We start from the raw sequence: 115,343 nt of genomic DNA on the forward strand, positions 1-115,343 counted from the left end.
CTGCTCCGGGTCCCCGGCAGCTGGGAACTCCCGGTCGTGGCAAAGGTGTTGGCGGGCCGGGGCTACGACGCGATCGTCGCCCTCGGCGTCGTCATCCGAGGCGGCACCCCGCACTTCGAGTACGTGTGCCAGGGCGTGGTCCAGGGACTCACCCAGGTCTCCGTCGAAACCGGAGTCCCCGTCGGCATGGGCGTCCTGACCTGCGACACCGAGGAGCAGGCCCTGGACCGGGCCGGCCTTGCGGGCTCGAACGAGGACAAGGGGCACGAGGCGGTGACGGCGGCCGTGGCGACGGCGGCCACCCTCCGCTCAGTATCCGAACCCTGGCGATGAGGTGTGCCGCCAACTCTGTAGTGTTGGGACATCATGTCCAATAAGACGTTCGAGGAGCTCTTCACCGAGCTCCAGCAGAAGGCCGCCACGGGCGACCCCGCCACTTCCCGCACCGCAGAGCTGGTCGGCAAGGGCGTCCATGCCATCGGCAAGAAGGTCGTCGAAGAGGCCGCCGAGGTCTGGATGGCCGCCGAGTACGAGGGCAAGGAGGCGGCTGCCGAGGAGATCTCGCAGCTGCTCTACCACGTCCAGGTGATGATGGTCGCCCGCGGAATCTCGCTGGACGACGTCTACGCCCACCTGTAAGAACACCTTCAGAACCGTTTGCGACACCTCACCCCATTTCACGCGAAGGAAGCCGACCTCATGCTGCGCATCGCCGTCCCCAACAAGGGTTCCCTGTCAGGACCTGCGGCGGACATGCTGCATGAGGCCGGCTACCAGCAGCGGCGGGAGTCCAAGGAACTGCGGATCGTCGACCCGGTCAACGAGGTCGAGTTCTTCTACCTCCGCCCCCGCGACATCGCGATCTACGTCTCGTCGGGCCGCCTCGACATCGGCATCACCGGCCGCGACCTGCTCATCGACTCCGCCGCCTCCGCCGAGGAGATCCTCCCGCTCGGCTTCGCCCGCTCCACGTTCCGCTTCGCCTCCAAGCCCGGCGCGGCGAGCAGTGTGGCGGACCTCAAGGGCAAGACGGTCGCCACCTCGTACGAGGGCATCGTCGCGGGGCACCTCGCCGACAACGGCATCGACGCCTCCGTCGTCCACCTCGACGGCGCCGTGGAGACGGCCATCGAACTCGGCGTGGCCGAGGTCATCGCGGACGTGGTCGAGACCGGCACCAGCCTGCGCAACGCGGGACTCGAGGTCTTCGGCGACCCCATCATGAAGTCCGAGGCCGTCGTCATCCGCCGCAAGGGCGCCGATGTCGAGGAGCCCAAGGTCCAGCAGTTCCTGCGCCGCCTCCAGGGCGTCCTGGTCGCCAGGACCTACGTGATGATGGACTACGACTGCCGGGTCGAGCAGCTGGAGAAGGCCGTCGCGCTCACCCCCGGCCTGGAGTCCCCGACCGTCTCCCCGCTGCACAACGAGGGCTGGGTCGCCGTCCGCGCGATGGTCCCCGCCAAGGAGGCGCAGCGGATCATGGACGACCTGTACGACATCGGTGCCCGGGCCATCCTGACGACGGCTATCCACGCCTGCCGTCTCTGAGAAACACTCCGAGCAACACGTCCAGGAACACGCCGAGGACCACAGCGACCATGTCCGAACTCCCCGCCCTGCCGGTCACGTTCCGGCCGGGCCGCACCCGTGCCGTCCTGCTCACCGCGGGCGCCGCGATCTTCGTCGTCATCACGGCCGTCGCACTGCTCCTGGAACAGCTCGGCCCGGGGGAGAAGCTCAGCTTCGTCTTCACCGGAGCCCTGCTCTTCGCCGTGCTGGCCGTGCTCGCGCGCGTGAAGGTCGTCGCCGACGAGACTGGTGTCACCGTCGTCAACATCGCCAGCAGGCGCCGTCTGGAGTGGGCCGAGATCCTCCAGGTGAACCTGCGGCCCGGCGACCCCTGGGTCTTCCTCAACCTCAGCGACGGCACGAGCCTCCCCGTGCTCGGCATCCAGCCCGGCATCGCCAAGGAGCGGGCCATCGCCGACGCGCGCACTCTGCGGGCGCTCGCCGAAGCCCACTCGACAAGGGATCTGCCGTAGATGGCCATGTCTTGATTAATCTGTTGTCGGTGGCGTTTTTCGTTCCCGCCTCCGCCACCGAGGTTCCCCCCTGTTCCCAGAGGCACCCTGCGACCCGAGGAGTGACTCCCTCCAGCGATGGACGGATCGTCCTGTAGTACCTGCGCCGCCCCCTCCCGACATATCGAGGCGGCGGCATGACCATCCCCCTGCTGCTCCTGGGAGCGGCGATCCTGCTGATTCTGGCCAACGGCTTCTTCGTTGCCGCCGAGTTCGGGCTCGTCACCGTGGAGCGCCCCGAGGCCGAGAAGGCCGCCGCCGAGGGCGACCGACGGGCCGCCACGGTCGTCGAGTCGCTCAAGGAGCTGTCCTTCCAGCTCTCCGGCACCCAGCTCGGCATCACCATCACCTCCCTGGTCGTCGGCATGCTCGCCGAACCGGCCCTGGCCCAGCTCCTGCACGGCCCGTTCAGCGCGATCGGTATCCCCGAGGGCGCCGTCTCCGGTGTCGCCGTGGTCGTCGGCATGCTGCTCGCCTCCGCCGTGCAGATGGTGATCGGCGAACTCGTGCCCAAGAACTGGGCGGTGTCGCGGCCCCTTCAGGTCGCGCGCTTCGTCGCCGCACCGCAGCACGCCTTCGCCCGGCTGTTCCGCCCGGTGATCTCCGCGCTGAACACCGTCGCCAACCGGCTCGTCCGAGCCCTGGGCGTCGAGCCCACCGAGGAACTGGCCTCGGCCCGCACCCCCGGCGAACTCGTCTCCCTGGCCCGGCACTCCGCGCAGGCCGGCGCCCTGGAACAGGACACGGCCGATCTCTTCGTACGGACCCTGTCGCTGGGCGAGTTGACCGCACAGCACGTCATGACCCCGCGCGTGAAGGTCAGCGCGCTCCAGTCGTCCGCGACCGCCGAGGACGTGGTCAACCTGACCCGCGCCACGGGTCTCTCGCGCTTCCCGGTCTACCGAGAGAAGATCGACGAGATCGTCGGCATGGTCCACCTCAAGGACGCCCTGGCCGTGCCCGCGCACGCCAGGCTCCGCACCCCCGTCACCAGCATCGCCAAGTCCCCGCTGCTGGTCCCCGAGACCCTGCCCGTCCAGCCCCTCCTGGCCCGGCTGCGCAGCGAGCAGCCGATCGCCGTCGTCGTCGACGAGTACGGCGGTACGGCCGGAGTGGTCACCCTGGAGGACATCGTCGAGGAACTCGTCGGCGAGGTCCGCGACGAACACGACGGCCAGGACGTACCCGAACTCGCCGCGGCTCCGTCCGAGGACGGCAAGCCCGCCTGGGACGCCGACGGCAGCTGCCGCGTCGACATCCTCCAGCGCATAGGCCTGGACGTCCCCGAAGGACCGTACGAGACGGTCGCCGGACTGGTCGCCGACCTCCTCGGCCGCATCCCCGCCCCCGGCGACAAGGCCGAACTCCCCGGCTGGCGGCTCTCGGTGCGCCAGGTCGGCCACTACCGCGCCGAACGGGTCCGCCTGGTCCGCACGGCTCCCGCCGTGAACGCCGTGGAGGCGGCCCGATGACCGTCCTCCAACTCCTCTTCGCCGTACTCCTGGTACTCGCCAACGGCTTCTTCGTCGGCGCCGAGTTCGCCCTCGTCTCCGTCCGCCGCAGCCAGATCGAACCCCTCGGCACGGCCCGCGCCCGCCAGGTCCTCTACGGCCTGGAGCGCCTGCCGCAGATGATGGCGGCGGCCCAATTCGGCATCACCGTCTGCTCGTTGACGCTCGGCGCGGTTGCCGAGCCGACGGTCGCGCACGTCCTGGAGCCGGTCTTCGAGTGGATGCACCTGCCCGAGGGCATGATCCACCCCCTCGGCTACATCCTCGCCCTGGCGGCCGTGGTCTTCTTCCACCTCGTCATCGGCGAGATGGTCCCGAAGAACCTCGCGATGGCCGCGCCGGAGAAGGCCGCGATGTGGCTCAGCCCCGGCCTGGTCGCCTTCGCCCGGGTCTGCAAGCCGATCACCATCGCCCTCGGCGCCGTCGCCCAGGCCATCCTGCGGCTCTTCCACGTCGAGCCCAAGGACGAGGTCGAGGCCGTCTTCACCAGCGAACAGCTCAACCGCCTGGTGGAGGACTCGGGCCAGGCCGGCCTCCTCGACCCCGAGGAACAGGAACGCCTGGAGGACGCACTGGAGTTGGGCTCCCGCCCGGTCACCGACGTCCTCCTGCGCCGCGAGAACCTGGTCACGGTCAGCCCCTCGGTCACCCCGGGCGAGATCGTCGCCCTCACCGCCCGCACCGGCTACTCCCGCTTCCCGATCGCGGCGGAGACCGGCGCCTTCATGGGCTACCTCCACGTCAAGGACGTCCTGGACCTGGAGGAGTCCGAGAGGGCGGTCCCGCAACAGATCTGGCGCCCCATGACGACGCTACGGTCCGAACTCCCTCTCGACGACGCCCTGACGGTGATGCGCCGCGCGGCCACGCACTTGGCCCAGGTGGCCGACGCATCCGGCAAGGTCCTGGGCCTGGTGGCGATGGAGGACGTACTGGAACTGCTGGTGGGCGAGGTGACGGACCCGGCTCACCGGGAGGTGCCGGCACAGCCACGAACGGCGGAAGTGAAAGAGACGGTACCGAGCTGACGCAGGTCCCCCTGCGCCCCGTTTTTAGGGGCGCGGGGAACTGCGCGACCAGCCACAACGCACCCGCACTCGTACTGCTCAGCCCTCCGCAGGCCCCCGCCCCGACAACACCTCTCCATACGCCTGCATCAGATCCGGCAACCGCAGAGTCGACAAGTCATCCCGAGACAACATCCCGGGATACACCGACAGCCGCAGATCCCGATACGCACAGCTCTTCTCGTACAGGGTCCGCAGGAACCGCCCGTTCCCGAGCTCGTCGATCCACCCCTGATCCACCACGTGCCCGGCGATGGACCGCAGCTCGTCCAACGCCTCCTCGTCCCAGACGTCCCCGTTCTCCGCCGCCAACACCTCACCGATGGAGGTGAGTTCGAGAGGCCGGTACGAAGGAAAGTCGACGCGGGTGGTGAACCGGGAGGACAGCCCGGGGTTCGCGGCGAGCAGCCGGTCCATGCCCTCGGGATAGCCGGCCAGTATCACCACGAGGTGGTCGCGGTTGTCCTCGGCCCGCTTCAGCAGTACCTGCAAGGCCTCGTCGCCGTACGCGTCGCCCTTGCCGTAACCGGAGTTGGAGAGCGAGTAGGCCTCGTCGACGAAGAGCACGCCGCCGATCGCGGAGTCGATCAACTCGTTGGCCTTCACGGCCGTTTGCCCGAGGTACTCGCCGACCAGATCGGCCCGCTGCGCCTCGACGAGATGGTCGCCGCCGAGCAGCCCGAGGGCGTAGAAGACGCGGCCGAGTATGCGGGCCACGGTGGTCTTGCCGGTGCCCGAGGGCCCGGAGAAGACGAAGTGCCGTTTCGGCGGCTGGACCGGCAGCCCCTGCCCGGCCCGCAGCCGGGCCATGTTCAACTGGGCCGACAGCGCCTTGACCTGTCGCTTCACCGGCTCCAACCCCACCATGCGCTCAAGCTCGTTGAGCGCCTCCTCGAGTAAGACGGGGTCGGTGGGCCCGGTGGGCGGCGGCGTCACCGGCACCGAGGTCTTCTCGCGCACGGAGTCGGCGGCCGAGGACAGCGGCCCGGTCGGCGGAAGACCCGGCTCCGACAGCTTCAGGTCGCGTCCCTCCGCGCCGAACAGCGGATCGAGTCCGTCGGGGCTCTCCAGCGCGTCCTGCCCGCCGGAGAGCGTGATCGCGGCGAGGTCGGTGACGTCCTCGGAGCCGTCGTACCCGTCGGAGTCGGTGATCGCGGCGAGCCGTGCCGAGGTGTCCATGAACGCGGGGTCGACGCGGTGCACCGCCCGGTACAGGGGGAGCGCGGCGGCACTGCGGCCGGTGCCCTCGTGGGCCCGCGCCAGCCAGTACCGCAACTCCTTGCGCTGCGGCTGTTCGCTGCGGCAGCGCATCAGCGCGGAGGACAGCAGCGGCTCCGCCTGGCCGTACATCTCGAGCCGGACCCGGGCCATCCCGCCGAACAACCCGGCCTCGATGCCCAGGAGTTGGTCGTTCAGCAGTGGATCGGTGTGCCGGACCAGCTGCTCCCAGTCCTTGACCAGATAGGCGCGGCAGGCGTGCAGGAAGCGGACCTGGTGGTCGGTGTCGACGGGCGGCAGTCCGGCCAACGCGCGGTCCAGTTCGGGCACATGGCGGCCGTCCAGCCAGTGCGAGGCATGCGCGAGCAGCAGATCGCGCGGGCTCTCCAGCACGGGCTGGACCCACCAGCCGAGCCAGTACCAGGAGTTGAGCGTACGGCGGTGTCTGGTGCGCTGTTCCCCGAAGCGTTCCCGGTGCCGGTACATCCGCAGCAGCGCGGTCGTCGTGTCGACGCGCAGCGCGTGCAGTCCGAGCCAGCCGTCGGCCATCCCGGGATCCATCCGTACCGCGGTGCGGAACTCCTCCTCCGCCTGCGGATAAGCGCCCATCGTGTAGGCGTCCACGCCTCGCAGCCACGCGAGGTCGGCCGGGGCCTCGGGGCCCTGCGTGCCGAAGTCCATCACGTCCCCCCACAAACCGTGCCCCCGTTGATTCGCCGCCGGGCCGGCGCCCGTCGGCAGTCTGGGTCGAACCGCTGTGCCGCGGACGGGAGTTGCCGTGGTGCGCGAAGCAGCCGTCCGTTGGTCGCACCCTGGGCATCGTACCTGCGGGGCAGTCGCCCTTCGAAGGGTGCCGCACAGGCCGTTTGGCGAGGTGGGAGCAGATGGGGCGCACTCGGGACGGTGACCCAGGGTGAGCAAATCACGGCTCGTAGCGGCCGGAAAAGCGGCTGAGAGCAGAACGAAGCCCCCGATCACGGGGGAACAACCGGGGGCTTCGCGACTCTGGGCGGCTCCGAACGGCCGCACATCCAGAACGTAAGACCTGTACGGCCCCTGGGTCAAGCCGAGTTGAGGCACTCAGACAAGTTCGAGCATGACGGTCTTCACAAGTTCAGCACACTGCGGGCGGTTCGTCACCGTGGGTGATTTCGTGGTCCGGTCCAATCGTCCCGGAGGGCCCCGGCAGCACCTCGTACCCCTTCGGCAACTGCCGTACCAGGAAGTTTGCGTGCGGTCGCGAAGGGTCCTCGGCGAAGTGTTCGCGCTCCGCCTCGACCCACCCGTCCCAGAAGTCCCGTTGCTCACTCCCGTCCCGCAGCCGTCCCCGTGCCCAGGACTCGTCCCGGGGCAGCTCCATCCACAGCAGCCGCGCGAGGAACGGCCGTACCGCCCGGCGTCCGGCGCCGACACCCTCGATCAGGACCACGGGTGCGGGCGGCAGAGCGCGGGGTGTGCCGAAGCGCCGGGTGTGCCAGTCGTAGGGGGTGTAGTGGGCGGTCCGGCCGTGGCCGAGCGGGGTGATCACCTGGCTCAGCAGCCGGTCGGTCCAGCCGAACAGCTCGTCGTGGGTGGCGAGGTCGTCCAGGTGCAGCACGGGCGCCCCGCCCAGGGCCGCGGCCAGCCGCCCGGCGAACGTGGACTTCCCGGACCCCGCGTGCCCGTCGACACCGACGAGCCGGACCGGGCCACAGGACGGGGGAAGGAGGCGGAGTCGGCGGGCGAGGTCGTGCATGACTGGTCCCGGGAGGTCGTGGGTGATGCCGCAGGTCGCCGGGACAGTCTAGGGAGCGGTCGCTCCCACCCCAGGTCATGCCAGTGGTCGATACCAATATTGGTGAGTGTGGCGAGGTTCGAAGTGCTGGCAGCGGGGAGCCGTGTGTGCCCATAGTGGGCGCACATCCGTCCATTCGATTTGTCCCGACTCGGAACACCCGGGGGTCTTCCGCCCATGAGCAGAGCCGAACAACCGTCCCGCCGAGCCGTCCTGGCCGCCGCGGTCGCCGCCGCCGTGGTGAGCGGGGCCGGCCCCGCCGCCGCCGACGCAGACGCAACCGACTCGGACCAGGCCCCGACCCTGGTCGACTACCACGCGTGGACCACCTACGACGACTGGTGCGGCGGTAGCGCCAAGGGCACCCGGGCCGTCCCGGGCACCCGCCCCGGCCTCGTCATCGGCACCGCCCTCGGCAGCGTCGACTACACGGACCCGCACACCGGCAGGACCGCGAGCTGGGAGTACGCGACCTGGACGTCCCCCGTCCACGGACTCTCCGTCCCCGCGACGGAGGCCATCGCCTCCTGGAACGCGCACACCCCCGCCGGCACCTGGATCCAGGTCGAACTGCGCGGCACGTACTCCGACGGCACGGACACCCCCTGGTACGTGATGGGCCGCTGGGCAGCCGGGGACCAGGACATCAGGCGGACCTCCGTCGACGACCAGAAGGACGGCAGGTCGGCCGTCTGGACGGACACCTTCGCGATCGACGACGCGACCACGGGCCTGCGCCTCGTGTCGTACCGACTGCGCCTGACCCTCTACCGCAAGCCGGGCACCGAGCTCACCCCCACCGTGTGGCGGCTCGGCGCGATGGGCTCGGACGTCCCGGACCGCTTCACCGTCCCGGCCTCGACGCCCGGCCTCGCCGGGGAGCTGATCGTCCCGCGCTACTCGCAGGAGATCCACACCGGCCAGTACCCCGAGTACGACAACGGCGGCGAGGCCTGGTGCAGCCCCACCTCCTCGCAGATGATCATCGAGTACTGGGGCGGCCGGCTCACCCCGGAGCAACTGGCCTGGGTCGACCCGAGCTACGCGGACCCGCAGGTCGACAACGCGGCCCGCTTCACCTACGACTACCAGTACAACGGCTGCGGCAACTGGCCGTTCAACGCGGCCTACGCGGCGACGTACCGGGACCTGCAAGGCGTGGTCACCCGGCTCGGCTCGCTCACCGACCTGGAGACGCTGATCGCGGCGGGCATCCCGGCCATAACGTCCCAGTCCTTCCTCAGCAGCGAGCTGACCGGCGCGGGGTACGGCACGGCCGGCCATCTGATGACCGTGATCGGCTTCACCGCCGCCGGGGACGTGATCGCCAACGACCCCAACTCGCCCAGCGATCCGGCCGTCCGCCGCGTCTACAAGCGCCGCGAGTTCGAGAACATCTGGCTGCGCACCAAGCGGTACAACGCCTCCGGCAACCTCTCCTCCGGTACCGGCGGCGTCTGTTACCTCTACTTCCCGGCGCGGCCGACCGCCCGCCAGCGCACCGCACTCGCGGCGGTGGGCGTGCGCTGATCACGGGGCTGTGACCAAGGTCTCCGGCCCGGAAGGCGATATGGATGGCAAGGTGGACAGAACGGGGGAGTCCACCGCACATCCGACCTCTGTGAGCCACCATGACCGCACAATCGGCCGGCGCCGTCCGCGCCCGCACCCGCACCGGCGGCCCCAAGGGCGACGGCCCGAAGATCGTCGAACACGTCATGGGCTGGACCCTCGTCGTGGTGATCGCGATGCTCGTGACTCAAATCGGACTGCTGTGACCTGACGCATACTTGACCTGCCATACTGCGGTTGACCAAGCCCAGTTGGAGAGCCAGAGTCGAAATTGGAAATCAGTCAGCAGCGTGACGTCGCGCGTCCACGGGCGCGCGGTACCGAGCGTTCCCTGGCGCGCCGCGCCGAACTCATCGCCATTGGCCGGAAGTTGTTCGCCGACACGTCCTACGACGCGCTGTCCATGGACGACATCGCGCGGCAGGCCCATGTCGCCAAGGGGCTGATCTACTACTACTTCCAGTCCAAGCGCGGCTACTACCTGGCGATCATCAACGACTCCGTCGCCGACCTGGTCACCTTCGCGGCGAGCGGCTACGAACTGCCCCAACTGGACCGCGTACAGCGCACGATGGACAGCTATCTCCGCTGGGCCGAGCACAACCAGGCCGCCTACCGGACCATCGTCAGCGGTGGCGTCGGCTTCGACACCGAGGTGCACGCCATCCGCGACGGCGTCCGCGCCGCCATCGTCGAGACCATCGCCGCCGGGGCGTACGGCCGCAGCGACATCTCCCGCCTCGCACGCATGGGCCTGTTCGGCTGGGTGTGCAGCGTCGAGGGCGCGACCCTGGAGTGGATCAGCGGGCCCGACCTGTCCCGCGAGACGATGCGCGAGCTCCTCGTGAAGACCCTCGGCGGCACCCTGCGCGCCATCGAGGAACTGGACCCGACGTATCCGGCGCCGGCCCCGGCCCGCCGGGACGGCTGAGCGGGCGCTCCCGGCCCGTTCCGGACGACCGGGTTATTCTCGAAGTAAGCGGTCGTTAACTGGTGACGGCAGACCTCCGATCGGGCATACTCACAGCGCAGAGCCGCTGGTCAGCCGCTTCCGAGACCCGGAAGTGGGAGCAGCGGCCGTACCCGTGCGATATCCGGCGCAGGCGCCTCGACCCCAGGCGTACGCCCGCCGATGTCCCGACAGGGAGGAGAGCGTCGCCATGCCCGACCGCGCCCCGCAGCCGGTGGACCGGCAACTGCCCACGGACGAGGCCCGGGATCTGATCTCGCTGGTCCGCGACATCGCGCAGCGCGAGATCGCCCCGAGGGCGGCCGAGGAAGAGGACGCCGGACGCTTCCCGCGCGAGGTCTTCACCCTGCTCTCCGAGTCCGGACTGCTCGGCCTGCCCTACGACTCCGAGTACGGCGGCGGCGACCAGCCGTACGAGGTCTACCTCCAGGTGCTCGAAGAGCTCGCGGCGGCCCGACTCACCGTCGGCCTAGGCGTCAGCGTCCACTCCCTGTCCTGCCACGCGCTGGCCAACTACGGCACCAAGCAGCAGCAGGTCGAGTACCTGCCCGCGATGCTCGGTGGCGGACTGCTGGGCGCCTACTGCCTGTCCGAGCCGTCCTCCGGTTCCGACGCGGCGTCCCTGCGCACGAAGGCGGTCAGGGACGGTGGGGGCCCCTCCCGCTCGAGCGGAGCCGAGAGTGGGGGAGACTGGGTGATCGACGGCACCAAGGCCTGGATCACCCACGGCGGCATCGCCGACTTCTACACGGTCATGGCCCGCACCGGCGAGGACGGCGCGCGCGGGATCAGCGCCTTCCTGGTGCCCGGTGACGCGCCGGGTCTGAGCGGCGCGGTGCCGGAGAAGAAGATGGGCATGAAGGGCTCGCCCACCGCCCAGGTCCACTTCGACGGCGTCCGGGTCTCCGACGAGCGGCGCCTCGGCGAGGAGGGCCAGGGCTTCGCGATCGCCCTGTCCGCGCTGGACTCCGGGCGGCTCGGTATCGCGGCCTGCGCGATCGGCCTGGCGCAGGCGGCACTCGACGAGGCGGTGGCGTACGCGACCGGACGGCAGCAGTTCGGGCGGCCGATCTCCGACTTCCAGGGGCTGCGCTTCATGCTCGCCGACATGGCCACCCAGATCGAGGCGGGCCGGGCGCTGTACCTCGCGGCGGCCCGGCTGCGCGACGCGGGCCGGCCGTTCGCCAAACAGGCCGCCATGGCCAAGCTGCACTGCACCGACACCGCGATGAAGGCCACCGTCGACGCCGTCCAGGTGCTCGGCGGATACGGCTACACCGCGGACTTCCCGGTCGAGCGCTACATGCGCGAGGCCAAGGTCCTGCAGATCGTCGAGGGCACCAACCAGATCCAGCGCATGGTCATCGCCCGCCACCTAGCGGGTCCCGAAGTCCACCGAACCGGCTGAGTCCGACCGGCGGCGCCGCCAGCCGCACCCACTCCGGGTCGTGCCGCCCCGGCAGGGTGCGGCCCCGGTCGGCCCAAGTCCGCATGAGATCACGGTAGATGGGCGGATCCTGCGGCTGCGGCGGCGCCAGCGGAACCGATTCTGCGGGCGCCGGGACGTAGATACGGCGCCGACGCCCGGTCGGCGCATATGTAGGGGTCATACCAGGGCAACGTAAGAGCCCGCGGGCAGGTCACCGGCGCGGGAAATCGAGCGTGAGTTCACCGGCGTACGGCTCCCGCCCCTGGCTACCGCACGCTACCTGACGTACCGTCACCTCCACTGTCCCCAGGGGAGGTTAGCCGTGGCAGACGACCGTCCCGTGCCCCTCGACGAGTACCCCGTGCACCAGGTCCCCCTGTCGATGAAGCACGTCGCGACCGGCGACCGGAACGCCTACGACCGCTGCATCTTCCACGTCCTCGACCACGAGGGCCGCGCCCTGCTCATCCTCGGCCTCGGCGTCTACCCCAACGTCGGCGTGATCGACGCCTACGCCACCCTCCGTACCGGCGACACCCTGCACGCCGTCCGCGCCTCGGACGCCCTCGGCGACGACCGCATGCACCTCGCGGTCGGCCCGCTGCGCATCGAGGTCGAGGAGCCACTGCGCCGACTGCGCCTGCGCTGCGACGACAACTCCCTCTCGTACGACCTGTCGTGGAACGCCGAGTTCCCCGCGCTCTGGGAACCCCACCACGTGCAGTACCGCGGCGACCGGCTCACCCTCGAAGGGCGCCGTTTCGTCCAGGCGGGCGGCGTGGAGGGCGTGATCCGCGCCGGCGGCGAGGAGTTCAGGGTCACCGCCGACGGCTGGACCGGTACCCGTGACCGCAGTTGGGGCGTGCGCCCCATCCCCGGCGAGGAGGGCGGCCGGCTCGCCGCGGACCATCCGACCGAGGGCTTCCACTGGATCTGGTGCCCGGTCCGCTTCGAGGACCGCTTCCTCATGGTGATCGTCCAGGAGGACGCCGACGGCCACCGCACCCTGAACGAGGCCACCGTCGTCCGCCCAGGCCACCGCGACCGCCAACTCGGCTGGCCCCAGGCCGAGATCACCTACCGCCCCGGCACCCGCCACCCCGAGCGCGCCCTCGTCCACCTCGGGGACACCCGCAAACCGCAGGAACTCGAGGTCGAGATCCTGACCTCCTCGCCCCTGGCCGTCGGCGCCGGCTACCCACCCGCCGACGACTGGCAGCACGGCACCTGGCGAGGCCGCGCCTGGACCGACGCGCGCACCTACGACTTGACCCGACCGGCCCCGCTCGCCGCCTACGGAGTCACCGACCACGCGGCCCGCTTCCGCCTCGACGGTCAGGTGGGCCACGGCATCTTCGAGCACGGCTCCTTCGGCCGCCACGACCCGAGCGGCTTCACCGGCTTCGACTCGGTTGCGCCGTAGGGGAGTTGACACATGGCCACAGCACCGCGCCCGCGCACGACCACCCGCGACCCCGAGGAACTCGCCCACCGCCTCACCGCCTGGCTCGACACTCGCCTGCCCGGCGCCAAGGCCGTCGACATCCGGGTCCCCGCGTCGAACGGCATGTCCAGCGAGACCCTGCTCTTCGACATCGAACACCCCGAACCACCCCTGCGCGCCTGCGCGTTGAGACTCGCGGCCGACCCGGCGGCGTACACCGTCTTCCCGGTCTACGACCTGCCGCGCCAGTTCCGCACCATGCGCCTGGTCGCCGACCGCACGGACCTCCCGGTGCCGGAAGTCCGCTGGCTGGAGGAGGATCCGGGCCCGCTCGGCGCCCCGTTCTTCGTGATGGAACGGGTGGAGGGTCGCGTACCGCCGGACGTCATGCCCTATACGTACGAGGGCAATTGGCTGCACGCGGCGACCGACGCGGAGCGGGAGCATCTGGAGGCCGCCTCGGTCGCGCTCATCGCTCATCTGCACGACCAAGTCCCGCCCACCGAGGCCGAGTTCCTCGCACTCCCCGGCGACGGCGACGCCCTGAGCCGGCACGTCGCGTTCCAACGCGCCTACTACGAATGGGTGGTTGACGGACTCGCCCGCTCACCCCTCATCGAGAGCGCCTTCGACCGGCTCACGGAACTCTGGCCGGCCGACCCCGGCGAGACGGTCCTCAACTGGGGCGACGCGCGCATCGGGAACGTCGTCTACGACGGCTTCGACCCCGTCGCCGTCCTCGACTGGGAGATGGCGGCACCGGCCCCGCGCGAGGTGGACCTCGGCTGGACCGTCTATCTGCACCGCTTCTTCCAGGACCTCACGGCCGCCTTCGGCCAGGCGGGCCTGCCGGAGTTCTTCCGCCGGGACCGGGTGGAGGCCCGGTACGCCGAACTCACCGGCCACACCCCGCGCGACATGGACTTCTACACCCTGTACGCGGCGCTGCGGCACGCGATCGTGATGCTGCGCATCGCCTACCGACAGGTGCACTTCGGGGAGAGCGCCGTCCCGGCGGACCCGGACACACTGATCCTGCACCACGGCAGCCTGCGGGCCATGGTGCAGGGCAGCTACTGGGGTTGAGCGAGAGCGCTCAGGCGGCGCGGCGCATGTCGGGCACCCGCATCGGACGCGAGCTGGGGCCACCGACGTGCGAGAAGGGCTGCGTGCGCCAGTCGAGGCCCTGAGGGAGCGTCAACAGCAGCGCGGTGTCCTGCTCCTGGAGCTCCATGGTCTCGTCGGCGGAGCGGGCGTCGGCCGCCTCGCGGCCCGTACCGGCGCAGACCGTCAGCCCGAACGGGTTCCACGGCGAGGCGCACAGCGCGTGCTCCGGCAGGACCTCCTCGTCCGCGAGGAGCGCGATGGGCTGCACGCAGTCCGGGCAGATCACCCGGTACATCTCGAAGGTGTCGTACTCGTCGAGTTCGTCGGCCTCGAAACCGTCCGGTTCGACGCCCTCCGGCTCGGACTCGACGACGAGCTGCGGCCGCTTGGGCGCGGTGCGTCCAGGGCGCTTAAGACTCTGCATGGGTTTCTCCCCCTACTGGGCTGGGCCGTGAAGGCGCTGCGGCCTCGACCACAGCAAGCACTTCCCGTCCGGTCTCCGCGGTAATCACGAGAACATCACGGAGACCGTTCGGGACCTGTGGCGTTCGTCACATGCCGCCCGCAGATGCCCGGGGCGGCGGTTTTGTCCCCAGCTGACTCACAGACTGCGCTCCGCCACATCACGAACCGGGTATGACCTGCGCCGCTGAGGTATCGGAGGAGATCAGCGGCCATGTAAGTTCTTGCGCCATGGAGGAGCTGGACCGACAAATCGTGCAGCTGCTCGTCAAGGACGGGCGGATGAGCTACACAGACCTGGGCAAGGCCACGGGCCTGTCCACGTCGGCCGTGCACCAGCGGGTGCGCCGGCTGGAACAGCGTGGCGTCATCCGCGGGTATGCCGCGGTCGTCGACCCGGAGGCGGTGGGCCTGCCCATGACCGCCTTCATCTCGGTGAAACCGTTCGACCCCAGCGCCCCCGACGACATCGCGGACCGCCTCTCCGGAGTCCCCGAGATCGAGGCCTGCCACAGCGTCGCGGGCGACGAGAACTACATCCTCAAGGTGCGGGTCTCCACGCCGCACGAACTGGAGGAACTGCTCGCCCGGCTGCGTGGCCTGGCCGGCGTCTCGACCCGCACCACGGTGGTCCTCTCGACGCCGTACGAGGCCCGCCCGCCGCGCATCTGACCGACCTGCGTGCGGGGTCGCGCCGGTGAGGCGCGAGACTGTTCCCCATGAGTGAGCGCACCCCCGAACCGGCCACCGTCCTGCTCCGCCGCGGCGAAGTCCACAGCCCCGCCGACCCGTTCGCGACCGCGATGGTCGTCGAACGCGGCCAGGTCGCCTGGGTCGGCTCCGAGGGCGCCGCCGACGCCTTCGCGGAAGGGGTCGACGAGGTGGTCGACCTGGACGGCGCGCTGGTCACCCCGGCGTTCACCGACGCACATGTGCACACCACCGCCACCGGCCTCGCGCTCACCGGCCTCGACCTCTCCGACGCGCCCTCCCTGGAGACGGCCCTGTCCCTCGTCCGGGACTTCGCCGCCGCCCGCCCCGCCGACCGCGTCCTGCTCGGCCACGGCTGGGACGCGGCCCGCTGGCCCGGGGGCCGCCCGCCGACCCGCGCCGAACTCGACGCGGCGACCGGCGGACGCCCGCTCTACCTCTCCCGCATCGACGTCCACTCCGCGGTCGTCACGACCGCCCTGCTCGACCTGGTCCCCGGCTTCGACGCGCCGGACGGCCCCCTCACCGCCGACGCCCACCACGCCGTCCGCGCCACCGCACTCGCCGCCATCACCCCGGAACAGCGCGTCGAGGCCCAGCGCACCGCCCTCGCCCACGCGGCCTCCCTGGGCGTCGGCTCGGTCCACGAGTGCGCAGGGCCCGACATCTCCTCGGAGGACGACTTCAGGGGCCTGCTGCGGCTCGCCGCCGAGGAGCCCGGGCCGCGCGTCGTCGGCTACTGGGCCGAGCAGGACGTGGCGAAGGCGCGGGAGCTGGGCGCCGTAGGAGCGGCCGGGGACCTCTTCGTCGACGGTTCCATCGGCTCGCACACCGCCTGTCTGCACGAGCCGTATTCCGACGCCGGGCACACCGGGATCGCCTACCTCGACGCGGACGCCGTCGCCGCCCATGTCGTGGCCTGCACCGAGGCGGGCCTCCAGGCAGGCTTCCACGCCATCGGGGACGCCGCCGTGACCGCCGTCGTCCAGGGTGTCCGCGCGGCCGCCGAGAAGGTCGGCCTGGCCCGCGTCCGCGCCGCCCGGCACCGCGTCGAACACGCCGAGCTGCTCACCCCGGAGACCATCGCCGCCTTCGCCGAACTGGGCCTGACCGCCTCCGTGCAGCCCGCCTTCGACGCGCTGTGGGGCGGCGAGGAGGGCATGTACGCCCAGCGCCTGGGCGTTGAGCGGGCCCGCGCCCTGAACCCCTTCGCGGCCCTGCTCCGGGCCGGCGTGCCGCTCGCTTTCGGTTCCGACAGCCCGGTCACCCCGGTCGACCCCTGGGGCACGGTCCGCGCCGCCGCGTTCCATCAAACGGCTGAACACCGCGTCTCCGCACGGGCCGCGTTCACCGCACATACGCGGGGCGGCTGGCGGGCCGTAGGACGGGACGACGCGGGTGTTCTGGTCCCCGGCGCGCCCGCCGACTACGCCGTTTGGCGGACCGACGCCCTGGTGGTGCAGGCGCCCGACGACCGGGTCGCGCGCTGGTCGACTGACCCGCGCTCCGGCACACCCGGACTGCCCGACCTGACGCCGGGGGGCGACCTACCGGTCTGTCTGCGCACCGTCGTGGGCGGACGGACGGTGTTCGTACGGCCGGGCGAGTGATCTCCCGGGGTGGCGCGCCCCCGATCCGCGCCCGCCGCCGCGTCGCGCGACCTGCGTATCCTCTGCCCTGACCAGCCATTTGAGGGAGAAAGCGCAGATCAGACGGCTGTTGACAGGCGGGCGCAGGGGGCCGGTAGGTTCGTCCGAGTCCACCACCGGACGCCCGACCGGGGAACCTCCGAACAATCGCCGAAGCGCCGCTGGGTCAGGGACGGTGTGCCGCACCGGGGCACCGCCACTGGGAGCCAGGCTCAGCGCCCGCGCCACGGCGAGGGAACGTTCCGGCCGGTCGGCTGGTGTGACCCGGGTGGGGCCCGGACGTCCAGTAGACAACGGCTTTGGTCGACCCGCAGCCGGCGGGTCCCAGGTCGGCCCGAAGGGCGCCGGGCCCCCATCCGCAGCACACCAGTGCCCAAAAAGCACAGTCTTACCCCGTTCTTGTCGAATCGACACCACCGTACGAACGACGTGGCACGTCATCCCAGGCGGCGGCCACTATGGTGGACGCCTGCGTACGGACATGAAGGGGCAGCAGTGAACGACGGCGACGGAGCCCTCGCGGCACAGGCCCAGGGGCGGAAGTTCGGCCCGCTCGGCACGGCCTTGGTGATCATTCCGACCTACAACGAGGCGGAGAACATCAAGTCCATCGTCGGGCGGGTGCGGAAGTCGGTCCCCGAGGCTCACGTGCTCGTGGCCGACGACAACAGCCCCGACGGCACGGGCAAGCTGGCCGACGAGCTGGCGGCCGAGGACGAACAGGTCCAGGTCCTGCACCGCAAGGGCAAGGAGGGCCTAGGCGCCGCATACCTCGCGGGCTTCCGCTGGGGCATCGACAACGGCTACGGCGTCCTCGTCGAGATGGACGCCGACGGCTCCCACCGGCCCGAGGAGCTGCCCCGGCTGCTCACCGCGCTCAAGGGCGCGGACCTGGTGCTCGGCTCCCGCTGGGTGCCCGGCGGCCGGGTGGTGAACTGGCCGAAGTCCCGCGAGTTCATCTCCCGCGGCGGCAGCCTCTACTCGCGCGTGGCGCTCGACCTGCCGCTGCGCGACATCACCGGCGGCTACCGGGCCTTCCGCCGCGAGACCCTCGAAGGCCTCGGCCTGGAGGACGTGGCCTCCCAGGGCTACTGCTTCCAGGTCGACCTGGCCCGCCGCGCCGTCAAGGCCGGCTACCACGTCGTCGAGGTGCCCATCACCTTCGTGGAGCGCGAACACGGCGACTCCAAGATGAGCCGCGACATCCTCGTCGAGGCACTGTGGCGGGTCACCACCTGGGGCGTGGGGGAGCGGGTCGGCAAGCTCCGCGGCCGGGGCAGGCCCGGGGGGAAGCCCTCACAGCCGTAGCCCCGCAACCCCACAGGCCTCGTTGATCGTCCCCTTATCCCGCACTGAGCCGGGCCCAGGCACACTGGACGTATGACGACTGGCGCATCCACCCCTTCCTCCGCCGCCCGGCCCCCGCGTTCCCGGCTGCGTACGTTCCTGCCGCTGGGCATCGCGGCCTGGCTGGTGCTGGAGATCTGGCTGCTGACCGTGGTGGCGGGCGCGTCGAGCGGTCTTACGGTCTTCCTGCTGCTGCTCGCAGGGTTCGTGCTCGGCGCGGTGGTGATCAAGCGCGCGGGTCGGCGGGCCTTCCAGAACCTGAGCCAGGCCGTGCAGCAGGGCACCGCCCCGGCCAGCGGCGGTGGCAGCGGCCTGATGATGCTCGGTGGGCTGCTGCTGATGATCCCTGGGCTGATCTCGGACGCGGTGGGGCTGCTCCTGCTGATCCCGCCGGTCCAGCAGGCGCTGGGGCGCTACGCGGAGCGCACGGTCGAGCGGAAGCTGCGCAAGGCCGCCCCCGGCACCCTCGGTGACGCCTTCCAGCAGGCCCGGATCCACCGCCCGGACGGCAAGGTCGTCCAGGGCGAGGTCATCCGGGACGAGCCCGGCGGTGACGCCCCGCAGGCCCCGCGCCCGCCGCTCACCCACTGATATCCGGGCAGGCACCGACAGTCACCTGGGCAGGCAAAAGCGCGGGCGCCGTACATGTTCGTACGGCGCCCGCGCTTACTTGCTTGTGCCACTTGCGTGTGCGGTAGAACCGCTCCACACCCTCGGGACTAGGCCGACTTGCGGCTGTCCCTCGGGTGAACCGCGATATTCATCGCGCCGGAACGGAGAACGGCAAGACGCTCCTCGAGGACCTCTTCGAGTTCCTCGCGGGTGCGCCGTTCCATCAGCATGTCCCAGTGGGTACGCGCGGGCTTGGCCTTCTTTTCCTCAGGGCCGTCGCCGTCGACCAGGAGTGCCTGGGCCCCGCAGACCTTGCACTCCCACTCCGGCGGAATCTCCGCCTCGACCGAGAAGGGCATCTCAAAGCGATGTCCCTTCTCGCATGCGTACTCCACGGCCTGGCGTGGTGCCAGGTCGATACCGCGGTCCGTCTCGTAGCTGGTCACCACGAGGCGCGTGCCGCGAAGAGCTCGCTCACTCATGAATCGTGCCTCCCGGGCTTGTCGCCCACAGGACAGGTGTCGCTGTCGTCGTCATCCGGTCAACGTCCGGTCGGCGGTAAAGATTCCCGTACGGGGTCATGCGTCGCCGTCGTAGCCGCCCCTTGTTGTACCCACCAGCGCCCGGTTTGTCACATCTACTAGCAGATGTCACCTAGCGATTCGTCATCTTTGACGCGCAGTAACGGTACGCCAGGCAGGCCAAACGCGTACACTACCGCCCTTTCGCCTCCAGCGCTAAATCCTCTCGGGAAGAGGATTCCCCGCGTCGCCGATCGCCCGTGCCACCGGAACCCGTGCGAGCAGCACGAATCCCACGATGAAGAAGGCCACCAGGGAGATGATCGCGTCCCGGTAACTTCCGGTCAGCTGGTACGTCACCCCGAACAGAAGTGGGCCCAGCCAGCTCATGCCCCGATCGCTCATCTCGTACGCCGAGAAGTACTCGGCTTCCTTGCCGGGCGGCACCAGATGCGAGAACAGGGACCGGGACAGCGCCTGGCTGCCGCCCAGGACCAGGCCGATCCCGGCGGCCAGCACGAAGAACCAGACGGGCGCGCCGGCGGGCAGGAAGTACCCGGCGGCCAGCGTCACCGTCCACGCCACCAGCGAGCCGAGAATCGTCCGCTTGGCCCCGTAGGTCCGGGCGAGTCGCCCCATCCCGAGCGCGCCCGCCACCGCCAGCACCTGGACCATCAGCACGGCCGTGATGAGCGTCGACTGACTCAGGCCGAGCTCCTCGGAGCCGTACACGGATGCCTGGGAGATCACCGTCTGGATGCCGTCGTTGTAGATCAGGTAGGCGAACAGGAAGGACAGGGTGAGCGGTTTGCCGCGCATGTCCCCAACCGTCGCCGCCAACTGCCGCCAGCCCTGCGCCATCGGCGCCTCGGACGTCGTACGGCCCCGGTCGCGCAGCCGTTTCAGCGGTACGAGGGTGAAGGCGCCCCACCAGATGCCGGCCGAGGCGAGACAGATGCGGACGGCCATCGACTCGGACAGGCCGAAGGAGTCGTGGGCGGTGAACAGGATCAGGTTCGCGACCAGGATCAGGGAGCCGGCCGCGTAGCCGAAGGCCCAGCCGCGCGAGGAGACCGCGTCGCGTTCCTCGGGCGGGGCGATCTGCGGAAGGTAGGAGTTGTAGACGACCATCGACACGGCCACCGACGAGTTCGCGACGATCAGCAGGAAGCCGCCCAGGAGATAGCGGTCGCCGTCCAGGAAGAACAGGCCCGTGGTGGCGGTCGCGCCCACATAGGCGGCGAGCGCCAGGAGGGGTTTCTTGCGCCCCGTGCGGTCGGCCGCCGCGCCCGCCAGCGGCATGACGAGGATCGACACGATCACGGACGCGGAGACGGTGTAGGCGAAGAAGGAGCCCGCCCGGACCGGTACCCCCAGGGGATGCACGAACCCGTCCGGATCGGCCGCCGACTTGGCGACCGAGGTCAGATAGGGGCCCAGGAACACGGTGAGCACGCTCGTCGAGTAGACGGAGCAGGCCCAGTCGTAGAAGTACCAGCCGCGCTGTTCGCGCCGCCGCTCGGCTGCCTCCGGTGACCGCAGGGTGTCGGTACCCACCCGTGCCCTCGCTTCCCCGTGCACGCGTCGGCTCCGGGGCTCAGGCCCAGACGCCCCGCTCCACCATGACCTCGCGCAGTGTGTCGATGTGATCGGTCATGATGCCATCCACGCCCAGGTCAAGGAGCCGGTGCATACGATCGGCCTCGTTGATGGTCCACACGTGGACCTGCACCCCGCGCGCGTGGGCCGCGTTCACGAAGCGCCGGTCGACCACGGGGATGCCCGACTGCTCCTCGGGCACCTGCGCGGCGACAGCCGAACGGCGCACCGGGAGCGGCGCGCCCCACGACCGCAGCCGCAGATTCAGCACCCCGCGCGTGCCGAACGACGTGGCCAGGCGCGGCCCGGCCAGGTGCTGGGCGCGGACCACGCGCTTCTCGGAGAAGGAGCCGACGCAGACGCGGTTCCAGGAGTCGGTGCGCTCCAGCAGCTCCAGGAGAGGGTGCAGTGCCGGCTCCGCCTTGATGTCGACGTTCCAGCGCACCTCGGGGAAGGTCTCCAGCAGCTCCTCGAAGAGGGGCACCGGTTCTTTGCCCGCCACGCGCGCCTGACTCACGTCGGACCAGAAGAGGTCCGCGATCCGGCCCGCGCCGTCGGTCACCCGGTCCAGGGTCTCGTCGTGGAAGGCGACGAGCTTCCCGTCCGCGGTGGCATGGACGTCGGTCTCGATGTACCGATAGCCCAGCTCGACCGCGCGCCGGAACTGGAACACCGTGTTCTCCAGGCCGTCCGCCGCGCCGCCCCGGTGGGCGAAGGGGATCGGACCGGGATGGTCGAGGTACGGATGACGTATGAGCGTGGTCACCCGGGCAGTATCGCCCGTTCCGGTGACCCGGTGGCTACGACCGTGCTGCCACTGGATGCCGAGGGGGCGGCGAAGACGCGAAGGAAGAACTGGGCGAGTGGGCCGATCGCCAGGGCGTAGAGCAGCGTGCCGACGCCGACCGTGCCGCCGAGCGCGAAGCCGGTGGCCACGACGGCGACCTCGATCCCCGTGCGGATCAGGCGGATCGACCGGCCGGTGAGCTTGTGCAGCCCGGTCATCAGCCCGTCGCGCGGGCCCGGCCCGAAGCTCGCGGAGATGTACAGCCCGGTGGCGACCCCGTTGAGCAGGACGCCGGCCAGCAGCAGCGGAATCCGTACGGCCAGGCCGTGCGCGTCCGGGAGCAGGGCGAGGGTGCCGTCCATGGCCAGACCGACCACGAACACGTTGGACACCGTCCCGAGGCCGGGGCGCTGGCGCAGCGGGATCCACAGGAGCAGGACCGCCGCGCCCACGATGATCGAGACGACGCCGATCGTCAGGCCGGTCAGTTCGGCGAGGCCCTGGTGCAGCACGTTCCAGGGCTCAAGGCCCAGGCCGGAGACCACGAGGAGCGCCGAGCTGGCGCCGTACAGCGCGAGTCCGACGTAGAGCTGGACCAACCGTCGGCCGAGACGGTTCCGCGTGGATGTCCCGAGACGGTTCCGCGTGGACAAGAGGTGCCCCCTGGTGGTGGTAGTGGCCTGACGCATGACACTCTGTGGCTTGAGAACAGACGTCATCCATGGCCAATTCCGGGAAGGTGGACTGGTTTCCATGGCGCAGTGGACCTCGGCGATGGGCGCCGCGCAGCTGGCCCGGCTGCTCAACTCCCAGCAGGACCGCCCGGCCGGGCCCGGCACCCGCCGGCCGCCCGCCTACCGGGCCCTCGCGGACGGCATCCGCCTCCTCGTGCTGGAGGGGCGCGTCCCGGTGGCCGCGCGGCTGCCCGCCGAGCGGGAGCTGGCGCTCGCGCTGTCCGTCAGCCGCACCACGGTCGCCGCCGCCTACGAGGCGCTGCGCGCCGAAGGATTCCTGGAGTCCCGGCGCGGGGCCGGCAGCTGGACCGCCGTACCGGCCGGAAACCCGCTCCCCGCGCGCGGGCTGGAGCCGTTGCCCCCGGAGGCCCTCGGTTCGGTGATCGACCTGGGTTGCGCCTCGCTGCCCGCGCCCGAGCCGTGGCTCACCCGGGCCGTGCAGGGCGCCCTGGAGGAGCTGCCGCCGTACGCCCACACGCACGGCGACTACCCGGCCGGGCTGCCCGCGCTGCGCGCGATGATCGCCGAGCGGTACACCCTGCGCGGGATCCCGACCATGCCCGAGCAGATCATGGTGACGACGGGTGCGATGGGTGCCATCGACGCCATCTGTCATCTCTTCGCGGGGCGCGGCGAGCGGGTCGCCGTCGAGTCGCCGTCCTACGCCAACATCCTCCAGCTGATGCGGGAGGCGGGCGCCCGGCTGGTTCCCGTGGCGATGGCCGAGGGGCTGACCGGCTGGGACCTGGACCGCTGGCGGCAGGTGCTGCGGGACGCGGCGCCCCGGCTCGCGTACGTCGTCGCCGACTTCCACAACCCGACCGGCGCCCTCGCCGACGACGACCAGCGGCGGCAGCTCGTGGACGCGGCCCGCTCGGCCGGCACCGTGCTCGTCGCCGACGAGACCATGACTGAGCTGTGGCTGGACGACGACGTCGAAATGCCGCGCCCTGTCTGCGGGTTCGACCCGGCCGGTTCGACCGTCATCACCGTCGGTTCGGCCAGCAAGGCCTTCTGGGCCGGCATGCGCATCGGCTGGGTGCGCGCGGCCCCCGATGTCATCCGCAGCCTGGTCGCGGCCCGCGCCTACGCCGACCTCGGCACCCCGGTGCTGGAACAGCTCGCCGTCAACTGGCTGTTCAGCACCGGCGGTTGGGAGCAGGCCGTCGACATCCGGCGTGCCCAGGCCCGCGAGAACCGGGACGCGCTGGTCGCGGCGGTACGGCGGGAGCTGCCCGGCTGGGAGTTCGAGGTGCCGAAGGGCGGGCTCACGCTGTGGGTGCGCACGGGTGGGCTGTCGGGTTCCCGGCTCGCGGAGATGGGGGAGCGCGTGGGGCTACGGGTGCCGTCCGGGCCGCGCTTCGGCGTGGACGGGGCCTTCGAGGGTTATGTGCGGCTGCCGTTCACCGTGGGCGGCGCGGTGGCCGAGGAGGCGGCGGCCCGGCTGGCCGCAGCGGCCCGTCTGGTGGAGAACGGGGCCGCCGGAGGCGGCGCCGAGTCGCCGCGGACGTTCGTGGCGTAGCCGCGTGGCTCGGTGCGGGCGACTCCCGGCCGCCCGCACCGAACGGCGGTTTTACGAAGACTCCGCCACAGCGGCTTCCACCGCCGCTTCCGCGGGCAGCGCCTCGGTCGGCATCGTCTCCGCCGCGTCCGCCGGTGTCGTACGCGGCGGGAGCAGGGCCAGCACCGCCTGGCGGTCCGCGTCGCTCGTCGCGTCGTCGTACGGGTCCGGGGTCGCCGGGACCTGGAGGCGGTGCACCGGGCCGCTGCCGAGGCGGGCGTAGCCGCGGCCTGGCGGCACCTGGGCGATCGGCGTCGTGTGCGGGGGAGCGCCGAGGACCGCCTCCAGCTGGGCGGCCGTGGCGGGGCCGAGGACGACCCGCGCGCGGGTGTGCTGCCGTACGGCGTCGCTCAGGGTGTCCGCGCTGTCGAACTGGTCGGCCACCACCACCGTCACATGGGCCGCGCGGCCGTGCCGCAGGGGTACCTGGAGCAGGGACTGCGGGTCCTGGCGGCCGTCGGCCGCGGCGAGGTGGGCGAAGGCGCTCGGGCGGTCCAGGATGATCCACAGGGGGCGCCTGGTGTCGTCCGGCGCCGGGTGGCCCGACTGGCGTGCGTGGTTGGCCGCGATCAGCCGGCGTTCGGTCTCCTGAGAGGCCCATTCCAGGCTGGCCAGGGTGCCGGTCAGCCCGCACTCCACGGCGAGGACGCCGTCCCGGCCGGTGAGGCACGCGTACTCGCCGGTGCCGCCGCCCTCCACGATCAGGACGTCGCCGTACTGGAGGGCCTGGAGGGCGATGGAGCGCAGCAGGGTGGAGGTGCCGCTGCCGGGCTGGCCCATGACCAGCAGGTTCGGCTCGGTGGAGCGCATGCCGGTGCGCCAGACGACCGGGGGGACGTCACGCTGCTCGGTGCCGTGGGTCAGCGGGAGCGTGCGGTGGACGTGCGTCGGGTCGGTGAAGCCGAGGACGGTCTCGCCGGGCGCGGTGACGAAGCGCTGGGCGGCGATGTCGGTGGGGAGCGGGGCGAGGACGCCGACGGTGAGCTGGTTGCCCTCCTCGTCCCATCCGAACTGGTACTCCCGGCCCCGGCCGGACTTCGCGGTGAGCAGTTGCTCGATCCGCGCGCGGGAGTCGGCCTCGCCGTCGGTGAAGTAGGCCGGGTAGCGGACGACCAGGTGGGTGATGCGGCCCGCGCCGTCGAACTCGTGGGCGGGGAAGGCCTTCTCCCAGTCTCCGCCGTGGGCGAACAGGGGCGAGGGGTCCTCGGCGGCCGAGAAGTAGGGCACCAGAGCCTCGTAGAGGGACTGCAGGCGCTGGGTCTGGGACTCGTCGGGCCCTTCGGGCGCCGGCGGGGTGCGGTCGCGGCCGTGCCATGCTGCCGCCGCCATCAGGACGATGACGGCGAGCAGCGGGCCGTACGGCACCAGTGCCACCACCAGGACCACCGAGGCCACCAGAAACAGCAGTGGTCCGCGCTTGTCCTTGGGGGTGTCGGCCCATCTGCGCCGCCCGGCGGATGCCAGCCGGCGCAGACCGCGAGTGATCGTGATCAGCGGATGGAGGACGTCGGTGGCGCTGTCGGCCGCCGTCCGGGCCAGCTCCCGGCTGCGGGCGATCTGTGCGCTGCCGTTGCTCAGGATGCGGGGGAGGGGGCGCCGGGCCACTGCTGTCTCCTGGTGGTGCGTACGGGTGGGTGCGTCAGAACTTGATGCCGCCGAGGAGGCTCGCCAGGCTCTCGCCGCCGGCCTTGATGCTCGGCGCGATGGCCGTGCTGGCCATGTAGAAGCCGAAGAGTGCGGCCACCAGGGCGTGCGAGGCCTTGAGGCCGTCCTTCTTGAAGAAGAGGAAGACGATGATGCCGAGAAGGACGACGCCTGACATGGACAGGATCATTTGAGCTCTCCTGGTTCGTGGGGACAGTCACCATGAGTTCTTCCAGGATCACAGGATGTATCCATACGATAAAAGGTGCAAGTGGGTGAATTTCGGCGGATTTCCCTCTGATGGCGGAGCGCATTCGGGCCGTCTGAGCAGGGGTTTCACCTGTGTCGGGCCCTGTGGTGATCTTTGCCTCGGAGGGCGCCGGTCATGTGTCGGCGGAGCCAGTACGCTGGCGATTCACCCGTACTAGTGAGAGGCGGTCAGGCCGATGAGTGAAGCCCCCGACCCCGAGGTCGTGGAGCTCGCGACCAAGATCTTCGATCTGGCCCGGCAGGGCGGGACCGAGGCGCTGGTGGCGTATGTGGACGCGGGCGTTCCGGCCAACCTCACCAATGACCGCGGTGACTCCCTGGTGATGCTCGCCGCCTACCACGGGCACGCCGATGCCGTACGGGCCCTGCTGGCGCGCGGAGCCGAGGCCGACCGGATCAACGACCGGGGGCAGACCCCGCTCGCCGGAGCCGTCTTCAAGGGCGAGCAGGAGGTGATCGAGGTCCTGCTGGCGGCCGGTGCCGATCCGGCCGCGGGCACGCCCTCGGCGCTCGACACGGCCCGGATGTTCGGCAAGGCCGAGCTGCTGGAGCTGTTCGGCGCGCACTGAAGTGTGGTCCGTCATTCACTGGGACGGGCCGTGTGACCAGGTACGACAAGGAAAACGGGGGAAAACGGGGGAAGGCAGCACGTGGCCGCCCGAAATTTCGGTCGCGGCAGCGAGAACTGCCGGGTCATCATGACGTCGTGATTCACGGACGCGATGGCCGGGCAGGTGTTGCCGCACCGCGCGGGCCGTGAGGGCCCGCCTGGGCCACCGACGAGAGGCAGAGGAAAATGGTCTACAGCAAGCAGGAAACGGCGGGCGCCCCGACGTGTTGTCACGCGGCCAGGTAGTGCACGTCCCCCGGTTGCGTCGACGCTTGATGTGAGGCTGTTTCCCATGTTCGATCCGGTCATAGCGCCCAGCGGTACGCTGCTCGGCCTGCTTCAGCGGGGCCGCGGCGACGGCACACTGCACGCGCTCACCGCACCCCGTGCCGAGGCACTGGCTGCGCTGAACCACTGTGTACTGCGCGACCCCCGCCACGACTGGCAGGTGGAGAACCGCTCCCTGTACTACGCCCGTCTGTACCTCGATCTGGGCGGCGACCTGGACGCCGTCGAGGCCCACCTCTTCGACACCGAGGACGTCCTCGACACCGAGGAGTCCCGCACGGGTCTCGCCCTCGCCGTCCTCGGGCACCTCGCCTCCTACGGCAGGCTGGACGCGCTCGCGCTGCTGCGCCGGTACGCGGCCTCCGGGACCAACTGGGCCTGGGCGCTCGACGAACTGGCGCTCAGGGACGACGACGCGGGCCTGCGCGCCCTCGCCGCCCCCGTGCTGGCCCGTTTCCCGGCCGATCCCGAGGGCGAGGCCGAACTGGCCACCGCCGTGCGCGACGCCTTCGAGCCCCGGCCCTGGCGGCTGTGGGCCGAGGACTCACGGGAATCGATCGCCACGCGCGTGCGTGCCGCTCAAGAAGCCGGCTGCTTCGACCGCTGGCAACGGCAGATGCGACCGACCGGGCCCCGTCCGGGGTGGAGCGTGCAGGCGGTGTTCGAATGGGCCCAACAGGGCATCGAACGCGGCGCCGCGCTGCACGTCCCCGCCGCCCGCTGCCTCGGCGCGGTGGCCGGCCCCGAGGACCGGCCCGAGATCGTCGAGGCGGCCAAGGACGGCAGCGAGGGAGCCCGCTGCACCGCCCTGCGGTATCTCGCCGACAGCAACGACTCCGAAGCCCTCCAGCTGATCGAACGCGCGGTCGCCACCGGCTCCGCGCCCGTGGTCGAGGCCGCCGTCGACGCCTTCGAACGGATGCGCTCCGTCGCCGCCGTCGACCGGGCCCGCGGCTGGGCCCGACGGCCCGACCCGCTCGGCGCCGCCGCCGGCCGGATGCTCGCCTGCCGGGGCGGAGCCCAGGACAGCGACCTCGTCCTCGGCGCCCTCAGGGAGGCCGTCATGGGCGAAGGACCCGACGCCCCCACTCTGTGGACCCTGGTCGACGGCGCCGGACGCCTCGGCATCGCCTGCGCGGCGCCCGTTCTGCGCCATGTGTACCGGGAGACCGCCTCGTCCCATCTGCGCGGCCGGGCCGCCCGGGCCCTGGCCGCCACCGACCCCTCCTTCCCCACCGGCTTCGCCGTCGAGTGCCTCTGGGACTGCGAGGAGACCACCCGGGAGATCGCCGCCCGGCACGCCGAGACCGGTGACGCCCGGGTCGTGGAACAGCTCCGCAGGCTCGCCGCGGACCCGGCCGAGGAGGCGGAGGTCCAGACAGCCGTCCGGAGCCGGATCGGGCCCGACGCCCCCGCAGTGTGAACACGGGGTGACTCGCGGGTCAGACGGGCATGGACGCCGTCTGACCTGCTCGGGTGTGCAGCGCAACGCTCATGGGACGTTCACCGTTCGCATAGATCCACGTTGACGCGGGCACGTCCAGCGCGGCGACAACACGGGTATGCGTGTCGTCATCGTGACCGAATCCTTTCCCCCTGATGTGAACGGCGTGGCCCACTGCGCGCTCCAGACCGCCCGGCACCTCGTGGATCGCGGTCATCATCCGCTCGTCGTCGCGCCGGCCACCGCGGCCGGTTCCGGGCCCGACGCCCAGTCGCCGTGCCCAGTCATCCGCATCCCCTCCCTACCGCTCCCGGGCTACCCCCAGGTCCGCGTCGCCCTCCCCAGCCGACGCGTCGCCGCGGCCATCACCGAACACCGCGCCGACATCGTGCACCTGGCCAGCCCCTTCATCCTCGGCGTCCGCGGCATGGCCGCCGCGGCCCGGCTCGGCATCCCCGCCGTGGCCGTCTACCAGACCGACCTGGCCGGATACGCCCGTACGTACGTCGGCGCCGGCGAGTCCACCGCCTGGCGCCGCATCCGCTCCGTCCACGCCGCCGCCGACCGCACCCTCGCGCCCTCCAGCGCGGCCCTCGGCGACCTGGAGGCACACGGCGTGCCCCGGGTGAGGCTCTGGCCGCGCGGGGTCGACACAGAGCGTTTCCGCCCCGAGTACCGGGACGAGGCGCTGCGCCGCGAACTCGCCCCGAACGGCGAACTGATCGTCGGCTACGTCGGCCGGCTCGCCCCCGAGAAGCAGATCGAACTCCTCGCCGGAGTCTGCGGCATCGAGGGCGTCCGTGTCGTGGTCGTGGGCGACGGACCCAGCCAGCCGCACCTCACCGAGGCCCTGCCGGGCGCGGTCTTCCTCGGACGCCGTACCGGCGACGAGCTCGCCCGTATCTTCGCCTCGTTGGACATATTCGTGCACACCGGACCTTTTGAGACCTTCTGTCAGACCGTCCAGGAAGCCATGGCCAGCGGCGTCCCCGTCGTCGCGCCCGCCGCCGGCGGACCGCTCGACCTGGTCGCCCACGGGCGCACCGGGTTCCTCTTCCCGCCGCGCGACGAGAGCGCCGTGACGGACGCCGTACGGACCCTGGCCGCCGATCCCGCGCTCCGGGCCGAGTACGGCACCGCCGCGCGGGCCATGGTCGAGGGCCGCACCTGGGCGGCCGTCGGCGACCAGCTGATCGCGCACTACGGCGACGTCCTCGCCGCGCGCAAGGTGGTGGTGGCGGCGTGAACACCGCTGCGCTGCGGATCGTGCGGCTTGCCAACTTCGTGGCCCCCTCCTCCGGGGGGCTGCGCACCGCCCTGCGCGAGCTGGGCAAGGGCTTCAAGGAGGCCGGGCACCACCCGGTCCTCATCGTGCCCGGCGAGCGCCACACCGACTGCGAGACCGAGCAGGGCCGGATCATCACCATGCCCGGTCCGCTGCTGCCCGGTACCGGTGGTTACCGCGTCCTCGCCGACAAACGGCGCGTGGCCAACCTCCTGGAACAGCTCGCCCCCGACCGCCTGGAGGTCTCCGACCGCACGACCCTGCGGTGGACCGGCAAGTGGGCCAGGCGGGCCCGCATCCCCGCCGTGATGGTGTCCCACGAGACCGCCGACGGCGTCCTGCGCACCTGGGGCCTCTCGGAGAACATGTCCCGCCGCACCGCCGACGCCCTCAACGTCCGTACGGCGCACACCTACGCGCGCGTGGTGTGCACCACCGAGTTCGCCGAGCGGGAGTTCGTCCGCATCGGCGCCCGCAATGTCGTACGGGCACCGTTGGGCGTCGACCTGATGGGGCGGACCCCGGCACTGCGGGACCCGGTCGTGCGCGCGGAGTACGCGCGCGTGGACCAGGTTCTGCTGGTGACCTGCACCCGGCTCTCCGTCGAGAAGAAGCCCGGTACCGCGCTCGACGCCTTGGAGGCGCTGGTACGGCGCGGGCGGCGGGCGGTCCTCGTGGTCGCCGGGGACGGGCCGCTGCGCGCTCGGCTCGAACAGCGGGCGCGGGAGCGCGGGTTGCCGGTCACCTTCCTCGGGCACGTGTCCGACCGGCGGCTGCTCGGCGCGCTCCAGGCCTCCGCCGACGTGTGCCTGGCACCCGGGCCCGCCGAGACCTTCGGGCTCGCCGCGCTGGAGGCGATGGCCTGCGGCACGCCCGTGGTGGCCAGTGCCTCGTCCGCGCTGCCCGAGGTCATCGGCTCCGCAGGGGCCACGGCCGCGGACAACGGGCGCGCCTTCGCGGACGCCGTGGACATGCTGCTGGAGCGCTCCGAGCCGGAGCGGCGGGAGATCGCACGCGCGCGTGCGGAGTGTTTCGGCTGGGACACGGCGGTCGACGCGTTCCTCGCCGCGCACGACGCGGACGTTCCGGTACGGCGCTTCGTGCCCGGAGGCGTGGCATGAGAACGGTCCGTTTCGTCGCCCTCGGTGACTCGCTCACCGAGGGCGTGGGCGATCCCGTCGGCGAGGAATGGCGCGGCTGGGCCGCGCTGCTCGCCGACGGGCTGGCCGGGCAGCCCGAAGACACCGTGGAGTTCACGAACCTCGCGGTCAGCGGGGCTCAGTCACGGGACGTGCTGGAGCGGCAGACCCCGGCCGGGCTCGCCCTGAAGCCGGACGTCGTGTCCGTCGTCATAGGCGTCAACGACACCCTGCGCTGCACCTTCGACATCCAGGCCCTGGCCGCCCGGCTCGACAAGGTCTACGCGGCCTTCACGGCACAGGGCGCGGTCCTTCTGACGGCCTGTCTGCCCGACCCGGGCGCGATGCTCGGCCTCCCTGGCGCGCTGGCCCGCCCGCTGGCCAGGCGGCAGCGAGCGGTGAACACGGTGGTGCACGCGCTCTCCGAGCGGTACGGCGCCGTGCATCTGCACGCCGCGGAGGGCGAGTGGATCATGGACCGCGCCATCTGGAGCGCGGACCGGCTGCACCCCGGAGAGCGCGGCCACCGCCAACTGGCCCTGCGGTTCCACGCGTTGCTCGCCGAGGAGGGTGTGGCCACGGGGGCCGCGCCCTCACCCGAGCCCGAGTTCCCGGCACCCACCAAGTCGGCCAGCCTGTGGTGGCTGGCGACCGCGGGCACCGGCTGGGTGGCCCGCCGCTGCACCGACCTGCTGCCGCAGCTCCTCAGGCTGGCCGCCGACGAGATGCGCCACCGCGCGCGCGGCACCAGCGCCCGGCTCGACCTGAGCGCGTCCCACGCGGTGTCGGCGGCACTGGCCGCCCTCTCGGTGGGGGAGAAGCAGCCGGACGCCGCGTAGGGCGGTCAACGGGCCTCAGCGGCGCCGTACGGCCACGAAACGGACCGGGGTTCCGGGTGCCGCCTGGGCGGCGGCCGGGAGGTCCGGCGGGCGGACCACCGCGATCACCGGGTAGCCGCCGGTGGTCGGATGGTCGGCGAGGAAGACCACGGGGCGGCCGTCCGGGGGGACCTGGACGGCGCCCAGGACCATGCCCTCGCTGGGGAGTTCACCGGTCAGGGCCCGCTCCAGGGCGGGGCCCTCGGTGCGCAGGCCGATGCGGTTGCTCGCCGACGACACCTGGTAGACGCGTGACGTGAACGCTCGCACGGCCTCCGGGGTGAACCAGTCGTCGCGGGGGCCGAGCGTCACCCGGAGGACGAGTTCGACCGGGGGGCGCGGTTGCGGGGCGACGTCCACGCGCGCGTGGAGGTGCGTCGGGGACCCCAGCGGCAGTATGGCGCCGTTCGTGAGCGGTGCTGGTCCGAGCCCGGACAGCAGGTCCGTCGAACGGCTGCCGAGCACCGGCTCGACGGCGACGCCGCCGGCGAAGGCGACGTAGGAGCGTACTCCGGAGAAGGCTGTTCCGATGTCCAGGAGGGCTCCGGCGGGCACGTGCACGGGTGCTCCCCAGGCGACGGGGCGTCCGTCCACGGTGACCGGGCAGGGCGCGCCGCCGACCGCCACGAGGATCGTTGAACGAGGCCGTACGGCACACCCGTTGAGGGTCGTCTCCAGGACGGCCGCCTCGGGCGGATTGCCGACCAGCCGGTTGACGAGCGCCGCCGCGGGCCCGTCGAGCGCCCCGGAGTGAGGCACCCCCAGGTGCGCGTGGCCGGGCCGCCCCAGGTCCTGCACGGTGGTCAGGGCCCCGGCCCGGACGACGGCGAGCGCGCGGTCCGTCATACGTCCGCCTCCGGGGCGAATCGCACGCGTGTGCCCGGCGACAGCAGCGCGGCGGGCACACGCGTGTGGTCCCACAGGACCGCGTCCGTCGTGCCGATCAGCTGCCAGCCGCCGGGCGAGGCACGGGGATACACGCCCGTGTACGGGCCCGCCAGGCCCACGGCACCGGCGTGGACGGCCGTGCGCGGGGTGGCCCGGCGCGGGACGTCGTAGCGGGCCGGGAGGCCGGTGAGGTAGCCGAAGCCGGGGGCGAAGCCGCAGAAGGCGACGCGGAACTCGGTGGCCGCGTGGATACGGCCCACCTCCTCCTCCGGAACGCCCCACAGGGCGGCGACGTCGGCGAGGTCCGGACCGTCGTAGCGCACCGGGAGCTCGACCACCTCACCCGCGCGCGGGGGCGCGGGAGGTACGTCGGAGGCGGCCAGCTCGGAGGCCAGCCGGGCCGGGTCGGCGAGGCCGTCCAGGAGGACCGTGCGGGCGGCGGGGACGATCTCGCGGACGGTGAGCAGGCCCTCCGCGCGGCGGCGCAGCAGCTCCGCGTGGACGGCCTCCGCCTCCTCCCCGGAGGCGACCTCCACGAGCAGCGCGTCGTCCCCGACACGCAGGGCCCTCATACGAAGGCCTCCACCTGGACACCCGACTCCAGGAGCCGTTCGCGGACCCGGCGGGCCAGTTCGACCGCGCCGGGCGTGTCCCCGTGCAGGCACAGGGAGCGGGCCCGCACCTCGATGCGCGCCCCGGAGAGCGCCTCGACCGTCCCGGAGCGGGCCAGGCCCAGCGAGCGCTCCACGACGGCCTCGGGATCGGTGACCACCGCGCCGTCCCGCCCGCGCGGCACGAGCGTGCCCTCGTCGGTGTAGGCCCGGTCCGCGAACGCCTCCGTGACGGCCGGCAGCCCCGCCTTGGCGGCCAGGTCGAGGACGACCGAGCCCGGCAGCCCCAGCACGGGCAGTGAGCCGCCGGCCAGGAGCACGCCCTCGATCACCGCGCCGGCCTGCTCCGGGTCGTGCACGACCCGGTTGTAGAGCGCGCCGTGCGGCTTCACGTACGACACGCGCGTGCCCGCTGCCCGGGCGAACACCTCCAAGGCACCGATCTGGTACGCCACTTCGGCCGCCAGCTCGGCGGACGGCACGTCCATCGCGCGCCGCCCGAAGCCCGCCAGGTCCCGGTAGGACACCTGCGCGCCGACCCGCACCCCGCGCCCGGCCGCCAGCTCGCACACCCGCCGCATGGTGACCGCGTCCCCGGCGTGGAAGCCGCAGGCCACGTTGGCGCTGGTGACGACGGACAGCAGCTGTTCGTCGTCGGTGAGGCGCCAGCGGCCGAAGCCCTCGCCGAGGTCGGCGTTCAGATCGATCATCATCTCTCCTGGTCAGGCGACGCGGTACTGCTCGTCGCGGGCGTCGGTGACGAACATCTGGCCCGGCGCGTGCGTGATGGCGAACGGCGGGCGGGACGCCATCACCGCGGCCTGCGGGGTCACTCCGCAGGCCCAGAACACCGGGATGTCGTCCGGCGCGGCGTCCACCGGATCGCCGAAGTCCGGGCGGCCGAGGTCCTCGATGCCGAGCCCTGAGGGATCGCCGCAGTGTACGGGGCTGCCGTGCACCGCCGGGAGCAGCGCGGTCTCCCGGATCGCCGTCGCCAGATGCTCCGGGGGCACCGGGCGCATCGACACGACCATCGGGCCGTGCAGCCGCCCCGCCGGACGGCACGGGCGGCTCGTCACGTACATCGGGACGTTGCGCCCCTGCTCGATGTGCCGGATCGGGACGCCCGCCTCGCTGAGCGACCACTCGAAGGTGAAACTGCAGCCGATCAGGAACGACACCAGGTCCTCGCGCCAGTACGCCCGCACGTCCGTCGGCTCGTCCGTCAACTCGCCGTCCCGCCACACCCGGTAGCGCGGCAGATCGGTGCGCAGGTCCGCGCCGTCGGCCAGAACGGTCTCCCAGGAGCCGGCGTCCGTGACGTCGAGCACCGGACAGGGCTTCGGATTGCGCTGGCAGAACAGCAGCATGTCGTACGCCCAGTCGGCGGGCACCGAGATCAGGTTGACCTGGGTGTGGCCCGCCGCGACCCCGGCCGTCGGACCCGAGACCCCCGCCCGGAAGCGTTCCCGGGCGGTGCGCGGGCTCCACGCGTGCGCGTGCTCGTCGACGAGGGTCAGGGGACGGTCCTCGGTACGGTTCACGCCAGTTCCTTTCCGCGGGTCTCCGGCAGTCCCAGGAGCGCCAGCGCCGCGATGCCGTAACCGATGGCCCCGAAGACGAGCGCTCCGCCCACACCCCAACTGTCGGCCAGGAAGCCCACCAGCGTCGGGAAGACGGCGCCGACCGCGCGGCCGGTGTTGTACGTGAAGCCCTGTCCGGTGCCGCGCAGCGCCGTCGGGTACAGCTCGCTCAGGTACGAGCCGAAGCCGCTGAAGATCGCCGACATGCAGAACCCGAGCGGGAAACCGAGCACCAGGAGAAGGGTGTTCGCGCCGTTCGGGATGTGTGTGTACACCAGGATGCAGATCGCCGAGAGCAGGGCGAAGAGCCAGATGTTGCGCCTGCGGCCCAGCACGTCGGTGAGATAGCCGCCGGTGAGGTACCCCAGGAAGGCGCCGGAGATCAGGAAGGTCAGATAGGCGCCGGTGCCGACGACCGACAGGCCGCGCTCGGTCTTGAGGTACGTGGGCACCCAGGTGGCGAGGGTGTAGTAGCCGCCCTGGACACCGGTGGAGAGCAGGCCCGCGAAGACCGTCGTGCGGAGCAGGCCCGGAGCCTCGGCCGTGCCCGGCTTGAAGATCGCCGCGAACGAACCCTTCTGGGCGTTCTGTTCGCGTACGGCCGTCGCCTCGGGGGCGTCGTGCACCCGGCGCCGCATCCAGAGCACCAGCAGCGCGGGCAGCGCGCCGGTCCAGAACATCACCCGCCAGGCCAGGTCGTCGCCGAGGAACGAGAAGACCAGCGTGTAGACGACCGCGGCCAGCGCCCAGCCCACCGCCCAGGAGCTCTGGACCGCGCCGAGCGTACGGCCGCGGTGCCTGGCGCTCGCGTACTCGGCGACCAGGATCGCGCCGACCGCCCACTCGCCGCCGAAACCGAGGCCCTGGAGGGCGCGGAACACCAGCAGGGTCTCGTAGTTGGGCGCGAAGCCGCAGGCCACCGTGAAGACGGCGTAGGTGATCACCGTGATCATCAGGGCCTTGACGCGGCCGACCCGGTCGGCGAAGACGCCCGCCAGGGCGCCCCCGACCGCGGAGACGACCAGGGTGACCGTGGTGAACAGGCCGGTCTGGCCGCTGTCCAGGCCGAAGTACGCGGCCAGCGCGACCATGCTCAGCGGCAGCGTGAAGTAGTCGTAGGAGTCCAGCGCATAGCCGCCGAACGCGCCGGCGAAGGCCCGGCGGCCGTTCGGGCCCAGCGCACGGAACCAGGCCAACGCACCGTCGTCGGCGGTCAGCTCGTCCGTGTCGGGCTGCGTTCCGGTGTTCAGGGCCTGGGGTGGAGGAGTCGTGCTCATGTGCACCTCACAGAGGGAGGACGGAGGGTGCTGGGACTGAGCCGGGCCGTGCGGAAGCCGGGGGCGCCGGGGTGAGCGGGTGGCGCCGTGAAAGTAAAGTAGAGGATCGTTGAACGATCCTTCAAGGGGCATGTTGTTTCGTTCTTGTATCTGCGGTTGAATTCCGGGCATGGCAGATCAGCTGGCGGGACTCGCCGACGACCGAGCCCTCCTGGGCCGTACGAGCACCGCGGAACGCGTCTCGGACATCCTCAGGAGCCGTATCGCCGAGGGCTATTTCCCGCCGGGAACCCGGCTCTCGGAGGACAGCATCGGAGGGGCGCTCGGTGTGTCGCGCAACACACTCCGCGAGGCGTTCCGGCTGCTCACCCATGAGCGGCTGCTCGTCCACGAGTTGAACCGGGGCGTCTTCGTCCGGGTCCTGAGCGTCGAGGACGTCGAGGACATCTACCGCACCCGCCGACTCGTCGAGTGCGCCGTCGTCCGCGGGCTGGGGGAGCCGCCGTACGCCGTCGAAGAACTCGCCGCGGCTGTGACCGAGGGGCAGTTGGCGTCCGTCGAGGATGACTGGAAAGGAGTGGGTACGGCCAATATCCACTTCCACCGGGAACTGGTCGCCCTCGCCGGCAGCGCCCGCACCGACGAACTGATGCGCAGCGTCTTCGCCGAACTCCGGCTCGCCTTCCACCTCGTGGACGACCCCAGGGCGCTCCACGAGCCGTACCTCCAGCGCAACCGCCTTATCCTCCAAGCGCTCCAGGCGGGCGACGCCGCCGAGGCCGAGAGACTGCTCGCGGTCTACCTCGACGACTCGCTCGAACGGGTCGTCGACGCGTACCGGCAGCGGGTCGCCGAGGACGGTACGGTCCTCGGCTGACGGCGGTTCCGCGCCCGGCCCATCCCCGCACGCTGCTGTGGCGGTAGTCGCTTCTGCGTCGTTTGGGTCGTTGTCAGACCGAGGACCTAGTCTGTGCAGCGTGACTTCGCCTGCATCGACGGACAGCGTTCCGCCCCAGTTCAGCGCGGGGCCGCGCCCTGCCCCGGGCCCGGCCGCCGACGAGGGACTCGCGCGGCGACTGCGCGCGCTCGCCTGCACCGCGCCGCTGCACGACCTCGACGTGCGCAAGGCCAACCTCGCGGGCGAGTACTCGGTGTACGGCATGGCGGAGGTGGCCCTCGCAGCCATCGACCTGGTCACTCTCAACATGGACTTCGACACGGGCGCCGACCACGACCAGATAGTGGCCAGGCTCATCCCACGCATCGCCGCCCAGGCCCCGCGGCGCCCGGTCACCGAGCACGAGCGCGTGGCCCGCTGGGTCCTGGAGAACCTGATCAACGTCGGTAGCTTCGACCGCGGCTTCCGCACGGTCTACGGCACGTTCGCCCAGGACGGCACCTATGTGCGCCGCGACTACGACTTCAAGCTGATCGAAGAGGTCCCCGGCTACGGCGGCAGCGTCTACCTCCGTACGACGGACGAGGCCGTCAACGTCCTCGTGGGCGCCCTCGACACCGACGTCACCAGCGCGCAGATCGCCGCCGAGGTCAAGCTGGAGGTGCTGATCAGCCGCGGCCGACTCGCCGACGCCCAACTGGCCGCCGAGCAGGCCCGCTACCGGACCGTGCAGTACTCGGAGACCCTCCGCCGCGCCCTCGACGCCACCCGGCGCAACGTCCGCGCGGTGGACTGGCTCAACGCGGTGCCCGACATGATCGCCGAGGCCCTCGACCACGTCGCCGACCGCTACCGCCACGAGAACGCGATCCTCACCAACATCCGCAAGGCCCGCGACGAGTCCGAGGACCCCGAACAGAAGCGCCGCGCCGCCGAGTTGGTCGACATCGTCAAGGACTGCATCCGACGGCACACACAACTCCAGTCGCGCCTCCTGGAGGCCGGACCACTGTTCCGCGCGGAGCAGGACCGGCAGGCCTTCGCCACACCCATGACGACGTCGGGGATAGACCTCTACGGGCATCTCGTCTCGCCCGTGCTGCCGCTGCCCCTGGAGCAGGCCATCCGGGTCACCGACGCGTTCTTCGCGCGCGGGACCGGGCTGCGTACGCCGGTGTCCGTCCGGGTGGGCGACCTCGTCGACATACTGCTGACGCCGCCTCAGGAGCGGGAGCACCTCGGTGCGGAGATGCCGGAGCCGGATCTCATCGCGACGCCGGACGACAGCCGGTTCAGCGAGGAGCAGTTGGCGGCGGCGATGGAGTTGCTCGATCTGCCTGCGGACGCGCCTCGGAGGTTGTCGGGGCTGCTCGCCGATGCGCGTCGGCAGGATCCCGAACTGCCTTATCTGGTCGCTCTGTTGGCTGTGCACGCGGCCAGTCCGCCGGTCGGTACCGCGTATCGGCAGGGGGAGCCGAAGCTGTTGTTCGCCGTCGACGACGGGACCGAGCTGGACGATCCCGAGTTCGGCGGGGCCGATCTGATCGTGGGGATGGCCCTGTTGGACGCGGCGGGGATGGCGGCGGGCAGGACGGAGGCGGCGTAAGGATGAACCACGGTTACGTGAACGACCGCTGTACGAAGAACCTCAGCAAGGAGCCCCAACCGTGAACGAGCACGTCGAATGGAGTGAGCCAGAAGCCGCCGCCCCGCCGGTGACGGCAGTCATCACACCCGCCGACGCCGCCGACGCGGCGCGGCTCGTCGCGTTCGGGTTGCAGCCCAAACTGCAGCCCGCGCGGGACCAGGAATACGCCGAGCTGCTGCGCCGGTACCGCGAGGACCCGCCGTTCGCCCGGCTCGCCGATGCCGTGGCCGCCGGGCTCGGCCTTGTCGTCCTGGAGGTGTCCCCGCGCGCGGGGATGGCCGTGACCGCCGCCGAGGACTCGGTGTTCGCCGTCCGGATGGGCGACTACGCGCGCCGCACCGCCGCCGACTCCGGGGACCGCTTTCTGCACGGGCTCGCGCATCTCTCCGTCGCCGCGATGGCGTTCCCGCGCCCCGAGGACCTGGCCGACGACGGCTACATCGGGCGCGTCACGGTCAACGGGGTCGACGCCTTCGTGCGGCAGGCCTGCCGGCGGCTGGAGGAGCGGGCCGACGAGCAGGGCATGAACACCGACCCGGCCACCGACGCGCCCGGTCTGGAGGCCGCCTGGCGGATCTGGGTCAGACGCAGCTCGACCGGGGCCACCAAGGACGCCCGCAGACTCGCCGGTTCGACCACTGGCATCGTCGGCAAGGCCGCCGCGTTCCTCACCGACTCCGGCTTCCTCCAGCGCACGGGCGACGACAACGGCGGCACGTACCGCACCACCGCCCGCTACCAGCTCCAGGTGCGTGACATGGCCGGCAGCGCCGCCATGGCCGAGCTGCTGGAGCTGGGCGTCGTCCCGGTCACCGACGGCACCGCGAGCCTGCTGCCCGCCGAGGACACCGAGGACCTGGAGCTGGTGGCCGACGCCGGGCTGCCGTTCCACTCCTGATCCCCAGCCCTCCCCGAAGACCTACGAACCCCCCACACCTGCCGAAGACTTACGACGAGAGTCCGCCATGTACGAGCTGTCCCGGGTCCGCCTCTACTCCATCGGGCCCGCCGGTGCGCGCTACGCCGACACCGTGCTTGACCTGCGAGGCGTGGGCAAGCCCGTGCCCGACCCCGCCCCCACCCAGGCGGAGTTCTTCGAGGACGAGCCCGTCGGTCCGCCGCGCCGCCCCGCGCCCGCCGGGGTGCTCTTCCTGGAGAACGGCGGCGGCAAGTCCGTCCTGCTCAAGCTGATCTTCTCGGTGATGCTGCCGGGACACCGCAACACACTCGGTGGCGCCAGCTCCGGTGTGCTGCGCAAGTTCCTCCTCGCGGACGACTGCGGGCATGTGGCCCTGGAGTGGCAGCACACGCTGACCGGCGAGTGCGTGGTCGTCGGCAAGGTCAGCGAGTGGCGGGGGCGCCAGGTCTCCAACGACCCGCGGAAGTTCGCCGAGGCCTGGTACTCGTTCCGGCCCGGCCCGGGACTCAGCCTGGACAACCTCCCCGTCGCCGAGGCCACTTCCGTACGGCCGCCCGTGGAGGGTGCGTCCGGCGCGCAGGGCCGGCGGCGCACCATGAAGGGCTTCCGGGACGCCATCACCGAGGCCGGCAAGGCGTATCCGCACCTCGAAGTGCACTGGGAGGAGATCCACGACCGCTGGATCGAGCACCTGGGCGACCTGGGCCTCGACCCCGAACTCTTCCGCTACCAGCGGGAGATGAACGCCGACGAGGGTGAGGCGGCCGGCCTCTTCGCGGTCAAGAAGGACTCCGACTTCACCGACCTGCTGCTCCGCGCGGTCACCGACACCCGGGACACCGACGGGCTCGCCGACCTGGTCGGCGGCTTCGGCAACAAGCTGGGGCGACGCGCCGAGCTGATCGCCGAGCGGGACTTCACGGCCGGTTCCGTGGACCTGCTCGGCCGGATCGTCGAGGCCGCCGAGGGACGGGCACGCGCGCGTGACATCCACGCCGGCGCCGAGCGCCGTACCCGCACCCTGGCCCGCCGGCTGTCCGCGCGGGGCGCGCAGGAGCGGGTGCGGGCCGCCGACCTGGCCCAGCGGGTCACCGCCGCCGCGTACGCCGTCACCCACTCCGAGGGAGCGCGCGAGCGCAGCGCGCTGATCGCCGCCGAACTGGCCTACCGGCACGCCTCGTTGGCACTCGCCACGACCGAGAAGTCCGCCGCTGCGCAGAAGCGCGAACTCGCCGACGCCCGCACCCTGCACTCCGCCTGGCAGGCCGCCGAGGCCGTCCTGCGCCACCGCGCCGCCGCCGACCGCTCCGCGCGCGTGGCCGTCGCCATCCGTGAGGCAGAGCGGGACGCGGCACCTGCGCTCGCCGCCCGCGCCAAGGCCGCCGTCGATCTCGTACGAGCCCTGCACGAGGCCGCGGAGAACGCCGAGAACCTCGCCAACGAGGGCGAGGAGCGCTCCGCCGCACTTCAGGAGGTCGGCGAGACCTCCCACCGGGACGCGACCTCCGCCGCCACCGAGGCACAGCGCGCCCGCAGCGAGATCGGGCATCTGCGCCAACGTCTGTCCGAGGTCGAGCAGGAGACCGCCGAGGCGGTACGCGCGGGCTGGCTCGACGACAGCGCCCCCGACGCCGACCCGGCACGCGCGGCCCTCGCGGCGAGCGACGCCGAGAAGAGCGCCGTGGCGGCCTGGGACACCGCGCGCGAGGCATCCCGCCGGGCGTCCGAGCACGCCCGCGAGGCCGCTTCGGCGGAGTCCCGCGCGGAGCTGACGGCGGCCCGCGCGTCCGACGCGGCGACCGCTGCCGAGCGGACCTACGACGCGGAACGGCGCCTCGCGGAGGGACTGGCGGGGGAGGAGCGGCTCGCGGAGCTGCTGAGCCTGCCCGGTGCTGGCGGTGCTGGCGGTGCTGGCGGTGTGCCCGTGCCGCGTGGGGCCAACGAGGTTGCGGCGAGCGGCAGTTCGGCCACTCACACCGCCCCCGTCACCCACCCGGGCACCGCCAACCCCTCCCGCCCCCTCGCCGAAGGTCCCCTCACCCCCGAGGAACTCGACCGCTTCGCCGACGAGTTGCGCGAACTGCTCGACGACGGGGTCGCCTCCAGCGAGCGCCAGCTCTTCGACCTGCGGACCGCCGCTGCCGACGACGCCCGGATCCTCGGGGCGCTCGGAGACGGCGGGCTGCTGCCGCCCGGCCCGGACGTGCTGGCCACCGTCGAGTACCTGGGAGAGCACGGCATCCCGGCCCTGCCCGGCTGGCGCTACCTCGCCCAGGCCGTCGACCCCGTCGACCACGCGCGCGTGCTGGCCGCCCGACCCGAGCTGGTCGACGGTGTGATCATCACCGACCCGGACACGCACGCGCGTGCCCGCGAGGCGCTCACCGACGCGGCCCTGCTGCCCCGGTCGGCCGTCGCCGTCGGTACGGCCGCGGCCCTGCTCGCCCCGACCCCGGCACCCGACGCGGGGGACGGCCTCTCTTCCGACGTATTCCTCGTCCCGCCGAACCCGGCCATGCACGACGAGCACGCTGCCGACGAGGAGCGGCAGGCGCTGCGCGCGCGGGCCACCGAGCGGGACGAGGAGATCCGCACGCTCGCCGCCCGGCTCGGCAAGGACCGGGAGCTGGCGGCGCGGCTCGCTTCCTGGCGCACCGGCTGTCCGAGCGGGCGGCTGGTCGAGCTGGCGCAGTCCGCGCAGGACACGCGCGCGTTCGCCGAGGAGGCCGAGGCCGAGCTCGCCGAGGCGCGGACCCTGCGGGCCGAGGCCGACGAAGCCGCGGCCGAGGCCGCCCAGGCGCGCGACGAGCGGCAGGAGACCGCGCAGAAGGCCCGGCGTGCCGCCGACGCCCTCGCCGGACTCGCCTTCCGGCTGCGCGAACGCGCCGGCTGGCAGGTCAAGCTGCGTGAACTCGCCGACGAGGCAACCGAGTCGGAGGCCCGCGCCCAGTCCTGTCTGGAGCGCGCCCGCGCCGCCGACGAGGACCGCCGCGCCGCCCAGCGCGCGGCCGACGACGCCCGCCGTACGGCCCGTGCGCTGCGCGCCGAGCGCTCCGAGATCGCAGGCGCCCCCGACGACGTACAGGCTGACGGCCCCGACGCTCCGAAGCCGTCGCTGCCTGCCCTGCGCGAGGCCTATCGCGCCGCGTCCCAGCTCTACGAGAAGGTCGGCGTCGGCGCCGACCTTCGGGCCGAGCAGGCGCGGGCGGAGAGCGACGAGAGCGCGGCGATCGCCGAGTTGGACAGGCTCAGCAACAAGGTCCGTACCCGCGCGGCCCAGTTGCTGGAGTCGCCCGACGGCTCCGACGGGCCGTCCCGGCAGGCCGCCGCGGCGCGCGCCGAGGAGCTGGTGCAGCTGCTGGAGACCCGGGTGTCGAACGCGAGCGAGCAGCTCGGGCGGCTGCGCGGCGAGGCCGAGCGGCACGCGCCCGAGGACGGCGAGGCGCACACCGAGCTGGCCGAGGAGCTGGTTCCGCGCGACGCCGAGCACGCCCAGGCCCTGCTGCGCACCGCCACGGCCGAACTAGCCTCCCGCACCGACGCGTTGGGCCAGGCCCGCGAGGCGCACGCCGAACTCCTCGACGCCCACCGGGCCGCCGAGGACGGGGCCGGCAGCTTCGACGAGACCGCCGCGATGCTGCGGGACCTGCTGCGCGAGCACTCCTCGGACGAGGAGCAGGAGGAGCCCGAGCCGTACCCGGGCAGCCTGGAGGAGGCCCGGCACTCCGCGGCCGAGGCCCGCCGCTCGCTGCGCGGCTGCGCATCCGACCTCTCCGCCGCCGAGGGCGCCGTACGGGAAGCGAGCGATGTGCTCGTGCGGCACGCCAACTCCACGCGGTACGAGCAGGTGCGGACTCCCGCGCGGCAGCAGATCCGTGAGCTGCCGGCGTCCTCCCTGCCCGAGCACGCGCAGAAGTGGGCCGATGCCTTCGCGCCCCGACTCCGGGTGCTCACCGACGAGTTGGCGCAATTGGAACGCAACCGCGACTCGATCGTGGACCGGCTCCGCGGGCTCGTCGAGTCGGCGCTCGCCACCCTGCGGTCCGCGCAGCGGCTGTCCCGGCTGCCGGAGGGGCTCGGCGAGTGGTCCGGGCAGGAGTTCCTGCGCATCCGCTTCGAGGAGCCCGACCAGGCCACGCTGACCGAGCGGCTCGGCGAGGTCGTCGACGAGGCCACCCGGGCCGCCGTGAAGAAGAACTCCGACATGCGGCGCGACGGAATGTCCCTGCTGCTACGGGGAGTTGGTGCCGCCCTTGAGCCCAAGGGCGTCGCCGTCGAGATCCTCAAGCCGGACGCCGTACTGCGTGCCGAGCGCGTCCCCGTCGGGCAGATGGGGGATGTCTTCTCCGGCGGTCAGCTGCTCACCGCGGCCATCGCCCTGTACTGCACGATGGCCGCCCTGCGCTCGAACGACCGGGGCCGCGACAAGCACCGGCACGCCGGCACGCTCTTCCTCGACAACCCCATCGGGCGGGCCAACGCCACCTATCTGCTGGAGCTGCAACGTGCCGTGTCCGACGCGCTCGGTGTCCAACTCCTGTACACCACCGGTCTGTTCGACACGACGGCACTGGCCGAGTTCCCGCTGGTCATCCGGCTGCGCAACGACGCCGACCTGCGGGCCGGCCTCAAGTACATCAGCGTGGAGGAACATCTCAGGCCGGGACTGCCGCAGCAGGCCCCCGCCGGAGAGGGGGAGTCGGTGCACAGCGAGATCACGGCGACCCGGATGTTCAAGCGACCGGCGCCGACCGCCCCGTAGGAAACGTCGTCCGTGAGCGGACCTCAGGAGTGGGACTGGGACAGCTGCCCGGTGCCGCCCTTGCGGGCTATCCGCTCCTGCGTCCGCCGGGTGGCCTTCGCCTGACGCTGGGCCCGACGCCGCTCGCGGCGGAGGGCCCGGGCCGTGCTGCTGGGCTCCGAGACGACGCCATTGCGCTGGTTCCACATCTGGCGGGTCACCCAGACGTCGAGGACGCCCCAGGTGGCCACCACCGTACTGACCACGCTGCTGATCACCATCGGGAACGCCAGCCAGGACCCGGCCATCGTGCACAGGAAGGCCACCGTCGCCTGGATCAGCGTCACGGCGATGATGAGCACCGCCCGCACCGCCGCCGTACGCACCGGGTCGGGCAGCCGGCGCCGGCGCGCGGGCTCCTCGATCCACAATGGCCTGTAGTACTCCTGCTGTTCGGCTGCCGCGCGGGCCGCTCGCGGCCCCTCGGACCCCGCCGCCTTCGGTGCGCCCGAGCGCGCCGGAGCCTCGCCGTCCCCCGTCGACCGCGCCGTCACGCCGTCCTCAAGCGTCTCTTGCCGCTCCGCCGTGCCCATCAACGTGTCCTCCCCACCGCCGGTACACCACTCGCTCCCGAGTCCGAAGACTCCGGCTCCCCAGTGGGTGCCCGGCCTGCCCTGTTTTACGCCGCCCGGATGTGGATGCGACTCCTGTGGCCGGTTCCGCACCCATATCCCGTAGAGAAAGACGAACAACATCCCACGAAGATTCCCAAGGAACGAAAATTTCCAGCCAACTGGCCAACTGGGTCGATCCGGTCAGGTCCGGCGAACGTCGCGGAATCAGGGCGGCAATCTCCCGTAATGCCCTGACACCTCCCCATGTCCGGTCCCTGGTGCGGAAGTTCACGCTCCGGACAGCTCTTCGAGTTACCTGTGTGTCAGTAGTAGGCTCGCGCCGTTTGTTGACGCACATGTGTACCCCCGGCCGGCGGGGGTCCAGCTGGGGGAGGCCATGCGCTTTCGCGGGAAGTCCATCCGCCGGAAGATCGTGGCGCTCCTTCTCGTGCCGCTCGTGTCGCTGACCGCGATCTGGGCGTTCGCCACGGTCCTCACCGGCCGGGCGGCCGGAGACCTGTTCAACGTGTCGTCGGTCGTCGAGAAGATCGGCTACCCCACCGAGGACACCGTCCGCGTCATCCAACAGGAACGGCGTCAGTCGCTGGTCTATCTGGCCGACCCGCGCGCCGCCGACGGCCTCACCGACCTGAAGCGCAGCCGCACCGCGACCGACGCGGCCGTCGCCAAGATCCGCAAGAACGCCCGGAACCCCGACGTCCGCGACGCGATGGGCCAGACCACCGACAGCCGTGTCGCCGCCGTGCTCGACGCCTTCGACGGCCTGGAGTCCCTGCGGCGCAGCGTCGACGAAGGCACCGTCAACCGGGCCCAGGCCCTCGATCTCTACAACCGCCTGGTAGACCCCTGCTACGTGCTGCTGACCAACCTCCACGTCGTCGACAACGTGGAGATGGACAAGCAGTACCGCGCCCTCGTCAACCTCGCCCGCGCGCGTGAACTCCTCTCCCGCGAGGACGCGTTGCTCGGTTCGTCGCTGATCGTCGGCAAACTCACCCGGGACGAGACCCGCGCGGTCTCCGACCTGGTGGCCCAGCGCACCCTGATGTACGACGTCAATCTCCCGCTGCTGCCCGCCTCGGAGCGCGACCACTTCGACCGCTTCTGGAAGAACGCGGCCAGCGCCCCGCTCCGCGTGGCCGAACAGGCCGCCGCCTCCTCCGAGTCGGGCGAGCCCCGCAACGTCACCGCACAGACCTGGAACACCGCGGCCGGCGCCGTGCTGGACAAGCTCGGCACCCTCGACGACCAGGCCAACGACCGCTACCAGGACCGCGTCCGCCCCGTCGCGATGAACGTCATCCTCAAGGCCGCCGTCGCTGGTGTCCTCGGCCTGATCGCCCTGCTCCTCTCGCTCTTCCTGTCCGTGCGCATCGGCCGCGGCCTCATCCGTGACCTGCGCCAACTCCGCCTGGACGCCCACGAGGCGTCCGGTGTCCGGCTGCCCAGCGTGATGCGCCGCCTGTCCGTCGGCGAAGTCGTCGACGTGGAGACCGAGGTCCCGCGCTTGGAGTACGACCGCAACGAGATCGGCGAGGTTGGCCAGGCCCTCAACACTCTGCAGCGCGCCGCCGTCGAAGCCGCCGTAAAGCAGGCGGAGTTGCGCTCCGGTGTCTCCGAGGTCTTCGTCAACCTCGCCCGGCGCAGCCAGGTCCTGCTGCACAAGCAGCTCACCCTGCTCGACACCATGGAGCGCAGGACCGAGGACACCGACGAACTCGCCGACCTTTTCCGCCTCGACCACCTGACGACCCGTATGCGCCGCCATGCCGAGGGCCTGGTGATCCTCTCCGGGGCCGCCCCGTCCCGGCAGTGGCGCAAGCCGGTCCAGCTCATGGACATCGTCCGCGCGGCCGTCGCCGAGGTCGAGGACTACGAGCGCATCGAGGTCCGCCGGCTGCCGCGCATCGCCGTCACCGGCCCGGCCGTCGCGGACCTCACCCACCTGGTGGCCGAACTCCTGGAGAACGCCACGGTGTTCTCCCCGCCGCACACCGCGGTCCAGGTCCTGGGGGAGCGGGTCGCCAACGGCTTCACCCTGGAGATCCACGACCGAGGCCTCGGCATGGCGGCCGACGCGCTCCTGGACGCCAACCTCCGGCTCGCCGAGACACCCGAGTTCGAACTCTCCGACACCGACCGGCTCGGCCTGTTCGTGGTCAGCCGGCTCGCCCAGCGGCAGAACGTCCGCGTCTCGCTCCAGCCCTCCCCGTACGGCGGCACGACCGCCGTCGTGTTCATCCCCGACGCCCTGCTGAGCGACGAGGTCCCGGACACCAACGGCATCGGTTTCCGGCTCGACCGGCCCCGGCCGACGAAGGAGGCCGAGTTCGAGGAGAGCCAGCGCTCCGCGCTCTCCCCAGTGCCCGTGAAGCTTCCCGGCCTTCCGCCCTCCCTCCTGGACGGACCGGTCGAACTGGAGGCCCCGGTCGACCTGGACGCCCTCGCCGGCTTCCCGGACGCCCTCGCCGACGAGGACGCCGAGCGCGGCGAGGTCTTCCGCCCACGCCGCCAGGGCCTCCGGGACGACCTCGCCCCCGTCCGCCCCGTGGACCCGCGCCGGCCGGTCTCCGAGGCCCACGACGGACCGCGCGGAGATGCGGACGCCCACCGGGGCGAACCGCTCCCGCTGCCCCGTCGCCGGACACCCAAGCTGGTGAGCTCCCACGGACGTCCGGTCGTCGAACAGCGCTCCCGAAGGGAGCCGGGAGATTCCTCGGACAGCGGCTTCGACGGCCTCCCCGCGGCCTCGGGCGGATCCGACCCGGAGGGCCCGCCGCTGCCGGCCCGACGGCGCGGAGACACGCCGCTACGGCGCCGTACCGACGTGCCCGGTGGGCGCGCCGAGACTTCCCCGGGGCGCGGATTCGGCGAATCGTCCGAGGCCCCCGCCCTGCCCAGACGCACCCGGCGTGCCGAGATCGCGTCCAGCATTCCCGACCCCGACTCCTCACCGGGCGGAACCGGGCCCGACCCCGGGGCGTTGCCCAGACGTGTGCGCCAGGCCAACCTGGCCCCGCAGCTGAAGAAGGACCCCGAACGGCGCACCACGAGCCCGGCGGAGGTCGTGGAGCGCGACGCCGACGAGGTGCGCAGCCGCATGGCCTCGCTCCAGCGCGGCTGGCAGCGTGGCCGCGAGGAGAACGCCGAGGACGACGACGTCCAAGGCGGCACAGCACAAGGAACTAAGGGGGACGGTCGATGACCGCACCAAAGGCGACCGGCCACGACACGACCGACCAGCGCGGGCTGAACTGGCTCCTCGACGACCTCGTCGAGCGCGTCGCCAGCATCCGCAAGGCGATCGTGCTCTCCGGCGACGGTCTGCCCACCGGCGTGTCCCAGGATCTGACCCGCGAGGACAGCGAGCATCTGGCCGCGGTGGCCTCCGGCTTCCACAGCCTCGCCAAGGGCGTCGGCCGGCACTTCGAGGCGGGCAGCGTGCGGCAGACCGTCGTGGAGCTCGACGAGGCCTTCCTGTTCGTGACGGCCGCCGGTGACGGCAGCTGCCTCGCCGTCCTCGCCGACGCGGACTCGGACGTCGGGCAGGTCGCCTACGAGATGACACTGCTCGTGAAGCGGGTCGGTGTGCATCTCGGCGCCGCTCCGCGCACCGATCTGTCCTCCGGCGGGTAGTGAAGTGACATGAGCAGAGACGGTCAGGGAAGAGGCCACTGGTTCGACGACGAGGCCGGACCGGTCGTCCGTCCGTACGCGATGACGCGCGGCCGTACGACCAGTGCGGGACAGCACCGCCTCGACCTGATCGCGGTGGTGGTCGCGGAGTCCCGGGCGGACGACTCCGAGGCGGACCAGGCGCTGTCCCCGGAGCACGTGGACATCGTCGGACTGTGCCGTGACGCCCCGCAGTCGGTCGCCGAACTCGCCGCCGAACTCGACCTGCCCATCGGCGTGATCCGGGTCCTCATCGGAGACCTCGTGGACGAGGAACTCGTCCATGTCTCACGGCCCGTACCCCCGGCCGAACTGGTCGACGAGAGTATTCTCCGCGACGTCATCAGCGGCCTCCGGGCGCTGTGAACGGCGCGGAATCCGACCCGCCCCACCCATCAAGCAGGAGTAGAGATCGATGATCTTCGGGCGTTCTGAGCGAGGCAAGCCTCCGGTCGAGCCCGTCACGCTCAAGATCCTGGTGGCCGGCGGCTTCGGCGTGGGCAAGACCACCCTCGTCGGCGCGGTCAGCGAGATCAGGCCGCTGCGCACGGAGGAACTGCTCACCGAGGCAGGACGTCCGGTCGACGACACCAGTGGTGTGGAGGGCAAGCACACCACCACCGTGGCCATGGACTTCGGCCGCATCACCCTGCGCGAGGACCTGGTGCTCTACCTGTTCGGCACGCCGGGCCAGGAGCGCTTCTGGTTCATGTGGGACGAGCTCTCCGAGGGCTCGCTCGGCGCCGTCGTACTCGCCGACACCCGCCGCCTGGAGGACTGCTTCGCCGCCCTCGACTACTTCGAGCGGCGCTCCATACCCTTCGTCGTCGGCGTCAACTGCTTCGAGGGCGCCGCCCTTTACCCGGTGGAGACCGTACGGCAGGCCCTGGACCTCGACCAGGACGTACCGCTCATGCTGTGCGACGCGCGCGACCGGTCCTCGGTCAAGGAGGTCCTCATCGAGGTCGTCCAGCACGCGATGGCCTACGGCGCGAAGCGCCGCCAGAGCGTCACCAGTTGACGCGGGCGCGGCCCGTACCTCCGCCGACCGGGGTACGAGCCGCAGCTCCTCGAAGGACGCACGCGCGTGTGCCTCATCAACAGGCACGATCAACACGCACGCGCGTGTGCCTAGTTGTCGCCCTCCTCCAGCCAGCCGAAGCTCTTCTCCACGGCCTTGCGCCAGTTGTGGTACTCGCGGTCCCGCACCGAGGACTCCATGGACGGCGTCCACTCGACGTCCTTCTGCCAGTGCGACTTCAGCTCGTCCAGGCCGTTCCACACACCGGTGGCGAGCCCGGCCGCGTAGGCCGCGCCCAGGCACGTCGTCTCGGAGACCTTGGGCCGGATCACCGGTACGTCGAGCACGTCCGCCTGGTGCTGCATCAGCAGGTTGTTCTTGGTCATGCCGCCGTCCACCTTCAGGGTGGTGATCTGCACCCCGGAGTCCTGGAACATGGCGTCCACGACCTCCCGCGTCTGCCAGCTCGTCGCCTCCAGCACCGCGCGCGCGAGGTGCGCCTTCGTGACGTACCGGGTCAGCCCGGTGACGACACCGCGCGCGTCCGCACGCCAGTAGGGGGCGAACAGCCCGGAGAACGCGGGCACGATGTACGCGCCGCCGTTGTCGTCCACGCTCTCGGCCAGGGGCTCGATCTCGTCGGCACTGCGGATGATGCCGAGCTGGTCCCGGAACCACTGGACGAGCGCGCCCGTGATGGCTATCGATCCCTCCAGGCAGTAGACCGGCGCCTCGTCGCCGATCTTGTAGCCCATCGTGGTGAGGAGCCCGTTCTTCGAAGGCACCGGCCGGTTCCCGGTGTTGAGCAGCAGGAAGCTGCCCGTGCCGTACGTGTTCTTCGCGGTGCCGACGTCGTAGCAGGCCTGCCCGAACACGGCGGCCTGCTGGTCGCCCAGGGCCGACGCCACGGGCACGCCCGCGAGTTGGCCGACCGCGGTGCCGTAGACCTCGGCCGAGGACCTGATCTCGGGGAGGACCGCCTCGGGCACGTTCATCGCGGCGAGGATGGACGGGTCCCACTGGAGGGTCTCCAGGTTCATCAGCATGGTGCGCCCGGCGTTCGTCACGTCGGTGACGTGCCGGCCGCCGTCGGTGCCTCCGGTGAGGTTCCAGATCAGCCAGGAGTCGATCGTTCCGAAGGCGATCTCGCCGCGTTCGGCGCGGTCCCTGAGGCCGGGCACGTTGTCGAGCAGCCAGGCCGCCTTGGGCCCGGAGAAGTAGCTGGCGAGCGGGAGTCCGGTCTGTTCGCGGAACCGGTCGGGCCCGTCCGAGCCGCCCAGTTGCTTGCACAGGGCCGCGGTGCGGGTGTCCTGCCACACGATGGCGTTGTGCACGGGTTTGCCGGTGGCGCGGTCCCAGAGGACCGTCGTCTCCCGCTGGTTGGTGATGCCGAGCGCGCTGAGCTGGTCGGCGCGGAGTCCCGCCTTGGCGATCGCCCCGGCGACCACCGCCTGCACCTTGGACCAGATCTCGGTGGCGTCGTGCTCCACCCAGCCCGGCTTGGGGAAGATCTGGCGGTGCTCGCGCTGGTCGACGGCGACGATCGCGCCGTCCTGGTTGAAGACGATGCAGCGGCTGGAGGTGGTGCCCTGGTCGATTGCGGCGACGAACCTGTCCGTCATGACGACCCCTTTGTCGTTTCCTTCGGATCCTTCAGAGGGCTGCTTACGGATGACTGCTCGAAGACTGTTGTCAGAAGGCTGCGTTGAAGATGACTCCGGCGAGCGCCCCGCCGATCAGCGGTCCCACCACCGGGATCCACGCGTAACTCCAGTCCGAGGTCCCCTTGTTGGGGATCGGCAGCAGCGAGTGGACGATGCGGGGTCCGAGGTCGCGGGCCGGGTTGATGGCGTACCCGGTGGGCCCGCCGAGCGACAGACCGATGCCGACCACCAGGAACGACACGACCAGCACCGCCGTGCCGGACTCGCCCAGTCCCTTGGTGAGCCCGAAGGCCAGGATCGGCAGGACCAGCGCGATCGTCGCGATGATCTCCGTCATCAGGTTCGCCACGACATTGCGGATCGTGGGCGAGGTGGAGAAGATCCCGAGCGTGGGCTGCGCCATCTCCTCCTCGGCGTTGGCCTGGAACTGCGCGAAGTACACCAGCCAGCACAGCACCGCGCCGAGCATGGCGCCGACCATCTGCCCGGCGATGTAGAGCGGGACCTTGTCCCACTTCCCGGTGTCGATCGCGATGCCGATCGTGACCGCCGGATTCAGCTGCCCGCCGGACAGCGGCGCTGCCGTGTACGCCCCGGCCATCACGCCGAAGCCCCATCCGAAGGCGATGACGATCCAACCGGAGTTCTGTGCCTTGGAGTAGTTCAGTACGACGGCGGCGACCACGCCGGCGCCGAAGAGGATCAGGATCGCGGTGCCGATGACCTCACCGAGGAATATGTCTCCGTTGCTCATGGCGGCTCCTAGGCCCGGGCCCGGGACGGTCGGCCCCGGTCCTCCGTGCAGGGTGCGGTTCCCTTGGCGACTTCAGCCGAAGGCAGGGAGGGTCCCGAGCCCCGCCCGGCGTCCGTGACGAGCGTGCCGTCGCAGCCGAGATCGCCCATGGGGGAGTGGGCCCGAGCGCGGGTGCGGCCCGCGCGGCGCAGTGCCTGGTACGCCGAGAATGTACGGCGATGTCGACCGACACCGGGAAGTGTTCACCGGTGCCGAAGGAGCGTCAAGGTCGCGGACGGCAACGGTGACACCCGCCCTGACGGCCCCTGGAGCCCCGTAGGACGCCGCCGGATCCGCTCAGTGCCCGTGCGGGCCCGCGGTCGTCCGGGAGGCCTGTACGGGCGCTGTGGGGGCGCCGCACAGGATCTCGTATCCGTCCAGGCCCGCCCGGCCCAGCACCCAGCTCGTGCCGTCCAGCGCCTTCGCCGCCTGCTTCAGCGGTGCCAGCGACGCCGCCGCCTGCCGGTGGTCGGTCACGCTGCCCGGCACGCACAGCACGGTGGCCAGGGACAGCGTCACGGCCCGGCCGCCGGCCGCCCAGGGCACCTCCAGCACGGCGGCGGCCAGCGGTTGCAGCCCCTCCGGATCGGTGAGCACCAGGAAGTCGTCCCCGCCGATGTGCCCCACGCGCGTGTGCCCGGACGCCGTCGGCTGCAGCGCTCGTCCGACCGAGCGGATGAGCTCGTCGCCCGCCGCGAACCCGGCCCCGTCGTTGACCTGCTTGAAATGGTCGACGTCCAGCCAGCTCAGCGCGAACGTCAGCCCGTCCGCGATCCGCCGGTCCACCTCACCGGTGATCGCGTCCGAACCGGGCAGCCTGGTCAGCGGATTGAGACCCGCCGCCTCCTCCACCCGCGTCTCGGCCAACGCCCGTACCAGGTCCGCCAGTCGTACGACGCCCACACACCGCCCGTACCGGTCGACGACCGCCACGTCGTCCGACGTACGGTCCGCGTCGCCGACCGCGACGACGTCCAGGACCTCCCAGGCGGTCGCGTCCACGCCGACCGTCCGCGGCACGTCCCCGAGCTTGGCCGCGGGCCGGTCGGCGTACAGGGCGTGGCCGTAGCGCCCCGACATCGACAGCAGGAAGCGGGACCGGTGCACCGACCGGACCGGCACCCCGTCCCGGTCCACGAGCACCACTCCGGAGACATCGGGCGAGCCGGTCAGCAGCGCCCGCACCTGCCCGGCGGACGCGGTGTCGGGAAGCAGCGCGGCGGGCCGCACGAACTCCCGCACCCACGGCCCCGACGGCGGCGTCATGGCGAGACCGGGGGTGCGGGGCGGAACGTATACGTCCGCGGCCGGGATCCTCGTCGGTGGCGCGAACAGCTCGCCCTGCGCCAACTGGGCCCCGGCCGCCCGGGCTTGAGCGCACTGTGCCTCGGTCTCCACCCCCTCCACGGACAGCAGGGCGCCCAACTCCTCGCACAGGGTCCGCATCGCGCGCACCGCGGCCGGCCGCTCCAGCAGCGACGCGTCGAGCTTCACCAGGTCAGGCGCGAGGTCCGTGAGCAGCCTCAGGGGTACGTCACCGTCGCCGACGCCGTCGGCACTGATCCGGAACCCCTGGCCGCGCAACGCGGACACCGCCTCCAGGAGCGCCCGTCGCGGCACGTGCGTGAACGGCGGGACGATGTCGACCGTCACCTCCCACGGCAGCCGTCCCGCCTCGCGGACCGCGCTGTGCAGCGCGGTGAGCCCGCCCAGGTCGGCGAGGGTGCCCGCGAACACATTGATGTGCAGCGGCAGCAGTGTCTCCTTGCGGGCGGCGGCGCGGACCGCCAACACGGCCAGCTTGCCGTCGAGTTCGGGGTCGCGGCGGGCCTCGGCCAGGATGTCGCCGGAATCCGGGCGGACAAGCACCTCCAGGCCCGCGATTCCACCGGTGGTCAGATTGACCACCGGCTGGAAGGCGAAGCGGAGAGTGTCCGTCGTGGAGCGCACGGCAGCATGATGACGCCACCGGCGTACGCCCAGGCCCAGTTCATAAGACGTTCACGCGCCCGTGCGGGCCGATCACACCGGTGGGGCGGCACTCCGCGCTCACCGCACCGCGAGCACCGCCGACCCGTGCCCGAACAGCCCCTGGTTCACGGTGATCCCCACCCGCGCCCCCGCGACCTGCCGGTCACCCGCGTCGCCCCTCAACTGCCAGGTCAACTCGCAGACCTGGGCGATCGCCTGGGCCGGCACGGCCTCCCCGAAGGAGGCCAGTCCACCGCTGGCGTTCACCGGTATGCGCCCGCCCAGGGCCGTCGCGCCCTCCCGCAGCAGCTTGGCGCCCCCGCCCTCGGCGCACAGGCGCAGATCCTCGTACCACTGCAACTCCAGGGCGGTGGACAGGTCGTACACCTCGGCCAGGGAGAGGTCCTCGGGGCCGAGGCCCGCCTCCTCGTAGGCCGCGCGGGCTATCGACGCCCGGAAGGTCTCGTCCGGCGGTGGCGCGCCCGCCGCGGAGTCGGTGGCGATGTCCGGTAGGTCCAGCACCGTGTTGGGGTAGCGCGGCGTCACCGTGGACACCGCGCGGATCCGCACCGGGTCCGACGCACCGTGCCGGCGCGCGAACTCCATGCTCGACAGCACCAGGGCGGCCCCGCCGTCCGAGGTGGCGCAGATGTCGAGCAGCCGCAGCGGATCGGCGACCACCGCCGAGGCGGCGACCTCCTCGGCGGAGACCCGCTTGCGGTAGCGGGCGTACGGATTCAGCGCGCCCGGGGCGGAGTTCTTCACCTTCACCTGGGCGAAGTCCTCCGGGGTGTCCCCATAGAGGGCCATCCGCCGGCGCGCGTACAGCCCGAAGTACGTCGGGTTCGTCGCCCCCAGGACCCGGAAGCGGAGCCAGTCCGGATCGTCGTGCCGGTCCCCGCCGGCCGGCCGGAAGAACCCCTTGGGCGCGGCATCGGCGCCCACGACGAGCACCACGTCCGCGAGCCCCGAAAGGATCTGCGCCCGCGCGGCGTTGACGGCCTGCGCCCCGGACGCGCACGCCGCGTACACGCTCGTCACCCGGGCGCCCTGCCAGCCCAGCGCTTTCGCGAACGTCGCGCCCGCCACATACCCCGGGTACCCGCCACGCACCGTGTCCGCGCCGACGATCGAGCCGACCTGCCGCCACTCCAGCCCGGCGTCGGCGAGCGCCGCCCGGGCCGCCGCCGTCCCGTACTCGACGAAGCTCCGCCCCCACTTGCCCCAGGGGTGCATGCCCGCGCCGAGCACCGCCACGTCCCCCGTCATGCCGCCACCCCCGTAGGCCGCCAGTGCCAGGTCGTCCAGGTCGTCTCGGTGTCCTCGTCGAGCACACCGGGGACGACCTCCACCTCCATGCCCACCGTCAGATCGGCGACGGTGATCCCGGGAACCGCCTGTCCCAGCACCACGATCCGCTCGGCCGCCAGCTCCACAGCGATCAACGTGTACGGCTCCCACGGAAGTTCCGGATCGCTCACATACGGTGACGGCGGCCGGTACCGGCTGTCCGTGTACGACCAGACACGGCCGCGCCGCGACAGAGGGACCTCCTCCAGGTCGCCGCCCGGGCAGCCCGGATTGCGGCAATGGCCGTCCTCACGCGGGAAGAAGACCGAGGCGCACCCGGAACAGCGCGTGCCGAGCAGCCGGAAGCCGTCCCCGTCCCCGGTGAACCAATCGGTGACCACAGGTGTGCGTGTCCGCGACAACGTCCCTCCACAGCACTGGATCTGACGGAACGTCAGAAGTGTGCCACGGGCAACGGAAAATGAGCAGGGCGTTTCGGTGAACCATCGAGCCGCCTACGGCGTCGTGATACCGGGAGGGACGGCCGGGGCCCACGGGGGTGGTTCCGGCCGTTTCCCGTTCCGCGCACGGCCCCCGGAAAGACGCCCTCCGCTTGATCGGATACAGTCCGCCGGGTGTCCGAAACTCAAGGCTCCGTCCCCAACTCCGCGCCGGACTCCCACTGTTCGAGCTGTGGATCGCCCTACGGAGAGGGCGTCTCCGGCTGGCCCCGCACCTGCCCGGCCTGCGGCACGGTCGCCTACCGCAACCCACTGCCCGTCGCCGTCGCACTCCAGCCCGTGTACGACACGAAGGGCACCGCCCTGGTCGTCATCACCCGAACCGTCGCCCCCGCGCGCGGAGGCGTCGCCCTGCCGGGCGGCTACGTGGACCACCGCGAGGACTGGCGGCAGGCCCTCGTCCGTGAACTCAGGGAGGAGACCGGCATCGAGGCCGCGAGCCGCGACGTACGACTCGTCGACGCCATCAGCTCGCCCGACGGCCATCTCCTGCTCTTCGGCGTCCTCCCCGAACGCCCGGTCGAGACCCTGCCCAAGTCCGCCGCCACCGACGAGACGGAGGGCTGGCACCTCCTGCGCAGGCCGGAGGAGCTCGCCTTCCCGCTCCACTCCGTGGCCGTCAGGGCCTGGTTCGAGGGCCGGTACATCTGAGGTCAGCCCTCGCCCAGCCCGCGCACCCGCACGGGGCAGGACGGCGCGCTCACGCCGTCCTCCGACTCCCGCTCCACGACCACCCGCCGGCCCTTCCAGCGGGCGACGTACCGCTCGATCTCCGGTTCGTCCCAGCCGTCGCCCGCGTCCGGCACCACCAGCCCGCCCCCGGTCCGCCCGCGGGCGGGCGCCCACACCTCCAGCTCAAGGCCGCCGTCCGCACCGCGCACCGGCAGGACGGCACCCGCGCGCGCGAACACCGGAATCCGCGACAAGGGGGCATCGACGAGAACCTGGGCCGGCCCCTCGTACGCCCGCTCCGTCTCCGTGTCGTACCAACGCCCCCTGGGCAGCTGCACCGCACGCCGGTCCGACCCCGGACAGAGCACCGGCGCCACCAGGAGACAGTCGCCCAGCAGAAAGGCGTCCTCGCACTCCCGTAGCGCGCGATCCTCCGGCGCGCCCCACCACAGGGGCCGCACATACGGCGCCCCGGTCCGCCGCGCCAGATGCGCCAGCGTCATGAAGTACGGCAGCAGCCGCCGTCTCTCGACGAGCGCCACGCGCGCGTGCTCCAGCACGTCGGCACCGAACTCCCAGGGCTCGCGACGCCCCGCGCGCAGACTCGCGTGCGTACGGAACAGCGGCAGATACGCGCCCAGTTGGAACCAGCGCAGATACAACTCGGGCGACGGACTCCCGTCGAAGCCGCCGACGTCCGGACCCGAGTACGGCACCCCGCACAGCCCCAGCGCCATCACCAGCGACAGCGAGGCCCGCAGCCCCGGCCAGCCGGTGGCCACATCGCCGGACCAGGTGCCCCCGTAGGCCTGCATCCCGGCCCACCCGGAGCGCGAGAAGAGGAACGGCCGCTCCTGGGGGGCCAGTTCGCGCAAGGCCTCGTAGGCCGCCCTGGCCATGCACAGCGCGTACACGTTGTGCGCCTCACGATGGTCACCACCACGCCCCTCCAGGTCGTGCCGGGCCGAACGCGGCAGCGTCGACTCCCCGAAGGCGGCGAACGACGTGGGCTCGTTCATGTCGTGCCAGAAACCCGCGAACCCCTGCGCGAGCCGCTCCTGGTAGAGCCCGCCCCACCACTCCCGCACACGCGCGTGCGTGAAGTCCGGGAAAACCGCCTCCCCGGGCCATACGACGCCCCGCACCAGCCGCCCCGACGCGTCCCGCACGAAGGCGTCCTCGGCGGTGCCACTGTCGTAGACGGCGTTCCCGGGCTCGGCCTTCACCGCCGGGTCGACGATCGACACCAGCCGGATGCCGTCCCGCCGCAACTCCTCGGCGAGCACCGGAAGTTTCGGGAACCGTTCATGGTCGACGGTGAACACCTGGTGCTCGTCGTAGTGGTCGATGTCCAGATGGACCGCGTCCAGAGGCAGACCGCGCTCCTGGTAGCCGGCGACGATCCGCCGCACCTCCTGCTCGCTGCCGAAGCCCCACCGCGCGTGATGGTGCCCCAGTGCCCACGCCGGCGGCAGCGCGGGAGCACCGGTCAGCGACACCCAGGCGTGCAGCACGCGCGCGGGAGTGCCCACGATCACCCAGCAGCGCAGCGGACCGCCGTCCATCCGCAGCTCGGACGCCCCCGCCCGGTCGTGCCCCGAACCGGCACCCTCCTCGCCCTCCCGCAGCGTCACCGTGCCGTCCCAGGAGGTGTCGTGGAACACCAGATGCGTGGCCGCGTCGGCCACCACCAGCTGCACCGGCATCGTGATGTACAGCGGATCGTCACCCGGCCCGAACGCCTGCCCTGGGTCGGTGTTCCACAGCCGGTACGTCCCGTCGCGCAGCCGCGGGCCCGAAGCGCGCCCGCCGAGCCCGAAGAACCGGGCGTCGGCGGCCACCTCCGACCGCTGCATCCAGCGCGCCGTGCCCCCGCCCACCGGCTCCCACCAGCGCGGCGGCAGATCCCGGCGCAGTGTCACACCACCGGGCGTACGCACCTCGACCGCGCCGTGCCGCGACACCGCGACCGTCACCCGCTCCGCCACGACCCGCCAGCCGCCGTCCTTGTCCGGCTCCAGAACGGCCCGGGGGTCCGGCTCGGGGCACCGCCCGGCGAGCGCGTACGAGGGCTCCGGAGCGGCCCCGTCCCAGCCCCAGAAGACCGCCCCGTTCACGGCGACGGTGATGCGCAGTTCGGAACGGCCGAACCGGATGACCCCGCCACCGGGCCCGGGCTCCGCGTCCCGCACCGGCCCCGGCACACGCGCCCGCTCGGCCCCGCGCGCGGGCAACCCGGTGGCGTCGGCACGCTTCCTGCGCCACGCCGCCCGTACGGTACGCAACCCCTGCGCCGCCCCCGTTGAACCGACCACCTTCACCGAACGCACCAGGTCACGACCATCCATGCTGCTCACCCTGCCATTACGAGCCCCGGATAACCGCGTCGTTCAACTTCCGTTCACCCGTGGTGGGACCACATCTTCACGGCACGGACTATGTGGAGCGTGCCCTGGTGCAGAAGTCGATCACATGGCATCGTCCGTGTCAGCCGCGTCACGCGCACACCCCCGCACGTGCGCGACCGACGCACACGACGCGCACAGTCCCGGGAGCCGCCCCATGTCGACCGCGAACCCCCTGCCGCTCTGGCAGCCAGATCCGGAACGCATCGCCCAGGCACAGGTCACCAGGTTCCAGGCCTGGGCGGCCGAACACCACGGAGCCCCCGCCGACGGCGGCTACCCGGCACTGCACCGCTGGTCCGTCGACGAACTGGACACGTTCTGGCAGGCCGTCACCGAGTGGTTCGACGTCCGCTTCTCGACGCCCTACGCGCGCGTGCTCGGCGAACGCTCGATGCCCGGCGCGCACTGGTTCCCCGGAGCGACCCTCAACTACGCCGAGCACGCCCTGCGCGCGAGCGCGACCCGCGCCCACGAACCGGCCCTCCTGTACGTCGACGAGACCCACGAGCCGACCCCGGTCACCTGGGCGGAGCTCCGCCGCCAGGTCGGCTCCCTGGCCACCGAACTGCGCACCCTCGGCGTACGCCCCGGAGACCGCGTCAGCGGCTACCTCCCGAACATCCCGCAGGCCGTCGTCGCCCTGCTCGCCACAGCCGCTGTGGGCGCCGTCTGGACGTCCTGCGCCCCCGACTTCGGCGCCCGCAGCGTCCTCGACCGCTTCCAACAGGTCGAACCGGTCGTCCTGTTCACCGTCGACGGCTACCGCTACGGCGGCAAGGAGCACGACCGCCGCGACACGGTCGCCGAACTCCGCCGCGAACTGCCCACCCTCCGCGCGGTGGTCCACATCCCCCTCCTGGGCACCGACGCCCCCGAAGGCGCCCTGGACTGGTCGTCCCTCACCTCGGCCGACGTGGAACCCGTCTTCGAAGAGGTCCCCTTCGAACACCCCCTCTGGGTGCTCTACTCCTCGGGCACGACAGGCCTCCCCAAGGCCATCGTCCAGTCCCAGGGCGGCATCCTCGTAGAACACCTCAAACAACTCGGCCTGCACTGCGACCTGGGCCCCGAGGACCGCTTCTTCTGGTACACGTCCACCGGCTGGATGATGTGGAACTTCCTCGTCTCCGGCCTCCTGACCGGCACGACGATCGTCCTCTACGACGGCAGCCCCGGGTACCCCGACACGGCCGCCCAGTGGCGCATCGCCGAACGCACCGGAGCGACCCTCTACGGCACCTCGGCCGCGTACGTCATGGCCTGCCGAAAGGCCGGCGTGCACCCGTCCCACGATTTCGACCTCTCCAAGGTGCGGTGCGTCGCCACCACCGGATCACCCCTGCCCCCGGACGGGTTCCGCTGGCTGCACGACGAGGTCCGCGACGACCTGTGGATCGCCTCGGTCAGCGGCGGCACGGACGTCTGCTCCTGCTTCGCAGGAGCCGTACCGACCCTCCCGGTGTACATCGGCGAACTCCAGGCCCCCGGCCTGGGCACCGACCTTCAGTCCTGGGACCCGAACGGCGCCCCCTTGGTCGACGAGGTCGGCGAACTCGTCGTCACCAACCCCATGCCGTCCATGCCGATCTACTTCTGGAACGACCCCGAAGGCACCCGCTACCACGACAGCTACTTCGACACCTACCCCGGAGTGTGGCGCCACGGCGACTGGATCACGGTCACCTCCCGGGGCTCCGTCGTCATCCACGGCCGCTCCGACTCCACGCTCAACCGCCAAGGCGTGCGCATGGGTTCGGCCGACATCTACGAAGCCGTCGAACGGCTCCCGGAGATCAGGGAGTCCCTCGTCATCGGCATCGAACAGCCCGACGGCGGCTACTGGATGCCCCTCTTCGTGCACCTCGCCCCCGGAGCCGTCCTGGACGACGCCCTCCTGGGCCGCATCAAGCAGACGATCCGCGAACAACTCTCCCCGCGCCACGTCCCCGACGAGGTCATCGAGGTCCCCGGCGTCCCGCACACCCTCACCGGAAAACGCATCGAGGTACCCGTCAAGCGCCTCCTTCAAGGCACCCCGTTGGAGAAGGCGGTCAACCCGGGCTCCATCGACAACCTCGACCTGCTGAGCTTCTACGAGGACCTCGCACGCAAACGCGCCTGATCGCCCTCCCGTAGCGGCCGATCACCCTCCATAGGTGGCCTCGGACTCGCCCTCGCCGAGCACGGCGGCGAAGTCCGAGGCCAGCCGTACCGCGTCGGCCGCTTCGAGTTCGGCGACGGAGATCCGTACCCCCGGCTCGGACGCCAGCCGGAACCGCGCCCCCGCGGCGACCCACCAGCCGTACGACCGCAGCCCGTTGACCACGGCGGACTCGTCCCGCACCGGCACCCAGAGATTCATCCCGCTCGCCCCGTGCGCCGTGATCCCCCGCCCGCCTAGCTCCGTGCGGAGGGCCTCCCGGCGCACTTCGTACGCCTCCTCAGCGCGCGTGACCAACGCGCGCGTGCCGTCGTCCGTCATCAACCCGTGGACGGTCTCCTGGAGGAGATGACTCACCCAGCCGGACGTCAGCAGCAACCGCCCGTCGTGCCGCGCCAGCGTGGTCCGATCGCAGGCAGCCGCGGCCCACCGCAGGTCGGTGCCGAGGAACTTGCTCACCGTCCGCACATGCACCCAGCGCGCCAACCCACCGGAAGCCAACGACAACAGGGGAGCGCCCGCCACGGCGGACGCGTGATCATTCTCCACGACGAGCACCTCGGGCCCGTCCCGGAAGACCTCGACCAGGGCGTCACGGCGCGCGGCCGAGAAGCTGCCGCCGTACGGATTCTGCGCTCGGGGACTGCACACCACGGCACGCACACCCGCCCGCAGCGCCACGCGCAGCGCATCGGGACGCAGACCCTCGTCGTCCACGGCGACCGGCACGCTCCGCAACCCCAACGCCGTGACCAGATCCAGCAGATGGTGATATCCGGGATCCTCCATGGCCACCGCGTCCCCGGGCCGCAACTCCACCGACAGCAGCCGCCCGATCAGATCCAGCGCACCGTGCGCGAAGGTCACCTGCTCCACGGGCACGCCGTCGCGTCTCAGCCAGTCCCGTACGGCCTCCTCCAATCGCGCCAGCCGAGGCGTCGACCGGTGCGACCGCGCACCCGGGGACAGCCGCGAGGGCGGCACCAAGGCGGGCAGGAAGAGCGGGTCGGGGTGCCCGCCGGCCAGATCCCGCAGCCCCTCCGGGACCCGGGGCGGACGCCGGGACGCGACCGAGGGAGCCTGCGCCACCACGGTCCCGCCCCGCCCGCGCGTGACGACGATGCCCCGCTGCCGCAACTCCTTGTACGCGGTGGCGACCGTGCCCGGACTCACCCCGAGCTCGTCCGCGAGCCGCCGTACCGGGGGCAGTGCGGCCTCCGGCCCCAACACGCCCTCGGCCACGCACCGTTCGACGGACGCGGCAATCCCCTTGGCTGTCGTACCACTGATCCCATATTGTATTGCCACGTCATCAACTATGTATCAATACATAATGAGATGCAAGGGGGAGCAGTGAGCACGACCCGCCGCCCAGCCGCACGGCCGAAACGCATACCCGGAGGGCGCGACGGCCGCAGAATGCTCGCGATCGCCCTCGTCGACCGCACCGGCAGCGGTCTGTGGGCCTCCGTGTCCGTCCTGTACTTCACCTACGTCTCACATCTCTCCGTCGCCCAGGTCGGCACCCTCGCCGCGATCGCGGGAGCCATCGGCATCGCCGGCGCACCCCTGGGCGGTCGCCTCGCCGACCGCTTCCCGCTCACCCGCGTCCTCACCGCCCTCCAACTCCTGCGCGCCCTCGCCTCGTTCGCCCTGCTCACCACGGACGACTACGTCCTCCTGATCGCCTTCTCGGCCGCCGGCGGCTTCGGCGACCGCGCCGCCAACGTGCTCACCAAGCTCTACGCCACCCGCGTGGCCGGACCGGACCGCATCCGCTACCAGGCCATCAGCCGTACCGTCGCCAACGCGGGCTGGGCCCTGGGCGGTCTCGCCGCCGCGGCCGCCCTCGCCCTCGGCACGACCGCCGCCTACCACTGGCTCCTGCTCGGCGACGCCCTCTCCTTCGTCGCAGTCGCCACGCTCACCGTGCGCTGCGGCGAACCCCCGTCACCACAGCGCGTCATCGCGACATCGAAGGACGCGCCACCTGCGGACAAGCCCCCGAACCCGTGGCGCGACCGCACCTACCTCGCCTACGTCGCGACCGAGACCGTCCTCTTCCTCGACGACGCCGTCTTCAAGGTCGGCCTGCCACTGTGGATCGCTCACGCCAGCCAGGCACCGCACGGCCTGGCACCCCTGCTGATGGTCCTCAACAACGTGATGGTCGTGGCCCTCCAAGTCCCCCTGGCCCGCTTCGGCGCCACAACCACGGCCGCCCGCAAGCTGCTGATACCGCTCTCCGCCGCCTTCGCCCTCGGTGGGACCACCCTGGCACTCTCGGCCACTGGCGGGGCCGTCACCGCGACCGCGCTCCTCACCGCCTCGGCAGCCGCCTTCACCGTGGCGGAAATGCTGCACGCCACCGTCTCGTGGGAACTCTCGGTCGCCCTCGCACCCGGCACCGCGCAAGGCGCCTACCTCGGCGTCCATGGACTCGCCCAGTCGACCCAGCGCAGCATCGGCCCACTCGCGGTCACCGCGGCCATCGCCACCGGCCCCCTCGGCTGGACCGTCTTCGGCGCCGTCATCGCTCTGACCTGCATGATTCAGCACCGCCTGGTCCGCGAGCCGCTCGCTCGGACGCCGTTGTCAGTGCCGCCGGTTACTGTGAGTGAGCATTGATCCATCGCGCACAGGGGGAAACATGGCGCACACCGACCACCAGACCATGCGACGCGTTCTGCGCCGCGAAATCGCAGGCACCATCGGCCTGTTGACCGACGAGCAGGACTTCCGCGCCATGCGGCGCTACCGCAGCTTCACCTTCGACGACCACACCGCCTACCTCCAACAAGTGGAGGCACTCCTCAGGAGCCGAGCCTCCCAGGGCAGCCACACCAGCGTGGCCCTCTTCGACCCCCAGGAATACGCCGAGTTCTGCACCGACAGCGGCTTGGACCCCGATCACTCATCGAGCCGCACCCGCTTCACCGCCGAACTCGCCACCACCGGACCCACCCTGCCCTACGAGGGCCAACCCCTCGCCGACCTCCTCCCGGCCCTGGTCGACGAGGCCGTCCGCCAGGCGACCTGGGAGTACGTGACCACACTCCTGGCCCGCCTCGGCACCTGCGCCACCTGTGGCGAGGACATCGGCCGCGCGGCCTTCACCCGGGCCTCCGGCCTCCTCGTCCGCATCCTCGACACCGCCCGCCCCGGCAACCGACACCTGGTCTGCAGCGTCTCGGGAACACCCGAAACCATCGTCTGCGCCCTCCACGCCGACCAGGACGAGGACGGAGCCACCCACCTGGACGACATCGAAGCCCTCGAATTCACCAGCGTCCTCGCCCTCGGCATCGCCACCCGAAGCCCCGGCGGCCTCGTCATGCGCACCACCAGCCCCGACACCACCGACTGCATCTACGGCTGGCGCCTGCGCGGCGACGGCCTGGAACCCCTGACCGCAGGCGAGGTCTTCGACGCCTACTGCACCGACGTCGAATCCGGAGACCTCATCTCCCCGGAATCAGGCGTCGACTACTGCGTGCCGCCCGACCTCGGAGACCTGGAACAGCCCCCGGGAGGACACCACCACTGAACACGCCAGGGGCGCCCCACCCGGTGGTGAGGCGCCCCTGAACCAGAGCCGACGGACGACTTCTTCTGCCCAACTACTCGCCGGACAGCACCGCCTGAGCCGCCTGACGCGCCTCCTCGGCACTGTCGGCGGCCCGGGCCGCCAGCGCGGCCCGCTCGCACTGGGCCAGCGTGTACTTCGCCAGCGTCGACCGCACATAGGGAATCGAAGCCGCGCCCATGGAAAGGGAGGTGACCCCAAGACCGGTCAACACACAGGCCAGCAGCGGGTCGGACGCCGCCTCGCCACAGACACCACAGCTCTTGCCTTCAGCCTTCGCCCCCTCGGCGGACATCGCCACCAGGTCGAGCAGCGCGGGCTGCCACGGATCCTGCAGACGGGACACCGCACCCACCTGACGGTCGGCGGCAAACGTGTACTGCGCGAGGTCATTGGTCCCCAGCGACAGGAACTCGACCTCCTGCAGAATCGAGCGCGCCCGCAGCGCGGCCGACGGAATCTCCACCATCGCGCCGAACTTCGCCCGCAGACCCGCCTCCCGGCACGCGTCCGCGAACGCCTTCGCGTCCGCACGGTCCGCGACCATCGGAGCCATGACCTCGAGGTAGACCGGCAACCCCTCGGCGGCCTTCGCGAGCGCGGTCAGCTGAGTCCGCAGCACGTCGGGGTGGTCGAGCAGCGAACGCAGCCCGCGCACACCCAGGGCCGGGTTCGGCTCGTCGGCAGGCGTCAGGAAGTCCAACGGCTTGTCGGCACCGGCGTCCAGCACCCGCACGACCACACGGCCCTCGGGGAACGCCTCAAGCACCTGCCGGTAGGCCTCGACCTGCTTCTCCTCGGACGGCGCGTTCTTGCTGTCGTCCAGGAAAAGGAACTCGGTACGGAAGAGGCCCACACCCTCGGCCCCCGCCGCCAGAGCGGCCGGCACGTCGGCAGGACCGCCGACATTGGCGAGCAACGGCACCTTGTGTCCGTCGGAGGTGGCCCCCGGCCCCGTAGAAGCGGAGAGAGCGGCCTTGCGCGCGGCGGCCGCGGCTTCCAGCTCCGCCTTCTTCTCATCACTCGGGTTCACGAAGATCTCGCCGGTGCTGCCGTCCACGGCGACAACCGTCCCCTCGGCCAGCTCACCGGCCCCCGGCAGCGCCACCACGGCGGGCACACCGAGCGCCCGCGCCAGGATCGCGCTGTGACTGGTCGGCCCGCCCTCCTCGGTGACGAAACCGAGCACGAGAGCCGGGTCCAACAGCGCAGTGTCGGCCGGCGCAAGATCACGAGCGATCAGCACATACGGCTCGTCGCTGTCCGGAACACCCGGCATCGGCACCCCGAGCAATCGGGCGACGATACGATTCCGCACGTCATCCAGGTCGGCCACCCGACCGGCCAGATACTCACCGGCATTCGCCAGCAGGGCACGGTAAGCGGCGAAGGCGTCGTACACCGCCCGCTCGGCCGTACTGCCGACCGAGATACGGCGCTCCACGTCCGTCATCAACTCGGGGTCCTGGGCCATCAGGGCCTGGGCCTCAAGTACCGCCTGGGCTTCGCCCCCCGCCAGATTGCCGCGCGCCATCAGGTCGGCCGCCACAGCGTCCACGGCTTGGCGGGCGCGCCCCTGTTCACGCTCCGCGTCCTCCGCCGGAATCTGCTTGGCAGGCGGTTCCAGAACCGCCGTCCCCATGTGCCGAACCTCGCCGATCGCCACACCGTGGCTCACACCGACGCCTCGCAGCGTTGTCTCCATCTCACCCGTCTCCGATAGTGCGGCGGGTCCCGCCGCCGCGGTGGTTGTCCTGCACACCGTCATACGACGGCACTGACGTCACTCCCAGGAGAAGAGCCTGTCGCCGGCCTTCACATCGCCGTCCTCGCGGAGCTCGGAGAGGGACTCGGCGGTGGCCTCAAGAGCCACGATCGGGCACACCGGGGACTTGCCGGCGGCCTCGACGGCGGCCGGGTTCCAGCGCACGACACTCTGGCCCCGGGTCACGGTGTCGCCCTTGTTGACGAGCAGTTCGAAACCCTCGCCGTTGAGCTGCACGGTGTCGATACCGAGGTGGGTCAGGACACCGTGCCCCTCGCTGTCCACGACGACGAAGGCGTGCGGGTGGAGGGAGACGATGACTCCGTCCACGGGAGAGACGGCCTCGGAAGGCTCACGTACGGGGTCGATGGCCGTGCCGGGGCCGACCATGGCCCCGGAGAAGACCGGATCGGGCACCTCGGTCAGTCCGATGGCGCGTCCTGCGAGCGGGGACGTCACGCTGGTCATGGGAAGCCTCCCAGGGGTGGATGTGTGATGGAGCCGTCACTGCCTGTCCCGGACGGCACACTGAGCAGCAGGGTATGTCATATGTAGTACCGGTTCCGCCCGAGAGGTCTGGATTAGTGGTCTAGACCACACCTCTAATCGATTTGCACCTGCTCTACGGCCGCATGTACAGTCGTACTCCTGCTTGAGGCCGAGCGACGCGACCAAGCGTCTTTGCTTGACCTGGCAGCACCCAACTTGTCAGATCCTATCCCGGGGTCACCTTCTGCATGCTCGCAGGACGGTGGTCAGGGGGCCGGAAAAACACTGATAGAGTTTGGAACACCGAAGGGAAGCCCGGAGGAAAGCCTGAGAGGGTGAGTACAAAGGAAGCGTCCGTTCCTTGAGAACTCAACAGCGTGCCAAAAATCAACGCCAGATATGTTGATACCCCGTCTCCAGCCATCACGGTTGGGGCGAGGTTCCTTTGAAGAAAACATGCAGCGAGGACGCTGTGAACCGTCGGGCCTATTCCGCCCGGGGGTTCCGCTCTCGTGTGTGTGCACCCGATTACGGGTAAACATTCACGGAGAGTTTGATCCTGGCTCAGGACGAACGCTGGCGGCGTGCTTAACACATGCAAGTCGAACGATGAACCACTTCGGTGGGGATTAGTGGCGAACGGGTGAGTAACACGTGGGCAATCTGCCCTGCACTCTGGGACAAGCCCTGGAAACGGGGTCTAATACCGGATAATACTCCCGTACTCATGTGCGGGTGTTGAAAGCTCCGGCGGTGCAGGATGAGCCCGCGGCCTATCAGCTTGTTGGTGAGGTAATGGCTCACCAAGGCGACGACGGGTAGCCGGCCTGAGAGGGCGACCGGCCACACTGGGACTGAGACACGGCCCAGACTCCTACGGGAGGCAGCAGTGGGGAATATTGCACAATGGGCGGAAGCCTGATGCAGCGACGCCGCGTGAGGGATGACGGCCTTCGGGTTGTAAACCTCTTTCAGCAGGGAAGAAGCGCAAGTGACGGTACCTGCAGAAGAAGCGCCGGCTAACTACGTGCCAGCAGCCGCGGTAATACGTAGGGCGCAAGCGTTGTCCGGAATTATTGGGCGTAAAGAGCTCGTAGGCGGCTTGTCACGTCGGGTGTGAAAGCCCGGGGCTTAACCCCGGGTCTGCATTCGATACGGGCTAGCTAGAGTGTGGTAGGGGAGATCGGAATTCCTGGTGTAGCGGTGAAATGCGCAGATATCAGGAGGAACACCGGTGGCGAAGGCGGATCTCTGGGCCATTACTGACGCTGAGGAGCGAAAGCGTGGGGAGCGAACAGGATTAGATACCCTGGTAGTCCACGCCGTAAACGGTGGGAACTAGGTGTTGGCGACATTCCACGTCGTCGGTGCCGCAGCTAACGCATTAAGTTCCCCGCCTGGGGAGTACGGCCGCAAGGCTAAAACTCAAAGGAATTGACGGGGGCCCGCACAAGCAGCGGAGCATGTGGCTTAATTCGACGCAACGCGAAGAACCTTACCAAGGCTTGACATACACCGGAAAGCATTAGAGATAGTGCCCCCCTTGTGGTCGGTGTACAGGTGGTGCATGGCTGTCGTCAGCTCGTGTCGTGAGATGTTGGGTTAAGTCCCGCAACGAGCGCAACCCTTGTCCTGTGTTGCCAGCGTGCCCTTCGGGGTGACGGGGACTCACAGGAGACCGCCGGGGTCAACTCGGAGGAAGGTGGGGACGACGTCAAGTCATCATGCCCCTTATGTCTTGGGCTGCACACGTGCTACAATGGCCGGTACAATGAGCTGCGATACCGTGAGGTGGAGCGAATCTCAAAAAGCCGGTCTCAGTTCGGATTGGGGTCTGCAACTCGACCCCATGAAGTCGGAGTTGCTAGTAATCGCAGATCAGCATTGCTGCGGTGAATACGTTCCCGGGCCTTGTACACACCGCCCGTCACGTCACGAAAGTCGGTAACACCCGAAGCCGGTGGCCCAACCCCTTGTGGGAGGGAGCTGTCGAAGGTGGGACTGGCGATTGGGACGAAGTCGTAACAAGGTAGCCGTACCGGAAGGTGCGGCTGGATCACCTCCTTTCTAAGGAGCACTTCTCACCGATCCCTCCGGGGTGAGGTCAGAGGCCAGTTCATCGGCGAACGTCCGGTGCTGGTTGCTCAAGGGTGGAACGTTGATTATTCGGTGTCACTGGCCGTCTCTGGCTGCAAGTACTGCTCTTCGGGGCGTGGAAAGCTGATCAGAGCGGTGGGGATACCGGGCACGCTGTTGGGTGTCTGAGGGTACGGCCGTGAGGTCGCCTTCAGTGCCGGCCCCAGTGAACTCCGGTGGTAGCCGGGGGTGATGGGTGGTTGGTCGTTGTTTGAGAACTGCACAGTGGACGCGAGCATCTGTGGCCAAGTTTTTAAGGGCGCACGGTGGATGCCTTGGCACCAGGAACCGATGAAGGACGTGGGAGGCCACGATAGTCCCCGGGGAGTCGTCAACCAGGCTTTGATCCGGGGGTTTCCGAATGGGGAAACCCGGCAGTCGTCATGGGCTGTCACCCATACCTGAACACATAGGGTATGTGGAGGGAACGCGGGGAAGTGAAACATCTCAGTACCCGCAGGAAGAGAAAACAACCGTGATTCCGGGAGTAGTGGCGAGCGAAACCGGATGAGGCCAAACCGTATGCGTGTGAGACCCGGCAGGGGTTGCGTATACGGGGTTGTGGGATCTCTCTTCTGTCGTCTGCCGGCGGCAGGACGAGTCAGAAACCGTTGATGTAGGCGAAGGACATGCGAAAGGTCCGGCGTAGAGGGTAAGACCCCCGTAGTCGAAACATCAGCGGCTCGTTTGAGAGACACCCAAGTAGCACGGGGCCCGAGAAATCCCGTGTGAATCTGGCGGGACCACCCGCTAAGCCTAAATATTCCCTGGTGACCGATAGCGGATAGTACCGTGAGGGAATGGTGAAAAGTACCGCGGGAGCGGAGTGAAATAGTACCTGAAACCGTGTGCCTACAAGCCGTGGGAGCGTCGGAGTGCATGCTTGCATGCACTCTCGTGACTGCGTGCCTTTTGAAGAATGAGCCTGCGAGTTTGCGGTGTGTTGCGAGGTTAACCCGTGTGGGGAAGCCGTAGCGAAAGCGAGTCCGAACAGGGCGATACAGTAGCGCGCTCAAGACCCGAAGCGGAGTGATCTAGCCATGGGCAGGTTGAAGCGGAGGTAAGACTTCGTGGAGGACCGAACCCACCAGGGTTGAAAACCTGGGGGATGACCTGTGGTTAGGGGTGAAAGGCCAATCAAACTCCGTGATAGCTGGTTCTCCCCGAAATGCATTTAGGTGCAGCGTCGTGTGTTTCTTGCCGGAGGTAGAGCACTGGATAGGCGATGGGCCCTACCGGGTTACTGACCTTAGCCAAACTCCGAATGCCGGTAAGTGAGAGCGCGGCAGTGAGACTGTGGGGGATAAGCTCCATGGTCGAGAGGGAAACAGCCCAGAGCATCGACTAAGGCCCCTAAGCGTACGCTAAGTGGGAAAGGATGTGGAGTCGCAGAGACAACCAGGAGGTTGGCTTAGAAGCAGCCACCCTTGAAAGAGTGCGTAATAGCTCACTGGTCTAGTGATTCCGCGCCGACAATGTAGCGGGGCTCAAGCGTACCGCCGAAGTCGTGTCATTCCAGCATATACGCCCAACGGCGGCTGGGATGGGTAGGGGAGCGTCGTGTGCCGGGTGAAGCCGCAGCGGAAGCTAGTGGTGGACGGTTCACGAGTGAGAATGCAGGCATGAGTAGCGATACACACGTGAGAAACGTGTGCGCCGATTGACTAAGGGTTCCTGGGTCAAGCTGATCTGCCCAGGGTAAGTCGGGACCTAAGGCGAGGCCGACAGGCGTAGTCGATGGATAACCGGTTGATATTCCGGTACCCGCTGTGAAGCGTCAAACATCGAGCATCGTGATGCTAAGGCCGTGAAGCCGTTCCGGACCCTTCGGGGAATGGAAAGTGGTGGAGCCGCCGGTCCAAGCGGTTAGTAGGTGAGTGATGGGGTGACGCAGGAAGGTAGTCCATCCCGGGCGGTGGTTGTCCCGGGGTAAGGGTGTAGCCCGTCATCTAGGCAAATCCGGATGACATGAGGGTGAGACCTGATGCCGAGCCGATTGTGGTGAAGTGGATGATCCTATGCTGTCGAGAAAAGCCTCTAGCGAGTTTCATGGCGGCCCGTACCCTAAACCGACTCAGGTGGTCAGGTAGAGAATACCGAGGCGTTCGGGTGAACTATGGTTAAGGAACTCGGCAAAATGCCCCCGTAACTTCGGGAGAAGGGGGGCCATCACCGGTGATGAGTTTTGCACTCTGAGCTGGGGGTGGCCGCAGAGACCAGCGAGAAGCGACTGTTTACTAAAAACACAGGTCCGTGCGAAGCCGTAAGGCGATGTATACGGACTGACGCCTGCCCGGTGCTGGAACGTTAAGGGGACCGGTTAGTCAAGATTCGTCTTGGCGAAGCTGAGAACTTAAGCGCCAGTAAACGGCGGTGGTAACTATAACCATCCTAAGGTAGCGAAATTCCTTGTCGGGTAAGTTCCGACCTGCACGAATGGCGTAACGACTTCTCGACTGTCTCAACCATAGGCCCGGTGAAATTGCACTACGAGTAAAGATGCTCGTTTCGCGCAGCAGGACGGAAAGACCCCGGGACCTTTACTACAGTTTGATATTGGTGTTCGGTTCGGCTTGTGTAGGATAGCTGGGAGACTGTGAAGCCTGGACGCCAGTTCGGGTGGAGTCGTCGTTGAAATACCAGTCTGGTCGTGCTGGATGTCTAACCTGGGTCCGTGATCCGGATCAGGGACAGTGTCTGATGGGTAGTTTAACTGGGGCGGTTGCCTCCTAAAGAGTAACGGAGGCGCCCAAAGGTTCCCTCAGCCTGGTTGGCAATCAGGTGTTGAGTGTAAGTGCACAAGGGAGCTTGACTGTGAGACCGACGGGTCGAGCAGGGACGAAAGTCGGGACTAGTGATCCGGCGGTGGCTTGTGGAAGCGCCGTCGCTCAACGGATAAAAGGTACCCCGGGGATAACAGGCTGATCTTCCCCAAGAGTCCATATCGACGGGATGGTTTGGCACCTCGATGTCGGCTCGTCGCATCCTGGGGCTGGAGTCGGTCCCAAGGGTTGGGCTGTTCGCCCATTAAAGCGGTACGCGAGCTGGGTTTAGAACGTCGTGAGACAGTTCGGTCCCTATCCGCTGCGCGCGCAGGAACATTGAGAAGGGCTGTCCCTAGTACGAGAGGACCGGGACGGACGAACCTCTGGTGTGCCAGTTGTTCTGCCAAGGGCATGGCTGGTTGGCTACGTTCGGGAGGGATAACCGCTGAAAGCATCTAAGCGGGAAGCCTGCTTCGAGATGAGTGTTCCCACCCACTTGATGGGTTAAGGCTCCCAGTAGACGACTGGGTTGATAGGCCGGATCTGGAAGCCCCGTAAGGGGTGGAGGTGACCGGTACTAATAGGCCGAGGGCTTGTCCTCAGTTGCTCGCGTCCACTGTGTTGGTTCTGAAACCACGAACAACCCCGTACAGGTCACGTGCGGTGCGGTTGATGTGTTTCATAGTGTTTCGGTGGTCATAGCGTGAGGGAAACGCCCGGTTACATTCCGAACCCGGAAGCTAAGCCTTACAGCGCCGATGGTACTGCAGGGGGGACCCTGTGGGAGAGTAGGACGCCGCCGAACTCCTTTTAGAGCTCTGGCTCTTGGGCACGCAGCCCAAGAGCCAGAGCTTTTTTGCGTTGGGGTAAGGTCAGGGAGCATCGTTGGCTCGATTTCCCCACAGGAGGCCCCCGGGTGGAGGTCCAGGAGACCCGCGTCCAGACAGACCGGGTGCTCACCATCCCGAACATCCTCAGCATGGCACGCCTGGTCGGCGTACCCATCTTCCTGTGGTTGATCCTCAGGCCCGAGTTCGGAGGGCCCAAGAGCGACGGCTGGGCGCTCCTGGTGCTGATGCTGAGCGGGATCAGCGACTACCTGGACGGTAAGCTCGCGCGGCGCTGGAACCAGATCAGCAGCCTTGGCCGGCTTCTAGATCCGGCCGCGGACCGGCTCTATATTCTCTCGACTCTCGTCGGACTCACCTGGCGCGAGATTCTGCCAATCTGGTTGACCGCGGTACTGCTGGCGCGGGAGCTGGTTCTGTTGGTAGTGGTGGGCGTCCTCAGGCGTCACGGCTATCCGCCGCTGCAGGTGAACTTCCTGGGTAAGGCCGCGACGTTCAACCTGATGTACGCGTTCCCGTTGCTGTTGCTCAGTGACGGAAGTGGATGGCTTCCGTCACTCGCAGCGATTTTCGGATGGGCGTTCGCCGGATGGGGTACAACGCTGTACTGGTGGGCAGGAGTCCTCTACGTGGTACAAGTCCGCCGCCTGCTGCGTGCGGATGCCACGGCCGACTGACCTTGCCGATGGGGCGGTAACAGTCGCTCGATGGCCCGCTGAGCGAAAGTGCGGGACAATCTGGACTGGTGAAGTCGGCTAGCCCGTCGTCTCTCAGAGGAGGACGCTTCCGACATGAAGGCCGTCGTGATGGCCGGAGGCGAAGGCACACGCCTTCGCCCCATGACCTCAAGCATGCCCAAGCCACTGTTGCCCGTGGTCAATCGACCGATCATGGAGCACGTGCTGAGGCTGCTCAAAAGGCATGGGCTCAATGAGACCGTAGTCACCGTGCAGTTCCTGGCCTCGCTGGTCAAGAACTACTTCGGTGACGGCGAAGAGCTCGGCATGGAGCTCTCGTATGCCAATGAGGAGAAGCCACTCGGTACCGCCGGAAGCGTCAAGAACGCCGAAGAGGCGTTGAAGGACGATGCCTTCCTCGTCATCTCCGGTGATGCCCTGACCGACTTCGACCTCACCGAACTGATCAATTTCCACAAGGAAAAGGGTGCGCTGGTCACGGTCTGTCTGACCCGGGTGCCCAATCCGCTGGAATTCGGCATCACTATTGTCGACGAAGAGGGAAAGGTCGAGCGTTTTCTTGAGAAGCCGACCTGGGGTCAGGTCTTCTCGGACACGGTGAACACGGGCATCTACGTGATGGAGCCCGAGGTCTTCGACTATGTCGAGGCCGATGTTCCGGTCGACTGGTCCGGCGATGTCTTCCCGCAGCTCATGAAGGAAGGCAAGCCGGTCTACGGCTTTGTCGCCGAGGGCTACTGGGAGGACGTCGGCACTCACGAGAGCTATGTGAAGGCGCAGGCCGATGTCCTGGAGGGCAAGGTCGACGTCGAGATCGATGGCTTCGAGCTGTCGCCGGGCGTGTGGGTGGCCGAGGGTGCGGAGGTGCATCCCGACGCGGTTCTCCGCGGGCCGCTCTACATCGGTGACTACGCAAAGGTTGAGGCCGGCGCCGAAATCCGTGAGCACACCGTCATCGGTTCGAACGTCGTCGTAAAGACCGGGGCTTTTCTGCACAGGGCGGTCGTGCACGACAACGTGTACGTCGGGCAGCACAGCAATCTGCGTGGCTGTGTCGTCGGAAAGAACACCGACATCATGCGTGCCGCCCGGATCGAGGACGGCGCGGTCATCGGTGACGAGTGCCTGATCGGTGAAGAATCGATCGTGCAGGGCAATGTGCGGGTCTACCCGTTCAAGACGATCGAGGCCGGCGCCTTCGTCAACACGTCGGTCATCTGGGAGTCCAGAGGGCAGGCGCACCTCTTCGGTGCGCGCGGTGTGTCCGGGATCCTGAACGTGGAGATCACTCCGGAGCTGGTGGTACGCCTCGCCGGCGCCTACGCCACGACCCTGAAGAAGGGCTCGACGGTCACCACGGCCCGCGACCACTCCCGAGGCGCCCGTGCGCTCAAGCGGGCGGTGATCTCGGCCCTGCAGACCAGTGCCATCGACGTGCGGGACCTGGAGAACGTACCGCTGCCCGTGGCCCGACAGCAGACCGCGCGGGGCAGTGCCGGCGGGATCATGATCCGGACCACACCCGGGGTGCCGGACTCCGTCGACATCATGTTCTTCGACAGCCAGGGCGCCGACCTCTCGCAGGGGAGCCAGCGCAAGCTGGACCGGGTGTTCGCGCGCCAGGAGTACCGGCGCGCGTTCCCCGGCGAGATCGGGGACCTGCACTTCCCGGCCAGCGTCTTCGACTCGTACACCGGGTCCCTGCTGCGGAATGTCGACACGACCGGAATTGCCGACTCCGGCCTGAAGGTCGTGGTGGACGCGTCGAACGGCAGCGCCGGGCTCGTGCTGCCCAGTCTCCTCGGCAAGCTCGGTGTGGACTCGCTGACGATCAATCCCGGTCTCGACGAGTCCAGGCCGACGGAGACCGCGGACACGCGGCGCTCGGGGCTGGTGCGGCTCGGTGAGATCGTGGCCTCCGCGCGGGCGGCGTTCGGAGTGCGCTTCGACCCGGTCGGTGAGCGGTTGTCGCTCGTCGACGAGAAGGGGCGGATCGTCGAGGACGACCGGGCCCTCCTGGTGATGCTCGACCTGGTGGCCGCGGAGCGGCGCAGCGGGCGGGTGGCGCTGCCGGTGACCACCACGAGGATCGCCGAGCAGGTGGCGGCGTATCACGGGACCCAGGTCGAGTGGACGACGACCTCGCCGGACGACCTGACCAGGGTCGGTCGCGATGAGACGACCATCTTCGGCGGGGACGGCAAGGCCGGTTTCATCATCCCGGAGTTCAGCAGCGTCTTCGACGGTGCCGCAGCGTTCGTACGACTCATCGGGCTGGTGGCGCGGACTCAACTGACGCTGAGCCAGATCGATGCCCGGATTCCGCGGGCGCACGTCCTGAAGCGGGATCTCGCGACTCCCTGGGCCGTCAAGGGACTTGTGATGCGCCGGGTCGTGGAGGCGGCCGGTGATCGCTTTGTCGACACCACGGACGGGGTACGGGTCGTGGAGACCGACGGGCGCTGGGTGATGGTGTTGCCCGACCCGGCAGAGGCGGTCACCCATCTGTGGGCCGAAGGGCCCGACGACGCTTCCGCGCAGGCCCTGTTGGACGAGTGGTCGGCGGTCGTGGACAGCGCCGGACGGTAAAACGCGGACCACGCGCGCGTGCCGGACATGTCTCCCCAAGGGGGCCTGTCCGGCACGCCGGTGGGGCCATTCGGAGGTACAGGCCACCACGTGCGACGATGTGCGGCATGCCGCAGCAGCCCCCCGTTCGGAGCACACCCACGCGCCCTGCGCGTCCGGACGCATCCATGTCGCTGCTCACCAACGTCATGGACCACAGCCTCGACGAGGGTTACGCCGAGGCCGCCGCCCGGAAGAAGGCCGCGGGCGTGGGCGGCATGCCGAAGACCCTCAGGACGAAGCTCGGTCTCGCCGCCGGTCTGGTGCTGGCGGCCCTTGTCGTGACCCTGGGAGCGGCGCAGGCGCGGGTGGCCGCCCCCGTGGTGGCCAAGGAGCGCCAGGAACTGATCGACCGTATCGACAAAGAGACCAAGTCGGCGGACAAGCTCGAAGACACCGTCGACACGCTCCGGGACGACGTGAGCGCGCGGCAGCGGGCGGCGCTGAAGACCAGCGGCGGCAGCGGCCAGGCGGACCTGGTGAGCATGCTGTCCGGCGCCACCGCGGTGCACGGTCCCGGTGTGAAGCTCATCGTCGACGACGCGAAGGAAGCCAGCAGCGGCGGAGGCGACGACCCGCGCGAGACCGCGGACTTCTCCGACACCGGGCGGGTGCGCGACCGCGACATGCAGCGCGTGGTCAACGGACTGTGGGCGGCCGGCGCCGAGGCCGTCTCCGTCAACGGGCAGCGGCTGACGGCGCTGTCCGCGATCAGGGCCGCGGGCGACGCGATACTGGTCGACAACAGGCCACTGGTGCCGCCCTATACGGTGCTCGCGGTGGGGGACGGGAAGCGTCTGAGCACGAGGTTCCAGAACGGTGCCGACGGGCTCTATCTGAACGCTCTGGAAGACAACTACGGCATCAGGGCGACCATCGCCGTGGAGAGCGATCTCCGGCTGCCCGCCGCGCCGAGTGTGATCGTACGAACAGCACAGCCGAGAACTGAGAAGGGCACATCGTGATCGCCGTACTGGGCCTCATCGTGGGAGTGGTGGCCGGAATCCTGGTCCGGCCTGAGGTGCCGGTGGTTGTCGAGCCCTATCTGCCGATCGCCGTCGTCGCTGCGCTCGACGCCGTCTTCGGTGGTCTGCGGGCGATGCTCGACGGGATCTTCGACGACAAGGTCTTCGTGGTGTCGTTCCTTTCGAACGTGGTCGTGGCCGCACTGATCGTGTTCCTGGGCGACAAGTTGGGCGTCGGCGCCCAACTGTCCACCGGCGTAGTGGTCGTTCTCGGCATCCGGATCTTCTCCAACGCCGCGGCCATTCGCCGGCACGTCTTCCGGGCGTGAGGTCGATGAGCAACGAGGACGAGCAGCCGGCGAACAGGCTGCGCAGGGAACTGCCCGAAGAGGTACCGGCGTCTGCTTCCGCGGAGGCGCCGGTCGCCGAGGAGACGCCCGCTCCCACCGTCACGGGTCGGCAGCGGCTGGTGCAGGGGCTGTGGCCGCCGCGCGCCAGCAGGGCCCAACTCATCGTCGCCGTGCTGCTGTTCGGCCTAGGTTTCGGGCTGGCGGTGCAGGTCGCCTCGAACAGCAACAGCGACAGCGCGCTGCGCGGGGCCCGGCAGGAAGATCTTGTGCGCATCCTCGATGAACTGGACGACCGTACTCAGCGTCTTGAGGACGAGAAGCAGGGTCTGCAGAAACAGCGCGACGAGCTGGAGAACAGCTCCGACCAGGCCGAGGAGGCCCGCAAGCAGACGGCCGAGAAGGAGAAGCAACTCGGCATTCTGGCGGGCACCGTGGCCGCGCAGGGACCCGGCATCACGATGACCATCGACGACACGAAGGGAACGGTCGAGGCGGACATGTTGCTCGATGCGGTCCAGGAGTTGCGCGCGGCCGGCGCGGAGGCGATCCAGGTGAACGGCGTACGTGTGGTGGCCGGCACCTATCTGACGGACTCCGACAAGAGCGTGAGCGTCGACGGGAACAAGATCAACGCCCCCTATCGTTTCAAGGTCATCGGCAAGCCGCAGGATCTCGAACCGGCGCTCAACATCCCTGGAGGCGTGGTGCAGACTCTTGAGAAGGAGCAGGCCACCGTCACCGTCGGGCGGTCGAGCAAGATCATTGTGGATGCCTTGCGGGCCGCGAAGCAGCCTGACTACGCTCGGTCGTCCTCCCGGTGAACCGGGGGTGCATGGGGACCGTCCGGCGAGGGCATGAGGTTGCGGGGGGTCGACGCACCGATTGGGTGGTGCGTGGTGGAAACTGTCTGGTGGATACGGACGTTGTGAGGATGTCCGGGTCGACCGGTGTGTTCAATCAGGGTTCGTCCTGCCCCACGGGCGGGTCTGTTTCGGTCAAGGGGAATCGCCCGTGAAGTTGTTTGCGAAGTTGTTCGGCAAGAGTGCGAAAGAGAGCAGCGACAATCAGACCGCTCGCCATCGCGCACAACCGGACGCGGAGGGCCAGCGTCCGCTGTTCCGCGACCAGGTCGCTGGTCAGGGCGCGCCGTCGGTTGACCCTGCGCAGTCCGGCGACATAGGTTTCGGGCAACCGTCAACCTCAAGTACGGGTGGAGGGTTTTCCCCTATGTCGGCCCTGGTGTGTACGAGGTGCGGTAACCGCAACGCGGAGAACAGCCGCTTCTGTTCCAACTGCGGTGCGCCACTGCGCCCCGGTGTGACCCCGGAGCGTGCGTCCGAGACGACGTCCACGATCTCCATCTCCGGTCTCGAGGCCTACGACGCCGAGGTGACCGGCCAGACGCAGATGCCGACGCTCTCCCCGGAGGCGCAGGCGGCCGTCGACGCCCTGCCGTTGGGCTCGGCGCTCCTGGTGGTGCGGCGCGGTCCGAACTCGGGCAGCCGCTTTCTGCTGGACGGCGAGCTGACCACGGCCGGCCGTCATCCGCAGAGCGACATCTTCCTGGACGACGTGACGGTCTCGCGCCGCCATGTGGAGTTCCGGCGCGTTGCCGACGGTTCCTTCACGGTCGCCGACGTCGGCAGCCTGAACGGCACTTACGTCAACCGTGAGCGCATCGACTCGGTCCCCCTGGCCAACGGTGACGAGGTGCAGATCGGCAAGTACCGGCTGGTGTTCTACGCGAGCCAGCGGGGTTACTGACCCTCTCTCGGACTGTGTCCGGGGGATTCCCCCAGGAAGGTCCATGCTTCAAACACCGAGCGGCGGTGCCGGGCACGGTACCGCCGCCGCGGACACCGGGCTGATGAGTATCGGCACGGTGCTGAACACGCTGCGCGACGAGTTCCCCGAAGTCACCATCTCCAAGATCCGTTTCCTGGAGTCGGAGGGGCTCATCGAGCCGCAGCGGACCCCTTCCGGATACCGCAAGTTCAGCCCCGCCGACGTCGAACGCCTCGGCCATGTCCTGCGGATGCAGCGGGACCACTATCTGCCGCTGAAGGTGATCCGCGAGCACCTCGACGCCATGGAGCGCGGGGAGGCCGCCCCACTGCCCACCGTGGGCCGTCAACGGGACGGCGAGGTCGTCCTGGAGCCCGTGGAGGGCCCCACGGCGGCCCGGATCGGGCGGGCCGAGCTGCTGGCCGCCGCCGGGATCGGTGAGCAGGAGCTCGACGAGTGGGAGTCGTACGGACTCATCGCTCCACTGCCGGACGGCGTGTACGACGCGGAAGCCGTCACCGTGGCCGGGCTCGTCCTGGAGTTGGGGCGGTTCGGGATCGAACCCCGGCACCTGCGCGCCATGAAGGCCGCCGCGGACCGCGAGGCCGGGCTCGTCGACCAGGTGGTCGCCCCCCTGAAGCGGCACCGCAATCCGCAGACCAGGGCCCACGCGGAGGCCCGCACGAAGGAACTGGCGGGGCTCACGGTGAAGCTGCACGCCGCGCTGGTGCAGACCGCGCTCGGCGTGCGCCTGCCCTGAGCCGGGCGGGATTGCGGCAGCCTGATCGGTCACCCGATCCCGGCCCGACTACCCAAACGTCCCGGGCACGGCCTAGGGTTGCTGTGTGAACGAGCTCGATGTCGTAGGTGTCCGGGTCGAAATGCCCTCCAACCAACCGATCGTGCTCCTGCGTGAAGTGGGAGGCGACCGCTACCTCCCCATCTGGATCGGGCCCGGGGAGGCGACGGCGATCGCCTTCGCACAGCAGGGCATGGCCCCCGCACGACCGCTGACCCACGACCTGTTCAAGGACGTGCTGGAGGCCGTCGGCCAGGAGCTCACCGAAGTGCGCATCACGGATCTGCGTGAGGGCGTCTTCTACGCCGAGCTGGTGTTCGCCAGCGGAGTCGAGGTGAGCGCCCGCCCGTCCGACGCCATAGCGCTGGCACTGCGCACCGGGACGCCGATCTACGGCAGCGACGGCGTGCTCGACGACGCCGGCATCGCGATCCCGGACGAGCAGGAGGACGAGGTGGAGAAGTTCCGCGAGTTCCTCGACCAGATCTCGCCCGAGGACTTCGGGACCAACAGCCAGTGAGATCGGGGGCCGGCAGAGAAATGGTGGCATTTGCCACCGGCGTGTGAGAGCGTCCTGCGGCCCGCCGCGAGCGCATTCGGCTAGCCTTTCCCCGCGGTGGGGTACGGGAAACCACTCCTAGGGTGATTATCACTCGGCGTGCCTAGCGTGGCGATCGTTGACGCACCCCTGGTGACTGCCTACCGTCGAGAAGGCAGGTCAAGGACGGAGGTCGGCGTGAGAAGCAGCGGCGACGGTACGGCTGGGGGTGCCCCGGAACGCAGTTTCGGGGACAGTGGCCCGTACCCGCTTCATGGCAGTGCGGCCGATCACGCTCCGCATCGACCCACTGCCGTGCCGAGCAGCGGAGGGGCGACGTCCATGGCGTCCGAGCAGATCGGCTACCGGGGCCCTACGGCCTGTGCGGCGGCAGGCATCACCTATCGGCAACTGGACTACTGGGCACGCACCGGGCTCGTCGAGCCCAGCGTGCGGCCCGCACACGGGTCGGGGACGCAGCGGCTCTACAGCTTCCGGGACGTCGTAGTCCTGAAGATCGTCAAGCGGTTCCTCGACACGGGTGTCTCGCTGCAGAACATCCGCAGCGCCGTTCTGCACCTGCGGGAGTGCGACTTCCGCGATCTGGAGCGGATGACGCTGATGAGCGACGGCGCCACGGTCTACGAGTGCACCTCGCCGGACGAGGTCCACGCCCTGCTCCAGGGCGGCCAGGGGATCTTCGGGATCGCCGTGGGTGTCGTGTGGCGGGATGTGGAGAGCGCCCTGTCGCAGCTGCACGGGGAGCGCGTCGACACCGGTGAGACGCTCGTCGGGGTCAACCCCGCCGACGAGCTGGCCAGGCGGCGCAACCGGGCCGTCTGAGGGCCCGGCGGGAGCCGTAGCGGGGCATTGTCAGTGGCGTAGGGCAGCATCGGAGATGTGAGAACCGCGCCCACGATCCTGCATCTCGACATGGATGCCTTCTTCGCCTCGGCGGAGCAGGCGTCCAAGCCGAGCCTGCGCGGGAAGGCCGTCGTCGTGGGCGGGCTCGGACCACGCGGTGTGGTGGCCACCGCGTCGTACGAGGCCCGGGTTTTCGGGGTGAACTCGGCGATGCCCATGGCCCAGGCGCGCAGACTCGCTCCGAACGCCGCGTATCTTGTGCCGCGCTTCGGGTTCTACCGGTCGATCAGCGAGCAGGTGATGGCGCTGCTGCGGGCGCTGTCGCCACTGGTGGAGCCGCTGAGCCTGGACGAGGCGTTCGTGGACCTGGAGGCCGGCGAGGCGGCCTGGGACGCCGAGTCGGCACGCCGGGCCGGGGAGCGGCTCCGGGCCGACATACGGGCCGCCACGGGACTCACCGGCTCGGTCGGTCTCGCCGCCTCCAAGATGCTCGCCAAGATCGCCTCCGAGCGGGCCAAGCCCGACGGGCTGGTGCTGATCGAGCCCGGGAGCGAGCGGGCACTGCTCGGGCCGTTGTCGGTGCGCACGCTGCCGGGGGTCGGACCGGCGACGGGCGACCATCTGCGGCGGGCCGGGATCACCACGGTCGACGAGATCGCCGAGGCGGGCGAGGACGAGCTCGTACGACTGGTCGGCAAGGCGCACGGGCACTCGCTGTACGCCATGGCGCTCGCGCACGACGAGCGGCCCGTGGTCGCCGAGCGGGAGACCAAGTCGGTGTCGGTCGAGGACACCTACGACGTGGACATCCACGACCGCATCCGGGTGGGCCTGGAGGTGCAGCGTCTCGCCGACCGGTGTGTACGGCGGCTGCGGGGCGCCGGGCTGTCGGGGCGGACCATCGTGCTCAAGGTGCGGCGGTACGACTTCTCGACGCTGACGCGGTCCGAGACGCTGCGCGGGCCCACCGACGACCCCGGGGTGGTGCGGGAGGCCGCGGCTCGGTTGCTGGACTCCGTGGACACCACGGGCGGGGTGCGGCTGCTCGGGGTCGGCGTCTCCGGGCTCGCCGACTACACGCAGGAGGACCTGTTCGCGCAGGCGGCGGGGGAGCAGGTCGACCTTCTTGAGGAGGAACACGCGGAGGAGGAAGCGAGCGGGGAGCAGGCCGCGCCCGTGGAGCGGCGCTGGCCCGCGGGCCACGATGTGCACCACTCCGGGTTCGGGCACGGGTGGGTGCAGGGCAGCGGGCTGGGGCGGGTCACCGTGCGCTTCGAGACGCCGGAGGATGCCGGGCCCGGGCGGGTACGGACGTTCCGGACCGACGATCCCGAGCTGGAGCCGGCGGATCCGTTGCCGTTGGTGACGCGGGACGCGGGTGAACTGGCCGCCGCCTCAGGGCAGTTGGTGGTGCTGCCCCCGGAGAATCGAAGACCCGCCGCCTCTGCTCAGGTGTCGTCCGAGCCCGCCAGTTTGCCGAAGTCGCGGTCCGGGAGGGAGGGCGGTGGGGCCACGTCCAGGCCGTAGTGGTGGTAGAGCTGGAGTTCCTGGTCGGGGGAGAGATGGCGGCCCACTCCGAAGTCGGGGGCGTCCTTGATCAGGGAGCGGTCGAAGGGGATGTGCAGGGTGCCCTCGATCAGCTCGCTGGGCTCCAGAGGGACGAAGGCGTCCCTGGAGAACAGGCCGGTGCGTATGGCCGCCCACTCCGGTACACCGGTCGCGTCGTCGAGGTAGACCTCGTCGATCGTGCCGATCTTGGCGCCGGTGCGGTCGAACGCCTTGCGGCCGATCAGGTTGCGCGGATCGATATCGGTCTGCACGGGCCCTCCTCCTGGTCGCAACTCATCCGTAAACTCTACAAAAGAGCACATTCGGGCCGGTGGCCACTCGAAAGCTCGGCTTCACCGCTCGCTGGTAGGCTGGCGAGCGGCTGCTGACCCCGTGCGGGAGAGTCCTCCAGACTTCATCGGAGGCGCCGAAGGAGCAAATCCTCCCCGGAATCTCTCAGGCTCACGTACCGCACGGACGAGGTCACTCTGGAAAGCAGAGCGGGTGCCGGCGACGGCCCGCGCTCTCACCGACGGTGAAAACCGGTGACCCTCGGGTGGCCGGTGAAGCTCTCAGGTTGAGATGACAGAGGGGGAGGCCGTCCGGGCACCCCACTGTCGTGGTGCCCTCGAAGGTCGTGTCCGACCAGGAGGCCTCCCAAATGACCGCCCCTCGCACTTCGCTCTCCGAGCTCGAACAGGGCATCCCGTTCGAGCAGCGACACATCGGTCCCGACCAGGAAGCGCGGGCCAAGATGCTCGCGCAGGTCGGCTACGGCTCGCTCGACGAGCTCACGGCTGCCGCGGTCCCCGATGTGATCAAGAACGCCGACTCCCTCGACCTGCCGGGCGCCCGCACCGAGGCCGAGGTGCTGGCCGAACTGCGGTCCCTCGCGGACCGCAACGAGGTCCTGGGCTCGATGATCGGGCTCGGGTACTACGGGACCTTCACCCCGCCCGTGATCCTGCGCAATGTCATGGAGAACCCGGCCTGGTACACGGCCTACACGCCGTACCAGCCGGAGATCTCCCAGGGCCGGCTCGAAGCCCTCCTCAACTTCCAGACCATGGTCGCCGACCTCACCGGGCTGCCGACCTCCGGCGCTTCCCTGCTCGACGAGGGCACGGCCGCCGCCGAGGCCGTGGCGCTCTCGCGGCGCATGGGCAAGAACAAGAAGGGCCTGTTCCTGGTCGACGCGGACGCGCTGCCGCAGACCATTGCCGTGATCGAGACCCGCGCCGAGCCGGCCGGAGTCGAGGTCGTCGTCGCCGACCTCAGCGAGGGCATCCCCGCCGAGATCGCCGAGCGCGAGATCAACGGCGTGCTCGTGCAGTACCCGGGTGCCTCCGGTGCCGTACGCGACATCAAGCCGCTGATCGAGCAGGCGCACGCGCTCGGCGCACTCGTCACCGTCGCCGCCGACCTCCTCGCGCTCACGCTGCTGAAGTCGCCGGGCGAGCTGGGCGCGGACATCGCGGTCGGTACGACGCAGCGCTTCGGGGTGCCGATGGGCTTCGGCGGGCCGCACGCCGGATACATGGCCGTGCACGAGAAGTTCGCGCGCAGCCTGCCCGGGCGGCTCGTGGGCGTCTCCGTCGACGCCGACGGACACAAGGCTTACCGCCTCGCCCTCCAGACCCGCGAGCAGCACATCCGCCGCGAGAAGGCCACCAGCAACATCTGTACCGCCCAGGTGCTCCTTGCCGTCATGGCCGGGATGTACGCCGTCTACCACGGGCCCGACGGGCTGAGGGGCATCGCGCGGCGGACGCACCGCTACGCCACGATCCTCGCCGCCGGGCTCACCGCCGGCGGGGTCGAGGTTGTGCACGGCGGCTACTTCGACACGCTGACCGCGCGCGTGCCCGGCCGGGCCGCCGAGGTCGTCGCCGCAGCCCGCGAGGACGGCGTCAACCTCCACCTCGTGGACGCGGACCAGGTGTCCATCGCCTGCGACGAGACGACCACGCGTGCCCAACTGGCGGCCGTATGGACCGCGTTCGGGGTCGAAGGAGACATCGAGGCGCTCGACGTGAGTGCCGAGGACACACTGCCCGAGGCGCTGCTGCGGAACGACGCGTACCTCACGCACCCCGTGTTCCGGGACCACCGTTCCGAGACCGCGATGCTGCGCTACCTGCGCAGGCTCGCCGACCGGGACTACGCGCTCGACCGGGGCATGATCCCGCTGGGCTCCTGCACGATGAAGCTCAACGCGACCACCGAGATGGAGCCGGTCACCTGGCCCGAGTTCGGGCAGCTGCACCCCTTCGCGCCCGCCGAGCAGGCACAGGGATACCTCACGCTCATCCGGGAGTTGGAGGAGCGGCTCGCCGAGGTCACCGGGTACGACAAGGTGTCGTTGCAGCCCAACGCAGGTTCGCAGGGCGAGTTGGCCGGGCTGCTGGCGGTGCGTGGGTACCACCGCGCCAACGGGGACGCGCAGCGGACCGTGTGTCTGATCCCGTCGTCCGCGCACGGCACCAATGCCGCCAGTGCCGTGATGGCCGGGATGAAGGTCGTCGTCGTGAAGACCGCCGAGGACGGTGAGATCGACGTCGAGGATCTGCGGGCGAAGATCGAGCAGTACCGCGACGAGCTGTCGGTGCTGATGATCACCTACCCGTCCACGCACGGGGTGTTCGAGGAGCACGTCGCCGACATCTGCGCGCAGGTCCACGAGGCCGGCGGGCAGGTCTACGTCGACGGCGCCAACCTCAACGCCCTTGTGGGGCTTGCAAAGCCGGGGCACTTCGGCGGCGACGTCTCGCACCTGAATCTGCACAAGACGTTCTGCATTCCGCACGGTGGGGGCGGACCGGGTGTCGGGCCGGTGGGCGTGCGCGCGCACCTGGCGCCGTATCTGCCGAACCATCCGTTGCAGCCCGCTGCCGGTCCTGAGACGGGAGTCGGGCCGATCTCCGCCGCGCCGTGGGGTTCGGCCGGGATTCTGCCGATCTCCTGGGCGTACGTCCGGCTCATGGGCGGCGAGGGGCTGAAGCGGGCCACGCAGGTGGCCGTGCTCTCCGCCAACTACATCGCCAAGCGGCTGGAACCGCACTACCCCGTGCTCTACACCGGGCCCGGCGGGCTCGTCGCGCACGAGTGCATCATCGATCTGCGGCCGATCAGCAAGGCGACCGGTGTGTCCGTCGACGACATCGCCAAGCGGCTCATCGACTACGGCTTCCACGCGCCGACCATGTCGTTCCCGGTGGCCGGGACGCTGATGATCGAGCCGACGGAGTCCGAGGACCTGATCGAGCTGGACCGGTTCTGCGAGGCGATGATCGCTATTCGCGGGGAGATCGAGAAGGTCGGGGCGGGGGAGTGGCCGGCCGAGGACAATCCGTTGCGGAACGCGCCGCACACCGCTGCCGCGCTCGGTGGGGAGTGGGGGCACGCGTACACCCGCGAGGAGGCGGTCTTCCCGGCTGGTGTGTCCGTTGCCGACAAGTACTGGCCGCCGGTGCGGCGGATTGACCAGGCGTTTGGGGACCGGAACCTTGTTTGCTCCTGCCCGCCGTTGGATGCGTACGAGGACTGAGTTTTTCGGGTGCGGCGCCGTCGTGGCTGGGCGCGCAGTTCCCCGCGCCCCTAAAAGCAGCTCCCCGCGCCCCCATGAAAAAAGGGGGCGCGGGTGCTCACGCAGGGTATGCGTGGGTCTGGGTCGCCTTGACCGTTGCCCAGATCGACGCCCCCTGATGCAGGTCCAGTTCGGCCGCTGCCGGTGTCGTCAGGTCCGCCGCCAGGGGGAGTTCGCCGGTCAGGTCTACGCGGATCTGGTCGCCGTGGGTTTCCAGGCCCGCCACCTCGCAGTGCCAGAGGTTGCGGGCGCTGGCGCCGGTCGGGCGGTCTCGGAAGAGAGTCACCGCGCTTGGTGGGAACGCCACGAAGACCTCGCCGGTCAGGTCCTCCGTGGTGGTGATCGTGGGGCCGGTGTCGAGTGTGACCGTGTGGCCGTCGGCGTTGCCCTTGTAGAGGTTGAGGCCGACGAGTTGGGCGATGTAGTCCGTGCGCGGGTGGCGGGCGATGTCGGCGGGGGTGCCCTGCTGGACGATCTTGCCCTGCTCGATCACGATCAGCCGGTCGGCCAACACCATGGCGTCCAGGGGGTCGTGGGTGACCAGGACCGCGACTGCCTCGAACTCCGCGAGGTGGCGCCGGAGTTGGGCTCGTACGTCCAGGCGGGTACGGGCGTCCAGCGCGGCAAGGGGTTCGTCGAGGAGCAGGAGGCGTGGGCGGGTCGCCAACGCCCTTGCCACGGCAACGCGTTGGGCCTGGCCGCCGGAGAGTCTCCGGGGCTTGGCGCCCGCGTGCTCGGCGAGGCCCATCCTCTCCAGCCACTCGGCCGCGATGGCGCGGGACTCCGCCTTGGTCGCGCCCTGGCAGCGGGGGCCGAAGCCGACGTTGTCGAGGGCGGTGAGGTGCGGGAAGAGGAGATAGTCCTGGAAGACGACGCCCACCGGGCGGGACTCCGGGGGCGTACGGTCCAACTCCGCGCCGTCCAGACGTAGATGACCGTCCGTCAGGCCGACCAGACCGGCCAGGGCTCGCAACGCGGTTGTCTTTCCGGCGCCGTTGGGGCCCAGCAGGGCGACCACGTCGCCTGGTGCGGCGGTCAGTTCGACGTCGAGGCGGAACGTGCCGCGGTCCACGACGAGATGGGCGTCGAGGCCCTTGTCCAGTGCGGTCATGAGGTCGTCATCCAGCGGTCGCGGAGCCCGGCCAGGACCGCGATCGACACGGCCAGCAGGACCAGGCTGAGGGCGATGGCCGCCTCGGGGTCGTTCTGGAGGGCCAGGTAGACCGCCAGGGGCATGGTCTGGGTGCGGCCGGGGAAGTTGCCGGCGAAGGTGATCGTCGCGCCGAACTCGCCCAGTGCGCGGGCCCAGGCGAGCACCGAGCCCGCCGCGATGCCCGGGGCGATCAGGGGGAGCGTGACCCGGCGGAACGCGGTGAAGCGGGAGGCGCCGAGGGTCTGGGCGGCCTCCTCGTAGCGCGGGTCGGCGGCGCGCAGGGTGCCCTCGACGCTGATGACCAGGAACGGCATCGCGACGAACGCCTCCGCGACCACGACGCCGGTCGTGGTGAAGGGCAGGGTGATGCCGAACCACGAGTCGAGCCACTGGCCCACGACACCGTTGCGGCCGAGGGCCAGGAGCAGCGCCACGCCGCCCACCACCGGGGGCAGGACCAGCGGGAGGGTCACCAGGGCCCGGACGAAGCGGCGGCCGGGGAACTCCGTGCGGGCCAGCAGCCAGGCCAGCGGCACGCCCAGCACCAGGCACACCGCTGTCGCCAAGGTCGCGCTCAGCAGGGAGAGTTGGAGCGCCTGCCAGACCTCCGTGCTGGTGAGCTGGGACGGCAGGGAACGCCAAGGGGCCCGGACCAGGAGGGCGAGCAAGGGGAGGAGCAGGAACGCCAGGCCCACGAGCGCCGGCACCAGCAGGGGCAGCGGCACCCCGTGTCCGGACATCCGGACGCGGCGACGCCGCGGCCCGCCCTTCAGGGTCTCGGCCGCGGCGTCGGAGGTGTCGAGCTGGGTCACGGCTTGAGGAAGCCCGCCGCGGACAGCACCTTCTGGCCCTCGGCGGACTGCACCAGCGCGATGAACGCCTTGGCGGCGACGGCGTTGGGCGCGTTCTTCAGGAGGACGATCGGGTAGTCGTTGATGGCGTCGGCGGACTCGGGGAACTCCACGCCCTCCACCTTGCTGCCGGCCGCGTGCACGTCGGTCTTGTAGACGACCGCCGCGTCGGCCTCCTTCAGCACCACCTTGTTGAGGGCCGACTTGACGTCCTCCTCGTAGGACACCGGGGTGAGCTTCAACTTGCTTGCCGTGAGCGCCTTTTGGGCCGCGGCGCCGCACGGCACCGTCTTGTCGCACAGCACGACCTTGAGCGACGACTTGGTGAGGTCCTTCAGGGAGGTCACCTTGTCGGGGTTGCCCGGCAGCGTGGCGATCTCCAGCTGGTTGCGGACGAACGTGGCCGGGGTGCCGACGCCGTCGCCCTTGTCCGTGACGATCGCCATGGTCTTGGGGCTCGCGGCGGCGAACACGTCGGCCGGGGCGCCGCTGGTGATGCTCGCGGCGAGGGTGTCGCTGCCCGCGAAGTTGAAGGTGACCTTGGTGCCGGGGTGGGCCGTCTCGAACTCCTTGCCCAGGGTCGTGAACGACTCCTTGAGCGAGGCGGCGGCGAAGACGGTGACGGTGCCGGACATCTTCGGGGACGCGGACGCCGAGGTGTCGGACTTCGAGGAGGACGAGTCGTCGCTGGAGGAGCAGGCGCTCAGGGCCAGCAGCGCGGCGGCTCCGGCCCCCGCAACCTGCAGGATCCGGCGGGTCCGACGCGCGGAACGGGTCATCACGGTTCTACTCCTCTGATTCTGCCGATAAGGGATGGTCGCGCCCTTGCCCGACCGCAACGGCCGTGCCGCGATGATACTGCCGCATATGCAAGGTGTAAGTCTCCTGTCGCATCGCATGAGCTGCACTATTCGCTTGCGGGGTGCGCATGTGCGTTTGTACGGGAGTGCGGCCCGGGTACCACATTCCGGGAGGTGATGGCTCGTGACGCTCGCGCAGCTCGACCTGACGGGGGACCTCGCCCGACCCGTCCGGCTCACCGTGCCGGACCTGCTGAACTGGCCGCTGCACCGGGTCCGGGTCAGCTTCGAGTGCGCCACCAGCGGCACCCAGGTCCACCGCTTCGCGGGACCGCGGCTCTACGACGTCCTGTCCGCGGCCGGTCCCGGTTTCGACCCCGTCCGCCGCAAGGACCGGCTGCGCTTCCTCATCGCGGTGAGCGGTACGGACGGGCACCACGCGCTGCTGTCCTGGGCCGAGATCGATCCCGACTTCGCTCATGCCCCTGTTCTGCTCGCTGTGAGCATCGACGACACCCCGCTCGACCGTGCCGGACCGCAACTGGTGCTTCCACAGGACCGTTGCGGGGCCCGGCACATCAGCGGGATCAGTGCGATACGGGTGGACGGGGGGTACGGCGCGGCGAGTCGGCCAGTGCCAGCCACACCCGGTCGCGGGTCAGCGGAAGTTCGGTGAAGCGGACGCCGGTCGCGTCCCGCAGGGCGTTGGCGAAGGCGGGCGCGACCGGGTTGAAGGGGCTCTCGCTCATCGACTTGGCGCCCAACGGCCCTATGGCGTCCGCCGTTTCCATGAAGTGGACCTCGGTGCGCGGCACGTCCGCGTACTGCGGGAGCCGGTAGCGGCGGAACGCGGCCGTCTCCACCGCGCCGTGCCCGTCGACGCGTACGTTCTCGAAGAGGGTCGCCCCGAGCGCCTGGGCGACCCCGCCCTCCACCTGGCCCCGGCACTGCATCGGGTTCATCACCTTGCCCGCGTCGGCCGCGTGCACACTGCGCAGGATGCGGATCTCGCCGGTGTCGGGGTCCACGGCGACCCTGAACCACTGTGCGTTGAAGGCCACGGAACGCGGGGTGCCGCCGAAGTGCCCGTCGGCGGTGAACTCGACCCCGACCGCCGCACCCGCCGCGTGCAGCTCCTTCAACGGCAGACGGCCACCGGGATGCAGTACGGCCTCCTCCGCCAACCGGCAGTCCGCGCGGGGGAGTTGCAGATGGGCGGCGGCGAAGTCGAGCAGCTGGTCGACGAGGGCGCGGGACGCGCGCAGCGTGGCCTTGCCCGCCACCACCGTGCCCGTGGAGGCGAAGGCGCCCGTGTCGTGGCGTACGACGTCCGTGTCGGACTGGCGGACGGTGATCCGGTCGACGGTGGTGGCGAGTTCACCGGCCGCGATCTGGCGGTGCACGGTCGTCGTGCCGTTGCCGAACTCGGCGGTGCCCACGGCGAGATCGAAGCCGCCGTCGGGCAGGAGGCTCGCCTTCGCGTCGGCGATGTGGCCGCCGGGCGGCCCGGTCGCGATCATCGCCAGGGCGGTGCCCTCGCCCACCAGCCAGCCGTCCGGGGGGAGTTCGGACATGGGCTCCGCCTGGGCGCGGCGGACGATCGCGAGGCACTGGTCGAGCCCGTAGCTCGCGATGTGCAGGTCCTCCTCCTCGCCGGCGGGGGAGAGCATCGGCTCGCCCGGCCCGATGATGTTCCTCGCCTTGAACTCCAGGGGATCCAGGTCCAGTTGGCGCGCGAGTTCGTCGAGGGCCGACTCCACGGCGAACATCACCTGGCCGAGGCCGTAGCCCCGGAACGCGCCCGCCGGGACGGTGTGCGTGTAGACGGAGAAGGCGTCGACCTTCTTGTGCGGGGCGCGGTAGACGGCCGTCGACTCGCCGACGCTGTGGAACATGACGGCGGGACCGTGGTTGCCGTAGGCGCCCGTGTTGGAGACAACTCGCAGTTGCAGCGCGGTGAGTCGGCCGTCGCGGCGGGCGCCCGCCTTCACGCGGATGGTGAAGGGGTGGCGGGTGGTCGCGCCGTAGAACTGTTCGGCGCGGGTGTACTCCAGTTTCACCGGGCGGCGCAGGCGCAGGACCGCGAGGGCGACGATGTCCTCGACGAGCATCTCCTGCTTGCCGCCGAAGCCGCCGCCGACCCGGCCCGCGACGACCCGCACCCGTTCCTCGGGGAGGTCGTAGAGCGCGCAGAGGGCGCGGCGGGTGAGGAACGGGGTCTGTGAACTGGTCCGGACCGTAAGCCTGTTGTCCTCGTCGAACCACGCCACCGCGCCGTGCGTCTCCAGGCTCGCGTGCTGGACGCGCTGGGTGCGATACGTGCCCTCGTACACCGCGTCGGCCTCCGCGAAGCCCGTCTCCACGCTGCCGATCTCGCCGTGCGCCTCGCCGACCACGTTGTCCTGGGGGCGGGAAATGCGGGCCGTGGCCGCGTCCTTGTCGTGGACGACGGGCGCGCCGGGGCGCATCGCCTCCTCCGGGTCGAGGACCGCGGGCAGGATCTCGTACGTCACGTCGACGCGTCGGCAGCCCTCCTCGGCGGCGGCCTCGCTGTCGGCGACCACGGCGGCGACGCGCTGGCCGACGTGGCGGACGGTGTCGTCGAGGACGCGGGTGTCGTCGGGGTCTTCGGTGGGGTGCTCGTGGCGGGCCGTGGAGAAGTGGCGTTCGGGGGCGTCGTGGTGGGTGAACACGGAGTGCACGCCCGGGACTTGGAGGGCCGCCGTGATGTCGATCGCCGTGATGCGGGCGTGGGCGTGCGGGGAGCGGAGGAGCTTCATGTGGAGCAGGTCGGGGATGTCGATGTCGAAGGTGTAGCGGGCCGTGCCCGTCACCACTTGGGGGCCGGCCGGGGCGGGGAGGTTGCGGCCCACCGCCTCGCCCGCGCCCGGCGCCTCGGCGTGGCACACTCCGCGTACCGCGTCCTCGATGGCGCGGTAGCCCGTGCAGCGGCAGAGGTTGCCCTTGAACGCGCGGGGGAGATCGGTGAGTTGGTCCTCGTTCAGGGCGGCCGTCGTCATCAGGAAGCCGGCCGTGCAGAAGCCGCACTGGAAGCCCTGGGCGTCGAGGAACTTCCGCTGGACGGGGTGGAGTTCACCGTCCTCGGCGGCCAGACCCTCGACTGTGGTGACCGTACGGCCGTCGGCGCGGAAGGCCGGGTAGAGGCAGCTGTGGACCGGCTCGCCGTCCACATGGACCGTGCAGGCGCCGCAGTCGCCCGCGTCGCAGCCCTTCTTCACGCCGAACCAGCCGCGGTCGCGGAGGTAGGTGCGCAGACACTGGCCCGGGCGGGGTTCTTCGGCGAAGGAGCGGCCGTTGACCTCGATCTTCATGCTGCCGTCTCCTCCGGAACAGGGCCCAGTTCGCGGCGGATCTCCTCCGCGTAGTGGAACGTCATGTGCGCCCGCCATTCCGGCAGCCCGTGGATGTCGTCGAACCATTCGTCGACCGTGGAGGCGATCGCCGTGCGCAGGTCCCCGGCCGTGGGCGGCAGCGGGAACCGCAGGCGGAACGGGCGGACCGTCGACGCGGTGATCGTGAGCGCGAATGAGCCGTCCCGCGGGTCCAGGGTGCCGATGACCAGGACTCCGGAGCGGCCGAGGCCGTAGAGGGAGGCCTGGCGGAAGGCCGTACGGCAGGTCAGGGCGCGAGCCGGGACGGTGATCGAGCGGAGGAGTTCGCCGTCGGCCAGGTCCTTGCGGCCAGCGCCGGTCACGAAGTCGGTGACGTGGACGCGGCGGCGGGCGCCGTCCTGGGCGAGGAGCAGGCACTCGCCGTCCAGGGCGGCCGTGAGGGAGATCATCGGGCCTGCGGGCAGGGCGTTGCAGAGGTTGCCGCCGACCGTCGCCATGTTCCAGATCTTGAAGGAGGCGAGGAAGGCGCGGCAGCACTGTTCGAGGAGCGGGGCCGCCTCGGCCGTCAACTCCTTCGCGAAGCGGGAGAGTTGGGCGATCGTGCAGGTCGCGGCGATCTCCAGGGAGCCGTCCGGGAGGTGCTGGACGGGGGTCCAGCCGGTGCGGCTCAGGTCCACCAGGCGGCGCAGGTGCGGTTGCGGCTCGGAGAAGAGATATGTGCCGCCGCCGAGCCAGGCGTCGCCGGGCCGCCAGGGGGTCGGCTGCCGGGCGTCGAGGATCTCGGCCACCGTGTTCAGGTCCATGACCGCCAGTGAAGCAACGCGGACCGGGCCGGGACGACTGGTTCACAGCACGGAAACGCCGATGTTCCCGGGCGTTGCTTTGGATGATCGACCAAGAGGCGTTTCGGGTGATTGGTCTTGCACTTACCATGCAATCACTCGTGTTCACCTGGCGAATGCGAGATACGAGGAGCCGGAACCATGCACGTCGAACACCTCCTTCAGGACGAGTCCCTCGGCCTGCGTCTGCTGTGGGCCGAGGACGCCCAGCTGGCGCGGGAGATCAGCGGGGTGACCGTGACCGACCTGGAGGACCCCGCGCGGTTCGTGCGGCGGGACGAGGTGGTGCTCAGCGGGCTGGTCTGGTGGTCCGCCGAGGACGGGGCCGGGCGGGCCGAGCGGTTCGTGTCCGCGCTGCGCGGAGCGGGGGCCGCCGCGCTGCTCGCCGGGGAGGAGACGCACGGCTCGGTGCCGGACGACCTCGTCGAGGCATGCGTCCGGCATGGCGTGCCGGTGGCCGCCGTACCGGCGCACATCATGTTCCGCGCGATCACCGACACCGTGTACCTCGGGCGGTGGGGCGAGCTGAGCCGGCGGCACGCGCTGCCGGACGGCGTGCGGGGGCGGCTGAGCCGGATGGCCGCGCAGGGAGCGGGCCCGGAGGCGATCGTGGCGACGGCCTTCGCCCACCTCGAACGGGCCGTCGCGTACGTCCTCACACCGTCCGGGCGGACGGTCGCGGCGACTCCGGGTGCGGCTGAGATATCCGCGAGGAAGGCCGCCTCGTTGCTGGCGGAGGCCCTGCCCGTCGACGCCGACGGGGTCTCGCCGTACGAACGCTGGCACCTCTGCCTTCCCGACCCCGACGACGCCCCGCCGCGCATGCTGCACGAGCTGGCCTCGGTGCTGGGGCGCTGCCAGGAGGCCCGGGTCCGGTCGCGGGCCGAAGAGCGGCAGACGGCGGACGAGTTGGGGGCGCTGCTCGCCGTGCCGGGGACGGATCCCTCGGCTGTGGCGGGGGCGTTGCGGGCCTGCGGGCTGCCGGACGAGGGGCCGTACCGCGTGCTGGTCGCGGAGACCGGGGCGGGGCGGGCGGGGCTGGCCGAGGGGGCGTTGGCCGAGGTCGTCGCGCATGTGGTGGCGGGGGAGAGGGCTGCGGGGGCGGTATCCGGGGCGAGGGCTGGGCGAGCGCCGAACGGCACGGCCGTCGCGGGCGCTGCGGGACGGCCGACGGACGCTGCCGCGCTCGCAGAACCGCCCTCAGGCGTCGGCGCCGTAGGGCGGTTGCCCGACGGTGTTGCCTTCGCGGTCGTCACCGGGGGTGAGGCCGAGGCGTTCCGCGAGGTCTGGACGCTCGTCGCCGGTGGTGAAGCGGCCGTGCCGCTCTACGGTGGGACCGGGGCGGCCGTGGCCGAGGCGAAGGATCTCAACGGGGCGTTGGCGCAGGCGCGTTACGCGCTCGGCTCGGCGCGCGGCACCGCACGCCGCGGATCCGCGCTCGTCGACGCCTCGGCGCTCACCGGGCTCGACGCGCTGCTCACGGGTGTGCCGGCCGAGGTCCGTACCGCCTTCAGCCGGACCGTCCTCGGTGAACTGCGCGGCAACGCCGTCATGTTGGAGACCCTGGAGACCTTCCTCGCCTGTGACGGCTCCTGGGCGCGGACCGCTGAGGCGCTGCATCTGCACGTCAACTCCGTGCACTACCGCATCGGACGCATCGAGCACTTCACCGGGCGCGACCTCTCCCGCCTCTACGACCGACTCGACCTGTGGGCAGCCCTGTTGTGCCGGACGGACAGCGCCTAGCCTGCACGTCACAGGGGAGGTCAGGGATGCTGTTGCGTCAGCTGGAGTACCTCGTCGCGCTCGCCCGTGAGCGGCACTTCGCGCGCGCCGCGGCGGCCTGCTATGTCTCGCAGCCCTCGCTGTCGGCCGCGATCCGGCGGCTGGAGCACGAGTTGGACGTGCCGATCGTGCGGCGCGGCCAACGGTACGAGGGGCTGACGCCGGAGGGCGAGGTGGTGCTCGCCTGGGCGCACCGCATCCTGGCCGAACGGGACGCCCTGCACCAGGAGTTGTCCGCCCTGCGCGGCGGCCTGACCGGCACGCTGCGGCTGGGCGTGGTGCCGACCGCGCTGCCCGCCGCCTCCCTCCTCACCACCCCGTTCTGCGAACGGCATCCCCGGGCCCGGGTCGCCCTGGAGTCGCTGTCGTCGGTCGACATCCGGCACGGGCTCGCCGAGTTCGAGCTCGACGCGGCGATGACGTACCTGGACGACGACAGCCTGCGCAACGTCCGCCGCTTCCCGCTCTACGAGGAGCGGTATGTGCTCCTCACGCCGGTCGACGGGCCGCTTGCCGGTGTCTCCAAGGCCAGTTGGGCACAGGCGGCCACGCTTCCGCTGTGCCTGCTGAACTCGCGGATGCGCAACCGCCGGATCATCGACGAGTGTTTCGCCGCCGAGGGGGCGACGGCCTCCCCGGCGATCGAGTCGGACAGTGTCGCCGGGCTCTACACGCTGCTGCCCGGCGGCCGTTGGTCGAGCGTGATCTCGCACGCGTGGCTGCACATGTTCGACGTACCGGACGGGATGCGGGTGGTGCCGCTGAACGGGCCCGCGCACGGTCCCCGGGTCGGACTGGTCGTCGCCCGTACCGAACCCCAATCCGTGCTGGCGGAAGCCCTGTTGAAGGTGGCGCGGGAGGCCGGCGTACGTGACGCCCTCGACGAACTCCTGCACACCTACCTCGAAGGCGACCGCTGATAGATGCGGGCTATCCCGGCATAGCAACGTTCGCTTTGACCAGGGCGATTCACCCCGAGGATCGTGAAGTGCACCTTCCGACAACGGAGTTGAGGAGCCGCGACATGGCCAAGGTTCTCTGTGTCCTGTACGACGACCCCACCGACGGATACCCGACCTCGTACGCCCGCGACGACCTGCCCGTGATCGACCACTACCCGGGCGGCCAGACCACCCCCACCCCCGAGGCGGTCGACTTCACCCCGGGCCACCTCCTCGGCAGCGTCTCCGGTGAACTCGGCCTGCGCGCCTACCTGGAGAGCGCCGGGCACACCCTGGTCGTCACCTCCGACAAGGACGGCGAGGGCTCGGTCTTCGACCGGGAACTGGTCGACGCCGACATCGTGATCTCGCAGCCGTTCTGGCCCGCGTACCTCACCCCCGAGCGGATCGCCGCCGCGAAGAACCTCAAGCTCGCGGTCACCGCGGGCATCGGCTCCGACCACGTCGACCTCGACGCGGCGATCTCCCACGGTGTGACGGTCGCCGAGGTGACGTACTGCAACAGCATCAGCGTCGCCGAGCACGTCGTGATGATGACGCTGTCCCTGGTGCGCAACTACCTGCCGTCCCACCAGGTCGTGCTCGACGGCGGCTGGAACATCGCGGACTGCGTGGCCCGTTCGTACGACCTCGAAGGCATGCACGTCGGGACGGTCGCCGCCGGGCGGATCGGGCTCGCGGTGCTGCGGCGGCTCGCGCCCTTCGACGTCAAGCTGCACTACACCGACCGGTACCGGCTGTCCGAGGACGTCGAGCGGGAGTTGGGGCTGACCTGGCACGAGAGCGCCGAGGACATGGTGCCGCACTGCGATGTCGTCACCATCAACGCGCCCCTGCACCCCGAGACGGAGGGGCTGTTCGGCGACAAACTGCTCGCGCAGACGAAGCGCGGCGCGTATCTCATCAACACCGCGCGGGCGAAGATCGTCGACCGGGATGCCGTAGGCCGGGCGCTGCGCAGCGGGCAGTTGGCGGGCTACGCCGGTGACGTGTGGTTCCCGCAGCCCGCTCCGGCGGACCACCCGTGGCGCACCATGCCGCACCACGGGATGACCCCGCACATCTCCGGTTCCTCGCTGTCGGCGCAGGCCCGGTACGCGGCGGGCACCCGGGAGATCCTGGAGGCGTTCTTCGCCGGGCGGCCGATCCGCGACGAGTACCTGATCGTGGACGGGGGCGCGCTGGCGGGGACCGGCGCGCACTCCTACTCGGTCAACAAGTGACGCGGTGACCGACGGAGGCCACTGCCCGCCTCACGCGCGGTCGATATGTACGTTCGTCGACTTCACGCGGGCGGTGGCCTCCATGCCGACCTCCAGGCCGAGTTCCTCGACCGCCTCCCGGGTCAGCAGCGAGACCAGCCGGTGCGGGCCCGCCTGGATCTCGACCTGGGCGGCGACGTCCCCGAGCTTGATCGCGGTCACGATGCCGGGGAAGGCGTTGCGCACCGAGGTGTAGGAGGGGTCCTCCACGACACCGCCCGCCTTCGCCAACTCGACCGAGAACGCGGCCAGATCGACACCGTCGATGAGCCGGCGGCCGCCCTCGTCGCGGTGGGTCGTCACCCGGCCCGCGTCCGCCCACCGGCGCGCGGTGTCCGGACTCACGCCGAGCAGCCGCGCCGCCTGGCCGATTGTGTAGGACTGCATACGCGCAACCCTAGGGCCTGTTCGGCGGGTCAGGTCGCAGGAAAGTGACCGTGACTGATCGACGCCGGTGAGCGGGGTGTGGTGCGTGCAGCTGCAAGGCGGAGGAGGGAGTCGACGCGGAGCGTCGGCGAGTGACGACAACGCGGCAGATGTGCGCACCACACCCCGCGTCTGCGACAGGACCCGCCGGACAGGCCCTAGGGGCAGAAACGGAAGTCGGTGGACGGGGGGTTGGCTCTGGGGTATAACGCGATATAGCGTCAGTCCGTCGATCGGGGTGAGGGTATGTCGGGTGAGCTGATGAGCACGACCGGGTTGCGGGCCTCGCATGCGGACCGGGACCGGGTCGTGGACGTGCTGACCGGCGCGGCCGGCGACGGACGGCTGACCGCCGAGGAGCTCGACGAGCGCGTCGAGGCCGCCCTGTCCGCCCGCACGATGGGGGAACTGGCGGTCCTGACGGCCGACCTGCCGGTGGTGGCCAGCGCCGCTCCGGTCGAGGTGAAGGACGTCGCCCGCATCGAGCAGAACGGCGGCTCGACACGGCGCGGTGACGGCTGGGTGGTGCCGCGCCGGCTGGAGATCCAGTCCCGCCTCGGCGATGTGACGCTCGACTTCACCCAGGCGGTGATCACCCAGGCCACGCTCCGCATCGACCTGGACATGCACCTCGGTGCGCTACGGCTGCTGCTCCCGCCGGACGTCGTCGTAAGCACCGACGACCTGGTGCTCAACTACAGCAAGGTCAAGACGCGCGGGCCCGGCGACTCGGACACTCCTGCCGAGCTGCGAATAGAGATTGTCGGGCAGTTGGGGTTCGGGAAGGTCCTGATACGCCGGACGCGGCGCAAGGTCAGGAAATCCCCGACGCCCTGAGCACCGACCGGGCCGTCTCGTCGTCGACCAGATGGCCCAGGTGACGCCGGACATCGGTGCCCTGGCGCAATGTGCCGCGCTCCATCGAGTGCCGTATGCCCGTGTCCAGTTCGTGCCAGAGGAGGGGGTTGGCGACCAGCACCCGGGGGTCCAGTTCGAGCCATTGTCCGTACGTGTCCCGCAGGACCAGCCGGGCGGAGACGTCGCCGTACTGCCGTACGACGGTCAGCGCGTCCGTGTGGACCGTGCGGCGCAGCAGCGGGCTGTCCACGCTGAGCCAGCCGGGGCCCGCGGTGACGCGGTGCGGGAGCAGCACGGCGCAGAGCGCGGCCGACATGGCGAACCACAACAGCGCGCGGGTCAGGGTCAGGGTGCCGGCGTTCCAGTCGACCAGCAGGGTCATCACGAGGAAGCCGAGCGCGCAGCCCACCGCCAACCGGGCGTCGCCGCGCCAGTGGCGGTCGCCGGTCGGTTCCGGTGGTGGGGTGCTGTGCCGCATGAGGCCGACCGTAGGCCGCCCCGCGCCCGACGCGCGGGCCCCTGACGGGCCTCTTACACTGCGGGACCGGATTTTGTCGTGTCTCTTACGGTGACGGTGGCTCCGCCGGTCCGGAACGGTCGGCCGGTGTGCCGGCAGCGGCGCCGGCCGGCTCGGCCGGTGTGTCTGCGCGGGCTGCGGCCCGGCCGGTCCCGAGTGGTCGGCCGGTATGCCTACAACGGCCCTGATCCGCGCAGTCGACGTACCGACCGCGCCCCCGGTCTGCTCAGCTGGTGTGCACGCGCGGGCTCCGGTCGCGGTTCTCTGGTGGTGGTGGCGGCGGCCGGGCCGGTCCCGAAGCGTCGGTGGGCGTGCCGGCAGCGGCCCCGGTCCGATCGGCAGGTGTTCCGACGGCGGCCCGGGTCCGCTCTGCCGACGCACGGGCAGCGGCCCTGGCCCACTCAGTCGACGTACCGACAGCGATCCTGGTCCGCTCAGTCGGCGCGCCTACCGTGGCCTCCCGTCCGGTCAGCCCGTGTGCACGCGCGGGCGTCGGGCGCGGTCCGGTTCCGCCTCGCGGAGGACCTCTCGGGTGACCGGGGCGACCTCGCCCTGGCCGAAGAGGAAGAAGCGGAGGAAGTTGGCGAAGGGGTTGCCCTCGGTCCACTCGAAGTACATGTGCGGGATGCGGCCCGTAGTGTCGCGGACGTGCAGCATCAGCGCGGCCAGCGCGTTCGGGATCGACGAGGACTCCAGGGTCAGCACCCGGTAGCGGCCGTGCAGCACCTCGCCGCGCACGGTCAGGCCCGCCTCGAACTCGGAGGCGTCGAGGACCGTCACCTCCACGAACACGAAGTCCTCGCCGGGGATGTCGTTGTCGGCGCGGATCTGCTCGATCTTCTCCCGGTACTCGGCCTTGTCCCGGCGGTCGGGCTCGTTGGCCACGAAGCGGATCTTCCGGCTGGCCATGTCCCGGATGAATCGTTCCGCCATGTCGTCCAACTGCACGCTCGTCACGCGCAGTTCGAAGGCGCGGGCCAGCCGGGACAGCAGGGAGACCAGGATGATGCCGGCGATGAAGCAGGCGCCGATCTTCACGCCGTCCGGGCGCTCGATGACGTTCACGACGGTGACGTAGAGGAGGACCGCCGAGACGATCCCGAAGGCGATGGTCCAGTTGCGCTGGCGGGCGCGGCGGGCGGAGATGGTCACCGCGATCGCGGCCGAGGACATCAGGACCAGGACGCCGGTGGCGTAGGCGCCGCCCTGCGCGTCGACGCTGGCGTCGAAGATCCAGGTGACCAGGAACGCGATCAGCGTGAAGACGATCACCATCGGGCGGACTGCGCGCGCCCAGTGCGGGGCCATGCCGTAGCGGGGGAGGTAGCGCGGCATCAGGTTGAGCAGGCCGGCCATCGCGGAGGCGCCGGCGAACCACAGGATGGCGATGGTCGAGAGGTCGTAGACCGTGCCGAAGGCGTTGCCCAGGTACTCGTGCGCGAGATAGGCGAGCGCGCGGCCGTTGGCCTGGCCGCCCGTCTTGAACTCCTTCTCGGGGATCAGCACGGTCGTGATGAAGCTGGTGGCGATCAGGAAGACGCTCATGATCAGCGCGGCGGTCGTCAGCAGCTTCTTGGTGTCCCGGATGCGGCCCTTGGGGTTGTCGTGGGTGTCGTCCGGGTCGCCCTCGACGTGCGGCATGACGGCCACGCCGGTCTCGAAGCCGGACAGGCCCAGCGCCAGCTTGGGGAAGACCAGCAGGGAGACACCGACCATGGCGAAGACGTTGCCGTGCTCGGTGGTGAGGGCGCTGGTCCAGTCGGTGACCACATGCGCCTCGGTGAGGACATGCCACATGCCGACGACCACGACCACCACGTTGAGGCTCAGGTAGATCGCCACCAGGTAGAGGGCGACACCGATCGCCTCCAGGAAGCCCTTGAGGAACACCGCTCCGAGCAGGGCGACGAGGATCAGCGTGATCAGCATCTGCTTGTCGTGCAGGGCGCTGGTCAGATGCGGGTTCTCCACGAGGTGGGTGGAGGCGTCCGCCGCCGACAGGGTGATGGTGATCAGGAAGTCGGTCGCGGCGAAGCCGAGCAGGGTGAGGACGAACAGCTTGCCCTTCCAGAACGACAGCAGCCGCTCCAGCATCGCGATCGAGCCCTCGCCGTGCGGGCTCTCCTCCGCCACCCGCCGGTACACGGGCAGGGCGCCGGCGAGCGTCACGATCACGAGCACGACGGTCGCGACCGGCGACAGCAGTCCGGCCGCGAGGGCCGCGATACCGGGCTGATAGCCGAGCGTGGAGAAGTAGTCGACACCGGTCAGGCACATCACCCGCCACCAGCGCTGGCCCTTGTGGGCCTGCTGCGCGGGTTCCGGCACGGACTGCGGCACCTGCTGGCCGCCGCCCTTCTTGCCCATGTCGGCCAGGCCCTCCAGCATCCAGGCGCGCAGGCGACTGGGAGGGTGTTCGGTCGTGGTCATGGGCGTGCTCCTGGGATGCGGGTCAGCGTGCGGTTTCTGGCCATCACGCGGACGGCGGCACCAGCGTAAGCGGAGAGTGACGCGTGGGCCCACGGATCTCGGGGCCGTGGGCGTCAATCTTCCGTTAAGACTGGCCGGGTGAGCGGAAGGAGCGCATCAGGAAGGGGTGGCCGGGAGCTGTTCGGGGCGCGTTGGGCTGTATGGGGGGTGCGGGGAGAGCCGTATCGGGCAGTGGACACCGAGCGTGACGGTGGGGCGCCTCAGGCATCCGCCAGCCGCGCCTCCTCCAGGTCCAGCGACCGCTGCAACCGCCTGCGGGTCGTGTCGCTGATGGCGTGGTCGTCGTAGAGCCGCTGGAGTTCTACGGCCTCCACGGCGATCAGGTCGCGGCGGAGCTGGCGGTAGACCAGGTCGGCGGACTCCGTGGGGGACGGGTGGCCGTCGGGCTCGGCGAGGCGGTCGCGGGCGTCGTCGAGGCGCGCGTTGAGGCCGCGGCGGAGCCGGTCGAGGACGACGTCCGGTACGGCCTCCAGCTCGGCGAGTTCGTCGAGGCGGCGGATGCCCGCGTCGGCCAACTTGCAGCGGGCGGACGCCTCTTCGCGTTCCGTGTGGTCGGGTTCCAGCGCGATGCCGGAGCGGCGGACGACGGGTGCGAGTGTGAAGCCCTGCACGACCAGGGTGACCACGACGACCGAGGTGGTGAGGACGAGGACCAGCGGCCGGTCGGTCAGCGCGGCGCCGCTGCCGGTGACCTCCGGGATCGACAGGGCTGCCGCCAGCGGGAGGACACCCCGGGTGCCCGCCCAGGTCAGCACCATCGGCACCCGCCAATTCACCCTGTGCGTACCCGACTTGCGCTGCACCACCGCAGACAGCGGCGCCAGCCACAGCAGTCGTACGGCGATCAGGGTGCCCGCCACCGCGAGCGCGTACAGCGGCCAGGCCCGGTCGCCGTCGGACAGCGCCCGCACCTGCGTGGGCAGCGCGAGACCGATCAGCGAGAACACCACGCTCTCCAGCAGGAACACCAACGTGCCGTAGACGGCGTGCAGTTGGAGCCGGATGCGGGCGTTGGTCAGCCGGTCGCCGCGACCGCCCAGGACCACGCCCGCGACCACGACCGAGGTCACGCCCGAGGTGTGCGCCCCCTCCGCCAGTACATAGGCCGCGTACGGCGTGACCAGGGCGATCACCGTCTCCAGGACCGGGTCCTCGGTGCGCCGCCGGATCAGGGTCACGGCGTGGGCGACGGCCGCCCCGATGACCGTGCCGCCGCCCGCGAGGACGATGAACTCCCCGCACGCGGCACCCCAGTTGGCCGCCGCCGAGGCCACCGCGACGCTCACCGCGACCCGGAACAGGACCAGCGAGGTCGCGTCGTTGAACAGGGACTCCGCCTGGACGAGCATCTGGACCCGGGGCGGCAGCGCGAGCCGCCGGCCCAGCGCGGTGACGGCGACCGGGTCCGTGCTGGCCAGCACCGCGCCGAGCACGAACGCCATCTGCCAGGACAGCGGGGTCACGGTGGACGCCACCCAGCCCACCGCCGCCGCGGAGGCCACGACCAGGCCGATCGCGAGGATGCCGACCGGCTTCCACACGGCCTTCAGCTCGCGCCACGACAAGTCCTGGGCACTGGCGTAGAGCAGCGGCGGCAGCACCACCAGGCCGATCACGTCCGGGCTGATCCCGATGGCAGGGGTGCCCGGCAGCAGGGCCACGGCGAGACCGGCGACCACGAGGAGAGAGGGTGCGGGGATCCGCCAGCGGCGGGCGAACGTCGCGACCAGCGTCGCCAGCACCACGAGAGAGAGAACCGTACCGACGCCGCGCATGCCGTCCCCTTGTGGTCTTGGACGAGCCCATGCGGACTCCCCGCCGACCAGACTTCCCGGCACACCGCGGCCACCCTAACCCGGCCGGGCGCCGTCAAGACAGTGTCAACGTCCTCGCGGGCGGCGCCAGAGACGCGTCAAGACGTCGGCCAGAGGGCCCGCCGGGCGCTTCTCTGGGAGGCGATGAACGACGTACTGCGACGCGGACGGCTGAAGGTCTACCTCGGGGCGGCCCCGGGCGTCGGCAAGACCTACCGCATGCTCGACGAGGCGCGGCGCCGGGCCGCCCGGGGCGCGGATGTGGTGGTCGGCTTCGCCGAGTGCCACGGGCGCCCGCTCACGGAGGCGATGCTCGACGGCCTGGAGACCGTGCCCCGGGCCCAATGCGCCTACCGGGGCGGGTACTTCGAGGAGATGGACCTCGGCGCGGTGCTCGTCCGGCGCCCGGAGGTCGCCGTCGTCGACGAGTTCGCGCACAGCAACGTTCCCGGCGGCGGACGCAACGCCAAGCGCCGGCAGGACATCGACGAACTCCTCGCCGCCGGCATCGACGTCGTCACCGCCGTCAACGTGCAGCATCTCGCCTCCCTCAAGGACGTCGTCGAGAAGATCACCGGGGTCCCGCAGCACGAGACGGTGCCCGACGACGTCGTACGGCGGGCCCAGCAGATCGAGCTGATCGACATGCCGCCGGAGGGACTGCGGCGGCGCATGGCGCACGGCAACATCTACACGCCCGAGAAGATCGACGCGGCCCTCGCCAACTACTTCCGGCCCGGAAACCTCACTGCGCTAAGGCAGTTGGCGCTGCTGTGGGTCGCCGACCGGGTCGACGAGGCGCTGTACACCTACCGCGCCGAGCACGCGATCGGCGGGGTGTGGGAGACGAGGGAGCGGGTCGTCGTCGCCCTCACCGGTGGCCCCGAGGGCGACACACTCATCCGGCGGGCCGCCCGCATCGCCGACCTCCCCCATTCTCGGCTTCGCTCGAACGGGGGGACCCCCATGGCCGGCGGCGATCTGCTCGCCGTGCACGTGGCCCGCAGCGACGGACTCGCCGCCGGGGTGTCCCATGCCTCGCTCGCCCGGCAGCGGCGTCTCGTCGAGGACCTGGGCGGCAGTTACCACTCGGTGGTCGGCGACGGAGTCGCCACCGCCCTGGTCGAGTTCGCCCGCACCGAGAACGCCACCCAACTCGTCCTCGGCACCAGCCGCCGGGGCCGGTTGGAGCGGTTCCTGACCGGACCCGGCACGGGCGAGACGGTCACCGAGCTCTCGGGAGACATCGACGTACATCGCGTCACGCACGAGCGCGCCGGGCGCGGCACCCTGCTGCCCTCCCGCCGCCGCACCCTCTCGACGGCACGGCTGATCGCCGGTCCCGTCGCGGGACTCGTACTGCCGGTGCTGCTCACCTTCTGCCTCGCCCAGGTGCGCGGCACGGTCAACCTCACCAGCGAGGCCCTCCTGTTCCTGCTCGCCGTGGTCGGAGTCGCCTGCATAGGCGGTGTCACCTCGGCGGTGATCGCGTCGGTGACGGCCTCGCTGCTGCTCAACTACTGGTTCATCCCGCCCATCGGCCAGTTCACGCTGGACGACCCCAACGCCCTTTTGGCGCTGGGGGTGTTCACGGTCGTGGCGGCGACCGTGGCCGCCGTGGTCGACCGTTCGCTACGACTGTCCCGGCGCTCGGCGCGTGCCACCGCCGAGGCGGAGACGATGTCCTCCCTCGCGGGCAGCATCGTGCGCGGCGGCCAGACGATCCCGGCCCTGCTGGAACGCACCCGCGAGACCTTCGGCACCGACTCGGCGGAACTCGTCGACGAGCCACCGGACCACGAGATCGGCGGCGGGGTGACCACCGTCCCGGCCGGCCCGGGCGCCTACCTGGTGCTGCGCGGACGCACCCTGTCCTCCTCGGAACGGCGGGTGCTGGCCGCCTTCGCCGCGCATGTCGGCTCCGCCGTCGAACGGGCCCAACTCGCCGAAGCGGCGGCCGAGATAGAGCCGGTGAAGGCCGCCGACCGGTTGCGTACGGCGCTGCTGCGGGCCGTAGGACACGATCTGCGGACGCCGCTCGCGGCGGGCTGGGCGGCCGTCACCTCGTTGCGGGGGCGGGATGTGGAGTTCTCGGCGGAGGACCGGGACGAACTCCTCGCCACCGCCGACGAGTCGATGGGCAAGCTCAGCCGACTGCTGGAAAATCTCCTCGACTTGAGCCGTCTTGAGGCGGGTGTCCTGCCGTTGAACCTGCGGGCCACGAGTCTGGAGGAGGTGCTGCCGATGGCGCTCGCCGACGTGTCCGACGTCGACCTGCGGGACGTGGAGTCGATTCCGCCGGTCCTTGTCGATCCGCCCCTGCTGGAGCGTGTGATCGCCAACCTGGCGGGCAACGCGGCCCGGCACAGCCCGCCCGGGCGCCGGGTGCTGGTCACCGCCAGCGCGCTGGGCGGGCGGGTGGAGCTGCGGGTCGTGGACCGGGGGCCCGGGCTGCCGAGCACCGGGCGCGAGCGGCTGTTTGAGCCGTTCCAGCGGCTCGGTGACACGGACAACACCACTGGGCTCGGACTCGGACTCGCCCTCGCGCGTGGCCTCACCGAGGCGATGCACGGGACGCTCACCCCCGAGGACACTCCGGGCGGCGGACTGACGATGGTCGTGTCTCTGCCGCTGGCCGAGGGGGCGAGCCAGCCGGATCCGGGCCTTGTGGTCACTCCAGACCGGACACCCTGAACACGGTCTCCGCGGTCTCGCGCTCGACGCGCTCCGCGATCCGGCGCAGCGCGGTCGCTCCGCAGGTGAGCGAGCCGGACGCAAGGGATTTGTGCGAGTCCTCGGCCAACCGGTGCCACACATCGGGGTTGTTGACCAGCACGTCGGGATCGATCTCGACCCGGCCGCCGAACTCGTCCCGCAGCAACAGCCGTTGAGAGATCCCGTCCAGGCAGCGCACCGACACCAGCCGGTCCGTGCGGACGCGTCGCTCGCGCAGCAGCCCGCGCGCGGACAGCCAGCCCTCGCCCGCCCGGACCCGGGCCGGATACAGCACCACGAAGAGCAGCAGCGCCACGGCGAACCAGAGCGCGGCACGCCAGAGCGTGAGCCGACCGCCGAAGTGGTCGACGGTCAGGAGGAGTCCGAGGAGCGCGCCCGCGCAGCGGAACGTGCCACGCAGGTCGCGTGTCCATCGTCGGTCCTCCACCGGTGCCATGGGGGTGACGGTAGAGATCCCCGGGGTACGGAACCCGGGCCTTGACGGGACTCTGACGGGCGGCCGGTGGTTCTTGACGCGCCCGCAGCGCCCTCGCGGCGGCCGGCCGCGGTTGCCCTGGTCACACGCTCGTCAAGTTCGTGTCAAAGAACGTGTGTTCGGCGCGAAGAAGCCGCAAGGAGAAGGAGAAACCCGCGCCGACGGGACCGAACCTGGAGCGCACCCGCGCGTCCATACCTCGAAGGAGCCACCAGCATGACCGTTCTCACCGTCCAGCCGGACGAGACGCCCGCCGACGAGGAGCCCCCGGATACCGGCGAGCGCCATCGGCTGACCGCCCTCGCCGGGTTCGCCGCCCTGTCCCTGGACGCGATGGCGTCGGTCGCCTACGGCCCCGAGGCGATCGTCCTCGTGCTGGCCGCCGCCGGCGCGCACGGGCTCGGCTTCACCCTGCCGGTGACGCTCGCCATCGCCGCCCTGCTGGCGGTGCTCGTCGCCTCGTACCGGCAGGTCATCGCGGCCTTCCCGGACGGCGGCGGCTCCTACGCCGTGGCGAGGACGCACCTGGGGGCACGGACGAGCCTGGTGGCCGCGGCCTCGCTGGTGCTGGACTACGTGCTGAACGTGGCTGTGGCGGTGACCGCCGGAGTCGCCGCGCTGACCTCGGCCTTCCCGAGGCTCTACGACGACCGGCTGTGGCTGTGTCTCGCGGTGCTCGTGCTGGTCACGGGGGTGAATCTGCGCGGGATCGTGGAGTCGGCGCGCGCCTTCGTCGTGCCGACCGTCGTCTTCGTCGGGTCCATCTTCGTGCTCATCGCGGTCGGTCTGTTCCGGTCCGCGCCGGTGAGCACCGCGACCGCCGACGGCCATGCCTCCGCGCTCGCGGACAACGCGACGAGCGTCGGCACCCTGCTGTTGCTGAAGGCATTCGCCTCCGGGTGCAGCGCCCTGACCGGTGTCGAAGCGATAGCCAACGCCGTGCCCTCCTTCCGCGCTCCCCGGGTCAAGCGGGCCCAGCGCGCGGAGGTCGCCCTCGGCGCGGTGCTCGGCATGATGCTGATCGGCCTGTCGGTGCTGATCTCCCGCTTCCACCTCCAGCCCGTCCAGGGAGTCACCGTCCTCGCCCAGCTCGCGGACGCCTCCCTCGGCCACAACTGGGCTTTCTACGTCATCCAGTTCGCGACGATGATCCTGCTCGCCCTCTCCGCGAACACGTCGTTCGGCGGGCTGCCCGTGCTGCTGAAGCTGCTGGCCCGGGACAACTACCTCCCGCACGTCTTCGCGTTGAAGGCCGACCGCCAGGTGCACCGGCACGGAGTGCTCGCGCTGGCCGCGGTCTCGGCGGCCCTGCTGGTGTTCTCCGGCGGCGACACCAACACCCTCGTGCCGCTCTTCGCGATCGGTGTCTTCGTCGGCTTCACGGTCGCCCAGGTCGGCATGGTCCGGCACTGGCGCGGCGAACGGGGCGCCGGCTGGCGCGGCAAGGCCCTGCTGAACGGCTTCGGCGCGGTCCTCACCGGGGTGGCCGCGGTCGTCGTCACCGCGAGCAAGTTCGAGGAGGGCGCCTGGCTGATCGTGATCACCCTGCCGCTGCTCGTGCTCGCCTTCGAGACCGTGCACCGCGCCTACGCGCACATCGGCGAACGGCTCGGCCTCGGCCGTATCCCGGACCCGCCGCACCGCGACCGGTCGGTCGTGATCGTGCCGGTCTCCTCTCTCACCCGGCTCACCTCGGAGGCCCTGACAGCCGCCGCCTCCCTCGGCGACGAGGTCCGCGCGGTCACCGTCTGCTACCCCGACCTTGAGGACCGCGCCCACCTCCACGCCCTGGAAGGCGCCTGGGCCGAGTGGAATCCCGGCGTCCCCCTGGTCCGCCTCACCTGCGACCGCCGCACGCTGGGCCGCCCGATCGCCGCGTACGTACGAGACGTCTCGGCGGCGGAACCGGACACCCGCGTCACCGTCCTGATCGCCGAGGTGGAGCCGGTACGGCTGTGGCAGCGGCTGCTCCAGAACCAGCGCGGGGCCGTCGTCGCCCATGCGGTACGACGGGACACGGACGCGGTGATCTGCCGGCTGCGGTTCCGGCTGTTCTGACGCGCGGGGTGGGGTACGGGCGCGCTTGCCTCGCCACCAGGGCGCGGCACTCGCGCCCTGCACCTGCCGCGAGGCGTCGACGTGGAGCGGCGTGTGGGCCGGTGCGGTTGCTTGGAGCGGAGACCCCGCGCCGGAGTTGCCGTAGAACCGCCCGTGGACCAGAGCCGACGCTGCCGTAGAGCCCCCTGGGCCGGTTCCCGCGCTGCCGGAAAGCGCTCGCGACTCGGTACCGGCGTCGCCGGGAACCGTCCGTGAGCCTGTGTCCCGTACCCCCAGGACACCGGTCGCCAGCCGGAGCACGGCGTCGCCGTAAGAGTCCCGTCAAAGGCGTGTGGCCCGCCGTATGGGACCCGTCAACGGTGGCCGAATTCGGTCATGGGCGCGGTTACCTCTAAGCGTCCGTTCCATTCGAACCTCAATCCAGGAGCTCACGATGGCCGATCTGGCCTTCGTCGTCACCACGATCGCGGTCTTCGCGCTGGTGGCCCTCGTCGCCAAGGGGGTGACGAAGCTGTGACCGCCGAGGCTGCATTCATCGGCGGCGTCGGCTTCGTTGTGTCCGCCGCCTTGCTGGGCCGTCTCGTCCCCACCTATGGGCGCCAGGGGGTGTCGCTGTGACCGCCGAGAACATCGTCGGCCTCGTTGTGGCCGTCGCCCTGCTGGGCTATCTCGTCCTCGCCCTGATCTTCCCGGAGAGGTTCTGAGCAACGACATGGGTCCCGTACTCGCGGGCGTGCTTCAGCTGCTCGCCCTCATAGGCGCGCTGGCACTCGCCTACATCCCCCTCGGCAACTACATGGCCCGGGTCTACTCCTCCGACAAGCACTGGCGCGTCGAGAAGTGGATCTACAAGGGCATCGGTGCCGACCCGAACACCGAGATGCGCTGGCCCGCGTATCTGCGCGGAGTGCTCGCCTTCTCGGCCGTCGGAGTCTTCTTCCTCTATCTGCTTCAGCGTCTGCAGGGCGTTCTGCCCGGCTCGCTGGGGTTCTCCTCCGTCAATCCGGCGCAGTCGTTCAACACGGCCGTGTCGTTCGTGACGAACACCAACTGGCAGTCGTACTACGGCGAGCAGACCATGGGCCACGTCGTGCAGACCGCCGGTCTGGCCGTGCAGAACTTCGTCTCCGCGGCCGTCGGCATCGCCGTCGCGGTGGCTCTCGTACGGGGCTTCGCGCGCTCGCGCACCGGTGAACTCGGCAACTTCTGGGCCGACATGGTGCGTGGTGTCATTCGGATCCTGGTGCCCGGCTCGATCATCGCCGCGATCGTCCTCGTCGCCTGCGGGGCTGTCCAGAACTTCTCCGGGATCCATGAAGTCGGGCAGTTCATGGGCGGGCACCAGCAGTGGAACGGCGGTGCGGTCGCCTCGCAGGAGGCCATCAAGGAGTTCGGCACCAACGGCGGCGGTTACTTCAACGCCAACAGTGCCCATCCCTTTGAAAACCCGACACCGTTCACCAACCTCTTCGAGATCTTCCTGCTGCTGGTCATCCCGTTCGCGCTGACCCGCACCTTCGGCGTGATGGTCGGCTCGATCAAGCAGGGCTACGCGATCCTCGCCACCATGGCCACCATCTGGGTCGGCTTCGTCGCCCTGATGATGTGGACCGAGTTCGCCCACCACGGCTCCGCGCTCCAGATCGCCGGCGGTGCGATGGAGGGCAAGGAGCAGCGCTTCGGCGTCGGTGCCTCCTCGATCTTCGCGGTGTCTACGACGCTGACCTCGACGGGCGCGGTGGACTCGTTCCACTCCTCGTTCACCGGGCTCGGCGGCGGAATCACCATGCTGGGCATGCAGTTGGGTGAGATCGCGCCCGGTGGTACGGGCTCCGGCCTCTACGGCATGCTGATCATGGCGGTCATCGCGGTGTTCATCGCGGGGCTGATGGTCGGTCGTACGCCCGAGTACCTGGGCAAGAAGATCGGCACCCGAGAGATGAAGCTCGCGGCCTGCTACATTCTGATCACCCCGGCCCTGGTGCTGATCTTCGCGGCCGCCTCCATGGCGCTGCCGACCCCGCCGCACTCGATGCTGAACTCCGGCGCGCACGGTTTCTCCGAGGTGCTGTACGCCTTCACCTCCGCCGCGAACAACAACGGCTCGGCCTTCGCCGGTCTGAACGCGAACACCGACTGGTACAACACGATGCTCGGGCTCGCGATGCTGCTCGGCCGCTTCCTGCCGATGGTGTTCGTGCTGGCGCTGGCCGGTTCGCTCGCCGAGCAGAAGCCGGTCCCGGTCACCGCGGGCACCCTGCGCACCGAAAAGCCCTTGTTCACCGGCCTGTTGGTGGGCGCGATCCTCATCATCACCGGTCTGACCTACTTCCCGGCGCTGGCGCTGGGACCGCTGGCCGAGGGGCTGGCGTCATGAGCACCCGTATAGAGAAGTCAGAGGACTCGATGTCCACAGCCACCCCGACCAGGGCGCCGCACAGCGATGTGCCGACCGGTCACGCGTCCCCCGAGGGACGTGTCGGCGCGGGTCTGTTCGACCCGAAGCAACTGATCAAGTCCCTGCCCGACGCCTGCCGCAAGCTCGACCCGCGGGTGATGGTCAAGTCGCCCGTGATGTTCGTGGTGTGGATCGGGTCCGTGCTGACCACGGTCTTCTCCTTCAAGGACCCGGGCGACTGGTTCGGCTGGGCGATCAGCGCCTGGCTGTGGCTGACCGTGATCTTCGCCAACCTCGCGGAGGCCGTCGCAGAGGGCCGCGGCAAGGCGCAGGCCGACACCCTGCGCAAGGCCAAGACCGACACCGTGGCCCGGCGGTTGCTCACGGACGGCTCCGAGGAGGAGGTTCCGGGCACCGAGTTGAAGATCGGCGACCTGGTCGTCTGTGAGGCCGGCGACATCATCCCCGGCGACGGTGACGTCGTAGAAGGCGTGGCGAGTGTCGACGAGTCGGCCATCACTGGCGAGTCCGCGCCCGTCATCCGCGAGTCCGGCGGCGACCGCTCGGCCGTCACCGGCGGTACGAAGGTCCTCTCCGACCGCATCGTCATCAAGATCACGACGAAGCCCGGCGAGACTTTCATCGACCGGATGATCGCCCTGGTCGAGGGCGCCGCCCGGCAGAAGACGCCCAACGAGATCGCGCTGAACATCCTGCTGGCCTCGTTGACGATCGTCTTCCTGCTGGCCTGTGCCACGCTGCCGCCGTTCGCGGACTACGCGGGCACCCACCTCACGATGATCGTGCTGGTGGCCCTGCTGGTCTGTCTCATCCCTACGACCATCGGCGCGCTGCTCTCGGCGATCGGTATCGCGGGCATGGACCGGCTCGTGCAGCGCAACGTACTGGCCATGTCCGGCAGGGCAGTCGAGGCCGCAGGAGACGTCTCGACTCTCCTCCTCGACAAGACAGGCACCATCACCCTCGGCAATCGGCAGGCCTCCGAGTTCGTGCCGGTCACCGGAACCACCGCGGCCCAACTCGCCGACGCCGCCCAGCTCTCCTCGCTCGCCGACGAGACGCCCGAGGGCCGTTCCATCGTGGTCCTGGCGAAGGAGAAGTACGACCTGCGCGAGCGGCACCAGGGCGAGTTGGCGCACGCCGAGTGGATCGTCTTCACCGCCCAGACCCGGATGTCCGGTGTGGACGTGGACGGGCGCAAGATCCGCAAGGGCGCGGCGGGTTCGGTTGTTGCCTGGGTCCGGGAGCGGGGCGGCGAGGTGTCCGAGGACGCCAGCGCGCTCACTGACCGGATCTCCGCGGCCGGCGGCACCCCGCTACTGGTCGCGGTCGAAGACGCCGACGGCGCACGGGTGTTGGGCGTCATCCACCTCAAGGACGTCGTCAAGGCGGGCATGCGGGAGCGGTTCGACGAGCTGCGCCGCATGGGCATCAAGACCATCATGATCACGGGCGACAACCCGCTGACCGCCAAGGCCATCGCGGACGAGGCGGGCGTCGACGACTTCCTCGCGGAGGCCACTCCCGAGGACAAGATGGCGCTCATCAAGCGGGAGCAGGCCGGCGGCAAGCTCGTCGCGATGACGGGCGACGGCACGAACGACGCGCCCGCGCTCGCGCAGGCGGACGTCGGCGTGGCGATGAACACGGGCACGTCGGCCGCGAAGGAGGCCGGCAACATGGTCGACCTCGACTCGAACCCGACCAAGCTCATCGAGATCGTCGAGATCGGCAAGCAACTCCTCATCACCCGGGGCGCGTTGACGACGTTCTCGATCGCCAACGACGTCGCGAAGTACTTCGCGATCATCCCGGCGCTGTTCGCGGCGGTCTACCCGGGCCTCGACAAGCTCAACATCATGCACCTGGCCTCGCCCGACTCCGCGATCCTGTCGGCCGTCATCTTCAACGCGCTGGTCATCATCGCGCTGGTCCCGCTCTCCCTGCGGGGGGTGCAGTACCGGCCGGTCAGCGCGGACAAGATGCTCCGCCGCAACCTCGGGATCTACGGCATCGGCGGCCTGATCGCGCCCTTCATCGGCATCAAGATCATCGACCTCCTCATCTCCCTCATCCCCGGAATCGGCTGACCAGTTATGAACAACTCGGTATCCAACACAGCCCGGTTGCTCTGGGCGGCCCTGCGTGCCCTCCTCGTGCTGACCCTGGTGACCGGTGTCATCTACCCACTGGTGGTCACGGGGGTGGCGCAGGCGCTGTTCAACAACAAGGCGAACGGCTCGGAGATCAAGGCGGACGGCAAGGTCGTCGGTTCCTCGCTGATCGGTCAACAGGGCTACAGCCTGGACTACTTCCAGGGGCGTCCGGCCAACGGCCTGGGCACGAACTCGGTCAACACGCAGTACAAGTTGATCCTGTCCGGCGCCACCAACCTCGCGGCCGACAGCAAGGTGCTCGTCAAGCAGGTCGAGGACGCCAAGGCGGCGGTCGTGAAGAACAACTCCACGGCCGACTACAAGGTCAGGCCCTCCCAGGTACCGGCCGACGCCGTCACCTCCTCCGGCTCCGGCCTCGATCCGGACATCTCCCCGGCCTACGCCGAACTCCAGGTCCACCGGGTCGCCGAGCGGAACCACCTCTCCGTCAGCCAGGTGGAGAAGCTGGTCAAGGACCACACCGACGGCCGCACCCTCGGCTTCATCGGCGAGCCCACGGTGAACGTCCTCGAACTCAACATCGCCCTCAAGTCCCTTGTGACGAAGAGCTGATGGCGTTACACGACCGGCAGGGGAGTCGGCGGCCCGGGGGAGATCCCGGCGCCGCCGACTCCCGCCGCCATGCCAGGGACCACACGAAAGGCACACCCCCATGACACGGGTGCTGGTGGTGGAGGACGACCCGCAGCTCGTACGGGCCCTCGTGATCAACATGCAGGCCCGCCAGTACGGCGTGGACGCGGCCCCCGACGGCGCCACCGCGCTGCGACTCGCGGCCATGCGGCAGCCGGACGTCGTGATGCTGGACCTCGGGCTGCCCGACATGGACGGCGTCGACGTCATCAAGGCGCTGCGCGGCTGGACCCGGGTCCCGATCCTGGTGCTGTCGGCGCGGCAGGCCTCGGACGAGAAGGTCGCCGCCCTCGACGCGGGCGCCGACGACTACATCACCAAGCCGTTCAGCATGGACGAACTCCTGGCCCGGCTACGGGCCGCGGTCCGCCGCGTCGAGGACGTGCCGCTCGCCCCGACCACCACCGTGGTCATCACCGACGACTTCACCATCGACCTGCTCGCCAAAAAGGTCACTCGCGCCGGGCACGACGTCCGCCTCACCCCCACCGAGTGGCATCTGCTGGAGATCCTGATCACCAACCCCGGCTGCCTCGTCACGCAGAAGTACCTGCTTCAGGAGGTGTGGGGGGTGTCCCAGAGCAACAAGACCAACTATCTCCGGGTCTACATGGCCCAGTTGAGAAGGAAGTTGGAGGGGGATCCGTCGAGCCCCCGCTATCTGATCACCGAGCCCGGCATGGGCTACCGCTTCGAAGGATGACATGGGACGCGGCAAGCTCCGGATCTACCTCGGTGCGGCACCGGGCGTCGGCAAGACGTACGCGATGCTGTCCGAGGCGCACCGCCGAATCGAGCGGGGCACCGACTGCGTGGTGGCGTTCGTCGAGCACCACAGCCGGCCGCGCACCGAGGTGATGCTGCACGGCCTGGAGGAGATCCCGCGCCGCGAACTCGCCTACCGGGAAACGACGTTCAGCGAGATGGACGTCGACGCGGTCCTCGCCCGTCACCCCGAGGTGGCCCTCGTCGACGAGCTCCCGCACACCAACATCCCCGGCTCCCGCAACACCAAGCGCTGGCAGGACATCGAGGAACTCCTCGCCGCCGGCATCGACGTGATCTCGACCGTCAACATCCAGCACCTGGAATCCCTGGGTGACATCGTCGAGTCCATCACGGGTGTACGGCAGCAGGAGACCGTGCCGGACGAAGTCGTCCGCCGCGCCGACCAGATCGAGCTGGTCGACATGTCACCGCCCGCGCTGCGGCGCCGGATGGCGCACGGCAACATCTACAAACCGGACAAGGTCGACGCGGCTCTGTCGAACTACTTCCGGCCCGGAAACCTC

General features: G+C 70.3%; 93 protein-coding genes, 3 rRNA genes and 1 riboswitch (2 of these 97 running past the window's edge). Of the genes, 61 read left to right on the forward strand and 35 right to left on the reverse strand.

Annotated elements, in window-relative coordinates; translation table 11 throughout:
* From ribH to ACQHII_RS39345, 6 genes are all read left to right on the forward strand, one after another.
* Positions 1-333 carry the 3' portion of a 6,7-dimethyl-8-ribityllumazine synthase gene (gene ribH, locus ACQHII_RS39320; RefSeq protein ID WP_399122321.1) on the forward strand. The gene continues 153 nt to the left of window position 1, outside the view, so only the last 333 of its 486 coding nucleotides appear in the window; its start codon lies beyond the left edge, outside the window; its stop codon occupies positions 331-333.
* 33 nt (positions 334-366) lie between these two features.
* The gene (locus tag ACQHII_RS39325) at positions 367-639 is read left to right on the forward strand and encodes a phosphoribosyl-ATP diphosphatase (RefSeq protein ID WP_018534786.1); all 273 of its coding nucleotides are present in this window, start codon (positions 367-369) and stop codon (positions 637-639) included.
* 60 nt (positions 640-699) lie between these two features.
* Positions 700-1,548 carry an ATP phosphoribosyltransferase gene (gene hisG / locus ACQHII_RS39330; protein WP_427923711.1) on the forward strand — a complete coding sequence of 283 codons (849 nt, stop codon included), beginning with the start codon at positions 700-702 and terminating at the stop codon, positions 1,546-1,548.
* 50 nt (positions 1,549-1,598) lie between these two features.
* Entirely contained in the window at positions 1,599-2,042 is a 444-nt protein-coding gene (locus ACQHII_RS39335) for a PH domain-containing protein (RefSeq protein ID WP_427923712.1), read from the forward strand.
* Between the two features lie 176 nt (positions 2,043-2,218).
* Positions 2,219-3,553, forward strand: coding sequence for a hemolysin family protein (locus ACQHII_RS39340; protein WP_427923713.1), 1,335 nt, complete (start codon positions 2,219-2,221; stop codon positions 3,551-3,553).
* Entirely contained in the window at positions 3,550-4,620 is a 1,071-nt protein-coding gene (locus tag ACQHII_RS39345; RefSeq protein ID WP_427923714.1) for a hemolysin family protein, read from the forward strand. Before ACQHII_RS39340 ends, ACQHII_RS39345 begins: the two co-directional genes overlap by 4 nt.
* A gap of 78 nt (positions 4,621-4,698) precedes the next feature.
* On the opposite strand, the gene ACQHII_RS39350 is transcribed toward ACQHII_RS39345, so the two are convergent.
* Positions 4,699-6,558: an AAA family ATPase gene (locus ACQHII_RS39350; protein ID WP_427923715.1), complete on the reverse strand. Its 1,860-nt coding sequence runs from the start codon at positions 6,556-6,558 to the stop codon at positions 4,699-4,701.
* A 433-nt stretch (positions 6,559-6,991) separates the two neighbouring features.
* Positions 6,992-7,612: a uridine kinase family protein gene (locus ACQHII_RS39355; protein ID WP_427923716.1), complete on the reverse strand. Its 621-nt coding sequence runs from the start codon at positions 7,610-7,612 to the stop codon at positions 6,992-6,994.
* Between the two features lie 216 nt (positions 7,613-7,828).
* On the opposite strand from ACQHII_RS39355, the gene ACQHII_RS39360 reads away from it, so the two are divergent.
* From ACQHII_RS39360 to ACQHII_RS39385, 6 genes are all read left to right on the forward strand, one after another.
* Positions 7,829-9,181, forward strand: coding sequence for a peptidase C39 family protein (locus ACQHII_RS39360; protein ID WP_427923717.1), 1,353 nt, complete (start codon positions 7,829-7,831; stop codon positions 9,179-9,181).
* 101 nt (positions 9,182-9,282) lie between these two features.
* The gene (locus ACQHII_RS39365) at positions 9,283-9,429 is read left to right on the forward strand and encodes an SCO1431 family membrane protein (protein ID WP_427923718.1); all 147 of its coding nucleotides are present in this window, start codon (positions 9,283-9,285) and stop codon (positions 9,427-9,429) included.
* Positions 9,430-9,494: 65 nt separating this feature from the next.
* Positions 9,495-10,154: a TetR/AcrR family transcriptional regulator gene (locus ACQHII_RS39370; protein ID WP_427923719.1), complete on the forward strand. Its 660-nt coding sequence runs from the start codon at positions 9,495-9,497 to the stop codon at positions 10,152-10,154.
* A 229-nt stretch (positions 10,155-10,383) separates the two neighbouring features.
* Positions 10,384-11,601 carry an acyl-CoA dehydrogenase family protein gene (locus ACQHII_RS39375; RefSeq protein WP_427923720.1) on the forward strand — a complete coding sequence of 406 codons (1,218 nt, stop codon included), beginning with the start codon at positions 10,384-10,386 and terminating at the stop codon, positions 11,599-11,601.
* A 343-nt stretch (positions 11,602-11,944) separates the two neighbouring features.
* Positions 11,945-13,045, forward strand: a complete 1,101-nt coding sequence (locus tag ACQHII_RS39380; RefSeq protein ID WP_427923721.1) for a hypothetical protein — start codon at positions 11,945-11,947, stop codon at positions 13,043-13,045.
* Between the two features lie 12 nt (positions 13,046-13,057).
* Positions 13,058-14,152 carry a phosphotransferase family protein gene (locus ACQHII_RS39385; RefSeq protein ID WP_427923722.1) on the forward strand — a complete coding sequence of 365 codons (1,095 nt, stop codon included), beginning with the start codon at positions 13,058-13,060 and terminating at the stop codon, positions 14,150-14,152.
* Positions 14,153-14,162: 10 nt separating this feature from the next.
* Here the strand turns inward: ACQHII_RS39385 and ACQHII_RS39390 are convergent, their stop codons facing one another.
* The gene (locus ACQHII_RS39390) at positions 14,163-14,597 is read right to left on the reverse strand and encodes a hypothetical protein (RefSeq protein ID WP_427923723.1); all 435 of its coding nucleotides are present in this window, start codon (positions 14,595-14,597) and stop codon (positions 14,163-14,165) included.
* 269 nt (positions 14,598-14,866) lie between these two features.
* On the opposite strand from ACQHII_RS39390, the gene ACQHII_RS39395 reads away from it, so the two are divergent.
* From ACQHII_RS39395 to fxsA, 4 genes are all read left to right on the forward strand, one after another.
* The gene (locus tag ACQHII_RS39395) at positions 14,867-15,307 is read left to right on the forward strand and encodes an Lrp/AsnC family transcriptional regulator (RefSeq protein ID WP_043683290.1); all 441 of its coding nucleotides are present in this window, start codon (positions 14,867-14,869) and stop codon (positions 15,305-15,307) included.
* A 47-nt stretch (positions 15,308-15,354) separates the two neighbouring features.
* Positions 15,355-16,956, forward strand: coding sequence for an amidohydrolase (locus tag ACQHII_RS39400; protein WP_427923724.1), 1,602 nt, complete (start codon positions 15,355-15,357; stop codon positions 16,954-16,956).
* A 534-nt stretch (positions 16,957-17,490) separates the two neighbouring features.
* A complete protein-coding gene (locus ACQHII_RS39405) occupies positions 17,491-18,303 on the forward strand; it encodes a polyprenol monophosphomannose synthase (RefSeq protein ID WP_427923725.1) in 813 nt (270 codons plus the stop codon).
* A 72-nt stretch (positions 18,304-18,375) separates the two neighbouring features.
* The gene (gene fxsA / locus ACQHII_RS39410; RefSeq protein ID WP_427923726.1) at positions 18,376-18,933 is read left to right on the forward strand and encodes an FxsA family membrane protein; all 558 of its coding nucleotides are present in this window, start codon (positions 18,376-18,378) and stop codon (positions 18,931-18,933) included.
* A gap of 128 nt (positions 18,934-19,061) precedes the next feature.
* Here fxsA and ACQHII_RS39415 read toward each other — a convergent pair whose 3' ends face one another.
* The 4 genes from ACQHII_RS39415 to ACQHII_RS39430 form a co-directional block, all read right to left on the reverse strand.
* Positions 19,062-19,436, reverse strand: a complete 375-nt coding sequence (locus ACQHII_RS39415; protein ID WP_003977404.1) for an RNA polymerase-binding protein RbpA — start codon at positions 19,434-19,436, stop codon at positions 19,062-19,064.
* Between the two features lie 255 nt (positions 19,437-19,691).
* Positions 19,692-21,032, reverse strand: coding sequence for an MFS transporter (locus ACQHII_RS39420; RefSeq protein ID WP_427923727.1), 1,341 nt, complete (start codon positions 21,030-21,032; stop codon positions 19,692-19,694).
* A 40-nt stretch (positions 21,033-21,072) separates the two neighbouring features.
* The gene (locus ACQHII_RS39425) at positions 21,073-21,840 is read right to left on the reverse strand and encodes a glycerophosphodiester phosphodiesterase (protein WP_427923728.1); all 768 of its coding nucleotides are present in this window, start codon (positions 21,838-21,840) and stop codon (positions 21,073-21,075) included.
* A complete protein-coding gene (locus tag ACQHII_RS39430) occupies positions 21,837-22,550 on the reverse strand; it encodes a YczE/YyaS/YitT family protein (protein WP_427923729.1) in 714 nt (237 codons plus the stop codon). The genes ACQHII_RS39425 and ACQHII_RS39430 overlap by 4 nt, the downstream gene beginning before the upstream one ends.
* 64 nt (positions 22,551-22,614) lie before the next feature.
* Here ACQHII_RS39430 and ACQHII_RS39435 point away from each other — a divergent pair, with 64 nt between their 5' ends.
* On the forward strand, positions 22,615-24,117 hold the full coding sequence (locus ACQHII_RS39435; RefSeq protein WP_427923730.1) for a PLP-dependent aminotransferase family protein: 1,503 nt from the start codon (positions 22,615-22,617) through the stop codon (positions 24,115-24,117).
* Between the two features lie 51 nt (positions 24,118-24,168).
* Here the strand turns inward: ACQHII_RS39435 and ACQHII_RS39440 are convergent, their stop codons facing one another.
* A complete protein-coding gene (locus ACQHII_RS39440) occupies positions 24,169-25,761 on the reverse strand; it encodes a hypothetical protein (RefSeq protein WP_427923731.1) in 1,593 nt (530 codons plus the stop codon).
* A gap of 34 nt (positions 25,762-25,795) precedes the next feature.
* A complete protein-coding gene (locus tag ACQHII_RS39445) occupies positions 25,796-25,990 on the reverse strand; it encodes a hypothetical protein (RefSeq protein WP_019059657.1) in 195 nt (64 codons plus the stop codon).
* A gap of 256 nt (positions 25,991-26,246) precedes the next feature.
* On the opposite strand from ACQHII_RS39445, the gene ACQHII_RS39450 reads away from it, so the two are divergent.
* The 5 genes from ACQHII_RS39450 (at position 26,247) to ACQHII_RS39470 (ending at position 31,675) form a co-directional block, all read left to right on the forward strand.
* Positions 26,247-26,639, forward strand: a complete 393-nt coding sequence (locus ACQHII_RS39450; RefSeq protein WP_388105470.1) for an ankyrin repeat domain-containing protein — start codon at positions 26,247-26,249, stop codon at positions 26,637-26,639.
* Positions 26,640-26,972: 333 nt separating this feature from the next.
* On the forward strand, positions 26,973-28,391 hold the full coding sequence (locus ACQHII_RS39455) for a HEAT repeat domain-containing protein (protein WP_427923732.1): 1,419 nt from the start codon (positions 26,973-26,975) through the stop codon (positions 28,389-28,391).
* 139 nt (positions 28,392-28,530) lie between these two features.
* Positions 28,531-29,658: a glycosyltransferase family 4 protein gene (locus tag ACQHII_RS39460; RefSeq protein WP_427923733.1), complete on the forward strand. Its 1,128-nt coding sequence runs from the start codon at positions 28,531-28,533 to the stop codon at positions 29,656-29,658.
* Positions 29,655-30,818, forward strand: coding sequence for a glycosyltransferase (locus ACQHII_RS39465; protein ID WP_427923734.1), 1,164 nt, complete (start codon positions 29,655-29,657; stop codon positions 30,816-30,818). Before ACQHII_RS39460 ends, ACQHII_RS39465 begins: the two co-directional genes overlap by 4 nt.
* Entirely contained in the window at positions 30,815-31,675 is an 861-nt protein-coding gene (locus ACQHII_RS39470; RefSeq protein WP_427923735.1) for an SGNH/GDSL hydrolase family protein, read from the forward strand. Before ACQHII_RS39465 ends, ACQHII_RS39470 begins: the two co-directional genes overlap by 4 nt.
* A 15-nt stretch (positions 31,676-31,690) precedes the next feature.
* Here the strand turns inward: ACQHII_RS39470 and ACQHII_RS39475 are convergent, their stop codons facing one another.
* Genes ACQHII_RS39475 through ACQHII_RS39495 form a run of 5 tightly spaced genes read right to left on the reverse strand, consistent with a single transcriptional unit; the run spans position 31,691 to position 36,073 of the window.
* Positions 31,691-32,560: a biotin-dependent carboxyltransferase family protein gene (locus ACQHII_RS39475; RefSeq protein ID WP_427923736.1), complete on the reverse strand. Its 870-nt coding sequence runs from the start codon at positions 32,558-32,560 to the stop codon at positions 31,691-31,693.
* The gene (locus tag ACQHII_RS39480; protein WP_427923737.1) at positions 32,557-33,174 is read right to left on the reverse strand and encodes a 5-oxoprolinase subunit B family protein; all 618 of its coding nucleotides are present in this window, start codon (positions 33,172-33,174) and stop codon (positions 32,557-32,559) included. The genes ACQHII_RS39475 and ACQHII_RS39480 overlap by 4 nt, the downstream gene beginning before the upstream one ends.
* Positions 33,171-33,923, reverse strand: coding sequence for a LamB/YcsF family protein (locus ACQHII_RS39485; RefSeq protein WP_427925510.1), 753 nt, complete (start codon positions 33,921-33,923; stop codon positions 33,171-33,173). Before ACQHII_RS39485 ends, ACQHII_RS39480 begins: the two co-directional genes overlap by 4 nt.
* A gap of 12 nt (positions 33,924-33,935) precedes the next feature.
* Positions 33,936-34,757, reverse strand: coding sequence for a putative hydro-lyase (locus ACQHII_RS39490; RefSeq protein ID WP_427923738.1), 822 nt, complete (start codon positions 34,755-34,757; stop codon positions 33,936-33,938).
* On the reverse strand, positions 34,754-36,073 hold the full coding sequence (locus ACQHII_RS39495; RefSeq protein WP_427923739.1) for an MFS transporter: 1,320 nt from the start codon (positions 36,071-36,073) through the stop codon (positions 34,754-34,756). The genes ACQHII_RS39490 and ACQHII_RS39495 overlap by 4 nt, the downstream gene beginning before the upstream one ends.
* A 169-nt stretch (positions 36,074-36,242) precedes the next feature.
* Here ACQHII_RS39495 and ACQHII_RS39500 point away from each other — a divergent pair, with 169 nt between their 5' ends.
* The 4 genes from ACQHII_RS39500 to ACQHII_RS39515 all read left to right on the forward strand — a co-directional run bounded on the left by ACQHII_RS39500 (position 36,243) and on the right by ACQHII_RS39515 (position 44,300).
* Positions 36,243-36,950 carry a GntR family transcriptional regulator gene (locus tag ACQHII_RS39500; protein ID WP_427923740.1) on the forward strand — a complete coding sequence of 236 codons (708 nt, stop codon included), beginning with the start codon at positions 36,243-36,245 and terminating at the stop codon, positions 36,948-36,950.
* 100 nt (positions 36,951-37,050) lie between these two features.
* Positions 37,051-38,577, forward strand: a complete 1,527-nt coding sequence (locus tag ACQHII_RS39505; protein ID WP_427923741.1) for a hypothetical protein — start codon at positions 37,051-37,053, stop codon at positions 38,575-38,577.
* Positions 38,578-38,638: 61 nt separating this feature from the next.
* Positions 38,639-39,517, forward strand: coding sequence for a hypothetical protein (locus tag ACQHII_RS39510; RefSeq protein WP_427923742.1), 879 nt, complete (start codon positions 38,639-38,641; stop codon positions 39,515-39,517).
* Between the two features lie 67 nt (positions 39,518-39,584).
* On the forward strand, positions 39,585-44,300 hold the full coding sequence (locus ACQHII_RS39515; protein ID WP_427923743.1) for a hypothetical protein: 4,716 nt from the start codon (positions 39,585-39,587) through the stop codon (positions 44,298-44,300).
* 23 nt (positions 44,301-44,323) lie between these two features.
* Here the strand turns inward: ACQHII_RS39515 and ACQHII_RS39520 are convergent, their stop codons facing one another.
* On the reverse strand, positions 44,324-44,872 hold the full coding sequence (locus ACQHII_RS39520) for a hypothetical protein (protein WP_427923744.1): 549 nt from the start codon (positions 44,870-44,872) through the stop codon (positions 44,324-44,326).
* 418 nt (positions 44,873-45,290) lie between these two features.
* Between ACQHII_RS39520 and ACQHII_RS39525 the strand changes: the two genes are divergently transcribed.
* From ACQHII_RS39525 to ACQHII_RS39540, 4 genes are read left to right on the forward strand one after another with little or no spacing between them, the layout of a single operon-like run.
* On the forward strand, positions 45,291-48,119 hold the full coding sequence (locus ACQHII_RS39525) for a nitrate- and nitrite sensing domain-containing protein (RefSeq protein WP_427923745.1): 2,829 nt from the start codon (positions 45,291-45,293) through the stop codon (positions 48,117-48,119).
* Entirely contained in the window at positions 48,116-48,550 is a 435-nt protein-coding gene (locus tag ACQHII_RS39530) for a roadblock/LC7 domain-containing protein (protein WP_093624343.1), read from the forward strand. The genes ACQHII_RS39525 and ACQHII_RS39530 overlap by 4 nt, the downstream gene beginning before the upstream one ends.
* A 9-nt stretch (positions 48,551-48,559) precedes the next feature.
* Positions 48,560-48,955, forward strand: a complete 396-nt coding sequence (locus ACQHII_RS39535; RefSeq protein ID WP_362982697.1) for a DUF742 domain-containing protein — start codon at positions 48,560-48,562, stop codon at positions 48,953-48,955.
* Between the two features lie 49 nt (positions 48,956-49,004).
* Positions 49,005-49,610, forward strand: a complete 606-nt coding sequence (locus ACQHII_RS39540) for a GTP-binding protein (protein WP_427923746.1) — start codon at positions 49,005-49,007, stop codon at positions 49,608-49,610.
* 110 nt (positions 49,611-49,720) lie between these two features.
* On the opposite strand, the gene glpK is transcribed toward ACQHII_RS39540, so the two are convergent.
* From glpK to ACQHII_RS39565, 5 genes are all read right to left on the reverse strand, one after another.
* Entirely contained in the window at positions 49,721-51,232 is a 1,512-nt protein-coding gene (gene glpK, locus ACQHII_RS39545) for a glycerol kinase GlpK (protein WP_427923747.1), read from the reverse strand.
* 70 nt (positions 51,233-51,302) lie between these two features.
* On the reverse strand, positions 51,303-52,028 hold the full coding sequence (locus tag ACQHII_RS39550; protein WP_427923748.1) for an MIP/aquaporin family protein: 726 nt from the start codon (positions 52,026-52,028) through the stop codon (positions 51,303-51,305).
* A 336-nt stretch (positions 52,029-52,364) separates the two neighbouring features.
* Complete coding sequence (locus tag ACQHII_RS39555; RefSeq protein WP_427923749.1) at positions 52,365-54,017, reverse strand: EAL domain-containing protein; 1,653 nt, start codon at positions 54,015-54,017, stop codon at positions 52,365-52,367.
* Between the two features lie 99 nt (positions 54,018-54,116).
* Complete coding sequence (locus tag ACQHII_RS39560) at positions 54,117-55,307, reverse strand: lipid-transfer protein (RefSeq protein WP_427923750.1); 1,191 nt, start codon at positions 55,305-55,307, stop codon at positions 54,117-54,119.
* Positions 55,304-55,729, reverse strand: a complete 426-nt coding sequence (locus tag ACQHII_RS39565) for a Zn-ribbon domain-containing OB-fold protein (RefSeq protein ID WP_427923751.1) — start codon at positions 55,727-55,729, stop codon at positions 55,304-55,306. Before ACQHII_RS39565 ends, ACQHII_RS39560 begins: the two co-directional genes overlap by 4 nt.
* 234 nt (positions 55,730-55,963) lie before the next feature.
* On the opposite strand from ACQHII_RS39565, the gene ACQHII_RS39570 reads away from it, so the two are divergent.
* Entirely contained in the window at positions 55,964-56,500 is a 537-nt protein-coding gene (locus ACQHII_RS39570) for an NUDIX domain-containing protein (RefSeq protein ID WP_019066496.1), read from the forward strand.
* 2 nt (positions 56,501-56,502) lie between these two features.
* On the opposite strand, the gene ACQHII_RS39575 is transcribed toward ACQHII_RS39570, so the two are convergent.
* The gene (locus ACQHII_RS39575; protein WP_427923753.1) at positions 56,503-58,869 is read right to left on the reverse strand and encodes a glycoside hydrolase family 31 protein; all 2,367 of its coding nucleotides are present in this window, start codon (positions 58,867-58,869) and stop codon (positions 56,503-56,505) included.
* A gap of 214 nt (positions 58,870-59,083) precedes the next feature.
* Between ACQHII_RS39575 and ACQHII_RS39580 the strand changes: the two genes are divergently transcribed.
* Positions 59,084-61,051: an acetoacetate--CoA ligase gene (locus tag ACQHII_RS39580; protein WP_427923754.1), complete on the forward strand. Its 1,968-nt coding sequence runs from the start codon at positions 59,084-59,086 to the stop codon at positions 61,049-61,051.
* 21 nt (positions 61,052-61,072) lie between these two features.
* Here ACQHII_RS39580 and ACQHII_RS39585 read toward each other — a convergent pair whose 3' ends face one another.
* Positions 61,073-62,398, reverse strand: a complete 1,326-nt coding sequence (locus tag ACQHII_RS39585) for an aminotransferase class I/II-fold pyridoxal phosphate-dependent enzyme (protein WP_427923755.1) — start codon at positions 62,396-62,398, stop codon at positions 61,073-61,075.
* 111 nt (positions 62,399-62,509) lie between these two features.
* Between ACQHII_RS39585 and ACQHII_RS39590 the strand changes: the two genes are divergently transcribed.
* Both ACQHII_RS39590 and ACQHII_RS39595 read left to right on the forward strand, forming a co-directional pair.
* Positions 62,510-63,718, forward strand: coding sequence for an MFS transporter (locus tag ACQHII_RS39590; protein ID WP_427923756.1), 1,209 nt, complete (start codon positions 62,510-62,512; stop codon positions 63,716-63,718).
* 22 nt (positions 63,719-63,740) lie between these two features.
* Positions 63,741-64,637, forward strand: coding sequence for a hypothetical protein (locus ACQHII_RS39595; protein ID WP_427923757.1), 897 nt, complete (start codon positions 63,741-63,743; stop codon positions 64,635-64,637).
* A 73-nt stretch (positions 64,638-64,710) separates the two neighbouring features.
* On the opposite strand, the gene ptsP is transcribed toward ACQHII_RS39595, so the two are convergent.
* Complete coding sequence (gene ptsP, locus ACQHII_RS39600) at positions 64,711-66,381, reverse strand: phosphoenolpyruvate--protein phosphotransferase (protein ID WP_427923758.1); 1,671 nt, start codon at positions 66,379-66,381, stop codon at positions 64,711-64,713.
* A 78-nt stretch (positions 66,382-66,459) separates the two neighbouring features.
* A complete protein-coding gene (locus tag ACQHII_RS39605) occupies positions 66,460-66,909 on the reverse strand; it encodes a PTS sugar transporter subunit IIA (protein ID WP_359614162.1) in 450 nt (149 codons plus the stop codon).
* A 562-nt stretch (positions 66,910-67,471) separates the two neighbouring features.
* Between ACQHII_RS39605 and ACQHII_RS39610 the strand changes: the two genes are divergently transcribed.
* The 13 genes from ACQHII_RS39610 to ACQHII_RS39670 all read left to right on the forward strand — a co-directional run bounded on the left by ACQHII_RS39610 (position 67,472) and on the right by ACQHII_RS39670 (position 82,833).
* Positions 67,472-68,997, forward strand: a 16S ribosomal RNA gene (locus ACQHII_RS39610).
* A 312-nt stretch (positions 68,998-69,309) separates the two neighbouring features.
* Positions 69,310-72,432 (forward strand): 23S ribosomal RNA (locus tag ACQHII_RS39615).
* 87 nt (positions 72,433-72,519) lie between these two features.
* Positions 72,520-72,636: ribosomal RNA gene (gene rrf / locus ACQHII_RS39620) — 5S ribosomal RNA — on the forward strand.
* Together the 16S, 23S and 5S rRNA genes form the textbook arrangement of a ribosomal RNA operon.
* A 111-nt stretch (positions 72,637-72,747) precedes the next feature.
* A complete protein-coding gene (locus ACQHII_RS39625; RefSeq protein ID WP_427923759.1) occupies positions 72,748-73,356 on the forward strand; it encodes a CDP-alcohol phosphatidyltransferase family protein in 609 nt (202 codons plus the stop codon).
* A 114-nt stretch (positions 73,357-73,470) separates the two neighbouring features.
* Positions 73,471-75,966, forward strand: a complete 2,496-nt coding sequence (locus ACQHII_RS39630) for a mannose-1-phosphate guanyltransferase (RefSeq protein WP_019075736.1) — start codon at positions 73,471-73,473, stop codon at positions 75,964-75,966.
* A gap of 167 nt (positions 75,967-76,133) precedes the next feature.
* The gene (locus ACQHII_RS39635) at positions 76,134-76,970 is read left to right on the forward strand and encodes a DUF881 domain-containing protein (protein WP_427923760.1); all 837 of its coding nucleotides are present in this window, start codon (positions 76,134-76,136) and stop codon (positions 76,968-76,970) included.
* On the forward strand, positions 76,967-77,299 hold the full coding sequence (locus tag ACQHII_RS39640; RefSeq protein WP_019059351.1) for a small basic family protein: 333 nt from the start codon (positions 76,967-76,969) through the stop codon (positions 77,297-77,299). Before ACQHII_RS39635 ends, ACQHII_RS39640 begins: the two co-directional genes overlap by 4 nt.
* A 5-nt stretch (positions 77,300-77,304) precedes the next feature.
* On the forward strand, positions 77,305-78,141 hold the full coding sequence (locus ACQHII_RS39645) for a DUF881 domain-containing protein (protein ID WP_427923761.1): 837 nt from the start codon (positions 77,305-77,307) through the stop codon (positions 78,139-78,141).
* Positions 78,142-78,202: 61 nt separating this feature from the next.
* Positions 78,203-79,084: an FHA domain-containing protein gene (locus ACQHII_RS39650; RefSeq protein ID WP_200716114.1), complete on the forward strand. Its 882-nt coding sequence runs from the start codon at positions 78,203-78,205 to the stop codon at positions 79,082-79,084.
* A gap of 43 nt (positions 79,085-79,127) precedes the next feature.
* The gene (locus tag ACQHII_RS39655) at positions 79,128-79,865 is read left to right on the forward strand and encodes a MerR family transcriptional regulator (RefSeq protein ID WP_093624312.1); all 738 of its coding nucleotides are present in this window, start codon (positions 79,128-79,130) and stop codon (positions 79,863-79,865) included.
* A gap of 85 nt (positions 79,866-79,950) precedes the next feature.
* The gene (locus ACQHII_RS39660; RefSeq protein ID WP_006123076.1) at positions 79,951-80,424 is read left to right on the forward strand and encodes a bifunctional nuclease family protein; all 474 of its coding nucleotides are present in this window, start codon (positions 79,951-79,953) and stop codon (positions 80,422-80,424) included.
* A gap of 216 nt (positions 80,425-80,640) precedes the next feature.
* Positions 80,641-81,285, forward strand: coding sequence for a MerR family transcriptional regulator (locus ACQHII_RS39665; RefSeq protein WP_427923763.1), 645 nt, complete (start codon positions 80,641-80,643; stop codon positions 81,283-81,285).
* A gap of 57 nt (positions 81,286-81,342) precedes the next feature.
* The gene (locus tag ACQHII_RS39670; protein WP_427923764.1) at positions 81,343-82,833 is read left to right on the forward strand and encodes a DNA polymerase IV; all 1,491 of its coding nucleotides are present in this window, start codon (positions 81,343-81,345) and stop codon (positions 82,831-82,833) included.
* Here ACQHII_RS39670 and ACQHII_RS39675 read toward each other — a convergent pair.
* Positions 82,755-83,126, reverse strand: coding sequence for a PRC-barrel domain-containing protein (locus ACQHII_RS39675; protein ID WP_262061719.1), 372 nt, complete (start codon positions 83,124-83,126; stop codon positions 82,755-82,757). The genes ACQHII_RS39670 and ACQHII_RS39675 overlap by 79 nt on opposite strands.
* A 114-nt stretch (positions 83,127-83,240) precedes the next feature.
* Positions 83,241-83,336: riboswitch (glycine riboswitch) on the forward strand.
* Between the two features lie 179 nt (positions 83,337-83,515).
* Here ACQHII_RS39675 and gcvP point away from each other — a divergent pair.
* A complete protein-coding gene (gene gcvP / locus ACQHII_RS39680) occupies positions 83,516-86,401 on the forward strand; it encodes an aminomethyl-transferring glycine dehydrogenase (protein WP_427923765.1) in 2,886 nt (961 codons plus the stop codon).
* A 97-nt stretch (positions 86,402-86,498) separates the two neighbouring features.
* Here the strand turns inward: gcvP and ACQHII_RS39685 are convergent, their stop codons facing one another.
* The 3 genes from ACQHII_RS39685 to modA are packed head-to-tail and all read right to left on the reverse strand — an operon-like array spanning position 86,499 to position 89,223.
* The gene (locus tag ACQHII_RS39685) at positions 86,499-87,551 is read right to left on the reverse strand and encodes an ABC transporter ATP-binding protein (protein WP_427923766.1); all 1,053 of its coding nucleotides are present in this window, start codon (positions 87,549-87,551) and stop codon (positions 86,499-86,501) included.
* Positions 87,548-88,405 carry an ABC transporter permease gene (locus tag ACQHII_RS39690; RefSeq protein WP_427923767.1) on the reverse strand — a complete coding sequence of 286 codons (858 nt, stop codon included), beginning with the start codon at positions 88,403-88,405 and terminating at the stop codon, positions 87,548-87,550. The genes ACQHII_RS39685 and ACQHII_RS39690 overlap by 4 nt, the downstream gene beginning before the upstream one ends.
* Complete coding sequence (gene modA, locus ACQHII_RS39695; RefSeq protein WP_427923768.1) at positions 88,402-89,223, reverse strand: molybdate ABC transporter substrate-binding protein; 822 nt, start codon at positions 89,221-89,223, stop codon at positions 88,402-88,404. Before modA ends, ACQHII_RS39690 begins: the two co-directional genes overlap by 4 nt.
* 205 nt (positions 89,224-89,428) lie before the next feature.
* On the opposite strand from modA, the gene ACQHII_RS39700 reads away from it, so the two are divergent.
* Positions 89,429-89,920: a molybdopterin-dependent oxidoreductase gene (locus ACQHII_RS39700; protein ID WP_427923769.1), complete on the forward strand. Its 492-nt coding sequence runs from the start codon at positions 89,429-89,431 to the stop codon at positions 89,918-89,920.
* Here the strand turns inward: ACQHII_RS39700 and ACQHII_RS39705 are convergent.
* On the reverse strand, positions 89,832-92,576 hold the full coding sequence (locus ACQHII_RS39705; protein WP_427923770.1) for a molybdopterin-dependent oxidoreductase: 2,745 nt from the start codon (positions 92,574-92,576) through the stop codon (positions 89,832-89,834). The genes ACQHII_RS39700 and ACQHII_RS39705 overlap by 89 nt on opposite strands.
* Positions 92,573-93,400, reverse strand: a complete 828-nt coding sequence (locus ACQHII_RS39710; protein ID WP_427923771.1) for an FAD binding domain-containing protein — start codon at positions 93,398-93,400, stop codon at positions 92,573-92,575. Before ACQHII_RS39710 ends, ACQHII_RS39705 begins: the two co-directional genes overlap by 4 nt.
* Before the next feature lie 180 nt (positions 93,401-93,580).
* Here ACQHII_RS39710 and ACQHII_RS39715 point away from each other — a divergent pair, with 180 nt between their 5' ends.
* The 3 genes from ACQHII_RS39715 (at position 93,581) to ACQHII_RS39725 (ending at position 97,409) form a co-directional block, all read left to right on the forward strand.
* Positions 93,581-95,185, forward strand: coding sequence for a helix-turn-helix domain-containing protein (locus ACQHII_RS39715; protein ID WP_427923772.1), 1,605 nt, complete (start codon positions 93,581-93,583; stop codon positions 95,183-95,185).
* 26 nt (positions 95,186-95,211) lie between these two features.
* The gene (locus ACQHII_RS39720; RefSeq protein WP_427923773.1) at positions 95,212-96,144 is read left to right on the forward strand and encodes a LysR family transcriptional regulator; all 933 of its coding nucleotides are present in this window, start codon (positions 95,212-95,214) and stop codon (positions 96,142-96,144) included.
* 104 nt (positions 96,145-96,248) lie between these two features.
* Positions 96,249-97,409, forward strand: coding sequence for an NAD-dependent formate dehydrogenase (locus tag ACQHII_RS39725; RefSeq protein WP_427923774.1), 1,161 nt, complete (start codon positions 96,249-96,251; stop codon positions 97,407-97,409).
* A gap of 30 nt (positions 97,410-97,439) precedes the next feature.
* Here the strand turns inward: ACQHII_RS39725 and ACQHII_RS39730 are convergent, their stop codons facing one another.
* Positions 97,440-97,835 carry a TOBE domain-containing protein gene (locus ACQHII_RS39730; protein WP_427923775.1) on the reverse strand — a complete coding sequence of 132 codons (396 nt, stop codon included), beginning with the start codon at positions 97,833-97,835 and terminating at the stop codon, positions 97,440-97,442.
* Between the two features lie 285 nt (positions 97,836-98,120).
* On the opposite strand from ACQHII_RS39730, the gene ACQHII_RS39735 reads away from it, so the two are divergent.
* A complete protein-coding gene (locus ACQHII_RS39735) occupies positions 98,121-98,711 on the forward strand; it encodes a DUF1707 SHOCT-like domain-containing protein (RefSeq protein WP_427923776.1) in 591 nt (196 codons plus the stop codon).
* On the opposite strand, the gene ACQHII_RS39740 is transcribed toward ACQHII_RS39735, so the two are convergent.
* From ACQHII_RS39740 to ACQHII_RS39750, 3 genes are all read right to left on the reverse strand, one after another.
* On the reverse strand, positions 98,689-99,210 hold the full coding sequence (locus tag ACQHII_RS39740) for a hypothetical protein (RefSeq protein ID WP_427923777.1): 522 nt from the start codon (positions 99,208-99,210) through the stop codon (positions 98,689-98,691). The two genes, ACQHII_RS39735 and ACQHII_RS39740, sit on opposite strands and share 23 nt — an antisense overlap.
* 507 nt (positions 99,211-99,717) lie before the next feature.
* Positions 99,718-101,679 carry an amino acid transporter gene (locus ACQHII_RS39745; protein ID WP_427923778.1) on the reverse strand — a complete coding sequence of 654 codons (1,962 nt, stop codon included), beginning with the start codon at positions 101,677-101,679 and terminating at the stop codon, positions 99,718-99,720.
* A 260-nt stretch (positions 101,680-101,939) separates the two neighbouring features.
* The gene (locus ACQHII_RS39750) at positions 101,940-103,514 is read right to left on the reverse strand and encodes a Na+/H+ antiporter (RefSeq protein ID WP_427923779.1); all 1,575 of its coding nucleotides are present in this window, start codon (positions 103,512-103,514) and stop codon (positions 101,940-101,942) included.
* Positions 103,515-103,697: 183 nt separating this feature from the next.
* Here ACQHII_RS39750 and ACQHII_RS39755 point away from each other — a divergent pair, with 183 nt between their 5' ends.
* On the forward strand, positions 103,698-106,247 hold the full coding sequence (locus ACQHII_RS39755; RefSeq protein ID WP_427923780.1) for an ATP-binding protein: 2,550 nt from the start codon (positions 103,698-103,700) through the stop codon (positions 106,245-106,247).
* Here ACQHII_RS39755 and ACQHII_RS39760 read toward each other — a convergent pair.
* Positions 106,225-106,725 carry a hypothetical protein gene (locus ACQHII_RS39760; RefSeq protein WP_427923781.1) on the reverse strand — a complete coding sequence of 167 codons (501 nt, stop codon included), beginning with the start codon at positions 106,723-106,725 and terminating at the stop codon, positions 106,225-106,227. The genes ACQHII_RS39755 and ACQHII_RS39760 overlap by 23 nt on opposite strands.
* Positions 106,726-106,980: 255 nt before the next feature.
* Between ACQHII_RS39760 and ACQHII_RS39765 the strand changes: the two genes are divergently transcribed.
* The 7 genes from ACQHII_RS39765 to ACQHII_RS39795 all read left to right on the forward strand — a co-directional run.
* A complete protein-coding gene (locus tag ACQHII_RS39765; protein ID WP_427923782.1) occupies positions 106,981-108,822 on the forward strand; it encodes an APC family permease in 1,842 nt (613 codons plus the stop codon).
* Between the two features lie 614 nt (positions 108,823-109,436).
* The gene (kdpF, locus tag ACQHII_RS39770; protein WP_016434100.1) at positions 109,437-109,526 is read left to right on the forward strand and encodes a K(+)-transporting ATPase subunit F; all 90 of its coding nucleotides are present in this window, start codon (positions 109,437-109,439) and stop codon (positions 109,524-109,526) included.
* An 8-nt stretch (positions 109,527-109,534) separates the two neighbouring features.
* Positions 109,535-111,199, forward strand: coding sequence for a potassium-transporting ATPase subunit KdpA (kdpA, locus tag ACQHII_RS39775; protein ID WP_427923783.1), 1,665 nt, complete (start codon positions 109,535-109,537; stop codon positions 111,197-111,199).
* A gap of 29 nt (positions 111,200-111,228) precedes the next feature.
* On the forward strand, positions 111,229-113,331 hold the full coding sequence (gene kdpB, locus ACQHII_RS39780; RefSeq protein WP_427925511.1) for a potassium-transporting ATPase subunit KdpB: 2,103 nt from the start codon (positions 111,229-111,231) through the stop codon (positions 113,329-113,331).
* A 6-nt stretch (positions 113,332-113,337) separates the two neighbouring features.
* On the forward strand, positions 113,338-113,970 hold the full coding sequence (locus ACQHII_RS39785; protein WP_427923784.1) for a potassium-transporting ATPase subunit C: 633 nt from the start codon (positions 113,338-113,340) through the stop codon (positions 113,968-113,970).
* A 100-nt stretch (positions 113,971-114,070) separates the two neighbouring features.
* Positions 114,071-114,754 (forward strand): response regulator, encoded by a 684-nt coding sequence (locus ACQHII_RS39790; RefSeq protein ID WP_427923785.1) that lies wholly within the window; start codon positions 114,071-114,073, stop codon positions 114,752-114,754.
* Position 114,755: 1 nt separating this feature from the next.
* A protein-coding gene (locus ACQHII_RS39795) for an ATP-binding protein (RefSeq protein ID WP_427923786.1) crosses the window boundary here: on the forward strand, positions 114,756-115,343 show its start. It continues 1,959 nt past the right edge of the window; the window shows 588 of its 2,547 coding nt (coding positions 1-588); it begins with the start codon at positions 114,756-114,758; its stop codon lies off the right edge, out of view.

This window comes from Streptomyces sp. cg40 (genome assembly GCF_050320165.1).
Classification (GTDB): domain Bacteria; phylum Actinomycetota; class Actinomycetes; order Streptomycetales; family Streptomycetaceae; genus Streptomyces; species Streptomyces hokutonensis.

What these genes read in the sequence shown, in the direction of transcription:
- ACQHII_RS39325 (WP_018534786.1), top strand. Translation starts at nt 367, where the DNA reads ATGTCCAATAAGACGTTCGAGGAGCTCTTCACCGAGCTCCAGCAGAAG.
- hisG (WP_427923711.1), top strand. Translation starts at nt 700, where the DNA reads ATGCTGCGCATCGCCGTCCCCAACAAGGGTTCCCTGTCAGGACCTGCG.
- ACQHII_RS39335 (WP_427923712.1), top strand. Translation starts at nt 1,599, where the DNA reads ATGTCCGAACTCCCCGCCCTGCCGGTCACGTTCCGGCCGGGCCGCACC.
- ACQHII_RS39340 (WP_427923713.1), top strand. Translation starts at nt 2,219, where the DNA reads ATGACCATCCCCCTGCTGCTCCTGGGAGCGGCGATCCTGCTGATTCTG.
- ACQHII_RS39345 (WP_427923714.1), top strand. Translation starts at nt 3,550, where the DNA reads ATGACCGTCCTCCAACTCCTCTTCGCCGTACTCCTGGTACTCGCCAAC.
- ACQHII_RS39350 (WP_427923715.1), bottom strand. Translation starts at nt 6,558, where the DNA reads ATGGACTTCGGCACGCAGGGCCCCGAGGCCCCGGCCGACCTCGCGTGG.
- ACQHII_RS39355 (WP_427923716.1), bottom strand. Translation starts at nt 7,612, where the DNA reads ATGCACGACCTCGCCCGCCGACTCCGCCTCCTTCCCCCGTCCTGTGGC.
- ACQHII_RS39360 (WP_427923717.1), top strand. Translation starts at nt 7,829, where the DNA reads ATGAGCAGAGCCGAACAACCGTCCCGCCGAGCCGTCCTGGCCGCCGCG.
- ACQHII_RS39365 (WP_427923718.1), top strand. Translation starts at nt 9,283, where the DNA reads ATGACCGCACAATCGGCCGGCGCCGTCCGCGCCCGCACCCGCACCGGC.
- ACQHII_RS39375 (WP_427923720.1), top strand. Translation starts at nt 10,384, where the DNA reads ATGCCCGACCGCGCCCCGCAGCCGGTGGACCGGCAACTGCCCACGGAC.
- ACQHII_RS39385 (WP_427923722.1), top strand. Translation starts at nt 13,058, where the DNA reads ATGGCCACAGCACCGCGCCCGCGCACGACCACCCGCGACCCCGAGGAA.
- ACQHII_RS39390 (WP_427923723.1), bottom strand. Translation starts at nt 14,597, where the DNA reads ATGCAGAGTCTTAAGCGCCCTGGACGCACCGCGCCCAAGCGGCCGCAG.
- ACQHII_RS39395 (WP_043683290.1), top strand. Translation starts at nt 14,867, where the DNA reads ATGGAGGAGCTGGACCGACAAATCGTGCAGCTGCTCGTCAAGGACGGG.
- ACQHII_RS39400 (WP_427923724.1), top strand. Translation starts at nt 15,355, where the DNA reads ATGAGTGAGCGCACCCCCGAACCGGCCACCGTCCTGCTCCGCCGCGGC.
- fxsA (WP_427923726.1), top strand. Translation starts at nt 18,376, where the DNA reads ATGACGACTGGCGCATCCACCCCTTCCTCCGCCGCCCGGCCCCCGCGT.
- ACQHII_RS39415 (WP_003977404.1), bottom strand. Translation starts at nt 19,436, where the DNA reads ATGAGTGAGCGAGCTCTTCGCGGCACGCGCCTCGTGGTGACCAGCTAC.
- ACQHII_RS39430 (WP_427923729.1), bottom strand. Translation starts at nt 22,550, where the DNA reads ATGCGTCAGGCCACTACCACCACCAGGGGGCACCTCTTGTCCACGCGG.
- ACQHII_RS39435 (WP_427923730.1), top strand. Translation starts at nt 22,615, where the DNA reads ATGGCGCAGTGGACCTCGGCGATGGGCGCCGCGCAGCTGGCCCGGCTG.
- ACQHII_RS39445 (WP_019059657.1), bottom strand. Translation starts at nt 25,990, where the DNA reads ATGATCCTGTCCATGTCAGGCGTCGTCCTTCTCGGCATCATCGTCTTC.
- ACQHII_RS39450 (WP_388105470.1), top strand. Translation starts at nt 26,247, where the DNA reads ATGAGTGAAGCCCCCGACCCCGAGGTCGTGGAGCTCGCGACCAAGATC.
- ACQHII_RS39455 (WP_427923732.1), top strand. Translation starts at nt 26,973, where the DNA reads ATGTTCGATCCGGTCATAGCGCCCAGCGGTACGCTGCTCGGCCTGCTT.
- ACQHII_RS39460 (WP_427923733.1), top strand. Translation starts at nt 28,531, where the DNA reads ATGCGTGTCGTCATCGTGACCGAATCCTTTCCCCCTGATGTGAACGGC.
- ACQHII_RS39470 (WP_427923735.1), top strand. Translation starts at nt 30,815, where the DNA reads ATGAGAACGGTCCGTTTCGTCGCCCTCGGTGACTCGCTCACCGAGGGC.
- ACQHII_RS39475 (WP_427923736.1), bottom strand. Translation starts at nt 32,560, where the DNA reads ATGACGGACCGCGCGCTCGCCGTCGTCCGGGCCGGGGCCCTGACCACC.
- ACQHII_RS39480 (WP_427923737.1), bottom strand. Translation starts at nt 33,174, where the DNA reads ATGAGGGCCCTGCGTGTCGGGGACGACGCGCTGCTCGTGGAGGTCGCC.
- ACQHII_RS39485 (WP_427925510.1), bottom strand. Translation starts at nt 33,923, where the DNA reads ATGATCGATCTGAACGCCGACCTCGGCGAGGGCTTCGGCCGCTGGCGC.
- ACQHII_RS39495 (WP_427923739.1), bottom strand. Translation starts at nt 36,073, where the DNA reads ATGAGCACGACTCCTCCACCCCAGGCCCTGAACACCGGAACGCAGCCC.
- ACQHII_RS39500 (WP_427923740.1), top strand. Translation starts at nt 36,243, where the DNA reads ATGGCAGATCAGCTGGCGGGACTCGCCGACGACCGAGCCCTCCTGGGC.
- ACQHII_RS39515 (WP_427923743.1), top strand. Translation starts at nt 39,585, where the DNA reads ATGTACGAGCTGTCCCGGGTCCGCCTCTACTCCATCGGGCCCGCCGGT.
- ACQHII_RS39520 (WP_427923744.1), bottom strand. Translation starts at nt 44,872, where the DNA reads ATGGGCACGGCGGAGCGGCAAGAGACGCTTGAGGACGGCGTGACGGCG.
- ACQHII_RS39525 (WP_427923745.1), top strand. Translation starts at nt 45,291, where the DNA reads ATGCGCTTTCGCGGGAAGTCCATCCGCCGGAAGATCGTGGCGCTCCTT.
- ACQHII_RS39530 (WP_093624343.1), top strand. Translation starts at nt 48,116, where the DNA reads ATGACCGCACCAAAGGCGACCGGCCACGACACGACCGACCAGCGCGGG.
- ACQHII_RS39535 (WP_362982697.1), top strand. Translation starts at nt 48,560, where the DNA reads ATGAGCAGAGACGGTCAGGGAAGAGGCCACTGGTTCGACGACGAGGCC.
- ACQHII_RS39540 (WP_427923746.1), top strand. Translation starts at nt 49,005, where the DNA reads ATGATCTTCGGGCGTTCTGAGCGAGGCAAGCCTCCGGTCGAGCCCGTC.
- glpK (WP_427923747.1), bottom strand. Translation starts at nt 51,232, where the DNA reads ATGACGGACAGGTTCGTCGCCGCAATCGACCAGGGCACCACCTCCAGC.
- ACQHII_RS39550 (WP_427923748.1), bottom strand. Translation starts at nt 52,028, where the DNA reads ATGAGCAACGGAGACATATTCCTCGGTGAGGTCATCGGCACCGCGATC.
- ACQHII_RS39560 (WP_427923750.1), bottom strand. Translation starts at nt 55,307, where the DNA reads ATGACGGGGGACGTGGCGGTGCTCGGCGCGGGCATGCACCCCTGGGGC.
- ACQHII_RS39575 (WP_427923753.1), bottom strand. Translation starts at nt 58,869, where the DNA reads ATGGATGGTCGTGACCTGGTGCGTTCGGTGAAGGTGGTCGGTTCAACG.
- ACQHII_RS39580 (WP_427923754.1), top strand. Translation starts at nt 59,084, where the DNA reads ATGTCGACCGCGAACCCCCTGCCGCTCTGGCAGCCAGATCCGGAACGC.
- ACQHII_RS39590 (WP_427923756.1), top strand. Translation starts at nt 62,510, where the DNA reads ATGCTCGCGATCGCCCTCGTCGACCGCACCGGCAGCGGTCTGTGGGCC.
- ACQHII_RS39595 (WP_427923757.1), top strand. Translation starts at nt 63,741, where the DNA reads ATGGCGCACACCGACCACCAGACCATGCGACGCGTTCTGCGCCGCGAA.
- ptsP (WP_427923758.1), bottom strand. Translation starts at nt 66,381, where the DNA reads ATGGAGACAACGCTGCGAGGCGTCGGTGTGAGCCACGGTGTGGCGATC.
- ACQHII_RS39605 (WP_359614162.1), bottom strand. Translation starts at nt 66,909, where the DNA reads ATGACCAGCGTGACGTCCCCGCTCGCAGGACGCGCCATCGGACTGACC.
- ACQHII_RS39630 (WP_019075736.1), top strand. Translation starts at nt 73,471, where the DNA reads ATGAAGGCCGTCGTGATGGCCGGAGGCGAAGGCACACGCCTTCGCCCC.
- ACQHII_RS39635 (WP_427923760.1), top strand. Translation starts at nt 76,134, where the DNA reads ATGTCGCTGCTCACCAACGTCATGGACCACAGCCTCGACGAGGGTTAC.
- ACQHII_RS39645 (WP_427923761.1), top strand. Translation starts at nt 77,305, where the DNA reads ATGAGCAACGAGGACGAGCAGCCGGCGAACAGGCTGCGCAGGGAACTG.
- ACQHII_RS39655 (WP_093624312.1), top strand. Translation starts at nt 79,128, where the DNA reads ATGCTTCAAACACCGAGCGGCGGTGCCGGGCACGGTACCGCCGCCGCG.
- gcvP (WP_427923765.1), top strand. Translation starts at nt 83,516, where the DNA reads ATGACCGCCCCTCGCACTTCGCTCTCCGAGCTCGAACAGGGCATCCCG.
- ACQHII_RS39685 (WP_427923766.1), bottom strand. Translation starts at nt 87,551, where the DNA reads ATGACCGCACTGGACAAGGGCCTCGACGCCCATCTCGTCGTGGACCGC.
- modA (WP_427923768.1), bottom strand. Translation starts at nt 89,223, where the DNA reads ATGACCCGTTCCGCGCGTCGGACCCGCCGGATCCTGCAGGTTGCGGGG.
- ACQHII_RS39705 (WP_427923770.1), bottom strand. Translation starts at nt 92,576, where the DNA reads ATGAAGATCGAGGTCAACGGCCGCTCCTTCGCCGAAGAACCCCGCCCG.
- ACQHII_RS39710 (WP_427923771.1), bottom strand. Translation starts at nt 93,400, where the DNA reads ATGGACCTGAACACGGTGGCCGAGATCCTCGACGCCCGGCAGCCGACC.
- ACQHII_RS39715 (WP_427923772.1), top strand. Translation starts at nt 93,581, where the DNA reads ATGCACGTCGAACACCTCCTTCAGGACGAGTCCCTCGGCCTGCGTCTG.
- ACQHII_RS39720 (WP_427923773.1), top strand. Translation starts at nt 95,212, where the DNA reads ATGCTGTTGCGTCAGCTGGAGTACCTCGTCGCGCTCGCCCGTGAGCGG.
- ACQHII_RS39725 (WP_427923774.1), top strand. Translation starts at nt 96,249, where the DNA reads ATGGCCAAGGTTCTCTGTGTCCTGTACGACGACCCCACCGACGGATAC.
- ACQHII_RS39730 (WP_427923775.1), bottom strand. Translation starts at nt 97,835, where the DNA reads ATGCAGTCCTACACAATCGGCCAGGCGGCGCGGCTGCTCGGCGTGAGT.
- ACQHII_RS39735 (WP_427923776.1), top strand. Translation starts at nt 98,121, where the DNA reads ATGTCGGGTGAGCTGATGAGCACGACCGGGTTGCGGGCCTCGCATGCG.
- ACQHII_RS39740 (WP_427923777.1), bottom strand. Translation starts at nt 99,210, where the DNA reads ATGCGGCACAGCACCCCACCACCGGAACCGACCGGCGACCGCCACTGG.
- ACQHII_RS39745 (WP_427923778.1), bottom strand. Translation starts at nt 101,679, where the DNA reads ATGACCACGACCGAACACCCTCCCAGTCGCCTGCGCGCCTGGATGCTG.
- ACQHII_RS39750 (WP_427923779.1), bottom strand. Translation starts at nt 103,514, where the DNA reads ATGCGCGGCGTCGGTACGGTTCTCTCTCTCGTGGTGCTGGCGACGCTG.
- ACQHII_RS39755 (WP_427923780.1), top strand. Translation starts at nt 103,698, where the DNA reads ATGAACGACGTACTGCGACGCGGACGGCTGAAGGTCTACCTCGGGGCG.
- ACQHII_RS39760 (WP_427923781.1), bottom strand. Translation starts at nt 106,725, where the DNA reads ATGGCACCGGTGGAGGACCGACGATGGACACGCGACCTGCGTGGCACG.
- ACQHII_RS39765 (WP_427923782.1), top strand. Translation starts at nt 106,981, where the DNA reads ATGACCGTTCTCACCGTCCAGCCGGACGAGACGCCCGCCGACGAGGAG.
- kdpA (WP_427923783.1), top strand. Translation starts at nt 109,535, where the DNA reads ATGGGTCCCGTACTCGCGGGCGTGCTTCAGCTGCTCGCCCTCATAGGC.
- kdpB (WP_427925511.1), top strand. Translation starts at nt 111,229, where the DNA reads ATGTCCACAGCCACCCCGACCAGGGCGCCGCACAGCGATGTGCCGACC.
- ACQHII_RS39785 (WP_427923784.1), top strand. Translation starts at nt 113,338, where the DNA reads ATGAACAACTCGGTATCCAACACAGCCCGGTTGCTCTGGGCGGCCCTG.
- ACQHII_RS39790 (WP_427923785.1), top strand. Translation starts at nt 114,071, where the DNA reads ATGACACGGGTGCTGGTGGTGGAGGACGACCCGCAGCTCGTACGGGCC.